103 protein-coding genes, 1 tRNA gene, 8 pseudogenes and 1 riboswitch (2 of these 113 only partly in view) are annotated in these 112,024 nt (G+C 69.9%); of the genes and pseudogenes, 47 read left to right on the forward strand and 65 right to left on the reverse strand.

Annotated elements, in window-relative coordinates:
• On the forward strand, positions 1 to 137 hold the 3' portion of the coding sequence (locus ACIBB8_RS00455; protein WP_358858953.1) for an Lrp/AsnC family transcriptional regulator. 295 nt of this gene lie to the left of the window's left edge; 137 of the gene's 432 nt are visible here — the last part of the coding sequence; its start codon lies beyond the left edge, outside the window; it ends in the stop codon at positions 135 to 137.
• Here ACIBB8_RS00455 and ACIBB8_RS00460 read toward each other — a convergent pair.
• The 3 genes from ACIBB8_RS00460 to ACIBB8_RS00470 all read right to left on the reverse strand — a co-directional run bounded on the left by ACIBB8_RS00460 (position 115) and on the right by ACIBB8_RS00470 (position 3,511).
• A complete protein-coding gene (locus tag ACIBB8_RS00460; RefSeq protein WP_398948701.1) occupies positions 115 to 1,635 on the reverse strand; it encodes a GAF domain-containing protein in 1,521 nt (506 codons plus the stop codon). The two genes, ACIBB8_RS00455 and ACIBB8_RS00460, sit on opposite strands and share 23 nt — an antisense overlap.
• A 93-nt stretch (positions 1,636 to 1,728) precedes the next feature.
• Positions 1,729 to 2,766 carry a rod shape-determining protein gene (locus ACIBB8_RS00465; protein ID WP_398948177.1) on the reverse strand — a complete coding sequence of 346 codons (1,038 nt, stop codon included), beginning with the start codon at positions 2,764 to 2,766 and terminating at the stop codon, positions 1,729 to 1,731.
• Positions 2,767 to 2,914: 148 nt separating this feature from the next.
• A complete protein-coding gene (locus tag ACIBB8_RS00470; RefSeq protein ID WP_398948178.1) occupies positions 2,915 to 3,511 on the reverse strand; it encodes a hypothetical protein in 597 nt (198 codons plus the stop codon).
• A gap of 78 nt (positions 3,512 to 3,589) precedes the next feature.
• On the opposite strand from ACIBB8_RS00470, the gene ACIBB8_RS00475 reads away from it, so the two are divergent.
• Positions 3,590 to 4,468 carry a hypothetical protein gene (locus tag ACIBB8_RS00475; protein WP_398948179.1) on the forward strand — a complete coding sequence of 293 codons (879 nt, stop codon included), beginning with the start codon at positions 3,590 to 3,592 and terminating at the stop codon, positions 4,466 to 4,468.
• On the opposite strand, the gene ACIBB8_RS00480 is transcribed toward ACIBB8_RS00475, so the two are convergent.
• A complete protein-coding gene (locus ACIBB8_RS00480; RefSeq protein ID WP_398948180.1) occupies positions 4,465 to 4,902 on the reverse strand; it encodes a MarR family winged helix-turn-helix transcriptional regulator in 438 nt (145 codons plus the stop codon). The genes ACIBB8_RS00475 and ACIBB8_RS00480 overlap by 4 nt on opposite strands.
• Before the next feature lie 129 nt (positions 4,903 to 5,031).
• Between ACIBB8_RS00480 and ACIBB8_RS00485 the strand changes: the two genes are divergently transcribed.
• The 4 genes from ACIBB8_RS00485 to ACIBB8_RS00500 all read left to right on the forward strand — a co-directional run bounded on the left by ACIBB8_RS00485 (position 5,032) and on the right by ACIBB8_RS00500 (position 8,229).
• The gene (locus ACIBB8_RS00485; protein WP_398948181.1) at positions 5,032 to 6,051 is read left to right on the forward strand and encodes an NADP-dependent oxidoreductase; all 1,020 of its coding nucleotides are present in this window, start codon (positions 5,032 to 5,034) and stop codon (positions 6,049 to 6,051) included.
• A gap of 88 nt (positions 6,052 to 6,139) precedes the next feature.
• Positions 6,140 to 6,568: an organic hydroperoxide resistance protein gene (locus tag ACIBB8_RS00490; RefSeq protein ID WP_398948182.1), complete on the forward strand. Its 429-nt coding sequence runs from the start codon at positions 6,140 to 6,142 to the stop codon at positions 6,566 to 6,568.
• Positions 6,569 to 6,805: 237 nt separating this feature from the next.
• Complete coding sequence (locus ACIBB8_RS00495; RefSeq protein WP_398948183.1) at positions 6,806 to 7,606, forward strand: EI24 domain-containing protein; 801 nt, start codon at positions 6,806 to 6,808, stop codon at positions 7,604 to 7,606.
• Between the two features lie 14 nt (positions 7,607 to 7,620).
• Positions 7,621 to 8,229 (forward strand): LysE family translocator, encoded by a 609-nt coding sequence (locus tag ACIBB8_RS00500; protein ID WP_398948184.1) that lies wholly within the window; start codon positions 7,621 to 7,623, stop codon positions 8,227 to 8,229.
• 14 nt (positions 8,230 to 8,243) lie between these two features.
• Here the strand turns inward: ACIBB8_RS00500 and ACIBB8_RS00505 are convergent.
• The 3 genes and pseudogenes from ACIBB8_RS00505 to ACIBB8_RS00515 all read right to left on the reverse strand — a co-directional run.
• A pseudogene (locus tag ACIBB8_RS00505) lies at positions 8,244 to 8,702 on the reverse strand (flavin monoamine oxidase family protein); the annotation flags it as partial.
• A gap of 496 nt (positions 8,703 to 9,198) precedes the next feature.
• A complete protein-coding gene (locus ACIBB8_RS00510; RefSeq protein ID WP_398948185.1) occupies positions 9,199 to 10,206 on the reverse strand; it encodes an aldose epimerase family protein in 1,008 nt (335 codons plus the stop codon).
• Positions 10,207 to 10,230: 24 nt separating this feature from the next.
• Positions 10,231 to 11,148, reverse strand: coding sequence for an SGNH/GDSL hydrolase family protein (locus ACIBB8_RS00515; protein WP_398948186.1), 918 nt, complete (start codon positions 11,146 to 11,148; stop codon positions 10,231 to 10,233).
• A 349-nt stretch (positions 11,149 to 11,497) separates the two neighbouring features.
• Between ACIBB8_RS00515 and ACIBB8_RS00520 the strand changes: the two genes are divergently transcribed.
• Positions 11,498 to 11,992: a DUF3145 domain-containing protein gene (locus tag ACIBB8_RS00520; RefSeq protein ID WP_398948187.1), complete on the forward strand. Its 495-nt coding sequence runs from the start codon at positions 11,498 to 11,500 to the stop codon at positions 11,990 to 11,992.
• A gap of 224 nt (positions 11,993 to 12,216) precedes the next feature.
• Here ACIBB8_RS00520 and fabF read toward each other — a convergent pair whose 3' ends face one another.
• From fabF to ACIBB8_RS00545, 5 genes are all read right to left on the reverse strand, one after another.
• Positions 12,217 to 13,479 carry a beta-ketoacyl-ACP synthase II gene (gene fabF, locus ACIBB8_RS00525; RefSeq protein ID WP_398948188.1) on the reverse strand — a complete coding sequence of 421 codons (1,263 nt, stop codon included), beginning with the start codon at positions 13,477 to 13,479 and terminating at the stop codon, positions 12,217 to 12,219.
• Positions 13,480 to 13,556: 77 nt separating this feature from the next.
• Entirely contained in the window at positions 13,557 to 13,805 is a 249-nt protein-coding gene (locus tag ACIBB8_RS00530) for an acyl carrier protein (protein ID WP_030925892.1), read from the reverse strand.
• A gap of 63 nt (positions 13,806 to 13,868) precedes the next feature.
• A complete protein-coding gene (locus tag ACIBB8_RS00535; RefSeq protein ID WP_398948189.1) occupies positions 13,869 to 14,870 on the reverse strand; it encodes a ketoacyl-ACP synthase III in 1,002 nt (333 codons plus the stop codon).
• Positions 14,871 to 14,883: 13 nt separating this feature from the next.
• Entirely contained in the window at positions 14,884 to 15,798 is a 915-nt protein-coding gene (locus ACIBB8_RS00540; protein WP_398948190.1) for an ACP S-malonyltransferase, read from the reverse strand.
• An 89-nt stretch (positions 15,799 to 15,887) separates the two neighbouring features.
• On the reverse strand, positions 15,888 to 17,087 hold the full coding sequence (locus ACIBB8_RS00545) for a PucR family transcriptional regulator (RefSeq protein WP_398948191.1): 1,200 nt from the start codon (positions 17,085 to 17,087) through the stop codon (positions 15,888 to 15,890).
• 128 nt (positions 17,088 to 17,215) lie between these two features.
• On the opposite strand from ACIBB8_RS00545, the gene ACIBB8_RS00550 reads away from it, so the two are divergent.
• Complete coding sequence (locus tag ACIBB8_RS00550) at positions 17,216 to 17,872, forward strand: pirin family protein (protein WP_398948192.1); 657 nt, start codon at positions 17,216 to 17,218, stop codon at positions 17,870 to 17,872.
• Positions 17,873 to 17,979: 107 nt separating this feature from the next.
• Positions 17,980 to 18,624 carry a dihydrofolate reductase family protein gene (locus ACIBB8_RS00555; RefSeq protein ID WP_398948193.1) on the forward strand — a complete coding sequence of 215 codons (645 nt, stop codon included), beginning with the start codon at positions 17,980 to 17,982 and terminating at the stop codon, positions 18,622 to 18,624.
• A 158-nt stretch (positions 18,625 to 18,782) separates the two neighbouring features.
• Here the strand turns inward: ACIBB8_RS00555 and ACIBB8_RS00560 are convergent, their stop codons facing one another.
• Positions 18,783 to 19,373: a GNAT family N-acetyltransferase gene (locus ACIBB8_RS00560; RefSeq protein ID WP_398948194.1), complete on the reverse strand. Its 591-nt coding sequence runs from the start codon at positions 19,371 to 19,373 to the stop codon at positions 18,783 to 18,785.
• Positions 19,374 to 19,700: 327 nt separating this feature from the next.
• Between ACIBB8_RS00560 and ACIBB8_RS00565 the strand changes: the two genes are divergently transcribed.
• Positions 19,701 to 20,171, forward strand: coding sequence for a signal peptidase II (locus ACIBB8_RS00565; protein WP_366693624.1), 471 nt, complete (start codon positions 19,701 to 19,703; stop codon positions 20,169 to 20,171).
• Between the two features lie 151 nt (positions 20,172 to 20,322).
• Here the strand turns inward: ACIBB8_RS00565 and lgt are convergent, their stop codons facing one another.
• The 6 genes and pseudogenes from lgt to ACIBB8_RS00595 form a co-directional block, all read right to left on the reverse strand.
• Positions 20,323 to 21,228: a prolipoprotein diacylglyceryl transferase gene (gene lgt / locus ACIBB8_RS00570; RefSeq protein ID WP_398948195.1), complete on the reverse strand. Its 906-nt coding sequence runs from the start codon at positions 21,226 to 21,228 to the stop codon at positions 20,323 to 20,325.
• A complete protein-coding gene (locus tag ACIBB8_RS00575; RefSeq protein WP_398948196.1) occupies positions 21,225 to 21,908 on the reverse strand; it encodes a hypothetical protein in 684 nt (227 codons plus the stop codon). The genes lgt and ACIBB8_RS00575 overlap by 4 nt, the downstream gene beginning before the upstream one ends.
• Positions 21,905 to 22,426: a TetR/AcrR family transcriptional regulator gene (locus tag ACIBB8_RS00580; protein WP_398948702.1), complete on the reverse strand. Its 522-nt coding sequence runs from the start codon at positions 22,424 to 22,426 to the stop codon at positions 21,905 to 21,907. Before ACIBB8_RS00580 ends, ACIBB8_RS00575 begins: the two co-directional genes overlap by 4 nt.
• Positions 22,427 to 23,227: 801 nt before the next feature.
• Positions 23,228 to 23,464, reverse strand: a complete 237-nt coding sequence (locus ACIBB8_RS00585; protein WP_398948197.1) for a DUF397 domain-containing protein — start codon at positions 23,462 to 23,464, stop codon at positions 23,228 to 23,230.
• A pseudogene (locus ACIBB8_RS00590) lies at positions 23,424 to 23,702 on the reverse strand (Scr1 family TA system antitoxin-like transcriptional regulator); the annotation flags it as partial. The gene ACIBB8_RS00585 and the pseudogene ACIBB8_RS00590, both read right to left, overlap by 41 nt.
• Positions 23,703 to 23,746: 44 nt before the next feature.
• On the reverse strand, positions 23,747 to 24,568 hold the full coding sequence (locus ACIBB8_RS00595; protein WP_398948198.1) for a serine hydrolase domain-containing protein: 822 nt from the start codon (positions 24,566 to 24,568) through the stop codon (positions 23,747 to 23,749).
• Between the two features lie 117 nt (positions 24,569 to 24,685).
• On the opposite strand from ACIBB8_RS00595, the gene ACIBB8_RS00600 reads away from it, so the two are divergent.
• Positions 24,686 to 25,147, forward strand: a complete 462-nt coding sequence (locus ACIBB8_RS00600) for a MerR family transcriptional regulator (protein WP_398948199.1) — start codon at positions 24,686 to 24,688, stop codon at positions 25,145 to 25,147.
• Positions 25,147 to 26,163 (forward strand): aldo/keto reductase, encoded by a 1,017-nt coding sequence (locus ACIBB8_RS00605; protein ID WP_398948200.1) that lies wholly within the window; start codon positions 25,147 to 25,149, stop codon positions 26,161 to 26,163. Before ACIBB8_RS00600 ends, ACIBB8_RS00605 begins: the two co-directional genes overlap by 1 nt.
• A gap of 92 nt (positions 26,164 to 26,255) precedes the next feature.
• Here the strand turns inward: ACIBB8_RS00605 and ACIBB8_RS00610 are convergent, their stop codons facing one another.
• The 3 genes from ACIBB8_RS00610 to ACIBB8_RS00620 all read right to left on the reverse strand — a co-directional run bounded on the left by ACIBB8_RS00610 (position 26,256) and on the right by ACIBB8_RS00620 (position 29,428).
• On the reverse strand, positions 26,256 to 27,215 hold the full coding sequence (locus ACIBB8_RS00610; protein ID WP_398948201.1) for a DUF4429 domain-containing protein: 960 nt from the start codon (positions 27,213 to 27,215) through the stop codon (positions 26,256 to 26,258).
• A gap of 86 nt (positions 27,216 to 27,301) precedes the next feature.
• Positions 27,302 to 28,513: an alpha/beta hydrolase gene (locus tag ACIBB8_RS00615; protein WP_398948202.1), complete on the reverse strand. Its 1,212-nt coding sequence runs from the start codon at positions 28,511 to 28,513 to the stop codon at positions 27,302 to 27,304.
• Positions 28,514 to 28,741: 228 nt separating this feature from the next.
• Positions 28,742 to 29,428, reverse strand: coding sequence for a TetR/AcrR family transcriptional regulator (locus ACIBB8_RS00620; protein ID WP_398948203.1), 687 nt, complete (start codon positions 29,426 to 29,428; stop codon positions 28,742 to 28,744).
• Positions 29,429 to 29,544: 116 nt separating this feature from the next.
• On the opposite strand from ACIBB8_RS00620, the gene ACIBB8_RS00625 reads away from it, so the two are divergent.
• On the forward strand, positions 29,545 to 31,155 hold the full coding sequence (locus ACIBB8_RS00625; RefSeq protein ID WP_398948204.1) for an MFS transporter: 1,611 nt from the start codon (positions 29,545 to 29,547) through the stop codon (positions 31,153 to 31,155).
• A 175-nt stretch (positions 31,156 to 31,330) separates the two neighbouring features.
• Positions 31,331 to 31,720 carry a peptidase inhibitor family I36 protein gene (locus ACIBB8_RS00630; RefSeq protein ID WP_398948205.1) on the forward strand — a complete coding sequence of 130 codons (390 nt, stop codon included), beginning with the start codon at positions 31,331 to 31,333 and terminating at the stop codon, positions 31,718 to 31,720.
• A gap of 56 nt (positions 31,721 to 31,776) precedes the next feature.
• On the opposite strand, the gene aceE is transcribed toward ACIBB8_RS00630, so the two are convergent.
• Positions 31,777 to 34,509 carry a pyruvate dehydrogenase (acetyl-transferring), homodimeric type gene (gene aceE, locus ACIBB8_RS00635; RefSeq protein ID WP_398948206.1) on the reverse strand — a complete coding sequence of 911 codons (2,733 nt, stop codon included), beginning with the start codon at positions 34,507 to 34,509 and terminating at the stop codon, positions 31,777 to 31,779.
• 482 nt (positions 34,510 to 34,991) lie between these two features.
• Here aceE and ACIBB8_RS00640 point away from each other — a divergent pair, with 482 nt between their 5' ends.
• The 6 genes from ACIBB8_RS00640 (at position 34,992) to ACIBB8_RS00665 (ending at position 39,658) form a co-directional block, all read left to right on the forward strand.
• On the forward strand, positions 34,992 to 35,429 hold the full coding sequence (locus ACIBB8_RS00640) for a DUF3052 domain-containing protein (protein WP_037696857.1): 438 nt from the start codon (positions 34,992 to 34,994) through the stop codon (positions 35,427 to 35,429).
• Between the two features lie 175 nt (positions 35,430 to 35,604).
• Complete coding sequence (locus ACIBB8_RS00645; RefSeq protein WP_398948207.1) at positions 35,605 to 36,063, forward strand: peroxiredoxin; 459 nt, start codon at positions 35,605 to 35,607, stop codon at positions 36,061 to 36,063.
• Positions 36,064 to 36,234: 171 nt separating this feature from the next.
• A complete protein-coding gene (locus tag ACIBB8_RS00650) occupies positions 36,235 to 36,810 on the forward strand; it encodes a TerD family protein (RefSeq protein ID WP_398948208.1) in 576 nt (191 codons plus the stop codon).
• 180 nt (positions 36,811 to 36,990) lie between these two features.
• Positions 36,991 to 37,566, forward strand: a complete 576-nt coding sequence (locus ACIBB8_RS00655) for a TerD family protein (protein WP_398948209.1) — start codon at positions 36,991 to 36,993, stop codon at positions 37,564 to 37,566.
• Between the two features lie 70 nt (positions 37,567 to 37,636).
• Positions 37,637 to 38,782, forward strand: a complete 1,146-nt coding sequence (locus ACIBB8_RS00660) for a DUF475 domain-containing protein (protein ID WP_398948210.1) — start codon at positions 37,637 to 37,639, stop codon at positions 38,780 to 38,782.
• Between the two features lie 141 nt (positions 38,783 to 38,923).
• The gene (locus tag ACIBB8_RS00665) at positions 38,924 to 39,658 is read left to right on the forward strand and encodes a Tellurium resistance (protein ID WP_398948703.1); all 735 of its coding nucleotides are present in this window, start codon (positions 38,924 to 38,926) and stop codon (positions 39,656 to 39,658) included.
• Positions 39,659 to 39,731: 73 nt separating this feature from the next.
• On the opposite strand, the gene ACIBB8_RS00670 is transcribed toward ACIBB8_RS00665, so the two are convergent.
• Positions 39,732 to 40,613 (reverse strand): TerD family protein, encoded by an 882-nt coding sequence (locus ACIBB8_RS00670; RefSeq protein WP_398948211.1) that lies wholly within the window; start codon positions 40,611 to 40,613, stop codon positions 39,732 to 39,734.
• Between the two features lie 219 nt (positions 40,614 to 40,832).
• On the opposite strand from ACIBB8_RS00670, the gene ACIBB8_RS00675 reads away from it, so the two are divergent.
• The 4 genes from ACIBB8_RS00675 to ACIBB8_RS00690 all read left to right on the forward strand — a co-directional run bounded on the left by ACIBB8_RS00675 (position 40,833) and on the right by ACIBB8_RS00690 (position 46,208).
• Positions 40,833 to 41,996, forward strand: coding sequence for an HpcH/HpaI aldolase/citrate lyase family protein (locus ACIBB8_RS00675; RefSeq protein ID WP_398948212.1), 1,164 nt, complete (start codon positions 40,833 to 40,835; stop codon positions 41,994 to 41,996).
• Positions 41,997 to 42,006: 10 nt separating this feature from the next.
• On the forward strand, positions 42,007 to 44,505 hold the full coding sequence (locus ACIBB8_RS00680) for a phosphoribosyltransferase (protein ID WP_398948213.1): 2,499 nt from the start codon (positions 42,007 to 42,009) through the stop codon (positions 44,503 to 44,505).
• Positions 44,502 to 45,374, forward strand: a complete 873-nt coding sequence (locus ACIBB8_RS00685; protein ID WP_398948214.1) for an HAD family hydrolase — start codon at positions 44,502 to 44,504, stop codon at positions 45,372 to 45,374. Before ACIBB8_RS00680 ends, ACIBB8_RS00685 begins: the two co-directional genes overlap by 4 nt.
• Before the next feature lie 174 nt (positions 45,375 to 45,548).
• A complete protein-coding gene (locus tag ACIBB8_RS00690) occupies positions 45,549 to 46,208 on the forward strand; it encodes a class I SAM-dependent methyltransferase (protein WP_366694659.1) in 660 nt (219 codons plus the stop codon).
• A 33-nt stretch (positions 46,209 to 46,241) separates the two neighbouring features.
• Here the strand turns inward: ACIBB8_RS00690 and ACIBB8_RS00695 are convergent, their stop codons facing one another.
• From ACIBB8_RS00695 to ACIBB8_RS00710, 4 genes are all read right to left on the reverse strand, one after another.
• Positions 46,242 to 46,466 (reverse strand): zinc ribbon domain-containing protein, encoded by a 225-nt coding sequence (locus tag ACIBB8_RS00695; protein WP_366134707.1) that lies wholly within the window; start codon positions 46,464 to 46,466, stop codon positions 46,242 to 46,244.
• Between the two features lie 108 nt (positions 46,467 to 46,574).
• A complete protein-coding gene (locus ACIBB8_RS00700) occupies positions 46,575 to 47,096 on the reverse strand; it encodes a DUF4383 domain-containing protein (protein WP_398948215.1) in 522 nt (173 codons plus the stop codon).
• A 148-nt stretch (positions 47,097 to 47,244) separates the two neighbouring features.
• Positions 47,245 to 48,612, reverse strand: coding sequence for a hypothetical protein (locus tag ACIBB8_RS00705; RefSeq protein ID WP_398948216.1), 1,368 nt, complete (start codon positions 48,610 to 48,612; stop codon positions 47,245 to 47,247).
• Between the two features lie 71 nt (positions 48,613 to 48,683).
• On the reverse strand, positions 48,684 to 49,472 hold the full coding sequence (locus ACIBB8_RS00710) for a DUF4097 family beta strand repeat-containing protein (RefSeq protein WP_398948217.1): 789 nt from the start codon (positions 49,470 to 49,472) through the stop codon (positions 48,684 to 48,686).
• Between the two features lie 190 nt (positions 49,473 to 49,662).
• Between ACIBB8_RS00710 and ACIBB8_RS00715 the strand changes: the two genes are divergently transcribed.
• A tRNA-Val gene (locus tag ACIBB8_RS00715) sits at positions 49,663 to 49,737 on the forward strand.
• A gap of 100 nt (positions 49,738 to 49,837) precedes the next feature.
• On the opposite strand, the gene ACIBB8_RS00720 is transcribed toward ACIBB8_RS00715, so the two are convergent.
• Positions 49,838 to 50,518 (reverse strand): tyrosine-type recombinase/integrase, encoded by a 681-nt coding sequence (locus tag ACIBB8_RS00720; RefSeq protein WP_398948704.1) that lies wholly within the window; start codon positions 50,516 to 50,518, stop codon positions 49,838 to 49,840.
• A pseudogene (locus tag ACIBB8_RS00725) lies at positions 50,513 to 50,752 on the reverse strand (site-specific integrase); the annotation flags it as partial. The gene ACIBB8_RS00720 and the pseudogene ACIBB8_RS00725, both read right to left, overlap by 6 nt.
• Before the next feature lie 50 nt (positions 50,753 to 50,802).
• On the opposite strand from ACIBB8_RS00725, the gene ACIBB8_RS00730 reads away from it, so the two are divergent.
• The gene (locus ACIBB8_RS00730; protein ID WP_398948218.1) at positions 50,803 to 51,132 is read left to right on the forward strand and encodes an HAD family hydrolase; all 330 of its coding nucleotides are present in this window, start codon (positions 50,803 to 50,805) and stop codon (positions 51,130 to 51,132) included.
• Between the two features lie 889 nt (positions 51,133 to 52,021).
• Positions 52,022 to 52,159, forward strand: coding sequence for a hypothetical protein (locus ACIBB8_RS00735; RefSeq protein WP_398948219.1), 138 nt, complete (start codon positions 52,022 to 52,024; stop codon positions 52,157 to 52,159).
• 64 nt (positions 52,160 to 52,223) lie between these two features.
• On the opposite strand, the gene ACIBB8_RS00740 is transcribed toward ACIBB8_RS00735, so the two are convergent.
• From ACIBB8_RS00740 to ACIBB8_RS00755, 4 genes are all read right to left on the reverse strand, one after another.
• Positions 52,224 to 52,604 (reverse strand): hypothetical protein, encoded by a 381-nt coding sequence (locus tag ACIBB8_RS00740; protein ID WP_398948220.1) that lies wholly within the window; start codon positions 52,602 to 52,604, stop codon positions 52,224 to 52,226.
• 1,640 nt (positions 52,605 to 54,244) lie between these two features.
• Positions 54,245 to 54,976, reverse strand: a complete 732-nt coding sequence (locus ACIBB8_RS00745) for a DUF6585 family protein (RefSeq protein ID WP_398948221.1) — start codon at positions 54,974 to 54,976, stop codon at positions 54,245 to 54,247.
• A gap of 479 nt (positions 54,977 to 55,455) precedes the next feature.
• A complete protein-coding gene (locus tag ACIBB8_RS00750) occupies positions 55,456 to 55,872 on the reverse strand; it encodes a hypothetical protein (protein ID WP_398948222.1) in 417 nt (138 codons plus the stop codon).
• A gap of 538 nt (positions 55,873 to 56,410) precedes the next feature.
• Positions 56,411 to 56,737 carry a hypothetical protein gene (locus tag ACIBB8_RS00755; protein ID WP_398948223.1) on the reverse strand — a complete coding sequence of 109 codons (327 nt, stop codon included), beginning with the start codon at positions 56,735 to 56,737 and terminating at the stop codon, positions 56,411 to 56,413.
• An 807-nt stretch (positions 56,738 to 57,544) separates the two neighbouring features.
• Here ACIBB8_RS00755 and ACIBB8_RS00760 point away from each other — a divergent pair.
• A pseudogene (locus tag ACIBB8_RS00760) lies at positions 57,545 to 57,745 on the forward strand (IS6 family transposase); the annotation flags it as partial.
• Here ACIBB8_RS00760 and ACIBB8_RS00765 read toward each other — a convergent pair.
• Positions 57,679 to 57,897: a hypothetical protein gene (locus ACIBB8_RS00765; protein ID WP_398948733.1), complete on the reverse strand. Its 219-nt coding sequence runs from the start codon at positions 57,895 to 57,897 to the stop codon at positions 57,679 to 57,681. The pseudogene ACIBB8_RS00760 and the gene ACIBB8_RS00765 sit on opposite strands and share 67 nt — an antisense overlap.
• Positions 57,898 to 58,001: 104 nt before the next feature.
• On the opposite strand from ACIBB8_RS00765, the gene ACIBB8_RS00770 reads away from it, so the two are divergent.
• Together ACIBB8_RS00770 and ACIBB8_RS00775 are read left to right on the forward strand one after the other, a co-directional pair.
• Positions 58,002 to 59,642: a hypothetical protein gene (locus ACIBB8_RS00770; RefSeq protein ID WP_398948734.1), complete on the forward strand. Its 1,641-nt coding sequence runs from the start codon at positions 58,002 to 58,004 to the stop codon at positions 59,640 to 59,642.
• Between the two features lie 173 nt (positions 59,643 to 59,815).
• Complete coding sequence (locus ACIBB8_RS00775; RefSeq protein WP_398948224.1) at positions 59,816 to 59,941, forward strand: hypothetical protein; 126 nt, start codon at positions 59,816 to 59,818, stop codon at positions 59,939 to 59,941.
• 42 nt (positions 59,942 to 59,983) lie between these two features.
• On the opposite strand, the gene ACIBB8_RS00780 is transcribed toward ACIBB8_RS00775, so the two are convergent.
• A complete protein-coding gene (locus ACIBB8_RS00780; protein WP_398948225.1) occupies positions 59,984 to 60,703 on the reverse strand; it encodes an IS6 family transposase in 720 nt (239 codons plus the stop codon).
• 220 nt (positions 60,704 to 60,923) lie between these two features.
• Here ACIBB8_RS00780 and ACIBB8_RS00785 point away from each other — a divergent pair, with 220 nt between their 5' ends.
• Complete coding sequence (locus ACIBB8_RS00785) at positions 60,924 to 61,088, forward strand: hypothetical protein (protein ID WP_398948226.1); 165 nt, start codon at positions 60,924 to 60,926, stop codon at positions 61,086 to 61,088.
• A gap of 258 nt (positions 61,089 to 61,346) precedes the next feature.
• On the opposite strand, the gene ACIBB8_RS00790 is transcribed toward ACIBB8_RS00785, so the two are convergent.
• The 9 genes and pseudogenes from ACIBB8_RS00790 to ACIBB8_RS00830 form a co-directional block, all read right to left on the reverse strand.
• Positions 61,347 to 64,571, reverse strand: a complete 3,225-nt coding sequence (locus ACIBB8_RS00790) for an FG-GAP repeat domain-containing protein (protein WP_398948227.1) — start codon at positions 64,569 to 64,571, stop codon at positions 61,347 to 61,349.
• 493 nt (positions 64,572 to 65,064) lie between these two features.
• Positions 65,065 to 65,289: pseudogene (locus tag ACIBB8_RS00795) on the reverse strand (leucine zipper domain-containing protein); the annotation flags it as partial.
• Positions 65,290 to 65,473: 184 nt separating this feature from the next.
• The gene (locus ACIBB8_RS00800; RefSeq protein ID WP_398948228.1) at positions 65,474 to 65,671 is read right to left on the reverse strand and encodes a flavoprotein; all 198 of its coding nucleotides are present in this window, start codon (positions 65,669 to 65,671) and stop codon (positions 65,474 to 65,476) included.
• A 765-nt stretch (positions 65,672 to 66,436) separates the two neighbouring features.
• On the reverse strand, positions 66,437 to 67,384 hold the full coding sequence (locus tag ACIBB8_RS00805) for a hypothetical protein (RefSeq protein WP_398948229.1): 948 nt from the start codon (positions 67,382 to 67,384) through the stop codon (positions 66,437 to 66,439).
• Positions 67,381 to 67,929, reverse strand: a complete 549-nt coding sequence (locus tag ACIBB8_RS00810; protein WP_398948230.1) for a SigE family RNA polymerase sigma factor — start codon at positions 67,927 to 67,929, stop codon at positions 67,381 to 67,383. The genes ACIBB8_RS00805 and ACIBB8_RS00810 overlap by 4 nt, the downstream gene beginning before the upstream one ends.
• Positions 67,930 to 68,857: 928 nt before the next feature.
• Positions 68,858 to 69,082 (reverse strand): hypothetical protein, encoded by a 225-nt coding sequence (locus ACIBB8_RS00815; RefSeq protein ID WP_398948231.1) that lies wholly within the window; start codon positions 69,080 to 69,082, stop codon positions 68,858 to 68,860.
• An 829-nt stretch (positions 69,083 to 69,911) separates the two neighbouring features.
• A complete protein-coding gene (locus ACIBB8_RS00820) occupies positions 69,912 to 72,986 on the reverse strand; it encodes an FG-GAP-like repeat-containing protein (protein WP_398948232.1) in 3,075 nt (1,024 codons plus the stop codon).
• Between the two features lie 288 nt (positions 72,987 to 73,274).
• Positions 73,275 to 73,648 (reverse strand): annotated as a pseudogene (locus tag ACIBB8_RS00825) (PIN domain-containing protein).
• A gap of 259 nt (positions 73,649 to 73,907) precedes the next feature.
• Positions 73,908 to 74,204, reverse strand: a complete 297-nt coding sequence (locus tag ACIBB8_RS00830; protein WP_398948233.1) for a GYD domain-containing protein — start codon at positions 74,202 to 74,204, stop codon at positions 73,908 to 73,910.
• Positions 74,205 to 74,652: 448 nt separating this feature from the next.
• On the opposite strand from ACIBB8_RS00830, the gene ACIBB8_RS00835 reads away from it, so the two are divergent.
• The 4 genes and pseudogenes from ACIBB8_RS00835 to ACIBB8_RS00850 all read left to right on the forward strand — a co-directional run.
• On the forward strand, positions 74,653 to 75,864 hold the full coding sequence (locus ACIBB8_RS00835) for a globin domain-containing protein (RefSeq protein ID WP_398948234.1): 1,212 nt from the start codon (positions 74,653 to 74,655) through the stop codon (positions 75,862 to 75,864).
• A 426-nt stretch (positions 75,865 to 76,290) separates the two neighbouring features.
• A complete protein-coding gene (locus ACIBB8_RS00840; RefSeq protein WP_398948235.1) occupies positions 76,291 to 76,857 on the forward strand; it encodes a DUF5565 family protein in 567 nt (188 codons plus the stop codon).
• Between the two features lie 486 nt (positions 76,858 to 77,343).
• Positions 77,344 to 77,874 carry a hypothetical protein gene (locus tag ACIBB8_RS00845; RefSeq protein ID WP_398948236.1) on the forward strand — a complete coding sequence of 177 codons (531 nt, stop codon included), beginning with the start codon at positions 77,344 to 77,346 and terminating at the stop codon, positions 77,872 to 77,874.
• 81 nt (positions 77,875 to 77,955) lie between these two features.
• A pseudogene (locus tag ACIBB8_RS00850) lies at positions 77,956 to 78,096 on the forward strand (GntR family transcriptional regulator); the annotation flags it as partial.
• A gap of 70 nt (positions 78,097 to 78,166) precedes the next feature.
• Here ACIBB8_RS00850 and ACIBB8_RS00855 read toward each other — a convergent pair.
• The gene (locus tag ACIBB8_RS00855) at positions 78,167 to 78,712 is read right to left on the reverse strand and encodes an MOSC domain-containing protein (RefSeq protein ID WP_398948237.1); all 546 of its coding nucleotides are present in this window, start codon (positions 78,710 to 78,712) and stop codon (positions 78,167 to 78,169) included.
• 226 nt (positions 78,713 to 78,938) lie between these two features.
• Positions 78,939 to 79,166, reverse strand: a pseudogene (locus tag ACIBB8_RS00860) (GNAT family N-acetyltransferase); the annotation flags it as partial.
• A gap of 200 nt (positions 79,167 to 79,366) precedes the next feature.
• On the opposite strand from ACIBB8_RS00860, the gene ACIBB8_RS00865 reads away from it, so the two are divergent.
• The 3 genes from ACIBB8_RS00865 (at position 79,367) to ACIBB8_RS00875 (ending at position 81,484) form a co-directional block, all read left to right on the forward strand.
• Positions 79,367 to 79,741 carry a hypothetical protein gene (locus ACIBB8_RS00865; RefSeq protein WP_398948238.1) on the forward strand — a complete coding sequence of 125 codons (375 nt, stop codon included), beginning with the start codon at positions 79,367 to 79,369 and terminating at the stop codon, positions 79,739 to 79,741.
• A gap of 118 nt (positions 79,742 to 79,859) precedes the next feature.
• Positions 79,860 to 81,209, forward strand: coding sequence for a DUF1254 domain-containing protein (locus tag ACIBB8_RS00870; RefSeq protein ID WP_398948239.1), 1,350 nt, complete (start codon positions 79,860 to 79,862; stop codon positions 81,207 to 81,209).
• A 47-nt stretch (positions 81,210 to 81,256) separates the two neighbouring features.
• Entirely contained in the window at positions 81,257 to 81,484 is a 228-nt protein-coding gene (locus ACIBB8_RS00875) for a DUF2277 domain-containing protein (RefSeq protein ID WP_398948240.1), read from the forward strand.
• On the opposite strand, the gene ACIBB8_RS00880 is transcribed toward ACIBB8_RS00875, so the two are convergent.
• The 3 genes from ACIBB8_RS00880 to ACIBB8_RS00890 all read right to left on the reverse strand — a co-directional run bounded on the left by ACIBB8_RS00880 (position 81,471) and on the right by ACIBB8_RS00890 (position 84,763).
• Positions 81,471 to 82,148, reverse strand: coding sequence for a DedA family protein (locus ACIBB8_RS00880; RefSeq protein WP_398948241.1), 678 nt, complete (start codon positions 82,146 to 82,148; stop codon positions 81,471 to 81,473). The genes ACIBB8_RS00875 and ACIBB8_RS00880 overlap by 14 nt on opposite strands.
• Positions 82,149 to 82,321: 173 nt before the next feature.
• The gene (locus ACIBB8_RS00885) at positions 82,322 to 84,010 is read right to left on the reverse strand and encodes an alkaline phosphatase D family protein (RefSeq protein WP_398948242.1); all 1,689 of its coding nucleotides are present in this window, start codon (positions 84,008 to 84,010) and stop codon (positions 82,322 to 82,324) included.
• Positions 84,011 to 84,118: 108 nt separating this feature from the next.
• On the reverse strand, positions 84,119 to 84,763 hold the full coding sequence (locus ACIBB8_RS00890) for an HNH endonuclease family protein (RefSeq protein WP_398948243.1): 645 nt from the start codon (positions 84,761 to 84,763) through the stop codon (positions 84,119 to 84,121).
• A 302-nt stretch (positions 84,764 to 85,065) separates the two neighbouring features.
• Here ACIBB8_RS00890 and ACIBB8_RS00895 point away from each other — a divergent pair, with 302 nt between their 5' ends.
• On the forward strand, positions 85,066 to 85,800 hold the full coding sequence (locus ACIBB8_RS00895) for an ABC transporter permease (protein ID WP_398948244.1): 735 nt from the start codon (positions 85,066 to 85,068) through the stop codon (positions 85,798 to 85,800).
• 22 nt (positions 85,801 to 85,822) lie between these two features.
• Here ACIBB8_RS00895 and ACIBB8_RS00900 read toward each other — a convergent pair whose 3' ends face one another.
• Positions 85,823 to 86,485, reverse strand: a complete 663-nt coding sequence (locus ACIBB8_RS00900) for an HAD-IA family hydrolase (RefSeq protein ID WP_398948245.1) — start codon at positions 86,483 to 86,485, stop codon at positions 85,823 to 85,825.
• Positions 86,486 to 86,671: 186 nt separating this feature from the next.
• Entirely contained in the window at positions 86,672 to 87,676 is a 1,005-nt protein-coding gene (locus tag ACIBB8_RS00905) for a peptidoglycan-binding protein (RefSeq protein WP_398948246.1), read from the reverse strand.
• Positions 87,677 to 87,793: 117 nt separating this feature from the next.
• On the opposite strand from ACIBB8_RS00905, the gene ACIBB8_RS00910 reads away from it, so the two are divergent.
• Positions 87,794 to 89,836: a DHA2 family efflux MFS transporter permease subunit gene (locus tag ACIBB8_RS00910; RefSeq protein ID WP_398948247.1), complete on the forward strand. Its 2,043-nt coding sequence runs from the start codon at positions 87,794 to 87,796 to the stop codon at positions 89,834 to 89,836.
• A gap of 59 nt (positions 89,837 to 89,895) precedes the next feature.
• On the opposite strand, the gene ACIBB8_RS00915 is transcribed toward ACIBB8_RS00910, so the two are convergent.
• Together ACIBB8_RS00915 and ACIBB8_RS00920 are read right to left on the reverse strand one after the other, a co-directional pair.
• Positions 89,896 to 90,372, reverse strand: a complete 477-nt coding sequence (locus ACIBB8_RS00915; protein WP_398948248.1) for a GNAT family N-acetyltransferase — start codon at positions 90,370 to 90,372, stop codon at positions 89,896 to 89,898.
• A 98-nt stretch (positions 90,373 to 90,470) separates the two neighbouring features.
• Entirely contained in the window at positions 90,471 to 91,586 is a 1,116-nt protein-coding gene (locus ACIBB8_RS00920; protein WP_398948705.1) for a DUF2330 domain-containing protein, read from the reverse strand.
• Positions 91,587 to 91,653: 67 nt separating this feature from the next.
• On the opposite strand from ACIBB8_RS00920, the gene ACIBB8_RS00925 reads away from it, so the two are divergent.
• Positions 91,654 to 92,181 carry a ricin-type beta-trefoil lectin domain protein gene (locus tag ACIBB8_RS00925; protein WP_398948249.1) on the forward strand — a complete coding sequence of 176 codons (528 nt, stop codon included), beginning with the start codon at positions 91,654 to 91,656 and terminating at the stop codon, positions 92,179 to 92,181.
• A 185-nt stretch (positions 92,182 to 92,366) separates the two neighbouring features.
• Here ACIBB8_RS00925 and ACIBB8_RS00930 read toward each other — a convergent pair whose 3' ends face one another.
• Positions 92,367 to 93,335: an AEC family transporter gene (locus ACIBB8_RS00930; protein WP_398948250.1), complete on the reverse strand. Its 969-nt coding sequence runs from the start codon at positions 93,333 to 93,335 to the stop codon at positions 92,367 to 92,369.
• Positions 93,336 to 93,462: 127 nt separating this feature from the next.
• The gene (locus ACIBB8_RS00935) at positions 93,463 to 94,713 is read right to left on the reverse strand and encodes a cytochrome P450 (protein WP_398948251.1); all 1,251 of its coding nucleotides are present in this window, start codon (positions 94,711 to 94,713) and stop codon (positions 93,463 to 93,465) included.
• 283 nt (positions 94,714 to 94,996) lie between these two features.
• Here ACIBB8_RS00935 and ACIBB8_RS00940 point away from each other — a divergent pair, with 283 nt between their 5' ends.
• Both ACIBB8_RS00940 and ACIBB8_RS00945 read left to right on the forward strand, forming a co-directional pair.
• The gene (locus tag ACIBB8_RS00940; RefSeq protein ID WP_398948252.1) at positions 94,997 to 96,175 is read left to right on the forward strand and encodes a steroid 3-ketoacyl-CoA thiolase; all 1,179 of its coding nucleotides are present in this window, start codon (positions 94,997 to 94,999) and stop codon (positions 96,173 to 96,175) included.
• 95 nt (positions 96,176 to 96,270) lie between these two features.
• Positions 96,271 to 97,575 (forward strand): alpha/beta hydrolase, encoded by a 1,305-nt coding sequence (locus tag ACIBB8_RS00945; protein WP_398948253.1) that lies wholly within the window; start codon positions 96,271 to 96,273, stop codon positions 97,573 to 97,575.
• 144 nt (positions 97,576 to 97,719) lie between these two features.
• Here the strand turns inward: ACIBB8_RS00945 and ACIBB8_RS00950 are convergent, their stop codons facing one another.
• From ACIBB8_RS00950 to ACIBB8_RS00975, 6 genes are all read right to left on the reverse strand, one after another.
• Positions 97,720 to 98,586: an ECF transporter S component gene (locus ACIBB8_RS00950; protein ID WP_398948254.1), complete on the reverse strand. Its 867-nt coding sequence runs from the start codon at positions 98,584 to 98,586 to the stop codon at positions 97,720 to 97,722.
• Positions 98,583 to 100,292: an ABC transporter ATP-binding protein gene (locus tag ACIBB8_RS00955; protein ID WP_398948255.1), complete on the reverse strand. Its 1,710-nt coding sequence runs from the start codon at positions 100,290 to 100,292 to the stop codon at positions 98,583 to 98,585. Before ACIBB8_RS00955 ends, ACIBB8_RS00950 begins: the two co-directional genes overlap by 4 nt.
• Complete coding sequence (locus ACIBB8_RS00960) at positions 100,292 to 101,461, reverse strand: energy-coupling factor transporter transmembrane protein EcfT (protein WP_398948256.1); 1,170 nt, start codon at positions 101,459 to 101,461, stop codon at positions 100,292 to 100,294. The genes ACIBB8_RS00955 and ACIBB8_RS00960 overlap by 1 nt, the downstream gene beginning before the upstream one ends.
• Entirely contained in the window at positions 101,458 to 102,099 is a 642-nt protein-coding gene (locus ACIBB8_RS00965; protein ID WP_398948257.1) for an SCO2322 family protein, read from the reverse strand. The genes ACIBB8_RS00960 and ACIBB8_RS00965 overlap by 4 nt, the downstream gene beginning before the upstream one ends.
• Positions 102,100 to 102,140: 41 nt before the next feature.
• On the reverse strand, positions 102,141 to 103,409 hold the full coding sequence (locus ACIBB8_RS00970) for a prenyltransferase/squalene oxidase repeat-containing protein (protein WP_398948258.1): 1,269 nt from the start codon (positions 103,407 to 103,409) through the stop codon (positions 102,141 to 102,143).
• 106 nt (positions 103,410 to 103,515) lie between these two features.
• Positions 103,516 to 103,650: riboswitch (cobalamin riboswitch) on the reverse strand.
• A gap of 31 nt (positions 103,651 to 103,681) precedes the next feature.
• A complete protein-coding gene (locus ACIBB8_RS00975; RefSeq protein WP_398948259.1) occupies positions 103,682 to 104,719 on the reverse strand; it encodes an MBL fold metallo-hydrolase in 1,038 nt (345 codons plus the stop codon).
• A 348-nt stretch (positions 104,720 to 105,067) separates the two neighbouring features.
• Between ACIBB8_RS00975 and ACIBB8_RS00980 the strand changes: the two genes are divergently transcribed.
• From ACIBB8_RS00980 to ACIBB8_RS00995, 4 genes are all read left to right on the forward strand, one after another.
• On the forward strand, positions 105,068 to 106,549 hold the full coding sequence (locus ACIBB8_RS00980) for an aldehyde dehydrogenase (protein ID WP_398948260.1): 1,482 nt from the start codon (positions 105,068 to 105,070) through the stop codon (positions 106,547 to 106,549).
• Entirely contained in the window at positions 106,549 to 106,782 is a 234-nt protein-coding gene (locus tag ACIBB8_RS00985) for a ferredoxin (RefSeq protein WP_398948261.1), read from the forward strand. The genes ACIBB8_RS00980 and ACIBB8_RS00985 overlap by 1 nt, the downstream gene beginning before the upstream one ends.
• 135 nt (positions 106,783 to 106,917) lie before the next feature.
• The gene (locus ACIBB8_RS00990; RefSeq protein WP_398948262.1) at positions 106,918 to 107,724 is read left to right on the forward strand and encodes a 3-hydroxybutyrate dehydrogenase; all 807 of its coding nucleotides are present in this window, start codon (positions 106,918 to 106,920) and stop codon (positions 107,722 to 107,724) included.
• Positions 107,725 to 107,765: 41 nt separating this feature from the next.
• On the forward strand, positions 107,766 to 109,751 hold the full coding sequence (locus ACIBB8_RS00995; RefSeq protein ID WP_398948263.1) for a helix-turn-helix domain-containing protein: 1,986 nt from the start codon (positions 107,766 to 107,768) through the stop codon (positions 109,749 to 109,751).
• Positions 109,752 to 109,790: 39 nt separating this feature from the next.
• Here the strand turns inward: ACIBB8_RS00995 and ACIBB8_RS01000 are convergent, their stop codons facing one another.
• The 3 genes in view from ACIBB8_RS01000 to ACIBB8_RS01010 are tightly spaced (each overlapping or abutting the next) and all read right to left on the reverse strand, a layout consistent with a single transcriptional unit that may run on beyond the window.
• Positions 109,791 to 110,687: an alpha/beta fold hydrolase gene (locus ACIBB8_RS01000; protein WP_398948264.1), complete on the reverse strand. Its 897-nt coding sequence runs from the start codon at positions 110,685 to 110,687 to the stop codon at positions 109,791 to 109,793.
• On the reverse strand, positions 110,684 to 111,829 hold the full coding sequence (locus tag ACIBB8_RS01005) for a branched-chain amino acid ABC transporter permease (RefSeq protein WP_398948265.1): 1,146 nt from the start codon (positions 111,827 to 111,829) through the stop codon (positions 110,684 to 110,686). Before ACIBB8_RS01005 ends, ACIBB8_RS01000 begins: the two co-directional genes overlap by 4 nt.
• A protein-coding gene (locus ACIBB8_RS01010; protein ID WP_398948266.1) for a branched-chain amino acid ABC transporter permease crosses the window boundary here: on the reverse strand, positions 111,826 to 112,024 show its end. 689 nt of this gene lie beyond the right edge of the window; only the last 199 of its 888 coding nucleotides appear in the window; its start codon lies off the right edge, out of view — the gene reads right to left on this strand; it ends in the stop codon at positions 111,826 to 111,828. The genes ACIBB8_RS01005 and ACIBB8_RS01010 overlap by 4 nt, the downstream gene beginning before the upstream one ends.

Genomic DNA, 112,024 nt, shown 5'->3' on the forward strand with positions numbered 1-112,024 from the left:
GAGGGCACGACTATCTCGTACGCGCCACGGTCGCCGACACCGCCGCCCTGGACGGACTTCTGCGCAGGCTCAAGCACGAGGCGGGCGTCGCCCACTCCAGTACCCGGGTCGCGCTCAGAGCGGCGCCTGCCAGGTGACGGTCGCCGAGCGCGAGCCGTCCTCGGTGCGCCCGTCGTCGGCAACCAACAGCCGGACCGCGGACCGTCCGTCCGGCAGCCGCGCCGTCGCATCCACCTCCACCTCTATCGCCGACACCCCGGCCCGCCGGTGCGCCGCCGCCAGGGCGCCCCGCAGCGCCGCGAGGAGCTGCTGGTCCACCGGCTCCCGCACCAGGGTGTCCACCGCCCCGGAGAATTGCACCGACGGCTGGAATCCGAGCACGGCGGCCGCGCCCCCGGTCTCCCGCAGCACCCGGCCGCGGAACGTGGAGGGCGCCTCGGTGGGCGGCTGCTGGAGGGCGAAGATCGCGGTCCGCACTTCCTGAATGGTGGAGTCCAGCTCGTCGACGGCCCGGCTGAGCAGCTCGTCCGCCTCCGGCTCGACGGCCCGGCGGCGGGTCGATTCGAGCATCATTTCCGTTGCGAAGAGCCGCTGGACGACGAGATCGTGCAGATCGCGGGCGATCCGGTCACGGTCCTCGTAGACCGCGAGCTGTTCCCTGTTCTGCTGGGCGTCCGCCAGCACCAGGGCGAGCGCCGCCTGCGAGGCGAACTGGGAGGCCAGCAGCCGGTCCACCGCCGTGTACGGCGCGCCGCCGCGCCGCCGGGGCAGAGCGAGGGTGCCGATGAGCCGCCCGCCGCTCTGCAGCGGCAGCATCATGCTGGGACCGAACCGGGACCGTACATGCGTCGTCATCCGCGGATCGGTCGCCGAGTCGTCGATGAAGACCGGCTCACCGCCCAGCAGCTGCACCAGTACGGGAGAGCCGGGCTCGATGGTGGTCCCGACAATGCCGGCCGGGTCGTCGAGCGTGGACGCGGTGACGATCTCCATGCCGCCGTCCGCGGTCGGCTGGAGTATCACCCCGGCCGAGGCGTCGGCGAGGATTCTGGCCCGCTCGGCGACGGTCATCAGCGCGTCGGCCGCGTTCGTGCCGCTCAGCAGGGCCGTGGTGACGGCTGCCGCGCCCTCGATCCAGCGCTCCCGCTGCCGGGCCGTCTCGTACAGCCGGGCGTTGCCGATCGCGATCCCGGCCTGTGCGGCGAGGACCTGGATCAGCGCCATGTCCGTATCGGTGAAATGCCCGGAGATCTTCTCCGTGAGATAGAGGTTGCCGAACACCTCGTGGTGCACCCGGATCGGAGCCCCGAGGAAGGAACGCATCGGCGGATGGCCGGGCGGCACACCGGAGGAGCGCGCATCGGCGGTCAGGTCGTCGGAGCGCAACGGCTGCGGATTGTCGATGAGCACGCCGAGCAGCCCCGAGTGCCCGTCCGGGAAGCTGCCGATGCGCTCCCGCTCGGCGTCGGTCAGACCGGAGGTGAACAGCTCGGTGATGGTGCCGGCCTCGGGATCGAGTACGCCGAGCGCTCCGTACCGCGCCCCGGTGAGCGCGGTGGCGGTGTCCACGATCTGGGTGAGCGTGGCCCGCAGTTCGAGATCGGTGCTGACGCCGAGCACCGCCTCCAGCAGCATCGGCAGCCCAGGAGGCTCGCCGCTGGAGCGGTCCGCCGCCGGACCGTCCGCCGCGCCCTGGTCCTCGTGCGCCATACCGCGCCCCCGCCGTCGTCAGGCGGCCAGCGGGTTGAGGACCAACGGCTCGATCTGGCCGTCCAGCATGGCGCCGAGCCCCAGGACGGAGCAGACGTCGGGGCGCTCGGCGATCTGTACCGGCATGCCCGTCGCATCACGCAGCATCTGGTCGAGACCCGGCAGCAGCGCGCTGCCGCCGACCATCATGATCCCGCGGTCCGCGAGATCGGCCACCAGATCGGGCGGGCAGTCGCGCAGCACCTTGCCGACGCCGTCGTGGACCGCGGTCAGCGGGGTCTCGAAGGCCTGCCGCAGGGCGGCGGTGTCGACGTGCACCGAGCGGGCAAGACCGGTCGCCACGTCACGGCCGTGGATCTCGGTCGTCGCGGGACCGTACGGGGTCAGACCGTTGCCGCTGAGCGCCAGCTGCAACGGACGTACCGACTGACTCGGCAGCATCAACTCATGGTGCTGGCGCAGATGCTGGATCACCGCGTGGTCGATGGCGTCGCCGCCGATCGGGATCCGGGCGGCCGTGACGATCGAACCGAGCGAGAGCACCGCGATCTGCGTGGTCGCCGCCCCGCACACCATGATCATGCTCCCGACCGGCTGCTCGACCGGGAGCCCACAGCCGACGGCCGCCGCGATCAGCGTGTCGACCAGCTCGACCCGCCGGGCGCCGAGCCCGACCAGGGTCTCGACGGCGGCCCGCTGGGCGAGCGGATCGCTGTCGTGCGGGGTGCAGGCAGCCGCCCGCAGCCGCGGCTTGCGGCGCAGCTGGCGGCGGAGCTTCTCGCCGAGCAGATGGCGGAGCATGCGCTGGGCCATCTCGATGTCGATGACGGTTCCACCGGAGACCGGGCGCGCCACCCGGATGTAGTCGGGGGTGCGGCCCGTCATCTGCTCGGCGAGCGCACCGACGGCGATGAGCGAGCCGGTACGGGTGTTCACTGCGGCGACGCTCGGCTCGTCGACGACGAGCCCGAGCCCCTTGACGTACACCCGGGTGCGGGCGGCGCCGAGGTCGACGGCGACATGGCAACGGCGCAACTGCTCAAGACTGACGGTCACGGCAGGTTCTCCCGACAGCGCTGATGGGGGTGCCGGCGGCAGCCGGCCCTCTCTGCATCGTGCGCCATCCGGACGAATCGCGCGCGTTGGGATGAGCCGGAGGGAGTATGCAGCTGACGGGCCGACAGATGCGGGCGGCGCGCCGGAGTCAGCCGGGCAGCAGTCGCTGGAACAGCCCCCAGGTGAATTCGGCTACGTACAGCGCACCCGTCACGGGGTCGGTGATCGCCAGCGCCCAGCGGGTCGGCGCGCTGCCCTCCATCGGGCGGGCCGGGGCGAAGGCGCGCGCCACCTCGTCGACGGTGCACGACCAGGGGCGCAGATCCTCGACGGCGCGCAGCTCGGGGCCGACCGCCCCCGGGGTTCTGACCAGCCATTCGTTCCACACGGCAGCGCCGGGCGCGACCATCACCTCGAACCGCAGATCCGGCCAGAGCGGTACCGGCCAGAGCAGGGCATCGCACTCCAGGTCGCCGATCCGGCGGCGTACGGAGGACTCGGGTTCGCCCAGCACCGAGCGGTAGCGGCGCAGCGCCCCGCGGCCGCGGGGCGCACGCACCTCCCCCATAGCCTTAAGGGCATGGGAGGTACCCCCTGCCTGCCAGCGGCGGTTCGCCTCCCGCATCTCGGAGAGCGAGGCGTTCAGTTCGTGCCGGGCGTCCTCGACGAGGCCCGGCTGGTGGTCGGCCATCCGGCGGAGCAGGACGAGCTGGAATTCGAGCGGACCGAAGGGGGCGGTGGTCATGGAATCAACGCTTCCACACAGGATCCTCACCTGAGCGGCTTTCTCTGTCGTCCTGTCGGCACTTAACCTGCGGGCGCCATGGATTACTGCCACCCGTGTCAGCGGCATCTCAACGGAGCCCTCGCCTGTGCCGGGTGCGGAACCCCCGTCGAGGCGCTGAGCCACTACGCCACGCCCGCCCTCTCCGGCCGCGAACCGGACGCGGAGCGCGCGAAGACCGCACCGCCCATGCAGGCCGGACGCCGCCGGTCCCGCGGCGCCGCCGAACCTGCGCGGGGCGGGCACGCGCGCGGATCCCGGGGCGCCGCCGAACCTGCGCGGCGCGGTGGCCGGGCGGAGAGCGGCGGCAGCGATGAACCGGGCGGCCGGCAAGAGCGGGGTGGCCCGGGCAACCGACGTGGCCAGGAAGGGCGAGGCGCCAAGGAAGGCCGTGGCCGTCGCTCGCACCGCCGCCGCAGCCGTACGGCTCTGCTCGCCGTCCTCGGAGTCGTGCTCGCCGCCGGCGCCCTGAGCCTCGCCCGGTCGGCCGTCGAGCCGAACGGCGACGACCACGCCTCCGACTACGTACGCGAGGCCACCGACGTCACGACCGAACCGGCACCGGAGCCCTCGTCGAGCCACGACATCGACAAACCCCCACCGGTGGACGGTCTCTCCGTGGCCCCGGCCACCGATGCGCACACCTCCGGCACCGGCCGTCCGGCCGCCCCGACCGGCACCGGGGCCCCAGGAGGCAAGGGCTCCGCCCCGCCCGCGGCCACCACCACGCCCTCCGACGGCACCGGCCCCTCCACGGAGTCGCCGTCCGGACCGAGTCCTTCCGGGACGCCCCGCGACCCGGCGGAGTCGAGGCAGCCCACCGGCAACCCGTCACCGCCCCGGAATTCGGCGCCGCCCGCACCCGCGCCCAGCCCGACCGGGACGGAGACGTGCTGGTTCCTGTTCTTCTGTTCCTAGGAGGGCACGTCCACGCCCAGCATCCGCCGCAGCAGATCCCGCAGCACCGCACGGTCCGTGTCCGACAGCTTCGCCAGGGGCTCCCGGGCGAAGCCGAGCGACTCACGCAGCTGCCGCGCGGTGTCGATGCCCTTCTCCGTCGGGGCGGCCAGTTTCACCCGCCGGTCGGCCGGGTCGGGCCTGCGCTCGACCAGGCCGCGGGTCTCCAGCCGGTCGACGATCCCCGTCACGTTCGACGGCTCGCACTTCAGCTTCTGGGCGATCCCGCGCATCGGCATCGGCTCCAGGGAGAGCAGCCCCAGGACCCTGGCCTGCGCGCCGGTCAGTGAATGCGCGGCCGCTGCCTCGTCGTACTCCTCGTAGTAGCGCGCCACGACAGTGCCGATGAGCTCGACGACTTCGAGGGTCAGAGGGTCTGTTCGCGTGGTGGCCATGACACTCAGGATACCCGGTTACTTGACAACATGAAATATTCAGGAGCATGGTTGTTTCACATCATGAAGCTTTTCTCCGTCATGGGAACGCTTCCCCCACCCGTAAGACATTGAGGAGACCCCGAGCCCATGTCTGCAGCACTTCCCACATCCAGCCGTGAATGGCACCTTGTCGCCCGCCCCCACGGCTGGCCGAAGGCCGAGGATTTCGCGCTGCGTGAGGCCCCGGTCACCGCTCCCGGCGAGGGTCGCATCCTTGTCCGCAACCTGCACTTCTCCGTCGACCCGTACATGCGGGGCAGGATGAATGATGTGAAGTCGTATGCCCCGCCCTTCAAGCTGGACCACCCCATGGAGGGTGGCGCGGTCGGCGAGGTCATCGCCTCCAACGCCGAGGGGATCGCGGTCGGCGACCACGTCCTGCACGGTCTGGGCTGGCGCGAGTACGCCGACGTCCCCGCCGAGCACGCCGTGAAGGTCGACCCGGCCCTGGCCCCGCTCTCCGCCTACCTCGGCGTGCTTGGCATGACCGGCCTCACTGCCTACGCCGGCCTCTTCGAGGTCGCCTCCTTCAAGGCCGGCGACGCCGTCTTCGTCTCCGGCGCCGCCGGTGCGGTCGGCAGCCAGGTCGGCCAGATGGCCAAGATCAAGGGCGCCTCGCGGGTCATCGGTTCGGCCGGATCCGACGACAAGGTCAAGCTCCTCGTCGAGGAGTACGGCTTCGACGCGGCGTTCAACTACAAGAACGGCCCGGTCGCCGAGCAGCTGCGCGAGGCCGCCCCCGACGGCATCGACGTCTACTTCGACAACGTCGGCGGAGAGCACCTGGAAGCGGCGCTCTCCTCGCTCAACGTGCACGGCCGCGCCACCATCTGCGGAATGATCGCCCAGTACAACGACACCGAGCCGGCCCCCGGCCCGCGCAATCTCGCCCTGGTCATCGGCAAGCGGCTACGTCTGCAGGGCATGCTCGTCGGCGATCACGCCGCACTCCAGCCGCAGTTCGTCCAGGAGGTCGCCGGCTGGCTGGCCTCGGGCGAGCTGAAGTACAGCGAGACCTTCGTCGAGGGCATCGAGAACGGCTTCGACGCCTTCCTCGGTCTGATGCGCGGCGAGAACACCGGGAAGATGATCGTCTCCCTCGCCTGAAAGCCACTCACCGGCACCCGTTAGTCTCATCACAGGCCGTCGCGATCGTGGGCGCGAGTCGCGGCGCTACAGCAGAGGAACCCTCAGCATGACCATTCAGGACATAACCGTCGCGTACACCGCCGTCGCCACCGCGGAGAACGGCCGTGACGGCCGCGTCTCCTCCGACGACGGCCAGCTTGACGTCGTCGTCAACCCGCCGAAGGCGCTGGGCGGCAGCGGCGCGGGCACCAACCCGGAGCAGCTCTTCGCGGCCGGCTACAGCGCCTGCTTCCAGGGCGCTCTCGGTGTCGTGGCCCGTCAGGAGAAGGCCGACATCTCCGGCTCCACCGTGACCGCCGCCGTCTCCATCGGCAAGACCGCCGAGGGCGGCTTCGGCCTGGAGGTCGCGATCTCCGCGACCATTCCGAACGTCGACACCGCCACCGCGCAGTCGCTCATCGAGAAGGCCCACCAGGTGTGCCCGTACTCGAACGCCACGCGCGGCAACATCAAGGTCGAGCTGTCGGTCGTCTGATCGCCCCTATGGCTCGTACGTGACCGAGGGTCGTACCCCCGCCAGGGTGCGGCCCTCGGTTTTGTTCGATATCCCTGACGTTGTTCGGACCGAGATACCGAACAAGAACGTGATCCGTCCGACCTGAGCGCGGCAGAAGCCGAACCCGTCCGGCGTTCCAGGACAGATCGTTCCGCCGGACGGGCCCGGCCCGACTCCCCGGTCACCGGCGTCCGCCGCCGCCAGTACGCTGACGCCATGCGTGATCTAGGGGCGGGTTTCAGCTATTTGATCAAGGGGCAGAGCTGGGTGGCCCGGCACGGACGATGGTTCGGCTTCGGCCTGGTCCCCGGCCTCATCACACTCGTCGTGTACGCGGGAGCGCTCATCGGCCTCGGCTACGGCGCCGACGACCTCGTCGCCTGGGCGACTCCGTTCGCCGACGACTGGTCCAGCCCGTGGCTCGGTCTTCTCCGCACCACGCTCACCGTGCTGGTCTTCGCCCTCGGCCTCTTCCTCGCCGTGATCACCTTTACCGCCGTGACCCTGCTGGTCGGCCAGCCGTTCTACGAGTCGCTCTCCGAGGAGGTCGACCGCACGGAGGGCGGCGAGGTCCCCGAGTCGGGGCTGCCGCTCTGGCGCGAGCTGTGGATCTCCGCCCGTGACAGCATCCGCATCCTGGTACGTGTCACGCTCTACGCCGTCCTGCTCTTCGCCCTCGGGTTCGTCCCGGTCGTCGGCCAGACCGTGGTCCCCGTCATCGGCTTCTGCGTCACCGGCTACTTCCTCGCCGAGGAACTCACCGCCGTCGCGCTCCAGCGCCGCGGCATGGTCCTGGCCGACCGGCTCGTCCTGCTGCGCGGCCGCCGCATGCTGATCCTCGGCTTCGGCGTACCGCTGGGGCTCGCCTTCCTGGTCCCGTTCGTCGCCGTGTTCCTGATGCCGGGCGCCGTCGCCGGGGCCACCCTGCTCGCCCGGCACCTGGTGGCGCCGCCCGCCGGCGACGAGGACGGCGACGAGGACGCGTCCCCTTCCCCGTACAGCGTCAACACAGACTGAGGAGACCTGAGCCGATGACCGAGATCATCGCCGTCGCCGTCATCACCGTCCTCGCCGTCATCAGCCCGGGCGCCGACTTCGCGATGGTCGTGCGCAACAGCTATCTGTACGGCCGGACGACCGGGCTCCTCGCCGCCGCCGGTGTCGCCGCGGGTGTCCTGGTCCATGTCACGTACACCATGCTCGGCGTCGGGCTGCTGATCGCGTCCTCGACCGCCCTGTTCACCGCGATCAAGCTGGCGGGTGCGGCGTATCTCGTCTACATCGGGGTACGGACCTTCTTCGCCCGCAACGACCTCGCCGTCGACCTGGAGTCGAAGCCGGGACTGAGCCGTCTCGGGGCCCTGCGCACCGGCTTCCTCACCAATGCGCTGAACCCGAAGACCACTCTCTTCGTCGTGTCGACGTTCACCCAGGTCGTCGGACCCGACACCGGCCTGTGGCGGCAGGCCGGCTACGGGCTCTTCATGTCCCTCGCCCATCTCGGCTGGTTCGGACTGGTCGCGCTGTTCTTCTCGCACGCCCACCTGCGCACCGCGATGCTGCGGTGGCAGAAGGTCCTCAACCGGGGCATCGGATCGGTGCTCGTCGGACTGGGGGTCACGCTGGGCCTCGCCCGCTGAGTCCGTGACGGACGTCAACTCATGTGCACTTCCAACGCCGTGCGGACTGCCGACTCCAACGCCCCTTCGATCCAGGCGGGCTTGACCGAGGTGTGACAGCCCGCGAAGTGCAGCGGCCCCTCGACCGAGCGCACATCGGCGAACAGTTCGGTGTGCTGGCCGGGCAGCAGCACCGACGCCTCGCCGTACGCGTACGGGTCGCGCATCCATGACTGGGTGGCGCCGACCCCCGTGTAGAAGACCTCGATGCGCTGCCCGTACACGTCCTGCACGCCGCCCAGGGCGTGCGGGTAGCGCTCGTCGTCGTCCAGGGAGTCCCACTTCAGGGCGTCGTCGGCCCAGCTGTACGAGGCGAGGAGAACACCTCCCTTGCTTCCGTCGACCGGGTGGGAGGGCTGGAACATAAAGCGGTTGGCGTTGTCGGTGACGGACCCGCCGCCGATGACATGCGCCGCCTCGGGCTGGTCGCGGGCGGCGGTCGTGGCGAGGGCGGCGGCGCCCGCGATCATGGTGCGCCGCGAGGGCAGGGCGGAGGTCGCTTCGGCCGGCTCGGTAGTCATGCGGACACCCTGGGGGGCACGCAAGGGAGCGCGTTGCCCGGACACGCGCAGACCGTGCGGAATCACTCGCAGGTGCCGCTTATCGATCTTGTCGTATCGGTGTTGTCGCAGGTCACCTCGCTCGTGAGTGGAGTCGTCGCGCTCGTCGGGGGCGTCCGGGGTCCGGGCTGCAACAGCCGCAGGAAGTCCCGGAACGCGGCCGGCATGTCCACCGATCCGGGGTCGGGCACTACGGGTACCGGAGCCCGTCCAGCACCGCCACAAGCAGTGGCGCGGCCCCGCTCCGGGTCCCTGACGGCCGCCTGGCAGGCGGGACTTTCGAAACACGCCCTGGGAGTAGCGGCGGCCCCTCGGGCCGGAGAGCCGAGGAGCGGCACCTGAACCCCGCTCCGGGGCTCTCCTCATCCGGTCAGCGCACCGAGAACCCGTACACGGTCGTCGACACGTACTCCTCGCCCGGCCGCAGCACCGTGCTCGGGAACTCCGGCCGGTTCGGCGAGTCCGGGAAGTGCTGCGTCTCCAGCGCGATCCCGGCGCACGGCCGGTACGGCCGCCCGTCGAAGTGGTCGGCGGTGTACAGCTGCATCCCGGGCTCGGTCGTGGTGACGGTCAGGACGCGCCCCGATCCGGGGTCGCACAGCTCGGCCACCGGACCGTCCACCGCCTCGTCCAGCACGAAGTTGTGGTCGTACCCCGTACCGACCGTCCGTGCCTCACGGAAGTCGAACCGGGTGCCGTCCACCGGCAGCAGCCCGCCCGTGGGAATCGACTCGCCGTCCACCGGGGTGATCCGCCCGGCCGCGATCCGCAGGATGTGCCCGGCCGCACTGCCGCTGTCGGCGCCGGCCAGATTCCAGTACGTGTGACTGGTCAGGTTCACCACGGTCGGTGCGTCCGTCGTCGCCCGGTACGCGATGCGCAGCGCCCCGTCCTCGTCCAGGGTGTACGCGACCGAGACCGCCAGCCGCCCCGGGAAGCCCTCCTCGCCGTCCTCCGCGACCAGCGACAGTTCCACGCCGCCCGGGACCTCCCGCGCCTCCCACACGCGCTTGTCGAAGCCGCGGGCCCCGCCGTGCACATGGTTGCGCCCCTCGTTGCGGGTCACGTGGTGGGTCTGCCCGTCGAGCACGAAGGAAGCGCCCGCGATCCGGTTCGCGTACCGTCCGACCAGCACCCCGAAGTAGGGGCCCGAGAACCTCTCGTACGCCGCGAGGTCCGGCAGCCCGAGCGCCACCCCGGCCCGCACGCCGTCCCGTCCGGGCACCTCCACCGACTGCACGATGCCGCCGTACGTCAGGATGCGTACCCGCGTACCGGCCCGCTCCAGCGTCCAGCGGTGGACGGCGGTGCCGTCCGCGAGGGTGCCGAAGAGTTCCGTACGTATCGCCGTGCTGCCCAGACCGGTGTCCATGATCATGGACCTTAGACCACGTGCCGGTGGCTACGCCGGGGGCTTCCGCGCCGTGATATTGCGGTACGCGATCTCGGCGAGCCGGGCCTGGCCGCTCAGCCCCGGATGGAACCAGTCCCACTGGCTGAGCTGCCGGCCGGTGAACCGGTAGTCGAAGACCGCACCGCCGTCGTACCGGCAGCGCAGATCCTTCGCGCACACGTTCCGCAGCACCTCGTTGTACGCCACGACCCGCTCCTGCACCGAGGCGCGGCGCGCCTGGGCCCCGGCGCTCATGTCATCCGCATGGCTCAGCATCGACTTGCAGATGCCCAGCTTCCAGATCTGCTTGCCCAGGGGGTTGTCGCGCCCCGTCGACCAGAGGCGTTTGAGATCCGGCACGCTCGACACGTACACCTGCGTCTTCGGCGCCTTGCTGCGGAGCTGACGCATCGACGCCTCGAACGAGGCCCGGAAGTCCGCCACCGGCGTCATCAGTCCCGCCGAGTCCCGGCAGGCGTCGTTGGCGCCGATCATCACGGTCACCAGGTCCGGCTTCCGCTCCGCCGCGAGAGCCATCTGCCCCGGCAATTGGGCGATCCGGGCCCCGGTCTCGGCGTGGTTCCAGCTGTGCGAGGCCGCGCCCGAGGAGCCGAGCAGCCGCACGGCGAGGCTCCGGACCTCGCTGTCCGTGCCGGTCGCCCAGGAGGCCTCGGGGCAGTCGGCCAGCACGGAACAGGCGTCGAAACCACGGGTGATGGAGTCCCCGACCGCGGCGACCGACCCTGGACTGGGGTTCCAGACGGGGGAGGGCGCGGCGGACGGGTGGTGCCGCCCGGCGGCGGACCCCTTGGTCGTCGCGTCCGGCCCAGCGTCACAGCCGGCCAGCGCGGCCACGGCGATCACCGGAAGCGCCGTCAGAACGGCGGCAGCGGCGCGCGAGCGATGGCTCGCGGAACGATTCTGCATCCCTCATGCCCTCCCGTTTATGCCCCCGGCAACCCCCGTGGCCCCAGGCGACACGCCCGCGCGCCCTGCCGGGTGAAAGCTCTGCGAATCATGGGCCCAGGACCGACGGTACGTCACACCTTGGGCGCCACCGCACGGTAGCTTTTCCCCGTCGAACCAGTGCCGCGTTCCGCCACCCGACTCCAGTTGGGTGGCTTCGTATCATCACATCACGTTACATACTGTTCCTTTCCGGAGATTAACTCCCGATGCTGTTTACTGACGACAGCCTCGGGGACCGGCCGAGTAAGGGCGGTACGGGCGCGAGGCCGCTGGGGAAGGCGAACCTCGTCCCACACTGGAGGTCCCGGTGACGACACGTGGAGTTCTGTACGTTCACTCCGCACCGCGCGCGCTCTGCCCACATGTCGAATGGGCGGTGGCGGGTGTCCTCGGTGTGCGGGTTCAGCTCGACTGGATCAGACAGCCGGCCTCGCCCGGCACCTGGCGGTCCGAGTTCTCCTGGAAGGGTGCCGCGGGTACCGCGTCGAAGCTTGCCTCCGCGCTGCGGGGGTGGGATCTGCTGCGCTTCGAGGTGACGGCGGAGCCGTGTGAGACGGCGGAGGGCGAGCGGTACAGCTCCACGCCGGAGCTGGGCATCTTCCACGCGGTCACCGGCATGCACGGCGACATCCTGGTTCCGGAGGACCGGCTGCGGGCCGCGCTGGCGCGGTCGGTGCGGGGGGAGACGGAGCTGGAGGCGGAGATCGCCAAACTTCTCGGCAAGCCGTGGGACGACGAGTTGGAGTCGTTCCGGCATGCGGGGGAGGGGGCCCCGGTGCGGTGGCTCCACCAGGTGGTGTGAGGGGCGCCTGCGGCCGGCCTGTTTCCCTGCCCGCCCCTTCCTGAAACCGGGGCCCGGCCCGGGGCCCCGCGAGGCCGGAATCCGGCGCGACAAAAATCAGCCACTCCGGCGATTGAGGGGCGGGGCCCGGCGGCACAGCCCCCCGAGACGTCCCGCACAGCGGACGAGGCCCGCCTCCCCACTCGGGGGAGGCGGGCCTCGGTGTACCGGGCGTGGGCCGTGGATCAGACGCTGCGGAACGCCAGCACCACGTTGTGCCCTCCGAACCCGAACGAGTTGTTGATCGCGGCGATCGGCCCCTCGGGCAACGGACGGGGCTCGTCGCGCACGATGTCCGCCTCCACGGCCTCGTCGAGGTTCTCCACGTTGATCGTCGGCGGAGCCATCCGGTGGTGCAGCGCCAGGACCGTCGCAACGGTCTCGATGCCGCCCGCGCCACCGAGCAGGTGACCGGTCATCGACTTCGTCGCGGAGATCGCGACATGGTCGAGGTCGTCGCCCAGGACCTTGCGCAGAGCCTTCAGTTCCGCGACGTCGCCCTGCGGCGTCGACGTGGCGTGGGCGTTGAGGTGCACGACCTCCGACGGCTTGAGATCCGTCTGGTCGAGCAGGTTCTGCATCGCGGCAGCGATCCCGCGCCCGGTCGGCTCGGGCTGGGCGATGTGGTGGGCGTCCGCGGACAACCCCTGCCCCAGCACCTCGCAGTAGACCTTGGCGCCCCGCGCGGCAGCGTGCTCCGCGGACTCCAGGACCACAACGCCCGCGCCCTCGCCGAGCACGAAGCCGTCACGGCCCGTGTCGTACGGACGAGACGCCTTCTCGGGCTCGTCGTTGTTCTTGGACATCGCCATCATGTTGGCGAACGCCGCGATCGGCAGCGGGTGGATGGCTGCCTCGGTGCCACCGGCGAGCACGACATCGGCGCGGCCGGAGCGGATCATCTCGACGGCGTACCCGATGGCCTCGGCGCCCGACGCACAGGCGGAGACCGGGGTGTGGACACCGGCCTGTGCGTTGACCTCGAGGCCGACATTGGCCGCCGGGCCGTTCGGCATGAGCATGGGCACGGTGTGCGGGGAGACGCGGCGTACGCCCTTCTCCTTCAGCACGTCGTACTGGTCGAGGAGTGTGATCACACCACCGATACCGGAGGCGATGACCGAACCGAGCCGGTCGGGCTGGATCTTCTCGTCCTCACCGGCCTTGCCGGTGAAGCCGGCGTCCGCCCACGCCTCGCGGGCCGCGATCAGCGCGAACTGCGCCGAACGGTCCAGCTTGCGGGCGAGCGGGCGGGGCAGTACGTCGCCCGGGTCGACGGCCGCGAGGGCGGCGATCCGGACGGGCAGTTCGGCGAAACGCTCGCCCTCGAGAGGCTTGACGCCGGAACGACCGGCCATCAGACCTTCCCAGGTCGACGCCGAGTCGCCACCCAGCGGAGTGGTTGCGCCGATACCGGTGACGACCACAGTGCGATTGGTCGAGTTCACTGGAAAATCTTCTCCACGTGTAGAGGGTCGTGAATCAGAGGCGCCACCGCCGGGTGGCGACACACGAGCCGGCTGGATCAGGCCTGGTGCTTCAGGATGTAGTCGGCAGCGTCGCCGACCGTCTTGAGGTTCTTGACGTCCTCGTCCGGGATCTTGACGTCGAAGCGCTCTTCGGCGGCGACGACGACCTCGACCATGGACAGCGAGTCGACGTCCAGGTCGTCGGTGAAGGACTTGTCCAGCTGGACGTCCTCGACCGGGATACCGGCGATCTCGTTGACGATCTCGGCGAGACCGTTGACGATCTCTTCCTGGGTGGCGGCCATGTTGGCGCTCCTTCGATGTATTTCTGCAGGGTACGGACGTCCGGACCGGAAGGTCCGGTGTGCCTAGGGGAGAGTAACGACCGTCGCGGCGTAGACGAGACCCGCCCCGAAGCCGATGACGAGCGCGGTGTCGCCGCTCTTCGCCTGACCGGTCGCCAGAAGCCGCTCCATAGCGAGCGGAATCGAGGCGGCGGAGGTGTTGCCGGTGTTCTCCACATCACGGGCGACCGTGACATGCTCCGGCAGCTTCAGGGTCTTCACCATCGAGTCGATGATCCGCATGTTGGCCTGGTGCGGGATGAAGACGTCCAGGTCTTCCGGGGCGATCCCGGCCGCGTCCAGCGCCTGCTGGGCGACCTTCGCCATCTCGAAGACGGCCCAGCGGAAGACCGCCTGACCCTCCTGCGTGATGGCCGGGAACTTCTCCGGACGCTCGGCGTGGAACTCGTCCCACGCCACGGTCTGCTTGATCGTCTCGGACTTGTCGCCCTCGGAGCCCCAGACCGTCGGGCCTATGGCGGGCACCTTGGAGGGGCCGACGACGACCGCGCCGGCACCGTCGCCGAACAGGAACGCCGTCGCGCGGTCGTGCAGGTCGGTGAGGTCGCTGAGCCGTTCCACGCCGATGACGAGTACGTACTCTGCCGAACCCTCGACGATCAGGCCCTTGGCAAGGGTCAGACCGTAGCCGAACCCGGCGCAGCCGGCGGAGATGTCGAAGGCGGCGGGCTTGCCCGCACCGATCTTGTGGGCGATCTCGGTCGCGATGGCCGGGGTCTGCTTGAAGTGCGAGACGGTGGAGACGATTACGGCACCGATCTGCCCGGGCGTGATCCCGGCATCGGCGATGGCCTTCCCGGACGCCTCCACGGACATCGCGGCCACGGTCTCCTCCTCGGAGGCCCAGTGGCGGGTGGCGATGCCGGAGCGCGAGCGAATCCACTCGTCGGACGAGTCGATCGTTTCGAGGATCACCTCGTTGGGCACGACACGGGTCGGACGGTAGCCGCCGACACCCATGATCCGTGCGTACGGGGCGCCCTGGCTGGGCTTGATCTTCGACATGCTCTCGGGCTCCTTAGGCGCCTGCGTGCTCAGCGAGGAGCGCGCGGGCCGCGTCGAGGTCGTCGGGGGTCTTGAGCGCGAGGGTCCGCACCCCGGGCAGTGCCCGCTTGGCGAGACCGGTCAGGGTCCCACCCGGGCAGGCCTCGATGAGCGTCGTGACGCCAAGCTCCTTGAACGTCTCCATGCACAGGTCCCAGCGGACCGGGTTGGCGACCTGGCCGACCAGCCGCGAGATGACCTCGGCGCCGGTGGCGACCGGCTTCCCGTCGGCGTTCGAGACGTATGTCACAGTCGGCTCGGAGACCGTCAGCGCCGCGGCCGCCTCGCGGAGCCGGTCGACCGCGGGAGCCATGTGGTGCGTGTGGAAGGCACCGGCGACCTTGAGGGGCACCACGCGGCGCACGCCCTCGGGCATGTCCTTGGTCAGCGCGGCGATCTGCGCGGCGGTGCCGGCGGCGACGATCTGGCCGCCCCCGTTGACGTTCGCCGGGGTCAGCCCGAGCATCTCCAGGTGAGGGACCGTCACGTCGGGGTCGCCGCCGAGCAGCGCGGCCATGCCGGTCTCCGTGACCGCTGCGGCGTCCGCCATGGCGAGCCCGCGGGTGCGTACGAGACGGAGCGCGGCCTCCTCGTCGAGGACACCGGCGAGCGCCGCCGCGGTGATCTCGCCAACGCTGTGACCTGCTACGACATCGGGCGACGCGGCCAGTGCGGCGGCGGACAGCAGGCCCGCGGCGACCAGCAGCGGCTGAGCCACCGCAGTGTCGCGGATCTCGTCCGCGTCGGCCTTCGTGCCGTAGTGGGCAAGGTCGAGCCCGATGGCGTCGGACCAGGCCGCGACGCGGTCGGAGGCACCGGGGAGGTCGAGCCAGGGAGTCAGGAAGCCGGGCGTCTGAGCGCCTTGGCCGGGAGCGACGAGTACGAGCACCCTCACACTCTCTCTTGTGAACGGTCCTGAACGCCCGTGGGGACAGGGACGAAGAACCGTAGGGGGAATTGTTGATGTCCGACAAAAGTCTAGGACTGGGTATCCCTGTCAGCCAGACGCCCCAGAATCAGGGCGATTCGCAGCGTGAACGCCGAGCGGACGTCGGAGGGTGACCACCCGGTGACGTCTGTCACACGTCGAAGCCGGTAGCGCACGGTGTTGGGGTGCACGAACAGCATCCGGGCCGCGCCCTCCAGACTGCTCGCCTGCTCCAGGTACACGCTGAGTGTCTCCAGCAGCGCCGAGCCCGCTTCCTCCAGCGGTCTGTAGATCTCCTCCACCAACTGGTCACGCGCGGCGGGGTCGCCCGCAATGGCGCGCTCCGGCAGCAGGTCGTCCGCCAGAACCGGCCGCGGTGCGTCCTGCCAGGCACCGCACGCCTTGAGCCCGGCGGCGGCGGCCTGGGCGGACCGGGTGGCCGCCAGCAGGTCGGGCACCACGGGCCCGGCGACGACCGGGCCGGCCGCGTACGGGCCGATCAGCGCCTTCGCGACGTGCAGCGGGTTGTCGCTGCCGCCCGCGATGACGACCAGACGGCTGCCGAGCACTCCGGTGAGGACCTGGAGTTTGGCGTGGCGGGCGGCGCGCCGGATCGCTTCGACGGTCAGTTCGCTGTCGCCGTCGGGGGCCGTACCGAGGATCACGCACACATGCTCGGGGGAGTTCCAGCCGAGCGCGGCGGCCCGGGAGACGGCGCCCTCGTCGGCCTCCCCGGACAGCACCGCGTTCACCACGAGCGATTCCAGCCGGGCGTCCCAGGCGCCGCGCGCCTCGGCCGCCTGCGCGTACACCTGGGCGGTCGCGAAGGCGATCTCCCGCGCGTAGACGAGCAGCGCCTCGCGCAGCAGCGACTCGTCGCCGGGCGCGGCGACCTCCTCGATCGCGGCCTCCATGACCTCGATCGTCGTGCGCACCATCTCGACGGTCTGGCGCAGGGTGATCGCCCGGGTCAGCTCGCGCGGAGCTGTACCGAACACATCGGTGGAGATGGCCTGCGGCGTCTCCGGGTGCCGGAACCACTCGGTGAAGGCGGCGATTCCGGCCTGGGCCACCAGGCCGATCCAGGACCGGTTCTCCGGTGGCATCGCCCGGTACCAGGGCAGCGTCTCGTCCATGCGGGCGATCGCGTTGGCGGCCAGCCGGCCGGAGGACTGCTCCAGCCGCTTCAGGGTCGCGGCATGCAGGTGGGCGTCATTCGCAGCAGGCTGCTCAGGATCGGGTCGGGGCACGGAGACAAGATTGCCTTATCGGGCCGCGGGCGCGGTGGGCCGGGGCTACCGCGGGTCGTACTGTCGCGTAGCGGGTGGCCGGTGGCCGGCCGGGACGCAGGGGCGCCGGGTCGGGCTACCGTGGACCGGTGATTTCCGTACACCGCGCCGAAGACCGCTTCCTGGGCGGGGACCGGGCCGCCGGCATCCTGTCCCGGCACGCCTTCTCCTTCGGCAGCTTCTACGACCCGGACAATCTGCGCTTCGGCGCGATGCTGGCCTGCAACGAGGAGCGGCTCGCCCCCGGCGCGGGCTTCGACGAACACCCGCACAGCCACACGGAGATCGTCACCTGGGTCGTCGAGGGCGAGCTGACCCACCGCGATTCGGCCGGGCACGCCACGGTCGTACGGGCCGGGGACCTCCAGCACCTCAGCGCCGCCGCGGGCGTCCGTCACGTCGAGCGCAACGACGGCGACGGGCCGCTGACGTTCCTTCAGGTGTGGCTGACCCCGATCGAACCGGGTGGCGAGCCCGCGTACACGATCGTTCCCGGCATCGCCGACTCCACCCCGTACGCCCTCCCGGCGGCCGGCGCGATGCTGCACGTACGCAGACCGGCCGCGGGGGAACGCACGGCGGTGCCGGACGCGGCGCGGGCGTACGTCCACGTGGCTGCGGGGCGTGTGGGGATCGGCGACGAGGAACTGGGACCGGGCGACGCGGCGCGGATCACGGGAGAGCAGGGACTGGAACTGGTGGCGGCCGACGCGGCCGAGGTGCTGATCTGGGAACTGTCGGCCTGAGCCGGCAGGACCACGGGCAGCCCGAATTCAGATCGGTCGCGTCGCGGCGATGAGTTTTGCCGGTCCGAAGAGTCTGATCACTGTTACCGACGACGCAGGAGGAACGTGTGACCCAGCTACTGAGAGTCCAGAACTTCAATGTTTCCAGTGATGGAATCGGGGCCGGTGAGGACCAGAGCTTCGAGAGCCCGTTCGGCCTTGCCGGTCCGGAGAGGCTGTTTTCCTGGGCCGGTGCCACGGCGAGCTGGCCCATGCGCACCGACCCCGGGGGCAGCCGGGGCCTCGACGACTACTTCACCCGGGACTACGCACACAACATCGGCGCCGAGATCATGGGCCGCAACAAGTTCGGGCCCCAGCGCGGGCCCTGGAACGACCACGAGTGGCGCGGCTGGTGGGGCGACGAGCCCCCGTTCCGCACCCCGGTGTTCGTCATGACGCACCACACACGTCCTTCGTACACACTGTCCGACACCACGTTCCACTTCGTCGACGGGGATCCGGCCACGGTCCTGCAGCAGGCGCGGGAGGCGGCCGGGGGCAAGGACGTCCGGCTCGGCGGCGGAGTCACCACCATCCGGCAGTTCCTCGACGCGGGCCTCGTCGACACCCTGCATGTGGCGGTCTCGCCGGTGAAGCTCGGATCCGGAGTACGGCTCTGGGAGTCACCCGATGAGCTGCTCGACCGGTACCACCTGGACGTGGTGCCCAGCCCGAGTGGCGTGACGCACCACCTGTTCTGGCGGAAGTGACGAGGGCCCGCTCGGGGATGCCGGCGCGACCCGCGAGGGCGTTCCGGTGAGTGAGGGTGAATGACTGCGTGGTTGCGGGCGGGACACCGGCACGGGCCGTGGTTCTCGTCCGCAACCACCGCACCGCCGTGGGCGGCGGGCCCACTCGTCGGCGAGCGCTACTGGCCCGTGTCCCGGCGCCACATCGACCACATCGGCGGCCCGGCCCGGAACGTCATCTCCTCCCGCACGGTGAAGCCGTGCCGCTGGTAGAAGGTCAGGTTGCGGCGGTTGCTCGACTCCAGGAACACCGGCCGCCCGTCCGCGTCCGCCTGCGCCAGCAGCTCGCTCAGCACCTGCGATCCGCGCCCCGTGCCGCGCGCGTCCGCGTGGGTGCCGATGTACTCGACGTACCAGTGCGCGGGCTCGGCAGGGTGGCGGTGCTCAAGCGCCAGCAACCGCATTCCGGTCCTTGGCAGTTGGGCCCGTCCCGTCCGCAGCAGCGTGCCCGCGTTACGCAGCAGATAGCTCACCGGCAGCTTCCACTTCCCGGGCTCCGCCCACACCGCCGCCACCGTGCGGTCCGGATCGGTCCACACCCGGCCCGCCGGGACCTGCTGCGCCAGATGCGCGGCGAACAGCAGCCGCAGCCGCCGGTCCCGGTCGTGCGGCATCAGCCAGGACCAGACGGGGTCCTTGGCGTAGGCACTGGCGAGCACGGAGGCGAGCGCCGGGACGTCGGAGACGGTAGCGCGGACTATGTCGGCCATGGCCGAGGAGGGTAGCGGTTCCCGGGGTGCCGAACTCCATCCCACTCGAGTGATCGGCGCAATCGTCGGCTCAGGCGTGCGTACCTGTGCCGGTGACACCGGTGACGTCCCCATCGTTCACCCCCTGATCGCCGGACTCGAACAGCTGGAGCAGCTATGGGAACGATCGTGGACGGCACCACTGACAGTCCGACGGGGCTTCGTCCGGGAAAAGCTGGAAGATGCCTCAGGAGGGGCCGATAGTCTCAGGGAATTCTGGTTCGGACATCGCAACGCACGGAGGCCCTGATGATGCGGTTGGAGCGGGGTTCAGGCCGACGGTACAGCATGATGCTCATGCTGGCGGCGGTGGTCCTGCTCGTGGACCAGCTCACCAAGATGTGGGCGGTCTCCGCGCTGTCCGACAGCGAGCGCGTCGCCGTGGTCCCCCCTCTGATCCACTTCCGGCTGCTGTACAACCCTGGCGCCGCGTTCTCCATCGGCACGGGGGCGACATGGGTGTTCACCTTGGCGGCGGCAGCGGCAGTGGTCGGCATCCTCTACACCGCACGCCGCCTGGCCTCTGCGGGCTGGGCGCTTGTGCTGGGCGCGCTGCTCGGCGGTGCGGTGTCCCACCTGGGCGACCGGCTCTTCCGCGAGCCCGGGGTGGCCCGCGGGCATGTTGTGGACTTCATCGACTACGGCCCGTTCGTGGGTAACGTCGCCGACATCGCGCTCGCCTGCGGGTGCGTCGCGTTGGTGCTGCTCAGCCTGCGTGGTGTGGAGCTCGCCAAGGTACCGGGCGAAGAATCCGCCTGACCCGGTACTGGCCCCACATGATCTCGGCATCTCCAACCGCGCTCCGCAGCGCGGACTCGTCCATCAGACAGAAGCGTTTGGCACCGGCCCGTACTCAGCACGGGGCCCCAGGCGAGCCGGGTGGCCCGGGCCCGTGGTGGCGCTGACGGTCTCACCTGTCATCGTGCGTCGCTCCTCCTGTTTTGACCGCGACGTCCGGGCGCGGCTCGCCGGCCCTCTCGTTGCGGCCCTCGTCCTTCGGTCGCGACACGTCCTCGATGCCCGGATGGCGGCGGGCCGAGACGACGAGGCAGGCGATGGCGCCGAGGAAGACCACGACGGAGGTCCAGTTGTTCAGGCGCAGGCCGAGCAACGTGTGGGACTCGTCGATGCGCAGGTACTCGGTCCAGAACCGGCCGGCCGTGTAGGCGGCGACGTACAGGGCGAAGGTCCTGCCGTGACCGAGCGCGAACCGGCGGCCCGCCCAGAGGACCAGTGCGGCGACGCCGATGTCCCAGAGGGACTCGTAGAGGAAGGTGGGGTGGTACGTCGCGATGTCGAGCGTGGCGGACGGACGGTGCGCGCGGTCGATCTCCAGGCCCCAGGGGAGCGTGGTGGGGCGGCCGTAGAGTTCCTGGTTGAACCAGTTGCCCCAGCGGCCGACCGCCTGGGCCAGGGCGATGCCGGGGGCGACCGCGTCCGCGAAGGCGGGGAAGGGGATGCGGTGGCGACGGCAGCCGATCCACGCGCCGACCCCGCCCAGGGCGATGGCACCCCAGATACCGAGCCCGCCCTCCCACACGTACAGCGCTCGGATCGGCTCGCCGCGTTCGCCGAAATACGCGTCGGGGCTGGTGATCACGTGGTACAGCCGTCCACCGGCGAGACCGAACGGCACTGCCCAGATGGTGACGTCCGCGATCACGCCCTGATCCCCGCCGCGCGCAACCCAGCGCCGGCTGCCCAGCCAGACGGCCACGAACACGCCCAGGATGATGCAGAAGGCGTACGCCCTCAAGGGAACCGGGCCAAGGTGAAGAACCCCGGTCGAGGGACTGGGAAGGTAGGCGAGATTCATGGTCGCTCCGTTTCACTCACTGCCCGACGAGGCAGGCGTCCGAGGGCTGCGCCGAGTGCGGCGATCCAGATCAGGAGCAAGGGCAGTGAGATGAATGCCGTCGGGGTCAGGGCAGTGGACAGGAGCAGGTATCCGATGCCGGACGCGGTAATCGTGGCGGCGAGGGCCCAGCCGGTGACGACCTCCCAACGCCGCAACAGCGCGCCGTGCCGGGAGGCCGCACAGGCAGCCGCGGCGAGCACGGCGAGCGCGAACATCCTGACACCGTCCACACGCTGAACCGCCTCGAACAGTGTGCCGGTCCTGCCCGGTGACGCCGGATCAGCTCCAGACACCGCGATCAGTTCCATGACGAGTTGCACGCATGCGAGCGCCCCCGCGACTCTCCCGGCCCATCCGGCCGAGCGAGCCGCGGTGTTGTCGGTTCGGCGGGCCCGGTCGAGCAGTCCGGATCCGACGACGAGCAGGGCGGCAGCTGCCACACCGTGGACGAGCAGCGCCTGGGCGACAACCTGGACCGGCCGGTCGGCGTACGCGGTCGTGATCCCGGCGTGTGCGTCACCGACTTCGGGTGTGGCTCCCCATGCGGCGGCGAGCCCGAGAATCCAAGCCGCGGCGTGTACGTATCCGGCGGCGCGGGCGGTGATGCCGGTAGCGGGCTCTTCGGCGATTGTGGTCATGCGATGTCGCGGGTCTTGTCCCGGATTGCCTGGGCGAACGCATCGCAGCCGGTGCGCCATGCGGCGTCCAGGTCTGCGCCGGGCGGGAAGCGACCGTCGAGCTCGAGCACGACCATGCCGTGCGCGAATGCCCAGAGCGAGCGCGCGATGTGAATGTCGCCGTGCACCGCGTTGGCCAACGGCGTCGCCGCGCGATCTTCGAGTCCTTCGGGAAGCGCGGCGCGGGCGAGCGGCCGACTATGAGTGATGCGGTAGAGGTGCGGGTTGGCGAGAGCGTGACGTCGGTAGGCACGGGCGAGCACGAGCAGGGGCGGTTCGACGCCGATCTCGGCTTCGGCGGCCTCCAGTTCCTCAGCCAGCTGGGTCATCCCCTGCACCTGGAGTCCGGCCTCGACAGCGGCCTTGTCAGGAAAGTGCTTGTACAAGGAAGGCGCCCGGATGCCGACACGCTCGGCGATGCGCCGCATCGACAACGCATCCGGACCTTCGGCGTCGAGCAGTTCCCGGGCGGCGGCCATGATCTGCTGCGCGCGGTCAGCCACGGCGCTCCTTCCCGGGAACCGTCATCGCCCCGGAGAGGAGCGCCGGCGCCTTCCATGTATCACGGAAGGGCCGGGTCGGGACACTGCTGCACGGGGTGCTGCCGGCTGTGGTGGTGTTCACTGCAGCCCTCTCACGTTGTGACTGACCGACGTGGCTAACGATGTTAGCCGCGTGGCGCCAAACTACGGCTAACGGCGTTAGCCGTCAAGCCTGGAGGGTGCCGAATTCCGACCTGCCGAGCCTCAACATCCGTACCCGTTCGACGAGTTCTCTCTGATTGGCCGTCAACCCCGTTCGCGGCAAAGGATTCGTGCCGAGGCGTGGCACCGGCCCAGGGAGGAAGGCGCCGACCTGCTGAGCGCCGACCTCGGCGTCGTCCCGGGCTGCGAGGTCGGCGGCCACGCTCCGTGGAGCTTCTCCGACCCGTTCCCCATGGCCTGCCCCGAGTGCGGCTCGGGCGTCCGCCCGCTGCTCACCATCGACGGCAGCGAGTGGGACGGTGGCAGTGGGAGCTGGCGACCGGTCGAGGATGCCGACTACACCGGCCTGCACTTCCTCGGCCCGGCCCGTGCCACGCAGCTCAACATCGGCCGTGGCCACAGCCTGCAGTTGTACGTGTGCACCGCTTCCTACGGCCACCCGCACGTGCAGAACATGCCATCGCATGACGCATGCTGCCCGTGGCGGCACGCGTCACGGGGGAGCGGAAGGGGGCCCGGGACGACCACGGATGGTCGTCCCGAGCCCCCTTTCGTCGCACAGGGCTTCCGGTGACGTCAGCGGAGCCCGTCCACGAAGCTCTGCCAGGCGTCGGCCCCGATGGTCAGGACGGGGCCGTCCGGGTTCTTGCTGTCGCGGACGGGGACGGTGCAGGGGAGGCCGTCGGCCACCTCGACGCATTCGCCGCCGGTGTTTCCGCTGTAGCTGGACTTGCGCCAGGCCGCGCCGCCGGTGTTTCCGCTGTAGCTGGACTTACGCCACCGCGCGCTCTTCAGGTCGGGACCGGTCTCCATAACGCTCCTCCATCACGCGGGTGATCAGGGCCGCCGAATCCTCCACGGATAGGGCTGCGGCCTGCAAGTGAGCGTAACGGAGCGCGGCTTCCCTGACGGTGTCGGGGCTGGCCGTCATATGGCCGGAGATGACGTCTTCCGTGTAGACGATGTCGGGGTCGTCGGCGAAGCGCATGGCGGTGAACGACCCAGCGAGGCTGGCGTGTTCACCGGCCGTGAAGGGCAGTACAGACGGTCTGGTTCGAGTGTCTGGCCACGAAAGCGGCCGACCGGTGATGCTTCTCAGTGGCCGGAGCGGAGCTCCGCGAGCACCGCGTCCGTGAACGCCGGCCACACCTCCACCGCCCACGGGCCGAAGGCCCGGTCCGTGAGCGCGACGCAGGCCGCGCCCGCGACCGGGTCGATCCACAGGAACGTCCCGGACTGGCCGAAGTGCCCGAAGGTCGCAGGCGACGAAGAACCGCCCGTCCAGTGCGGCGACTTGTGGTCCCGGATCTCGAAGCCGAGCCCCCAGTCGTTGGGGTTCTGGTGGCCGTAACCGGGCAGTACGCCCTTCAGGCCGGGGTGTACGACGGTCTGCGCGGCCAGCACCGTGCGCGGGTCGAGCAGTCGTGGCGTCTGCACCTCTGCCGCGAACCGCGCCAGATCGTCGATGGTCGATATGCCGTCCTTGGCGGGCGAGCCGTCCACCGTGGTCGACGTCATCCCGAGCGGTTCCAGCACCGCCTGGCGCACATACTCCGGGAACGGGATGTCGGTGGCCTTGGCGATGTGGTCGCCGAGGACCTCGAAGCCCGCGTTGGAGTAGAGCCGCCGGGTGCCGGGGGCGGCCGTCGTCCGGTGCTCGTCGAAGGCGAGCCCGCTGGTGTGCGCGAGCAGATGCCGGACGGTGGAGCCCTCGGGCCCGGCCGGCTCGTCGAGCTCGACCGCGCCCTCCTCGTATGCCACGAGCGCCGCATAGGCCGCGATCGGCTTGGTGACGGAGGCGAGCGGGAAGCGGTGCGCGGTCGGGCCGTGCGTACCGACGACGGTGCCGTCCGCTCGTACGACGGCCGCCGCCGCGGTGGGGACGGGCCAGTTGTCGATCATCGCCAGGCTCTGCATACGTATGAGCCTAAAGGGCCGTCCTGCACGGCTCGGAGGGGGTGGCGCGGCCGCCGCCGAAACCCGTCCCCGTTCGCGCTTGCTTAGAGTGCACTCCAAGGTTCTAGCGTGGAGGCCATGACGGTGATGGAGAGCACTTCCGTACGGACGGACATCTGCGCATCGGCTCCACGGCCGCATCCGCGCCCCGAGGGTCAGGACCGCTACACCATCAGCGAAGTCGTCGCCTTCACCGGGCTCACCGCGCACACCTTGCGCTGGTACGAGCGCATCGGGCTGATGCCGCACGTCGACCGGTCGCACACCGGCCAGCGCCGCTTCACCAACCGTGACCTGGACTGGCTGGCCTTCGTCGGCAAGCTGCGGCTGACCGGGATGCCGGTCGCCGACATGGTCCGGTACGCGGAGCTGCTGCGCGAGGGCGAGCACACCTTCGAGGAGCGGCAGGAGCTGCTGGAGTCGACCCGCCGCGACGTGAGGACGCGGATCGCGGAGCTCCAGGACACCCTCGCCGTCCTCGACCACAAGATCGACTTCTATGCGAGCGCCCGACAGGCGCCGGAAAGGCCCTGTGCCTGATGACTGACAACAAGATCGCCACGGTAGAGCTCGGACACGGCGGCCCGCAGGTCGGCGTGCAGGGACTCGGCTGCATGGGCATGAGCGAGTTCTACGGGGACACCGACGAGGCCGCCGCCCGGGACACCCTGGACGCGGCGCTGGAGGCCGGCGTCACGCTCTTCGACACCGCGGACGTCTACGGCAGCGGCGCCAACGAGACGTTCCTCGCCCCGTTCGTGGGGGCGCACCGGGACGAGATCACGCTCGCCACGAAGTTCGCCATCGAGCGCAAGGACGACGACCCGCACTACCGGGGCGTGCGCAACGACCCCGCGTACATCCGCCAGGCCGTCGAGGGCAGCCTGCGCCGCCTGAACACCGACGTCATCGACCTGTACTACATGCACCGCCGCGACCCGGCCGTCCCGCTGGCCGAGTCCGTCGGCGCGATGGCCGAACTGGTCCAGCAGGGCAAGGTCAAGCAGCTCGGGCTGAGCGAGGTGACCGGCGCGGAGCTGCGCGAGGCGTACGCCGTGCACCCGATCGCCGCCCTCCAGTCGGAGTGGTCGCTCTTCAGCCGGGACGTCGAGCTCAGCGCCGTGCCCGCGGCGGTCGAGCTCGGAGTGACCTTCGTGCCGTACTCGCCGCTCGGCCGAGGCTTCCTGACCGGGGCGTTCGCCGACGCCGCCAAGGATCTGTCCAGGGGCGACTTCCGCCAGTACCAGCCCCGTTTCACCGGCGACAACGCGAAGACGAACGCCGCCCTGCTGGAGCCCGTTCACAAGATCGCGGCAGCGCACGGGGCGACGGCCGCGCAGGTGGCACTCGCCTGGGTGCAGCAGCGTGCCGAGGTGCACGGGCTGACCGTGGTGCCGATCCCCGGCACCCGCAAGCGCAGCCGGCTGCTGGAGAACGTCGGGGCAACCCGGCTCACCCTCACGCCGGAGGAGCTGGCCGTGCTGGAGCCGATCGCCGGCCTGGTCGCAGGGGACCGCTACCCGGACATGAGCTCGACGTCGGCGGCGCGCGAGTAACCGGCGGCGGCGCGGGCCGCCCCCGTTACCCGATCCCCAGCGCGAACACGGCGATCCCCCGCCTCTGCCCGGCGGGGGATCGCCGCCCGCCGCTACAGCTCCGCGAGCAGCTGGGCCTTCTTCGCGCTGAACTCGTCGTCCGTCACGAGTCCCGCCTGGTGGAGTTCCCCGAGGTGCCGGATCCGCTCGGCGATGTCCGCCGGATCGCGGCGCCCCGCGCCCGCCAGGACGGCGGTTGCCGCCACGGGTGCGGACTGGTTCCTGCGTACGGATTCCAGGACGGCGGCGGCGAACGGCAGCGACTCGTGCACCGGGCCGTAGCCGAGCCCGAAGATCACCGCGGCGGGGTCCTGATCGGCCTGGGTGGGCCGCGGGGTCATTGCCTGCGGACCGGGTGCGGGGTCCGTACGGGGCGCCCCGTCCTCCGCAGCCGCACCCGCTTCCGAGGCCGCCACGGAAGCCGCGCTCCCGGCGCCTCGCGGGACCAGCCGCAGGTAGCCGTCGAACGCCTCGGGCGACCGCCACTCGACCCCGCACAGCTCGGAGACCGGAAACGTCTGGTCGCCCGCCTTCCACTTCGCCGTGGAGGCACCCGTCCAGAACCAGTGGAAGGAGATCCGGTCCCCGTCGAAGCTGGCCCGGCCGTCGTACGCCTTGAACTGCATCGGCGCCTCGGGGGCCGCGACCATGAAACGTTCGGCGGGTTCCCCCGCGTCCGCTCCGAGCAGTGCGCGCAGCTCGTCCGCGTAGTACTCGGCGAGCGTCTCGCGTTCGGCGGGCAGCACCAGCCGGTACGGATTGCAGCCGTCCTTCAACTGCCCTGCCGCAGCCTCGAGCAGGGGATCGGCACCGGGCCTCGGCACCGCATGCAGCACCACCGTGCCCCGCTTGCCCGGAGTCAGCGTCACCGACGACAACGCCGCGTGCGGAATGCGGCGTTCACGCAGGCTCTGGAAGAGCTTTGGCGTGCGAATACTCCGTTCGAAGCGGATGAGCACGGAGTCGGTGTCGAACTCCCAGGTGGCATGAATTCCGGCCAGCACATCACCCATGTGCCTCATCGTATGCGGCACTTGCCCGCACGTCCCCCCCTCGGCGTATGCCGCAATTCACGCTTTCTTGCGGCTCTTTACGCGCGTCACATGGCTTTGGCGCCGGACATTCCCTTGTGGCAGGCGCTGTCGGCGCTCGCACAGGTCACCGAGCCGTAGGCACCCACGCCGATGGCGGCGAAGTTGCGGAGGCTCTCGGTGCCCGGCACGAAATAGCCGCTGTGCCCGTTGGCGTCGCCCGCCGAGACGACACGCGCGCCGAAGCCCCGGTCCACCGGATCGGCCCCGTGGCCGAGCCCGCCGACCTCCATGTTCGGTACGTCCTGGATCCAGTCGTTGCGGTCCCGCATCGCCCAGACGGCGGCCGAGGTGTGCAGCTGCGCCGCGTGTTCCACCCGCATGCCGGGGCTGCCCGCGACCGCGATGTCGGTGACCCGGGACGGCAGTTCCTCCGCGGCGACACCGCACAGCACGGACCCGTAGCTGTGACAGAACAGCGAGACCTTTGACGTGCCGGGCAGCGCGTCGACGAGCGCATTGAGCCGGACCGCGCCGCGCGCGGCGAGGTTCCCCAGGGCAGCGTCCATGCCGATGCCGGCGGGCGCGGTGTAGTCGGCCCAGGCGATGACGGCGGTCCGGGTGCCGGGGCGGGCGGCGCGCTCCGCCGCGTACAGCGACTTCGCCATGCCGACGGGGGCGGCGTCGACCTTCGGCCCGGTCCGCTCCAGCGTCAGCAGATTGGTGTCGACACCGGGCACCACCATCGAGATCCGCTCGGCCTTGTCCAGATCACCGAACACCTCGGCGGCGCGGCCCTTCCCGGACGGGTCGAAGGCCAGGAAATGCCGGCCGTGGGCCAGCATCGACCCGAAGCGCTTCATCCGGCGCAGCGCCTCGGCGCGGCCGTCCGGGGAGAGCCTGACGTCGTGCATGCGCCGCCGCTCGACCGCCCGCGCCTGAACCAGGGCCCGCCGGTTGGCGTGGTAGCGCAGGGTGACCGGGGCGCCGTTCAAATTGCCGACGACCAACGGGTACCTGTCGGCGAGCGCGGTCCGCTGCGCGGCGGTGAGCATGGCGAAGAACTGCGCCAGCCGGTACGGCGGTGCATCGGCGTCCGGCAGCGGGTGACCCGCTATCCGCCCCCGCGCCCAGGAGGCGAGTGCGATGTCGCGTGGCTCGTGGGAGGGTTGGTGACGTACGGCTGTCCAGCCGGTGGTCGCCAGCATCACGAACACGACCGCGACGGCGAGCAGTGCGCGCCATGCGGTGAGCGTGGGGGAGGAGTCGAAGGAAGTCACTCCGGCCCACATTAGGAGACGCGCGACGACCACCGTGAACCGGGTGACACACATCACTCGCCTGCAGGGAATTGGGGCGGGTTTCCCTCACGCTCTGTGTGCGCGTCCGGTACGCTCCGCCGGATTTCGCGCCGCTCCCGTCCTGCACGGGCCGGTTGTGGTACGGCAGTTGTGAAGTCCGTCATGCTCCGATATGAGGTGTTCGGCACATGACCGGGGCGGAGCCGGCTATCCGGCGGAAGGTGCGGTCGCGGATTCGGCCGGCGTATGCCAGTTCCCCGCGAGAGCCGGGCCCAGTTGATCCAGATAGTTCTCGGTCAGTGCGCGCAGCGACTCCACGCTCGTGTCCCGCCCCTGCCCCCACAGCTGCCCGGTCACCCGCATCACCCCGCAGAACGCGGCGACGGCGACCCGCGGTCGCGGATCCGTCCGGATGTCGAGGCCCTCGCGCCCGGCGATCACCTCGGCTATCTCGGTCTCCAGGTCGAAGCTGCGCCGCAGGTGGGTCGCGAGCAGGCACGGGGTCGACTCGATCATCCGGTACGTACGCACGTGGAGTTCGGCCGTGACGGTCTCCTCGATCGTCTCGCCGGTACTGTTCCAGGTGCACAGGACCGCGTTGCGCATTGCCTCGAAAGGGGCTTCAGCTGCGGGTCGTTGACGCAGCTCGGAGAGGAAGCGCGACTCCAGCATCTCCTGGACCGCGAAGACCGTCTCCTCCTTGCTGGCGAAATGGCGGAAGAAGGTGCGCTGGGAGACCTCGACGGCGTCGACGATCTCGTCGACGGTGGTCGCGTCGTACCCCTGGGTGGTGAAGAGGTCGAGAGCGGCGTGCAGCAGGGCGTCCCGGGTGCGTCGCTTCTTGCGTTCCCGCAGCCCGGTCGGTTGCTCTGCGGCGCGCCGGACATCGGTCACTGAGCGGTCCTCTTTCTGTCTCTTTGGCCAGCTCAGGGTACCTGTGAGCTACGTGACAGATACTGGCTTGTGAAATGGTTTGTCAACTGTCAGCGGCTGACACTAGTGTCCCTCGCATGACTAGTCAGACCACCGCAGAAAAGCCCCTGCGGGAGCCGCAGGGCGCTCCTGCTCCAGCTCCGGTCAAGGGGCTTCGCGGCCACCCCTGGCTGACGCTCTTCTCCGTGGCCATCGGCGTGATGATGGTCGCGCTCGACGGCACGATCGTCGCGATCGCCAACCCCGCCATCCAGCAGGACCTGAAGGCCTCGCTCGCCGACGTCCAGTGGATCACCAATGGCTACATGCTCGCACTCGCGGTCTCCCTGATCACTGCGGGCAAGCTCGGTGACCGGTTCGGCCACCGTCAGACCTTCCTGATCGGTGTCGTGGGCTTCGCCGCGGCATCGGGAGCCATCGGTTTCTCCAGCAGCGTGGCCCTGGTCATCGCGTTCCGGGTGCTGCAGGGTCTCTTCGGCGCCCTGTTGATGCCGGCCGCGCTCGGCCTGCTGCGCGCCACCTTCCCGGCCGAGAAGCTGAACATGGCGATCGGCATCTGGGGCATGGTCATCGGCGCCTCGACGGCGGGCGGTCCGATCCTCGGCGGTGTCCTCGTCGAGCACGTCAGCTGGCAGTCCGTCTTCTTCATCAATGTGCCGGTCGGAGTGATCGCGCTCCTGCTCGGCGCCGTGATCCTCAAGGACCACCGCGCCGAGAACGCGCCGCGCTCCTTCGACATCGGCGGCATCGTGCTGCTGTCACAGGCGATGTTCTGCCTGATCTGGGCGCTCATCAAGGGTGCGGAGTGGGGCTGGGGCGACTTCAAGACGCTCGGCTTCCTGGGGGCGGCGGTGGCCCTGTTCGTGGTGTTCGCCCTCTCCCAGAAGAACGTCAGGGAGCCGCTGATCCCGCTGGCGATGTTCCGCTCGGTGCCGCTGTCCGCGGGCGTGGTCCTGATGGTGCTGATGGCGTTCGCCTTCATGGGCGGACTCTTCTTCGTCACCTTCTACCTGCAGAACGTGCACGGTCTGAGCCCCGTCGACAGCGGTCTGCACCTGCTGCCGCTGACCGGGATGATGATTGTCGCCTCGCCGCTCGCCGGCGCCTTGATCACCAAGTTCGGCCCGCGGGTCCCGCTGGTCGGCGGCATGGTGTGCACGGCGGTCGCCATGTTCGGGATGTCCCAGCTGGAGATCGGCACCGGCACCCTGACCATGTCCATCTGGTTCGGTCTGCTCGGCCTCGGCCTCGCCCCGGTGATGGTCGGCGCCACCGAGGTCATCGTCGGCAACGCCCCGATGGAGCTCTCCGGTGTCGCGGGCGGTCTTCAGCAGGCCGCGATGCAGGTCGGCGGCAGCCTCGGTACGGCGGTGCTGGGCGCGGTCATGGCCTCCCGGGTCGACTCGGAGCTGGCCGACAACTGGGCGGCCGCGAAGCTTCCGCCCCTTGCGCCGCAGCAGCTGGACGCCGCGTCCTCGGCCGTCGAGGTCGGCGTGCCGCCGGTGGCCGGCAACACTCCGCCGGAGGTCGCGGCGAAGATCGCGGACGTCGCCCATGACACGTTCGTGTCGGGCATGAGCACGGCGTTCATGGTCGCCGGCATCGTCGCGGTGGTCGCCGCACTGGTCGCCACCCTCACCAAGCGCGGTGCGAACGCCGAGGCCGGCGCGGGCGCAGGTCACATCTGACCGCTCGTCGCGAAGCCCCCGTGGCGTCAACACAGTGCGGACAACAGCCCCGCCGGAACGTTCCGGCGGGGCTGTCGCCTATCAGGGTGATGCGCTCCGCAGCCCCTTCCCCGGGTGATGCCGGGCAGGTCAGGGTGCGTCCAACTGATTCGCACCACCACGGGGGTCGATTTCCATGCGTACGACCGTTCTTGCCGCCGCCCTGGCTGTCACAGCCCTGATTCCGCAGGCTGCGGCCCACACCGCGACCCCGCAGGCCGCGGCCCGCACCGCACCCGCCCGCCTCGGAGCCTGCGGAAGCGGTCAGCTCTGCCTCTGGGAGAAGCCGGACTTCACCGGCGCCCGGCAGGTCCACGAACTGTCCACCATCGACATCGAGAGCTGCGTCCCGCTGCCACCGGCCGGCCAGGCCCAGGCGCTCGCCAACCGCACCGGCCGGCCCGTCACCACCTACCAGTCGGCGGAGTGCGCCGAGACCGGCGAGTTCGAGACCTATCCGGGCGGTGGCACCTGGGTGCCGCAGTCCCCGTACCGGGTCAGGGCCTTCAAGGTCTGGGAGAACTGACGCCGAAGGGCGGCGGACCAAGAGGTCCGCCGCCCTTCGGATCTGTCCGGTCGTGCCTACGCTTCGCCGCCGGCCGCGCCGGGGTCGGCCGCAGTCACGTCCAGGAGCTCGTACCGGTCGATCGCCTGCTTCAGCAGCGAACGGTCGACCCGTCCCTCCTTCGCGAGCTCGGTGAGCACCGCGAGGACGATCGACTGCGCGTCGATGTGGAAGTACCGGCGGGCCGCGCCACGCGTGTCGGCGAAGCCGAAGCCGTCCGCACCCAGCGACTGGTACGCACCGGGAACCCAGCGCGCGATCTGGTCCGGCACCGAACGCATCCAGTCCGAGACCGCCACGAACGGGCCCTCGGAGCCGGAGAGCTTCCGGGTCACGTACGGGACGCGCTGCTCCTCCTCCGGGTGCAGCAGGTTGTACCGCTCCACCTCGACGGCCTCGCGGCGCAGCTCGTTCCAGGAGGTCGCCGACCAGACGTCCGCCTTCACGTTCCACTCGTCGGCGAGGATCCGCTGCGCCTCGACCGCCCACGGGACCGCCACACCGGACGCCATGATCTGGGCCGGGATCATGCCCTTCTCGCCGCTCCTGAAGCGGTAGACGCCCTTGAGGATGCCCTCGACGTCCACGTTCTCCGGCTCGGCCGGGTGCTGGATCGGCTCGTTGTAGACGGTGAGGTAGTAGAAGACGTCCTCGCTGTTCTCGCCGTACATCCTGCGCAGACCGTCCTTGACGATGTGCGCGATCTCGTACCCGAACGCCGGGTCGTACGCCACACAGCCCGGGTTCGTCGAGGCGAGCAGCTGCGAGTGGCCGTCCGCGTGCTGCAGACCCTCACCGGTCAGCGTCGTACGACCGGCGGTCGCACCCAGCACGAAGCCGCGCGCGAGCTGGTCGGCCATCTGCCAGAACTGGTCACCGGTGCGCTGGAAACCGAACATCGAGTAGAAGACGTACACCGGGATCAGCGGCTCGCCGTGCGTGGCGTACGCCGAACCCGCGGCGATCAGCGACGCCGTGCAGCCCGCCTCGGAGATGCCGTCGTGCAGCATCTGACCGGTCGGCGACTCCTTGTACGCGAGCAGCAGATCGCGGTCCACCGCCTCGTACTGCTGACCCAGCGGGTTGTAGATCTTCGCGCTCGGGAAGAACGCGTCCATACCGAAGGTGCGGTACTCGTCGGGCGCGATCAGCACGAAACGCTTGCCGATCTCCTTGTCCCGCATGAGGTCCTTCAGGATGCGGACGAACGCCATGGTCGTGGCGATCGACTGCTGACCCGTCCCCTTCTTCGCGGTCGCGTACGTCTTGTCCTCGGGGAGGACCAGCGGCTTCGCGCGCACCACACGGGTCGGGACGTAGCCGCCCAGACCCTTGCGGCGGTCGTGCATGTACTGGATCTCTTCCGAGTCGCGGCCCGGGTGGTAGTACGGCGGGTAGCCCTCGTCCAGCTGCTTGTCCGTGATCGGGATGTGCAGCCGGTCGCGGAACCGCTTGAGGTCCTCGACCGTGAGCTTCTTCATCTGGTGGGTCGCGTTGCGGCCCTCGAAGTTCGGACCCAGGGTCCAGCCCTTGACCGTCTGCGCGAGGATCACCGTCGGCTGGCCCTTGTGGGCCTTGGCCGCCGCGTACGCCGCGTAGACCTTCCTGTGGTCGTGACCGCCGCGGCCCAGGTGCAGGATCTGGTCGTCGGTCATGTCCTTGACCATGTCGCGCAGCCGCGGGTCGTCCCCGAAGAAGTGCTGACGGATGTACGCGCCCGACTCGGTGGCGTACGTCTGGAACTGGCCGTCCGGCGTGGTGTTCAGCTTGTTGACCAGGATGCCCGTGCGGTCCTGCGCCAGCAGCGGGTCCCAGGAGCGGTCCCAGACCAGCTTGATGACGTTCCAGCCGGCGCCGCGGAACTGCGACTCCAGCTCCTGGATGATCTTGCCGTTGCCGCGCACCGGACCGTCGAGACGCTGCAGGTTGCAGTTGACCACGAAGGTCAGGTTGTCCAGGCCCTCACGGGCGGCGATGGAGAGCTGGCCCAGCGACTCGGGCTCGTCCATCTCGCCGTCGCCCAGGTAGGCCCAGACGTGCGACCGGGAGGTGTCGGCGATGCCGCGCGCCTCCATGTAGCGGTTCATCCGGGCCTGGTAGATCGCGCCGAGCGGACCGAGGCCCATCGAGACGGTCGGGAACTCCCAGAAGTCCGGCATCAGCCGCGGGTGCGGGTAGCTGGACAGGCCGTTGGGCGCCTTCGACTTCTCCTGCCGGAAGGCGTCGAGCTGCGCCTCGTTCAGCCGGTCGAGCAGGAATGCGCGGGCGTAGATGCCGGGGGACGCGTGCCCCTGGAAGAAGATCTGGTCGCCCCCCAGACCGTCGTCCTTGCCCCGGAAGAAGTGGTTGAACCCCACGTCGTACAGCGAGGCGGAGGAGGCGAACGTGGCGATGTGACCGCCGACGCCGATACCCGGGCGCTGGGCGCGCGACACCATCACGGCCGCGTTCCAGCGGGTCGCGTTGAGGATCTTGCGCTCGATCTCCTCGTCGCCGGGGAAGAACGGCTCGTCCTTCGTGGCGATCGTGTTCACGTAGTCCGTACTGCGCATCTCCGGCACGGCGACGCGCTTCTCGCGCGCGCGCTCGATGAGCCGGAGCATCAGGTAGCGGGCCCGCTCACGGCCGCGCTCGTCGACGGCGGCGTCGAGTGAGTCGAGCCATTCCTGGGTCTCTTCGGGATCGAAGTCCGGGACCTGGCTCGGAAGGCCGCCAATGATGATCGGGTTGCGATCGGATCCGGAAGCCACGCTGTTCCTTCGCTGTTCGGTGCTGCTCTACGGGGCCTGGTTACGGGAGGCATGCCCCAGGGATGTATGCATGTACGCCAGCACCATCGTGTACCGCGACGGCGCGTACGTCATCTCTACCGAGGGGTAACCGCCAGGTGGGGAGACATCACGTGCCGGTGCGCCAGGGCGGCCCGGCAGACGGGTTGGATCAAACCGCAACCATACGCCCAACCCGTCCAAGCGTTCCCAAAGGCTGTTCGACTCCGATTGGCGGACCGAAACGGCATAAGCTGTGCAAGGACGTAAAGGGTGTGGACGGCCGTGTGGAGCCCAGTCAGGGACCTGCCGATCGTGCGGCGACGTGGCAGGGAACGTCACCGTTTAGGCGGTCTCGCACGCTGGGTACTTGCGCGATCCGCCGCGCCCGTGTGGACTACGGCCAACGCCCCGCGCACGCGCGTGGCTGAAGCATTTTCCGAAACATGATCAGGAGGCAACCCGTGAGCGCGACCGCGGACCACGCGGAGGAACGGACCAACTCGGCTGCACGGCTGGGGTTCGAGCCCGGACAGGTGGTCCAGGAGATCGGCTACGACGACGACGTCGAGCAGGAGCTCCGTGAGGGCATTGAGGCCACTACCGGCCAGGAACTCGTCGATGAGGACTACGACGACGTCGCTGACGTCGTCCTGCTGTGGTTCCGCGACGAGGACGGCGACCTTACGGACGCGCTGGTGGATGCCATTGGTCTGATCGACGAAGGCGGTGTGATCTGGCTGATGACGCCGAAGACCGGCCGTGAAGGCTACGTCGAACCGAGCGATATCAACGAGGCCGGCCAGACAGCCGGTCTTTCCCAGACCAAGAGCATCAATGCGGGCAAGGACTGGACGGGCAGCCGTCTGGTCACCCCGAAGTCGGCCAAAGCCAGGCGCTGAACCGCACTCACCAGGAGGCCCCCGCCGGTCGTGCACCTGCGGGGGCCTTCGCATGCCCGTACGCATGTCCCCCGCCCGCGGACGTCCCTGTCCGCAGGCCCGCCGAGGTCCCTGCGTAGGCTGGGAGTCCACCCGGACAGCCCAGCCCGGTGAAGCAGTGAAGGGACGCGTTTCCATGGCGATCGAGGTCGGTACCCAGGCCCCGGATTTCGAGCTGAAGGACAACCACGGCCGGACCGTGAAGCTCTCCGACTTCCGCGGCGAGAAGAACGTGGTGCTGCTGTTCTACCCGTTCGCCTTCACCGGCGTCTGCACGGGTGAGCTCTGCGCCCTCCGTGACGAACTGCCGCGGTTCCAGAACGACGACACGCAGCTGCTGGCCGTCTCCAACGACTCCATCCACACCCTGCGCGTCTTCGCCGAGCAGGAGGACCTCGAGTACCCGCTGGTCTCGGACTTCTGGCCGCACGGAGCGACCTCCCGGGCCTACGGCGTCTTCGACGAGGAGAAGGGCTGCGCGGTGCGCGGCACCTTCATCATCGACAAGGAGGGTGTGGTGCGCTGGACCGTCGTCAACGGCCTGCCGGACGCGCGCGACCTCAACGACTACATCAAGGCCCTCGACGCGGTCTGATCCGGTTCCGGACGATCCCGCGCCGGTGTTCCGGACGATCTCCCGGCGCCCCTCGGCCAAAAGCCTGCTTTGGCCGGGAACCGGTCACTAGGATCCAGTCGTTGATCCGATGCCAACGCAACGTGGAGGCGCCGGCAGTCGTCGGCCCCCAAGAAAACAATGGGAGGACTCGTGGGAGTCAGCCTCAGCAAGGGCGGCAACGTCTCGCTGACCAAGGCCGCGCCCAACCTGACCGCCGTCGTCGTCGGTCTGGGCTGGGATGCCCGTACCACCACCGGTGGAGACTTCGACCTCGACGCCAGCGCGCTGCTGACCAACGCCGAGGGCAAGGTCGGCAGCGACGGTAATTTTGTCTTCTTCAACAACCTCAAGAGCCCCGACGGCTCCGTCGAGCACACCGGTGACAACCTCACCGGTGAGGGCGAGGGCGACGACGAGGTCATCAAGGTGAACCTGGCCACAGTCCCGGCCGACGTCGACAAGATCGTCTTCCCGGTCTCGATCTACGAGGCCGAGACCCGCCAGCAGAGCTTCGGCCAGGTGCGCAACGCGTACATCCGCGTGGTCAACCAGGCGGACAACACTGAGCTCGCGCGGTACGACCTGAGCGAGGACGCCTCGACGGAGACCGCCATGGTCTTCGGCGAGCTGTACCGCAACGGCGCCGAGTGGAAGTTCCGCGCCATCGGCCAGGGCTACGCCTCGGGTCTGCGTGGCATCGCGCAGGACTTCGGCGTCAACGTCTGAGGTACGGCCCAGAGCGCGCGACCGGGCTGTTCCTGAGAGGGCACGGCCCGGGCCGCGCCCCCGGAGGTGTCCGGCCATGATCCGCCGTACACCCCCAGCACGTCCCTGTCCGGCGCCGCACCCCGTGCGGCGCCGGACGCGCTCAACAGACGGTTCATCGACTCGGGGAGGACTCACATCATGGGCGTCACGCTCGCCAAGGGAGGCAATGTCTCCCTCTCCAAGGCCGCACCCAACCTCACCCAGGTGCTCGTCGGCCTCGGCTGGGACGCACGATCCACCACGGGCGCCGACTTCGATCTCGACGCCAGCGCGCTGCTGTGCCAGTCGGGCCGGGTGCTCGGCGACGAATGGTTCGTCTTCTACAACAACCTCACGAGTCCGGACGGCTCCGTGGAACACACGGGCGACAACCTCACGGGCGAGGGCGAGGGCGACGACGAGTCGATCATCGTGAACCTCAACCAGGTCCCCGCCCACTGCGACAAGATCGTTTTTCCGGTCTCGATCCATGAGGCCGAGAATCGCGGCCAGACATTCGGCCAGGTCAGCAATGCGTTCATTCGCGTGGTGAATCAGGCGGACGGCCAGGAGCTCGCGCGCTACGACCTGAGCGAGGACGCCTCCACCGAGACCGCGATGATCTTCGGGGAACTTTACCGCTACAGCGGCGAGTGGAAGTTCCGTGCAGTGGGACAGGGGTACGCGTCGGGGTTGCGGGGCATCGCTCTAGACTTCGGGGTCAACGTTTCGTAAAGCCGCGCACAGCGGGGGAGCCCCGTACACATCCGGGGGAGACCCAGTTACATACACGATGGGGTAACCAGTGCTTCTGAAAACCTTCGGCTGGTCGTTCGCGATTACCGCGCTCGGCCTGGTCGCAGCGGTGCTCTACGGGGGGTGGGAAGCCTTCGGTGTGGTCGCGATTCTTTCCGTCCTCGAGATCTCGCTGTCCTTCGACAATGCGGTGGTCAACGCCGGGATCCTGAAGAAGATGAATGCCTTCTGGCAGAAGATCTTCCTCACGGTCGGTGTGCTCATCGCGGTCTTCGGTATGCGGCTGGTCTTCCCCGTCGTGATCGTGGCCATCACCGCCAAGATCGGGCCCATCGAGGCGGTCGATCTCTCGTTCAACCAGCCCGACCGCTACCAGCAACTGGTCACGGACGCCCACCCGGCGATCGCCGCCTTCGGTGGCATGTTCCTTCTGATGATCTTCCTCGACTTCATTTTCGAGGACCGTGACATCCAGTGGCTGCGCTGGATCGAGCGCCCGCTCGCCAAGCTCGGCAAGGTCGACATGCTGTCGGTCTGCATCGCGCTCATCGTGCTGCTGGTCTCGGCCATAACCTTCGCGACCCAGGCGCACCAGCACGGCGGCGCGCACGCGGACAAGGCAGAGACCGTCCTGCTTGCGGGTGTCGCGGGTCTGATCACGTACCTCATCGTCGGCGGTCTCTCCGGCTACTTCGAGAACAAGCTCGAGGAAGACGAGGAGCGCGAGCACGAGGCCGAGGAAGAGGCCAGGAAGACCGGCAAGAAGCTGTCCGCGGTGGCGCTCTCCGGTAAGGCCGCGTTCTTCATGTTCCTCTACCTCGAAGTCCTCGACGCGTCCTTCTCGTTCGACGGGGTCATCGGCGCCTTCGCCATCACCAACGAGATCGTGCTGATGGCCCTCGGCCTCGGCATCGGCGCCATGTACGTCCGGTCGCTCACCGTCTACCTGGTCCGCCAGGGCACCCTGGACGACTACGTCTACCTGGAGCACGGCGCGCACTACGCCATCGGCGCGCTGTCCGTCATCCTGCTCGTCACCATCCAGTACCAGATCAACGAGCTCATCACCGGTTCCGTCGGCGTCGTGCTGATCGGCTTGTCCTTCTGGTCCTCGGTCCGGCGCAACAAGGCACTGGAGGCCGGAGGCGGCGACGACAACTCAGGCTCCCCGGCGGAGGTGCCGTCCGGGGTGTGACCCGGTAGGGATTGAGGAACGCTCTCAGCGGGGCGGTCCGTACGGCGACGGTTCTCCGGGAACACCCGGAACCGGCCCGCGGGCCGCCCCGCAGTGATGCGTGCGGGGCCTGGGTACTACTGAGACATGTGGGGGTTGGGGATGGCGTTCTGGGACAGCCTGTGGCCGAGGCGGGAAGCACAGTTCGAGTCGGGCAACGCGGCGACCAACTCCATCGTGCTGTCCAAGCGGCACGCCACGGTCTCCCTGACCAAACAGGGTGCGCTGACCGGCAACCTCCGGGTCAACCTCTCCTGGCGGATGCGCACGTCCGACATCGAGGGCAGGTCGCGGCAGAGCGGCCGGCTGCTGCGGCCGTTCAAGCTCTTCCAGCCCGATGTGGTCCAGGCACACACCCAGGGTGTGGTCAACGTCGACCTGGACCTGGGCTGCATGTACGAGCTGAAGGACGGCACCAAAGGTGTGGTGCAGCCGCTCGGCAACCTGATCGGTGACCTGAACGCGCCGCCGTACATCAGGCTCAGCGGGGACGACCGCTTCGGCGCGCCGTCGGGGGAGACCGTGTACGTCAACCTCGACCAGCGGGACCAGATCAAGCGGCTGCTGTTCTTCGTCTACATCTACGACCAGACGCCGGCCTTCGACCGTACACACGCCAAGGTGACGCTCTACCCGGGCAACGGCCCGCGGATCGAGATCGAGCTCGACGAGCGGGCCCCGCAGGCGCGCTCGTGCGCCGTGTTCACCGTGGAGAACGTCAAGGGTGAGCTGATCGTGCGGCGCGAGGTGAAGTTCGTCTACGGCTTCCAGTCGGAGCTGGACCGGCTGTACGGCTGGGGAATGCAGTGGGGGCGCGGCTACAAGTCCCGGGCCTGAGAGCCTGTCGCTGACGTCCGCCCGATCAGAGGTCGCCCGGCAGGCTCTGAGCGGGCACCTGCCGCCTCGGCGGTCAGGAGCGGACGAACTGGGGGCCCTGCGGCGGCAGCACGAAATTCGGGTCCGGGGCCGGCGCGGCGGTCGCCGCGGGCTGCGGATAGCCGTATGCGGGCTGAGGAGCGGCCGACTGGGGGTAGCCGTAGGCGGGCTGAGGAGCGGGGGCGGCAGCCGCGGGCTGCGGGTAGCCGTACGCAGGCGGGGCGGCCGGGGCGACTGCGGGCTGCGGGTAGCCGTACGGGGGCTGCTGGTGCTGGACCGTGGCCTGCGAGTCGGGTCCGGGTGCCGGTGCCGGGGGAGACACCGGGGCGACCGTCGGCACTGCGGGGGCCGGATCGGGCTCGGCCGCGGCCTCCGCCTCGTCGACCGAGATGCCGAATGCGGTCGCGAGCCCGACCAGTCCGGTCGGGTAGCCCTGACCGACCGCCCGGAATTTCCAGCCATCGCCGCGCCGGTAGAGCTCACCGCAGATGATCGCGGTCTCCTCGCCGGTCTCCGGCCGTACATCGAACACGGCGAGCGGGTCGCCGTCCGCCGATGCCGCGTCGTAGAGAAGTATGCGGAGATCGTGGACCTGCTGGAAGGCGGCCCCGTCGGAGGAAGCGGCGACGACCACCTGTTCGACCGACGGGTCGAGCGCGCCCAGGTCGGCCTCGATGGTGTCGGTGAGCCCCGCGGCGACACTGCGCTTCGGCAGCCGTCGTACCAGGCCGGAGGGATGCCGGGGCTGGTTGTAGAACACGAAGTCCTCGTCCGAGCGCACACGGCCACCAGCGCCGAGGAGCAGGGCCGAGGCGTCCACATCGGGCACCCCGGCGCCCGGAGTCCAGCGCAGCACGGCCCGTACGGCCATGGCATCGAGGGGGACGTTCGAGCCCTTCAGCATCGCGTGCGTCATGCCGGTCATCCTGCCTGCTGGCTGCCTGCGCAGACAACGTGGGGGCCCGACCCATGTCTCGGCAGTGCGTCGGAACCACGTCCTCCGGACCCTGGGGAACCGTCGGGAAATGGACGAGTTACCCGAAATTCATGCACGTGGGGAACCCTCGACACCCGTCCGTACGTACTATTACCGGCCACGCCTTGTCCGGCTGATCCGGCAGTAGGGGGGAATCACATGCGTCATTTCGGGCACATCTCGCCCGCTGCGCGGGAAGGCCTGTTCTTTCAGCAGCCGTGCGAATTCGGTGCGGACTCCCCCGCCCGGATGCTTTCGGCCGCCCTCGGCGCCACCCTGTACTCCCCGGCCACCCGGCTGCGGCTCGCCGATGACGTCCTCAAGCAGGCCGGACGCGGTGTCGTCTCGATGGTGCTGTGCCTGGAGGACTCCATCGACGACTCCGAGGTGTTGGACGCCGAGGAGAACCTGGTCAGGCAGTTCCGCGACCTCGCTGCGCGCGGCGCCGAGGTGCCGCTGCTCTTCATCCGGGTCCGCGAACCGGAGCAGATAACGGACCTGGTGCAGCGGCTCGGCAGCTCCGTCCGATTGTTGTCCGGTTTTGTACTTCCGAAGTTCACGGAAGAGCGTGGTCTTCCGTTCATGGAGGCGCTCACCAAGGCCGAGACGGCCGGGGGACAGCGCCTGTTCGCGATGCCCGTTCTCGAATCGCCCGAGCTGCTGCACCTGGAGACCCGCGCGGCGGCGCTCCGGGGAATCGTCCGCACCGTCAACACGTACCGGGACCGGGTGCTCGCCCTGCGGCTCGGGGTCACCGACTTCTGCTCGGCGTACGGACTGCGCAGGGCGCCCGACATGACGGCGTACGACGTCCAGCTCGTCGCCGCGGTCATAGCCGATGTCGTCAATGTGCTGGGCCGGTCGGACGGGACGGGCTTCACGATCACCGGACCGGTGTGGGAGTACTTCCGGCTCCAGGAGCGCATGTTCAAGCCGCAGCTGCGCCGCAGCCCCTTCCTGGAGGGTCGCGCCGAGGAGCTGCGCACGACATTGATCGAGCACGACCTGGACGGCCTGCTGCGGGAGATCGAGCTCGACCGGGCCAACGGGCTGCTCGGCAAGACCTGCATCCACCCGTCGCACGTCGCGCCGGTGCACGCACTGTCCGTGGTCAGTCACGAGGAGTTCAGCGACGCACAGGACATCCTGCGGCCGGAGCGGGGCGGTGGCGGAGTGATGCGTTCCGCGTACACGAACAAGATGAATGAAGTGAAGCCGCACCGTGCCTGGGCCGAGCGCACCCTGCAGCGGGCCGAGGTCTTCGGCGTCGCGAAGGAAGACGTCGGCTTCGTGGATCTGCTGGCCGCGGGGCTCGCGGAATGAGCGCGTCTCGATGAGCGAACGCGCAGCAAGGAAAGAGACGGCGAACGTGGTGTGGTCGGGTAGCTGGGTGGCGGAGCGGCTGGGCGTCGAGCTCGTCGGCAACGGAAAGCCCGAGGGCGACGGGGAGCTCCGGGAACTGCTGGGTCTCGCCCTGCGCCGCAACCCCAAGCGGGCCCATCTGCTCGTCTCCAATGTGCTGGGCAAGCATGTGCCGCAGCGACCCTCCGTGGTGTACGGCGCGGGGTTCGAGCTCGGCCTGAGCGTGCGCGCGCTCCTCGGGGAGGCGGAGGCCCGCCGGGCGGTGGTGCTCGGGTACGCGGAGACGGCCACCGGTCTCGGCCACGCGGTCGCCGACGGACTGGGCGTGGTCCCGTACCTCCACTCGACCCGGCGTCCGGTCGAGGGCGTGGCCCGGGCGGGCGGCTTCGAGGAGTCGCACTCGCACGCGACGTCGCATCTGCTGCTGCCGGAGGACCCCGCCTTGCTGGCGCGCGGGAGCGGGGCGCCGCTCGTGCTGGTGGACGACGAGTTCTCCACGGGCAACACCGTGCTCAACACGATCCGCGCGCTGCACGAGCTGTACCCGCGCGACCGCTACGTCATCGTGGCTCTGGTGGACATGCGGTCGGCGGCCGACCGCGAACGGCTGACCGGGTTCGCCGCCGAGATCGGCGCCCGCGTCGACCTGGTGGCCAGGGGCACGGGCACGGTCCGGCTCCCGGACGGCGTTCTGGAGAAGGGCCAGGCCCTGGTCGCCGCCCACGAGTCGGAGCGGGAACACGCCCGGGCCGGCGCGGCAGGACCCGGCAGCCCGTGCACCCGGGTGGAGCTTGAGTGGCCCGCCGGCGTGCCCGACGGCGGACGGCACGGCTTCACCTCCGCCCACCGCGAGACGCTCGAATCGGCCCTCCCCGCCATGGCTGCCCGCATCGCCGGCGCCCTGGGCGGTGAAGCCCGCCGCATACTCGTCCTCGGCTTCGAGGAGCTGATGTACGCACCGCTCCGACTGGGCACCGCCCTGGAGGAGCACACCGACGCCGAGGTGCGCTACTCGACCACCACACGGTCCCCCGTCCTCGCCGTGAACGACCCCGGCTACGCGATACGCAGCCGGCTGGTCTTCCCGGCCCACGACAACCCGGCCGACGGCCCTGGCGTCCGCTACGCGTACAACGTCGCGGACGCCGGTTTCGACGCCGTGGTCGTCGTCGTCGACTCCGCCGCCGACACCCCGGAACTGCATGCCCCGGGCGGCCTGCTGGCGGAACTCGCCGCGCACACCTCCCACGTCCTGCTGGCCGTCGTCCCCTCGTACGTCCCCCCGTCGTCCGCCCCCTCCACCGCCTCCGAACGGCAGGAACCTCCCATGCTGTCCGAGCCCCTCCGCGGCCCAGCCTTCTCCTCCTACGCGCCGGAAGAAGTCGGCTGGCTGCTCCAGGACCTCTCGGACACCGAGCTGGAGGCTCCCACCGAGGAGCGCGAGGAGGCGATACAGAGCGGCGGCGCGCACTACGCCGAGTCGCTGCCCGTCGAGTACCAGCCGTCGGCCGAGTACCAGGACCTGTTCAAGGCGGCCCTGGACCTGTCGGCGGCCCGCATCGCGCGGGCCGTCGGAACCGTCACCGAGACGGTCCTCGCCGAGCGCACCCCCCGCCCCGTCCTGGTCTCCCTCGCGCGGGCCGGTACCCCGGTCGGCGTGCTGATGCGCCGCTGGGCCCAGCACCGTCACGGGCTCGATCTGCCGCACTACGCCGTCTCCATCGTGCGCGGCCGGGGCATCGACGCGAACGCCCTGCGCTGGCTGGCCGCCCACCACGACCCCGCCGACGTCGTCTTCGTCGACGGTTGGACCGGCAAGGGCGCCATCACCCGCGAACTGGCCGCCGCACTGGAGGAGTTCGACGGCTTCGACCCCGAGATCGCGGTCCTGGCCGACCCCGGCGGCTGCGTCCGCACCTACGGCACCCGCGAGGACTTCCTCATCCCGTCTGCCTGCCTCAACTCCACTGTCTCCGGGCTGATCTCCCGTACCGTCCTCCGGTCCGACCTGGTCGGACCCCATGACTTCCACGGCGCGAAGTTCTACCGGGAACTCGCGGAAGCCGATGTGTCCGGCGACTTCCTCGACATCGTCGCCGCCCACTTCGACCAGGTCGTCGAGGCCGTGGACGCCGAGGTCAAGGAGCTGCTCACGGCCGACCGCGCCCCCACCTGGGAGGGCTGGGCGGCCGTCGAGCGCATCAGCGAGGACTACGGCATCCACGATGTGAACCTGGTCAAGCCGGGGGTCGGCGAGACCACCCGCGTACTGCTGCGACGCGTCCCCTGGAAGATCCTCGCCAAGCGCGGCGCCGGTGCCGACCTCGAACACATCCGGCTGCTGGCAGAGCAGCGCGGCGTGCCGGTCGAGGAGGTCGACGGTCTCCCGTACACCTGCGTCGGACTGATCCACCCGAAGTACACCCGCGGAGCGACGGGCGCGGACGGCAAGGCGGTGGCGTCACAGTGACCCGCCCGGCCACTACGACCACCCCGATCACCCCGACCGCCCCGACCGCCCCTGTGACACTGGTCGCCAGCGACCTCGACCGCACCCTCATCTATTCGACGGCGGCACTCCAGCTCGCCATGCCCGACGCGGACGCCCCCCGGCTGCTCTGCGTCGAGGTGTACGGGAACAAGCCGCTCTCCTACATGACGGAGACGGCCGCCGCACTCGTCGACGAACTGGCCCGCGCCACGGTCTTCGTACCCACGACCACCCGCACCCGGGAGCAGTACCACCGCATCCAGTTCCCCGGCCCCGAACCGAAGTTCGCCATCTGTGCCAACGGCGGACACCTCCTGGTCGACGGCGTCTCCGATCCCGACTGGCAGGACCGGGTGGCCCGCCGGCTGGCCGACGAGTGCGCCTCGCTCGCCGAGGTCCGCGCCCACCTCGTGGCCGCCGCCGACCCTGCCTGGCTGCTGAAGGAACGAGTCGCCGAGGACCTCTTCGCCTATCTCGTCGTCGAACGCTCGCTGCTGCCCACGGACTGGCTGCAGGAACTGGCCGAGTGGGCGGAGCCCCGCGGCTGGACCGTGTCCCTCCAGGGCCGCAAGATCTACGCCGTGCCCAAGCCGCTCACCAAGAGCGCCGCGATGCACGAGGTCGCCCGCCGTGCCGGCGCCACGCTCACCCTCGCCGCCGGCGACTCGCTCCTCGACGCCGATCTGCTCCTCGCCGCCGACCTCGCCTGGCGTCCGGGCCACGGCGAACTCGCCGACACCGGCTGGAGTGCCCCGCACGTCGACGTCCTGACGGAACGTGGTGTGGCGGCGGGCGAGGAGATCCTCCGCCGATTCATCCGGGCTTCCGTCCCCCGGCGCGGTCTCTGAACCCTGCGCGGCCGTCACCGAACAGCTGCACCGGTGCGCGGAGCAACACGTCGACGCGATCTTCGACAAGCCCGGACCGACAGGGAACAGTGGCTGGCAGCCGCCGCGTTCCCGCCGTACTCCGGTACTCGGGGACCTGACCAGCCTGCCCGGCAGGCACGAAGAGAGTCTGCGATGAGCAAGGGAAACGAAACCAAGATCACGGACGAGTTGTACGCGTACATGCTGGCGCACAACCCGCCGCTCGACGCGGTGCAGCGTGAGCTCGTCGAGACCACGTACGCACGCCTTCCCGATCAGGCCGGCATGCAGTCCGCCGAGGAACAGGGGCCACTGCTCGCCTTCCTCGTACGGCTGACCGGGGCCCGGCACATCGTCGAGGTCGGGACATTCACCGGGTTCTCCGCCCTGGCCATGGCGCAGGCGCTGCCCGCCGACGGGCGGCTGATCGCCTGCGACATCTCGGAGGAGTGGACCGCCTACGGCAGGGAGGCGTGGGAGAAGGCAGGCGTCGCCGACCGGATCGAGCTGCGCATCGCCCCCGCGCTCGACACGCTGAGGGCGATGCCGTCCGACCCGCACATCGATCTCGCCTATCTGGACGCGGACAAGGGCAACTACATCCCGTACTGGGAGGAACTGGTGCCCCGCATGCGGCAAGGCGGCCTCGTCGTCACCGACAACGTGCTGTTCCACGGCGGCGTGACCGACCCGCAGGCGACCGGCGGGGCGGCGGCGATCAAGGAGTTCAACGAGCATGTGGCCGCCGACCCGCGGATGGACAGCGTGATGCTCACCGTGGCGGACGGGCTGACACTCTCCCGCAGGAGGTAGCGCCCGCCCGCCGGGTCGAGCGGCGCGGCCGGGTCAGCCGCAGCAACCCCCACCGCAGCAGCCCCCGCCGCCACCGCCACCCGACGGGGCGGCGGGCACGGACTTGGCCGAACCCCCGCCCACAGCCACGGTGGAGAGGAGCTTCACGGTGTCCTCGTGCCCGGCGGGGCAGGAGGCAGGGGCCGAGGACTCGGCCATCGGACGGCTGAGTTCGAAGGTGTCTCCGCAGGAGCGGCAGCGGTACTCGTAACGAGGCATGCCCCCAGGCTAACGGCCTCCCCCACGAACGGCGCTGTCCGGCAGCGGTACCGGCAACAGGACCCAGGGCCGATACGGGGAGGGCGCACCACCGCGACGGGGCCGCCCCTACGACCGGGCAATCGGCATGGACTGCCGCCGGCTGCGGCGCAACTCCTGGGCTGCCTCCTCGGGATGGCGGGCCTGCCAGTACGGGTTGTCGTGCGGGAGCCCGCCACTGACCCTCCCGTACATCCCGAACATCATCAGCATCAGCCCGACGACAAAGCTGAACAGCACGTTCTGCAGGTGGAAGGCCAGGAAGTTGTAGTCCGTGTCGAGCAGCGCCAGATTGACAAAGCCACTGAGGATGAACGCGATACCGAAGACCATGTTGAGCGTCGAGGCGAAGTTGCCGCCGATCACCATTCCGGTGAACAGGAGCAGGCCGACGCAGATGGACAGGATGCTGAGCGCGCCGTTGGTGTTCAGGCCCGCGATCGTGGCACCACCCGTGTCGAAGAAGCCGATCTTGTTGACGAGCCCCAGGATGCCGAAGGCGAGCAGCACCAGCCCCATCAGCCCTGCCCCGACGCGGTAGACGCTGCTGAGCCGGTGATCGACCGGGAGATGCTCGTCCAGCCGGGCCATTCTGCCGGGTCTTGCCGGACCTCGCGCCGCTCGCTGCGGGTGATGAGGGAGGTGCGGGAGACGCGGAGCATGAATATGGGCCATGGTGGTGCGGCCTCCTTCGGACTACCACCATGATCCGCCCCGCCCCAGGCCCCGACAACTCGGCTCAGCCCCCGGCGCCACGCTCCTCCCGGATCTCGGAGACCACCCGCGCAGCCGTCCGTCGCACTGCTTCCATCTCGGTCAGAAAGTGCCAGTAGTCGGGGTGACGGCCCTCCAGTCCGGCGACGGCACGCTCCAGCCGGGCCACCCCGTCGTCCAGCGGCCGGGCATGGCGCGGGTCGGGCGTGTTGCGGCCCGTCATGGCCAGACGCTGCGCGTCCCGGATCGCGAACCGGGTCCGCTGGATCTCCTGCTGCGGATCCTTGGCCACGGCGTCGAGCCGGTGCAGCCGGTCACCGGCCGCGGACACCGCCTCGTCCGTCGCGTTCAGCAGGGCCCGTACGGTGGAGAGCCGCGAGGTCGCGTCCGCCCAGCGCTGCTCGTCCCGCGCCTCGGCCGCCTCCTTGAGCTTCTCCTCGGCCTGCCGCACATTGACCGCCGCCTGCTCCGGAACCGGCTGGAGATCCTGCCAGCACGCGGCCGAGAAACGCCGCCTCAGCTCACTCAGCACCGGCTCCACCGAGCCCGCGCGGGTCGTCAGCGCCTGGGCACGGGTCCGCAACGACACCAGCCGGTGGTCGATCTCGGCGGCACGCTCGGGAAGCCGCGCCGCCTCCGCCCGAATGGCCTCCGCACCGCGCAGCACCTGATCGGCGCGGAGCAGCGTCTCCTGCACGCCGTGCCGGCCGGCGCCCTGGTTGAGCTTGGTCAGTTCGGGGGCGAGGGCCGCCAGACGCGCGGCGAGATCGTCCGCCCGCAGCCCGGACGCGCGCACGGCGTCGAGAGCGTTGCTTGCACCGAGCAGCGCCTGCCGGGCCCGCTCCACGGCGGGCGCGAGCCGGGCGAGCTGTGTCTCCGCGTTGGCCAGGAGCGGACCGAGTCCCTGGGCGAACCGGTCGAGCTCGCCCTTGACTCGTACGAGCTCGTCCTTGGCGCCCGTCAGCTCCGTCCTGGCACGCGCCGCGATCGCCGGTTCGAGATCGTCCCGGTCCAGGTCGTGCGCGTCCACCGCCGTGATGTACGCATGGCTCGCCTCGTCGATCCGCCGCCCCAGAGCGGCGAAGTCGTCCACGACCTTGCGCGCGGCGGGCGAACTGTCCACCGCGGTGATCGTCTCGATCGAGATCTGCAGATCGCGCTGAGCGGTATCCAGCTCGTAGAACGCCTCCGCGGCCGCATCCTTCGCCGCCTGCGCCTCGACACGCTGGCTCTCCCCACGGCCGCCGAACCAGCGCCGCGTACCTCCACCGGCGAAGGCCGCCGGCAGCGTGGCGGCGAGCAACGGCACCGGCAGCAGCATCAGCCCCAGGACGTCCCTGACGGCGGACATGGCACCCGCTCTCGCCTGCGGCCGCGCGTGTGTCGCCGTCACATCCCTCTCCCGTGCCGTTTCGCCCTGCCCGGTTCATTCTCCCACCAGGTAAGGACGAACACACGGGCCGGTTAGTTCGCCGTTCGCACCGTGATCTGACCGTTGTCGCTGTGCGCCTTCACCACATGAGCACTGCCGTCGCTGCGCGGCACCTTCACCGAGACGCGCCCGTTGCTCGCGGTGGCAGCCACCGCGTACGCCTCCGGACCGTGCGGCAGATCGATGGTCACCTGGCCGTCGTCGCTGACGGTGTCCACCAGATCCGGCACAGCGCTGAACCCGAGCAGGATCCCCCCGTTGTCCGAGCGCGCGGAGACGGACCTGCTGGAGACCCGCTCCGTGACGAGGCCCCCGTTGTCGCTCTTCAGCTTCAACGGACCGCTGGAGTCACGCACGGTCACCATTCCGTTGTCGGAGTGGAGCGTGAGAGGAGTGTCGAACCCGGACGCGAGGATCCGCCCGTTGTCCCCGTTGACCGTCACCGCGACGCCACGCGGCACCTTCACCTGGTGGCGCGACCCGCAGTTACTGATCAACGCGTCGCACTTCACCCGCAGCGTGAGCGTGTCGTCCCGCATCGACCACCGGGCCTCGGGCCCGTCCCCGAGCACCACCCACCCGTCGACGCGCCGGGTCACCTCGACCTTGCGCACATCGGCCGGCACGAGCTCCACGGTCGTACCGCCGGATTCGATGGTCAGCGTCTTCCCGCTCAGCGCGAACGACCTGTGCTCGGCCGGCGCGTCGTCCACGTTCGCGCTGCCACAACCGGTGAGGGCCAGGGCGACGAGGACAGCCCCGCCGGACGCGACGAGCGCGCGGCGCCGGGTGCGAGCGCGGGTATGAGTGCGGAGTGCCACGGTGATCGATCCCCCATCCGGTCCGGCGGGCCGTCCCGCCGGTGTGGATTCACCGTAGAGAGCGAGCCGACCCGGGGAGAATCCGGGCGGCTACCGTAAGGGGGGTGGGGATATCCCCCGTCTCCCCGTCGATGCGGACAACCGTTTGTGAGCATGGGCCCTGTGCCATGTACGCTGTTGCTTCATCCACGGGTGCGTAGCTCAGGGGTAGAGCGCTGCTCTTACAAAGCAGATGTCGGCGGTTCGAAACCGTCCGCGCCCACCAGTAGGAAACACGACAAAGGCCCAGGTCACCGGTACTGAACCGGGAGCCTGGGCCTTGTTCGTTCCTCAGCCGGGGAAGCGGGGGAGGGGCGTCGTGCCAGTTACGTGCCAGATGCGTCGCCGGGCTCGGCCGGCCGGACCTTCCTGATCTGCTCGTCGACGTGGGCGGCGATCGCGTGGTCACGGCCGTTCACCAGGTGCTGATAGATCAGCGCGGCGCGCACGGAGGAGTGGCCCATCCGCTGCATCAGCTCACGTGTCGTGGCGCCGCCGGTCGCGGCGAGGGTGTTCCCGGTGTGACGCAGATCGTGGAAGTGGACGTCTCCGAGGCCGGTCGCCTTCAGGGCCCGCAGCCACAGGCGGCGGAAGTTGTTCCGGCGAAGCTGGCCGCCCCGTGCTCCGGTGAAGACCAGCCCGGTGCGACCCGGCTCGGCGTAGACGGAGAGATGAGCGGCCAGGCTCTCCGCCAGTGAGGCCGGGAAAGCGACGGTGCGCACACCGGCCGCGCTCTTGGGCGTCTTGACCAGGATGCCGTCCGTCCGGGTCTCGGCCAGGGCACGCCGTACGGCGACGGTTCGCCGTTCGAGGTCGACGTCATGGCGCTGAAGCGCGGCGAGCTCCCCGAAGCGAAGGCCGGTGAAGGCCGCCAGCAGGATGAACACCCGAAAGCGCGCCGGCATGGCGTTGGCGAGCTGGAAGACCTCGGTGACATCGAGGAACGGCCGCTCGGCTGTCTTGGCCGCCCCTGCGCCCCTGATGCGGCAGGGGTTCCGCTGGATCAGCTCATCGTCGACCGCGGTGTTCATGATGGTCCGGAGGATCTGATACGCCTTGGCCACCGTCGGCTCACCGACACCGGACTCCAGGAGGCCGGCGCGCCAGCGACGGATCTGCGGTGTCGTGATCTCGCTCAGGACCACGTTCGCGAAGGTGGGCAGGATATGGAGGCGTAGCGCGCTGCTATTGCGTTCGCGGGTGGTCGCCGCGTAGTCGCGTTCCTTGAACCAGGCGTCGGCGTAAACCCCGAAGAGAAGCGTTGCACGCGGGCGGTCACCTGCTGGCTGTCGTGAGTAACAACAGCACGGCTGCCCTCAAGCGCTACTTCGCCGGCCGAGGACTTGACCGCTACGCGTCGCCCTTGGTTGGACGCGAGGCCATACGGCTGAGCAAGATGAAGCCGGCACCAGACACGCTCTGGCTCGCGATGGAGGCGCACGGAGTAGCACCGCAGGATGCCGTCCTGATCGGCGACTCGGTGACCGACATCCAGGCCGCTCAAGCCGCGGGGGCCATGTCGATCGGGTACGCCAACAAGCCCGGCAAGGCCGAACGGCTGCACCGAGCCGGTGCCACGGCAGTCATCGAGGACATGGCCGACCTGACCCGGCACGGCTGACGCGAGCGCGGTGAGAGTTTCTCTACTTCATCAAGGCACCCGGCTGCGCTCCGCTCCGCCGGGCGCGCTTCCCGGCTCTGGCTGCGCCCGCGCTCCTGCCTTCGGCCCGCTCGGCGCTGCCGCCGCCGACGCGCGCCCGCTGTGTAGGCCCGGGGGCATGAGACGAGAACCAAGCCGCGGGCCAAGGATATGCCTCCGGCGGAGGCGCTCAGACTCCGGGATGGGTCGGGGCGCCGTTCGCGGGTGCCCGCCGGAGCGTGGCGAGCGTCGTGGGCTCCCATCCCGACCACCTTCGACCCAGGCAGAGCCGAGCAGTCGCGGCCCAGGGCGTCAAGGTCGTTCGTACAGTGGTGCGCTCCACCTTGACGCCCTGAACCACGCCCGCTCCACGACGTGTGGGTCGAAGGCGGACGGGATGGGAGCTTGGGTGAGTGGTGGGTTGGTGTAAGTGGCGACAGTGCGAGGAGGCGTCGCTACAGTCCCAGACATGAAACCAGGGGGACTGAAGCGGTTCAGCGCATCGTTCATGGCGATAGTCAGGCACATTGTGCGGCGCCCGTTGCTGATCCTGGTACTCCTGTCCATCTGTGTTGGGACGACCGTTCTCCAACACGCGTTGTCACAACCATGGGACGGCCTGTCTTTCGGCTTCGGCTACCTCGCGGGTCTGTGGTCGATCCAACTAACCCTTCCTCGAAGCCAAGAGGATCAAGAAACCGACGGCTGAGCGTGCCCGCAACGTGCCCGACGCGGCACCACCCCACAGTGAGACACAGGAAACCACGGGGAATCAGCGAGCAACGGGTAGTTCAGCACCTTGCCAGCTCAGCGGCCATCCACGTACGGGGTCTTCCAAACTGGTGCTCCAGAGCCTTGCGCCAGCTCAGCAGTGGTGAAGCAGGCGGCGGCCGACAAGGTGGTGCCCGAACTGGCGACGTACGGCGGACAGCTCGGGCAGACCTCGCTCAGCAAGGCGGATGAGGACCACCTGAAAGAGATGGCGAAGGCGGCGCGGGCTGCTGCCTGAGGGGTACGGGAGTGGCCGCCCCCTTGCCGTAACGCGGGGTGGCCAGGGTGGCCTCGCAGGGTCGTCAGTCCGCCGTCGGCTCCGTCCCGATCAGAGAAAACGCGAGGATCGAGACGCGCGTGATCAATCCCGCAAGCAGGATCGTGCCGAAGCCCTCGACCTCCAGCTCGGCGAACTTCCCGCCCAGCCAGGAGAGCAGCCACCAGATGAGCGAGTCCTGTACGAATCCGGCCAGGCCGAAGGCCAGCAGGGCCGGGGCCGGGACACGGGCGGACGGGCCGACGTAGACGAGCTGGGTGAGGAGCATGACCACGAGGGCCGCGACCATGAGTGAGAGCGGCACGTCCATGTCTTCCGCACCCAGGGTGATGCCGGGCAGCAGGGTTCCGGCGATGCATACGCCAGCGAGTGCACCGAGCTTGCGTCGTCTGCCTATGTCAGTCATGGGCGGACTCTCGCACGCGGGAGGTGAGCCTGTGAAGATTCCGTAGGATCTGTGATCGGATCGAACCGACGTCACCCGACTTGCAAGCGGGTCCCTGAACAACTTGGGCACACGGCCGTGTTGTGCACGAGTACGACCGGAGGGCGGGCAAGCGGGAACGCGTCGTGCTGTACAGCAGCGAAGTACAGCAACCACGGCAACTGTCCCCGGCCCACACCGACCGCCAGCGGCCGACTGACCAGCCAGCAGACCTCAGCGACCACCGTGCCGATAGTTCGCATCGAGGGGCGGTACTCCCGCAACCGCAGCGCCAGCACGTTTCCAGTGCGATACTCGCTGTGCGCTGAGCTGAGCCCGGCACTGCTGGGTCTTGTGCTGCTTGTGTCCGTGGCGTTCGTTTGTCATTGCCCTACTCGCCCAAACTGTGACCTTGCGTCTGAGAGCGTGCGAGAGAGGGTGATGGCTATGGCCGCTGCCTGGTTGGTTGCCAGCCGCAGCATGATTGCTGGCATCTGCGAAGGGATGGTGGGCGGGGTGTTCCTCGCCTACCTGACGGGCGTAGCAGTGGCGGGCTGAGTCCAGCGCTCTGGTAGCGGGTGACATCGATAGTGCGGACAGTTGAGCGGTACCGCAACGCGTGCCAGATCCGTGCCAGATCGAGCAGTCACTCACGGTCAATCGGGGCATGAGGCGGTCCAGCGCGTGCTGGCAGGCTGGGCGCCGCAGTACGACTGATGACCAGCGAAGACCGTCTTGTCGTAGGCGCCAGGCTTACAAAGCAGATGTCGGCGGTTCGAAACCGTCCGCGCCCACCAGTCAGAACGCCCCCGCAGCGAGCCGCTACGGGGGCGTTGACGTACGCCCCCGCCCCACCGGCCGCACACCCAGTCAGACCGGTCAGCGGTCTTGGGCCGTTGCTCATCACACCTATGACCTGCGATGATCCGAGGTCGATCCATGATCACGGGGAGTCCAGACATGCGACCTTTGAGGTCAGGCAGTCCCAACACTGCGTCCTGCCGGAGCATGGAACGACCGTGTATTTCGCTGCTGGTCGCGCTAGGCATTGCTGCCATCTCCGCCACGGGGTGCAGCAGTTCCGACGATGAAGGACTGCCGGTGCGGTTGGTCAATGAGTCGGCATGGGATGCCCACGTGGTCGGTTGTCCGCCGTGCGGAGAGCGCGGGGTTCTGGTCGGTGGGGATCCTGACCGAACGCCGGGCGAGGGTGGCGGTGCATCCGTTGGGTGGACCGAAGAACGCGCGTGGCCTGTGACGTACAAGGTTGTCGTCCGAGGGGTGGAGTCGGTTTGCCCAGTCATCGACCCCGAGCCCGGCAAGGCGGGGGACGCAGACGGCGTGGGCACCCGTGACGTCATCTATGTAGTGGACGAGACTGGGAAATGCGTCGCAGGCCCACCGAGCATGGACGCCTTGTGACATCAGCGGCGCCACGTATGCCCGGCTAGGGAGCCGCCTCGCTCCCTCCTTTGGGTCTGCTGGCCCACACACGGCCCACAGCAGTCCAACGACTCAGGCGATCGGTGGTCACATGATTGACCGGACAGGTTCTCGGGCGTCTCGGCCCCCGGCCGGGCACGTGGCGTATGGGAACGTCACCTGCCGTGGGCCGGGCGAGGTCAGCGGACGGCCGTTGAGCGGCGAAGGTGGTCCACCAGGGCGAGGAAGAGGAGGAAGTTGGGGATGTTCTTCACCTGCTTGCTTGACCAGGAGAGCCACTTGCCGGACTTCCGCAGCGCCAGTACGCCGTTGTCGACGCGTACATCCTCGATCTCCGACCAGGTCACGGCACCGCGCTTGGCCGTCGCGACGCCGCCGCGGTTGAGGGAGATGTCGCCGAAAGTGAACTGCTGACCCTCCTCCAGCATCCGGAGCATGCCCGGCAGCTGTGCTCCGGCGATCTGCTGCTGGATGAACGGCCCCCACCGCTCAGGCTCGGCGTAGAAGTTGGTGACCTTCCGGACCGTGCCGTCCCCCTTGTGCAGGGTGTACCGGTATCCCGTGCCGACGTAGATGCCATTGACGTACGACTCGGTGATCTCTTGCAGCACCATCATCGAGTCCCAGCGGAACGCGACCGGTTGCCCCTTGCGGTCGGTCTCGATCAGCCCGTGCTCGAAGAAGTACAGCCGCCGAGCGGCGGCCTTGCGGGAGAAGTTGGGGGTCTGCATCGTCATCCAGATGAACCAGATCCCGGGCAGCACGAAGCAGAACAGCCCGATGACGATCAAGAAGACAAAGTTGCAGATCATCAGCGCGCTCTGCCGTTTCGGCAGGACCGTGCCGCGGTGCTCGCCGAGGCCCTCGGCCGTGGCGAGGCCCGCTATGTCATCGGGGACGCAGTCGTTCATGGTGTCGCTTCGCTCTCGGGGCGGGGGCGGCTATCGGCGCTGTCGTCGTCGGGGCTCGCGCAGCCTAACGGATGGGGGCAATTGCTGAGTTTGTCGGTATCGACGACGTCGCCAGGGCCTTGATGTCCACCGGCTGTTCGAAGTCGGTGGAAATCAGCGTGCCGGGCTCCGTCGCAGTCCAGCCGGGTGTTACCCGGATGGCCTGACCGTCCCTCGGGTGGAGCAGGCCGCTGTCGGCCTGTCGAGCAGGTGCCTGGCGGCCCGCATCACTTCAGCAGGGTTCGGCCGTCAGCGTCGGGCCGCGCGCCGACGGACCGGAAGTACCGTGCCCGCACCGGCGGCGAGGGCCGCGGCGGCGCGCCCGCCAGGGCAGGGTCGAACCGGAGATGGTCGCGGTCGTCTCGCTCTTCGTTGAAACGGGTGTCGAGACTTGAGCTCGCGCTCTCAGCTCGGCGGCTTGAGTCACCTGCCGAGGGGTCTTACTTCTTCAGGGGGTCCAGGCAGAGGACGAACTTGTCGTCGTCCCACTCCTGCGCAAGCGCGGCCTCGCCGACAGTGCACGAGTTGATGTCGAAGGTGTTCTCGACGACCTTGAGGACCTTGTAGTTGGCGTCCTTGTCGTCGCAGCCCTTGGTCTCCACGTCGGGGTTGCTCTCAGAGCCGGTGACCTTGACGCAGTCCCTGGCCTCGGCGCGTACCGGGGAGTCGAAGAGGTAGCCGATACCGAGCTTCACCACCACCGCGACGACGATCAGGACGACAATACTGAGAACCTTCTTCAGCTTGCTCTCCTTGGCGGGTGCTGCAGCCGTCGGCGCGGCCCCGGGTATGGGCGCCCCCGGGACCTGGGGGAACTGCGGGTCTTGCGGGGCGGCGGGGGGCGTCGGAGCGCTCATCTGCGGACTTCCTGGAGCTTGCAGGGGTATCGAACGCGCGCACGCTATACGAAATGTAAGAACCAGGTAAACGCGGGGGTGTGAGAGCTTTCGCAGGCAGATCGGACGGGCCCAGATGTGGGCGTCCGTAGCGGAGGGGATCAGTGGCAGGCCGGCTCTTGGTGAGTCGGGTCCTGGCATCGCCTACCCCGGCCGACGCAGCGCCGTGCCATTCGCGTGCCAGATCGTGCGGGGAACCACGGGGAACAGCAAGGACTGGCAGCAGGTGCGGCCAGGGCTCCAACGTCACTCCGCCGCAGGTCAACGCAGCGGCTGTCGCCAGAAGACCCAAGCTTACAAAGCAGATGTCGGCGGTTCGAAACCGTCCGCGCCCACCAGCCAGAACGCCCCCGCAGCGAGCCGCTGCGGGGGCGTTGACGGTAGTAGCTGACGGCAGTCCCAGCATCGCTCGCTCGATTCTGCTGAGTCGCCCCAAGAGGCGGGGTTGTGACTGTAAAGCCCGTAGAGCAATCGTCAATACCTGTGGATCAGAGGTTGCTCAGCTTCGGGATGATCTGAGCCGGGTGAGTCCTTCGACCGCTGAAAGCTCGTCGTTGAGGGGCTCGGCGGCAGCCGGTGAGGTGACGAGGAGAAGTACCGACACGTCGGGGTACTCGTCCTCGTAGAGATCGTCTTCGCCGTGGTCTCCGGGAATGGCGTTCGGCTGGACCTGGATGCGGGTCGTGTCGGCGAGGGTAGCGAGGAAGTAGACGCCGAGGTAGTCACTCTCGCGTTCGGCGAAGGCCGCTGCGAGTTGGTCGGCGAGCAGGATGGTCAGCTCCCTGGCCGTGTAGGTGTTCGTGCCGTAGATGTCGAAGACGGTCATCGTGGCATTCTCCTCAGGCCGCGGTGGTCTCGGTGCGTTCGACCAGCTGGCCACCTCGAAACGGGCGCCCGCGCGGACGATCTCGTCGATCAGGGAGCCGGACTGGGTGGAGCCGTCGTCGGTGACTACGCTGAGCAGCGCTGCAACGCGGGCCTACTCGGTGACCATCACAGGATCATTCGGGAAGGTACGCCCTCCGCGTTCCTCCCGGAACTGGCTTTGTCGAGCAGTTGTAGTTGTGAAGGCACTTGTCGATGGGTTTGGGAGGCGCCTCGTTCTACGGATTGGTGATGTCGACGAGTTCGGGAGGCGTCGGGGTTCTTGCCTACCGTCTCGCCAGCACCCGAGCCCGAACCGAGGAACCCGCGCGCGCTGACTTGTTGCGGCTGAATGGCTGCCCTCGAACTCGGCGGATCGGGACAGGGACGCGCTTCCTGTGCTCTCCGAGCTCTACCATCGTCCACGTCGTTCCGACGGTCAGGGGTGTTTGATGAGGCAGAACTTCGTAGAGCACATGCGAGCCTGGAGCGCACGGCGAAAGATCTTGATCTATCTGATCGCGCAATCGGTTCTGCTCAGTCTGATCATCACAACCGTCCGCGTTTGGAACGTCGATGTCCCCTCTCTCGCCTACCTCGGTCCGTGGCTCGGCGCAGCTGCTGGCGGGCTGATTGGCATCATCCTCGGATCGAAGGGCGCTGTCACGTTGGCTGGCTCGTGGGGTGATCTTCGGGTTGATCACGTTGGGGGGAGCCGTCCGTGGTGGGTACACCGCCGTCGTAGAAGGGGTACCGATACCCGGTCGAGGTGATCTCGCACTGCGTGTGGCTGTACTTCCGGTTCCCGCTCAGTTTCCGTGAGGTTGAGGAGCTGATGCTCCAGCGTGGTGTCGCCGTCTCCCACGAAACCGTCCGGCGGTGGTGCGCCAAGTTCGGGCAGGACTACGCCAACGCGCTGCGCCGCCGTCGGCCCCGCCCCGGGGACAAGTGGCACCTGGACGAGGTACTCGCGCCCAACAACGTGACAGCGCCGTTCGCCTGCCTCTCCAGCCACCGCCCCAGATCATCGGCTTCGAACCGCACGCCCGGCTCGATGGCCGGCAGCACCCCGTCGGCGTCGACCAGGTCGGCGAGGTCCGCGGCCATGCCCTTGTGCACCACGGGTGTGGGGGATGGTCAGAGGGCCTTCGCCGTACGCCCCTGCGTACAATGCGCTTCGCTCCCGAGCGATCCACGCTCTTCACAGTCTCGTGGGGGGACTTCATGTGAGAAAACGATCCCTGGCACTCGCCTGCGCTTTTGTGGCGGCAGGCGTCCTGCTGGGCCCGGTGCCGGCCGCGCATGCCGCGGTGGCACCCGTGCTGTACGGCGCAGGCAGTGACGGCACGCCGGCTTCCGGCCTGGTCTCGGTGTACGCCTCGTCCGACAGCGCCATCACCTCCATCACGGCGCACCTGTACGCGCCGGACTCCGCCGCCGGCGACCCGGAGGTCGCCGAGGTCAGCGACTTCACCCGCGCCTCGGGCACCGACCAGCAGGGCTCATGGCGGACCAGCACCCCGCTGCGCCTCGCCGACCTCGGCGTCTACCGTGTCATGGTCGACCTGACCGACGCCGACGGGGACACCACCACGGCCCAGGGCACCTACGAGTACGAACTCGAGGCGAACCTGACCGACCTTCAGGCCACACCGCAGAACCCTGACTACGAGCACCAGGACGTCACCGTCACGGGCGGCTTCACGGTCACCGACCCGCGCACCGGCGAGACGACACCGGCAGCGGGCAAGCAGGTGGACCTCGAGATTTCCAACGAGGCCGACAAGACGACCACGACCGGCGCCGACGGCCGTTTCACCGCCACCTACACCGTGGACGACCCGTCCATCGCCAACGTCAACGCCTGGCTGCGGCTGGACGAGCCCTGGTACCAGTCCAGGGCCAAGCAGAGCGTCGAGGTCAGGGCCGTGCAGTCGCAGACGCGCATGACCCTGGACGCCACCGACGTGTACGTGAAGGCCGGTCAGCCGGCCACGGTCTCCGGCAGGGCCGAGGTGTACGTCGGCGGGGCGTGGAGGCCACTGGCCGGAGCCGTCGTCGACGAGGTGTGGGACAACGGCGACGGAGGACCCGGCGTCGCCTCACGGACCGTCACGGCCGCCGACGGCCGCTTCACCGGAAACCTGACCGTACCGAGGTCGGGACGTGTCGAGGTGCAGGTGCGCACCGGGACGTACCTGGGGTACAGCGGCTTCCAGGCAGTCCACGTGTACGTCGCGAACAAGACGTCCATCACCGGCTTCACGGCGACCTTGAACAAATACTCCGAACTCACCGCCAAGGGCCTGCTGAACACCGGAAAGCAGATGCCCTCGAACGCGGTCAACAAGGTCGAACTCCAGTACTCGGCCGACGGCAGGACCGGCTGGAAGACCGTGAAGACGGTCACGCCGGGCAGCGGCGACCCCGAAACCGGCGCACCGTTCAAGGGCACGTTCGACGCGCCCTACAAGGGCTACTACCGGGCGCACTTCAAGGGCAGCCGCGACTTCCAGGAGTCGTACAGCGCGGTCGTGTACGCCAAGCGCACCCCGACCCGGATCACCGACGGCAATGCCTCGCCCGAGCCGGTCCGCAAGGGCCGCACGATCACCTACAAGGGCAAGCTCCAGCAGTACACTTCGGGCGCCTGGAAGGCCTACGCCGACCAGAAGGTGAAGATCCTCTTCCGCCCCAAGGGCTCCAGCACCTGGTACGACATGGGCAACACCTACACCCGCTCGGACGGCACCTTCAGCAAGGGCTTCACGGCCTCGAAGGACGGCACGTGGGTCGCGGTTCTCCTGTACCCGAACAGCACCCACCTGGTGAGCTCGGGGCGCGAGGACTACGTCTACGTCCTCTGAGCACGAGCACATGCGGAAGGCCGCCCCGGACAAAGCCGAGGCGGCCTTCGCCACTGCGGGTGCCGATAAATCATCCGTGCAGGTGGCAGTCTTGAGCGCCGATCTCTGGGCGGCACCCGCTGCTCGTCCCGCGATCTTCACGGGACAGGTGCCGGGCGGCATCATGATCTGTCGTGCTGCTGCGCCTGACCTACCTCGCCGTGATCAACACCTTCGCGCTCCTGCGCCTGCTGCCGATGAGCGATCGGGACAAAGACATCGAGAGGCGCTGTCACGTTGTTGGGTGTGTGCGTGCCTGACGGGGCGTCGGGGCATGGTGGGCCTCCGGTCCGGGCCTGTGTTCAGGCCGTGGTGGGCCGGCCGACAGCGCCGGTGATCTGGTCCCAGATGGCGTAGCGGTGGCGGATTTCGGCGCGGTAGTCGTGTGCGGTCATCAGGTGGCGGCGGGGTCGGAAGTGGGGCGAGATCCCGCTGAACGCGGACAGGAACCGTTGGGCCCCACCTACGGAGCAAAAGCCCTTCATCGCCTGTTCACGCTGCCTGGTGGGCTGGTGACTGTTCTCCGCCCGGTTGTTCAGGCCCTTGTGCGAGCGGTGCTCCACCGAGGGCATGACCTCGCGGTGAGCCGCGCCGTGGGAGCGCAGCTTGTCAGTGGCGACCACCCGGGGCGCTGTGCGGGTCGTCTTCAGCAGTCTGCGGAAGAACCACCGGGCCGCGGCAGTGTCCTGGCGGTTCTGCACGAGGATGTCCAGGACATTGCCATCCTGATCCATGGCCCGCCACAGGTACTTCCGCTCACCGTTGATCTTGATGAAGACCTCGTCCAGATGCCACTTGTCGCCGGGCCGGGGCTGCCGGCGGCGCAGCGCGCCGGCGTAGCACTGCCCGGACTTGGCACACCAGCGGCGGACCGTCTCATGCGAGACGCCGACACCGCGCTCGAGCATCAGCTCCTCCACCTCACGGAAGGACAGCGGAAACCGGAAGTACAGCCACACACAGTGCGAGATCACCTCGACCGGGTACCGATGGCCCCTGAACGACGGCGACACGTCCCCCACGGACAACCCTCTCCAGCATGATCAACCCGAAGATCATCCCACTCAGCCAGCCAACGTGACAGCGCCCTCAGGTGTTCTTCGCTCCTGTCGGAACTGAACCCCCGACGAACGCGACTACCCCCTGCCCAAGGATTGGGTCCAACTGGGGAAGACAGCTGACCTCTCGCGCTTCCGCACCGGGTTCGGTGGACAACTACTGCGCGCCGCTCGTTCACCAAACATGCCTGATGAACTGCCGTCGCCTGAAGAGATCGAAGCCGCTCGCACGCCCGCCGGCGGCTGGAAGCGTGACCAACTCGCCGCCTGGGGCGTCCCGTGGCCCCAGCCCAAGGGCTGGAAGGACGAACTGACCAAGCGCTGGAAGGACGCAAAGCAGGACGGCTGACCCGACGACAGCGGGGCCGGACAGGATCACCCTGACCGGCCCCGCAGCTCGTCCGTACGCGGCTCCGCCCACCGCATCCCGATCGCGGACAGCTGCTCCACCCGTTCCGGGAGAGTGTGGCGGCCCGGGCGGCCGTCATCACCGTGCACGACCTCGAAGTCCGCAGACTCCTGCGCACCCGCATCCTCGGCGGCGCCATTAACGAGTACCGCTATGCGGCTTGACCTGCAGCGACGACTTTCCGAGCCCCACAGGTTGCTAGGAGAGGGCCTTGTACCCGCCCCAGCCGGTGGCGATCTGGGTACGGGACCCGAACGACCCCTTCCCGTCACCGTAGTTGCGGTACAGCTTGCCCGCGCTGTCCCGGACGACGATGTCCGCCTTGCCGTCACGGTTGAGGTCGCCGACACCGACGACGGCGTTGTACGTGCCGCCCCAGTTGCCGAACACCTTGGCGCGGGCGCCGAATGTGCCCTTGCCGGTGCCGTTGTAGCGGTACAGGGTGTTCGAGGTGTCCTGGACGACCAGGTCGCCGATGCCGTCACCGTTGAGGTCACCGGCGCCGACGATCTTCTTGTAGCCCTTCCAGCTGTCGTACAGCTTCACGCGCGCGGACAGCTTGCCCGTGCTGGTGCCCTTGTACAGGTACACCGCGCCGGTCGAGGCGTTGCGCGCGATCAGGTCGGGCCGGCCGTCACCGCTGATGTCACCCGGAGAGGTCAGCACGTCGTACTGGGTCCAGCCGCTGGTCGCCAGCGTGGTGTACGACGTCGTCGGCTTGAGCGCCGCGCCGCAGCCCGGCTTGTACAGGCGCAGGGCCCCGCTGCTGTAGCGCACCAGGACGTCGTTGCACCGGTCCCCGCTCAGGTCGCCGAACGGGACCGCCTTGACGCTGGTCGCCCAGCCGCTGCCGCTGACCTTGCTCGAGAACGTCCCCGTGCCCGTGCCCCTCTGGAAGGTCAGGGTGCCCGAGGAGTTGAGGGTCAGCAGGTCGCCAGTGCCGTCCGGGCCGTCGGGGCTGCCGAAGTCGTGCCGTACCGGTGCTCCGTTGTTGAGGAAGCCGCTGCCGGTCGCCACGGTGGTGGCGGTGGACGTGTTCAGGCCCGTCGCCTTCAGGGTCCAGGTGAACCGGCCGTTGGGGAAGCGGGCCCCGCTCGCGGTCTTGCCGTTCCAGCCCGCCGAGACCCGGGCGGCGCTCGCACCGCCGGTGACCGAGCGGCTCGCCTTTCCGGTCTCGCCGCTCTCCACCGAGGTGAAGGTGAGCGACCAGGAGCCGACAGGGCGGGACAGCAGCCACGAACCCGTCCAGGAGTCGGCGGTGGAAGGCGCGGCGTAGCTGTCGGCGCTCGAGTCGAACGCGGTTAGGGCGGACGGGGTCACGCCGGTGGTGGCGACGTGCGTCTGCTCGAACGCGTCGAACCAGGCGACCAGGCCCGTGTACTCGTCGACCGTCCAGCGGTAGCGGCGGTCGGTGGCCAGGCCGGTGTCCGGGACCTTCGCGGCGACCACGCGGGTGGCGCCGGTGGCCGCGTCGGTGAGGACCAGCTCGTCGGCGGCGTGGTCGTGGCGGACGGTGAAACCGTCGCCGAGCAGCACGTCACCGGGGGCCACGGCGGCGGACGTGCCGGCCTTGGTGTCGTACACGCCCGCTGAGGCCGTGCCGCAGGCCCAGTACAGCCAGCGGCCCGCCGCCTGCAGCTCGGTCGGCACACAGCCGGCGCCGGGGACCGTGACCGTGGTGAGGGTCTTGTCCGTGGTGAGGCTGTAGGAGGTGACCTGGCCGGCGGTGGCGGTGGCGCTCCACAGGACGGGCCCGTTCAGGGCCGCGGCGCGGACCGAGCGCTTCAGCTTCTGGCCGTAGCCGAAGTGGCCCACGTACTGCATGGGGGAGGAGCCGCCCGAGTTGTAGACCGCGTAGTCGTCGGACACGTCGACGATCGCGCCCTTCTCGGTGCCGAACTCAAGGTCGGGAACGCCCGAGCCGTCGCCGACGCGGGCCACCCGGTCCGCGTCCGACAGACCCGATCCGCCCTCGTCGGCGTCGTAGAACGTCTCGAGGTAGGCGTCCCGGGGGGCGGTGACCTTGTTGCCCCACATTGCCGAGCAGGAGGTGCCCGGGTACGGGCACACGGCCGAGACCTTGTCGCCGGCCGTGGCGTCGGACGCGGTGAGCGTGGTGCTGCCGTTTGTCGTCAGCGTGCGCACGGACGTGGCGTCCATAGTGCTGCTGACGGCGGGGTCGCGCTCCGCCACGCGCAGGCTGCCCCGGCTGAGCGCGAGGCCCGTCTTGGGGTTCTCGTACGGCGGCACCTTGGCCACCTTCTCCAGCCGCGGGGTGCCGTCGGCGCCCTGGTGGACGCGCTGCACCCACCAGTCGGTGGTGCTCGTGCCGCCGGTGACGAGGGCGGAGCCGTCGGGGGCGGCGACGGGGTCGCCGTACGAGCGGCTCAGCAGGGTCTTCGTGGTGCCGTCGGTCAGCGAGACGGCCGTGACGGGGCCCCGGTCCGCCACCAGGACGAGCCAGTTCCCGACGAGCACAGGGGAGCCGGCCGTGCCGTTGCCCGCCACCGGGACCTTCTCCTCGGCGGCGAGGTCCGCGCGGGACCGGAGGTGCAGGCCCGCGGCCGGGGTGTACCAGCCGATCCGGTCACCGGAGAGGGAGAGTGACAGCCCGCTCCCGGCGCCGGAGAAGACCTGGGTGAGCTCCGCGGTGGCGAAGTCGAGGTAGTGGATGTCGAAGGTCGCGGCGCCGGTCGATTCGGCGGCGCCCGGGTACGCGAGCAGCGCGCCCTTGGCGTCTCCGGTGCGCACGGAGGTGACGCCCGTCTTCCAGACCTTGTCGGCCGGGCCTCCGGTCACCACGCGGGTGCGCTGCTTGCCGTCGACGTAGTCCAGCAGTTCCAGCCCGGTGCCGGGCCGGGGCGAGCCGTCGACGCTGGTGTTCTGCTCGGCCGCCACGACAGTCCCGCCGTACGTGCCGACGTAGTCCAGCCGCGGCATGTCCAGCGTGCGCAGCGTGCCGCCGTCCGCTCCGCCGGGCGTCCACAGTGAGACGGGTTCGGTGTACGACCGGTGCGGGAGCGCGACGGTGTCGGCGCCCTGTCCGAACGTGCCCGAGGGGCAGGTGGCGCTGATGTCGTAGCAGCTGGTGGTGGTCGGCTGGTACGGCTGGCCCGCACCGGCGTTGCCGGGCGGGGTGGTGACGGTGGTGGTGCCGCCGTCCTCGTAGTTCGTCCAGAGCAGCCCGGCCCCACCGGCCTGCCGGTGCAGGAAGCCGGTCTCGCCGGCCGCGAGCACGCGGTCCGAACGCGTCGTTTCCGTGCGCGGGTCCTGAAGGAGAATCTCCGTCGTTCTCGCTGTCTGTGCGGTGGCCGCACGGACCGGCTCGCCGCCCCCCGAGACCACGGTGACGGCCGCGACGGCGACCGAGAGTGCGGAGACGGCGACGGTCAGACCGCCCCGTCTCAGGGCATGTCTGCCCACGTGAGAGTCCCTCCCGGCGAGGGCCCCCTGCCCCCGCCCAAGTGAGCGGACTTTACCAGCCTCTTGCCATTCCCTTACCAGGAGCCTGGGTGTTTACGTCGTCGGCCCCACGCCCCCGGCGGCTGCCGGGCGGCCGTCACTCAGGAGACTCCTTGGCGGGCGACTCGCCCTCCTCCATCAGCCGCTCGGCGATGTCGTCCGACCAGCGCTGGGCCCAGGCACGCAGGGCGGTGACCGCCGCGTCGTCCAGGCCGTACCGGGTGAAGTCCGCGTCGGAGTGGAAGTCCGTGCCGGTGAGACGGGACTGGAGCGTGGGCAGGGCGAACGGGTCGTGGGCGTGGCGACGGCCCAGCTCCTCCAGGTCCGGCAGGGAGAACCGGGCCGCCGCGGCCCGCGCGTCGATCCCTGCCGCCGCTGTGAAGCCCCTGTCGCAGCCCCCTTCCGGAAGCCGAACACCGTCGGATGACAGCCACTGCACCCGATTCCATCCAAGTTCGGTGCGGGGCGGGGTTCGTCGCGGGCTGTGATGCGGGCGCGAGGACCGGTCGGTCATGCCCGCCTCGCCCAGCTCGCGGTAGCGGTCGGCCCACCGCTTGGCCGTCGTGGGCGAGACCTGGAAGCGTTCGGCGGCCCTGCGCAGGGGCCAGCCGTGCTCGACGACGCAGCGGGCCAGACGCAGCCGTCCGGTCTCGGTCAGGGGTGCATTACGGTGGGGCATGAGGGCCTTCTGCTGGTCGGTGGCGATGTCGCAATCCACACCGAACCCGGAAGGCCCTCACTCGTTCAAGATCACCCGACCGTGATCGCTGTCACCAACCTCCGTGGACAGAACAGCTAGTGCGCAGCTCAACCCCATGATTCGCTACTACGTCCGCCTTCCGTAGGGCCGCGACATGCCCGTCTCACGCTGGGTGCCGTACGTGTGCTGCGTTGACCCGCGGGAACACCACGACCGGAACGCCGATCGTGCCGAGCGCCTCGCTCACTTGCGTCAGTGCTTGGTTGTCGGCGATGCCCGTCGCGAGCTTGGCAACGAAGTTCGCGCTTGCGGGGGCGACGACGTAGCAGTTGGAGACCGGGTGGGGGCGAGCCTCGGTCAATTGGGGATGGTAGGGGAGGGTGCGTCGGGTGGCTCGGCGATGCGGGCCGCACGCCTCCGCATGAAAAAGAGGCCGAGCTCAGAAGATCCTCAAGACTTTCGCCTTGGATGCCACGAGCGCCGGATGGCATGCCATGGTCATCCCACGCGAGAACCCGGGCGCGTATCTGCAGGCGATCGCAGCCACTCAACGATGGAGATGCATGTGTTCGGAGCAATGCCCCCGGGCGCCAAGATCGCTACAGTTGTCACGATCACCGCTGTCGTCGGACTAACCATCGCTGCCATCCGCTGGTTCAAAGCACACAAGCGGTAGGCCGGGGCCGCCTCCGGGCCGTGATCGAACTTACAAGGCACGTGTGGGCGGCGGGGTGCTTTTCTTCCTGGGTGAGCACTATGTACCTGCGCAATCCACGACGCCGGTCCTACGCGGCAACTGAGCGTCCCGGGTGATCTGGCGCCCCGCGAGGACGCCTGCGACGCGCTGCATCGTCGCCGGTAGGAACGGTGCCAAAGGAAACGCACCCAACTTCCCCTGGGGACGGCGGCTGGCCCGCCGTCGTGCTGACGGCGAGGCATGTGTCGCCCGTTTGCCCCCATGGCGGCCTTCGGCACCTGGGCAACGCAGGTACGGTGAACTGCCGACACGCAGGACCCGGGCTGAACGGCCTTACTGTGGCTAGGCCTTGTCCGGCTTCCAGCGCCGCGTCCGGAATGGGCGGCCTGGGGTGCCGTCCCCTGCGCGGTACCCCCCGGCCAGGCGGCGCTACGGCAGCGTCTTTTGGTAGTTCTTGTCCTTGTCGGAGTCGTAGACCAGCTTGCCGTCGGCGTCGTACCCCTTGATGTGGGGGGCCACGGTGACCTGCTGGTTCAGGATGCCGGAGGCGACGAACCAGCCGTGGTCGAGGGCGGCCTGGCTGGTGGCGCCGCCGTAGGAGACGGTCACCCGGGCCACCTGCGGCTTGACCGTGCCGATGACGCCCCAGCGGAACGGGAGCTTCCAGTTGCCGCGGTCGAGGAACGACTGCTGGTAGAGCTTGCCGCCGTTGATGTCGGCCATCACGGGGCCAGCATCCGGCGGACCGTCGGATCCTACGCTGGTGCCGAGGCCCTGGGCCTCGCCGCCCTTGATGTTGCAGATCAGCCGGATACGCTGCGGCTGCTCCTTCACCGCGACGACGTACATGCCGTCGCTGGGCGTGTTGGAGTCGCCGGTGCTCTTCATCGCCAGCATGATCCGGTAGTCGTGTGCCGCGCCCAGGTCCGTGTGGAACTTGTCGTCTCGGCCGCGTGCGTTCGACTGGTCGTAGGCGAGGCACTTCTCTAGCCCGGCGGCGGCCTGCCCGAAGGTGATTCCGTCGAGGAGCTGGCCCTCCGTGGCCGGCCGCGCGGGCACCGACGGTGACGCGGAGGGCGTCGGTGTCGCCCGTGTCCGGTGCGTGGCGCTGAGCGACGGTGTTGCCGCCGCCGTGTCCTCGCCTTTGCCCCCGCCGGTCAGCGCGTACGCCCCGACAGGCAGCACCGTCAGCGTCACCAGGGCCGCCCCGGCCGCCGCCACACGGCGCCACCTCTCGACCGTGCCCCGGCGGCGGATCGCCGGATACGGCACCAGCGAGGGCCGGATCGTGTATGCGTCCTCGGCAAGCAACTCGCGCAACTGCTCCTCGAAATCCCCTCCGGTTCCCCTCTCTTGCTGCTCCTGCTCCTCGTTCATCTGCTGCCTCCCTGCCCGGACGACGCTCGGCTGCGGACAGGTCCGTCCATGACCTGCGCGAGCCCCAGATACGTACGCAACTTCGCCAGTCCCTTGGACGCCTGGCTCTTGACCGTGCCGGGCGAGCAGCCGAGCACCTCGGCGACCTCCGCCTCAGAAAGGTCCTCCCAGTAGCGCATGACGACCACCGCCCGCTGCTTCGGCGGCAGTCCGGCCAGCGCCATGAGCAGGGCGCTGCGCTCGTCAGCCCACGAGACGGCCTCGTCGCGCCCCGCCACCTCCGGCGGCGCCGCGGTCAGCGCCTCCGCCACCCGCCGCTTGCGGAACCGGTCACTGTTGCAGCTGACCAGGATCCGCCGGACGTACGCCTCCGGGCTGTCACTGCGTGAGACACGCCGCCATGGCCGGTACGCCTTGGCCAGCGCCGTCTGTGTCAGGTCCTCGGCATAATGCACGTCGCCCGTGAGCAGATACGCGGTCCGTACGAGATGGGACCACCGCGCTCTGACGAATTCCTGGAACTCGACCTCTTGTTTGGCCTGCATCAAGCACCCTCCCTCGCCCTCCAGACCACAGTTTCGGCGGATTCGGTTGCCTGGGATCGGGTGCGTTTCTTTCTGAGTGACCACCCCGACGGCATGCACCAACAGCTTCTGAACGCTCGCAAGCCCGTTCGGGGCCGTGGACAGCCCCACGCCAGTGAGCTGCGCCGTGCTGTAGGTGTAGGCACCAACCGGTCACTCAAGGGGAAACGCACCCTGGGCGGCGCGCGTGCCAGATCCGTGCCAGATCGAACAGTCAGCCACGGTCAATTGGGGTGTGAGGCGGTGCAGGCATGCGCTGGCAGGCTTGGTGCCGTTGTACGGCTGTTGACCAGCCAAGACCGCCCTGTGGCCGGTGCCAGGCTTACAAAGCAGATGTCGGCGGTTCGAAACCGTCCGCACCCACCAGCCAGAACGCCCCCGCAGCCATCTACTGCGGGGGCGTTGACGGTAGTAGTTGACGGCAGTCCCTCAGGCGCATCGCGTAGTTGTGGGCTGCGTGAGTAGAAACCTTCTCTACGGGTTCAAGTACCCACGCAAGGCGCGGGCTGGCCCCTTGTGCCCGGGCCCCCTGGGGCCGCAGTGAACTACGGCCCTGAGTCGAGAACCGATCCTCGGGCCAAGGACATGCCTCCGGCGGGGATGCTCAGACTCCGGGATGGGAGGGGCGCCGTTCGCGAGTGCCGGCGGATTCGTGGCGAGCGTCGTGGGCTCCCATCACGACCACCTTCGCCCCCCCCAGGCAGAGCCGAGCAGTCGCGGCTTAGGGCGTCAAGGTCGTTCGTACAGTGGCGCGTTCCACCTTGACGCCCTGAACCACGCCCGCTCCACGGTGTGTGGGCCGAAGGCGGACGGGATGGGGGCTGGGGAGAGTGGTGGGTGGAGGTGAGGATGGAAGCTCGACGAAGCGGCCCAAAAGGACGCATCTCCGTCACTTATCCGCTCGGTAGAGCTCGATGTCCTTGTTGACGAACAGGTGCACGTATCCGCACCGCCAGCAGATCAGGCCCGTGGCGTTCTCGTCAGCCCAGGCCAACTTCAGGAACTCCATCCCGGTGCTGTTGAGCAGGACACCCCGTTCTCGGAACAGGTCACTCTGGCAGACCTGGCACTTGAGCCAGACTTCCCCCAGTGCTGCACGTACCGGCTTCGCCATCGAGTGAACGCCCCCATCCTTGCCGTGTGGAGAGAACGAGACTACGTGGCAGCGCGGGCCGCTCACAGCCCGCATGAGCGCAGTAGGGTCGCTTGCATGGCTCTCGGGCCGTGCCGCCCGCAGGGTTAGTCGTCAAGTCCGGCAGCGGTGTCTGACACCAGTGCCCGACACCAACAGGGGCGAACGTTGGCGGTTAGCGCTGAACCTCTGCGGACCGGAGACCCAGGCAGAAGGCCGTTCAGTTCAGCATTCCGATGCGCCATGATCGACCTGATAGAGATGAGGCCACGTCTCCAACTCCGAGGTCATCGCGAGCGCCGCCCCGTCTGAGGATGGCGCTCCCTACCTCGCCTCGGCCATTGAGCCCGTCAGCTGCGGCACCATGGTCGGCATGGACCTTGAGGGGATAGGTGCGCTGTCTGCAGCCGCCGTAGCGCTGATCGGGATTCCTGCAAGTGTGCTCATTGGCCGCAGTTGAGGGCCACCTTGCGTAGTGCGGAGGCGACCAGTCAGGCGGGGCTGGCTCAAGCCGAGTCTGCATACCGTGCGGCGTTGGACGCTGTTCGTGCGGAGGCAAACGCTGCGCACCTGCAGTGGCGGCGTGACATCCAACGGGAGGCCTACGCATCTTTCCTCCTTCGGAGGAGCTGACGGCTATCCTTCCCGCCCCCGACACCGACGGTGAGTAGGTGCCCGGCGACGTCCAGCCGTGCACCACTACCGCACCAGATACGGCGGGGAACCACGGTGAAGTCGACCCAGCCCGGAAGGACCGCGCCTCAGCCGTTCGCCCAGTTCAGGTGCTCCGCCGCCGTCGCAGGCCGGGACGTCAGAACACGCTCTTGTACGCCTGCCACCCCGAGGCGATCTTCGTGCGGGACTTGATCGACCCTGAGCCGTTCCCGCTGTTGCGCCACAGGTTGCCGGAGGTGTCGCGGGAGATGATGTCCGCCTTGCCGTCGCCGGTGATGTCGCCGACGCCCACGATGACGTTGTACGACGAGCCCCAGTTGGAGGCCACCTTCACGCGGGACTTGAAGCCGCCGGAGCCGTTGCCGTCGTAGCGCCAGAGATTGTTGGAGCGGTCCTGAGCCAGGAGGTCACCGCGGCCGTCGCCGTTGAAGTCCCCGACGCCCACGATCTTCTTGTAGCCCGACCAGTTCGCCGCGATCCGGACGCGTGCCGACAGCTTCCCCGTGCTCGTGCCCTTGTACAGGAACAACTCTCCCGTCGACGCCTTGCGCGCGATCAGATCGGGACGCCCGTCACCGGTGATGTCCCCGGGCGAGGTCAGCACGTTGTACTGGTTCCAGCCGGTGCCCAGCGAGGTGCGCGGGGTGCTCGTGATGAAGGCCTGCCCGCGCATGGTCCGGTACACACGCAGTTCGCCGCTGCTGAACCGGACGAGGATGTCGTTGCGGCGGTCGCCGTTGAGGTCGCCGAACGGGACGAGTGTCACGGAGGAGGGCCAGCCCGAGGCCGACATGCTCTTGCCGAAGGCGCCTGTCCCGTTGCCCGGCCGGTAGCTGATGACGCCGGACGAGGTGAGGGTCAGGGCGTCGCCGGTCCCGTCGGGCGCCCAAGCGGCGCTGTTGGTGAAGTCGTGGCGTACGGCGGCTCCGTCGGACACCTTCACCGTCTGCGACTTCGTCAGCGCCGGTCCTGAACCGTCGGCGGGCGGGGCCGTCAGCTTGAAGGTGTACGTGCCGTTGGGGACGAGCGCGCCCTTGGTGTCGCGCGTGTCCCACCGTGCGGTCAGGGTGCCGTCCACCTCTCCGCCGGAGAGCGTACGGACCACTGCGCCGGTGGCCTTGCTGGTGAGTGTGGCCTTCCAGGAGGCGGCGGGCTTGGAGAACAGTCCGCGCCACTGCCACCACGGGCTGCCGGCCGCGCTGCTCTCCCACGCGTTGTCGGCCGTTTCGGACTCGATGACGGAGAGGGGCTGGGTGGCGACTCCACTGGGTACAAGGTGGATCCGCTTGTCCGCGTCCACGTAGGCCGCGGGCCCGCCGAACTTGTCCACGGTCCAGGTCACCCCGCGGAGACTGGGGGTGCCCGCCGCGAGGTCGCCGATCTTGTGGGTGGTCGCGGTGCCGTCGGCGAAGGCGGTGAGGAGGAGCGCCCCGGCCGAGGTGTCGTGCCGGACGAGGTAGCCGTCGCCGAGCAGCGCCTGGCCGGACGGGACGGGGATGTTCTTCCTGGCCGTACGGTCCCAGACGCCGGCCGTCGCGGTCGGGCCGCAGGACCAGTAGATCCAGCGGCCCACCACCTGCAGCTCCTTGGGGACGCACGGGGCGCCGGTGCTGACGGTGTCAGTGGTCTTGCCGGTCTTCAGGTCTTTCGCGGTGACGACACCGGTACCGGAACCCGGCGTCCACAGGCTGGTCCCCCAGACGGAGGCGGCCGTGACGGAGCGGGTGACGATGGGCTGCAGGTTGGTGTAGACGCCGAGGTCGCCGACGTACTGCTTGGCGGGTGAGGAGCCGTTGACGATCGCGTAGCGGCCGGTGACGTCGAGGACGGTTCCGGAGGCCGAGGGCAGATAGAAGAAACCGGCCTGGTCGGTCTTGTCGAGGGACTGGACGTACGAGCCGACGGGGTCGGATTGGGCGGTGAACGTCACCGCACGGCCGTCCCCGGTGGCGTACGGGCCCACCCCGAGGCCGCCCCACTTCCGCCAGGTCGGCGCGCTCGGCGCTCCGTCGGCGGCGATCCGGCGAGTGTAGTAGCCGCCCATGAAGCTGCTGTCGGCCTCGTCGGTGGCCAGGGTGCCGTTCTGCAGCGACAGCCGGTCGATCTTCGCGGCCACCGGCGATACGGCGGTGAGCTCCGTCAGCGTCGGGGTGCCCGCCCCCGTGTCGGTGACCCTGCGTACCGCCCAGTGCCCGGCGTCGGCGCCGCCCACGGCCAGCAGACTGCCGTCCGGTGCCGTGACGAGGGAGCTGTTCGCGTGCCGGAGCAGGGTGAGCGGGTCGCCGCCCGTGAGGGGGACGGCCATGAGCCGCTCGCCGGACCTGTCGACGAGGTCGTTCGGGTTCGACGGCACGGAACGGGCCACCACCAGCCAGCGCCCGGCGATGCCCACGGACGGGGTGCCCTCCGTACCGGGCAGCGTCACCGTCGTCTCGGCGGCGGAGAGGTCGGCGCGGTCCAGGACGTGTGCCACCGCACTGTCGGACCGGTACCAGACCAGCCGGTCCGCGCTCAGCGCGACGCCCGTGGGGGCGACGGGTACGGTCACGTTGCCGGTGACCTTCGCGGTGGCCAGGTCCACCAGCGCCAGGTGGCGTTCGCCGGTTCCCAGCCTGTAGCCGATGACGGCGGTGCCGCTGTCGCCGCCCAGAACACTGAAGTTGGCCGGGATTCCGGTCGGCCATCCGTCGACGAGGGTGCCGTCGGCGGGCGCGCCTTCGCCGTACAGCCACAGCACGCGGTTGCCGTCGGCGTCCCGGGCCTGGGTCAGCACATGGGTGCCGAAGGTGGCCTCGTACGCGCCGTGGGTGAGGGCGACGTCCGTGGTGGTGCCGGCCGACGAATCCCTGAGGACGACCTTCTGGGTGGGCGAGACGACATCGGCCACGACGTCGGACGACGATCCCAGGTACGCGGGGAGTTCGAGTCGGGCCAGGTCGCCCAGTTCGGTCGTCGTACCGGTGTCGTACGACGTCCACAGGTAGCCGGAACGCCCCGCCTGGGCATGCAGATAGCCACTGGGGCCGGCGGTGTGGATCCGGTCCCCGCGCGGTATGTAGCGGTCTGCCTGGAAGACCTTCTCCGCCGCGAGGGCGGTGCTCCCGACACTGTTGTCCGCGTCGGCCGTGACGGCGAGCGGGCCGGGACCGATGGTCACGGCGAGAACTGCCAACGCGGCGACGACTCCACGGGCGGTGGTACGACGGGCCATTGTCGCCTCCTGGGCCTCTCAACGGAGAAAGGCGTGACGGGACGGCGGTGGCCGATCAGGCGCGCGTCGGCGTTGCGAAAATGCCCAGCCCCCCAACTGCCCCCCATGCACAGCGGCATGAGAGTAGCAGCATGCCCAGGCCCATCAGGACTACCGGGGAAAGAGATCGCGGACTGGCCCACAGTTCGGCCGCCGCGCGGGGTCAGGGCTCAAGTGCCGTCGGCAGAAGCCGTCCCGCAAGTGCTCGGGGAGGACGACTGGCACCACGCCGTGCGGTGTCCGGTCGCCTCAGGCGATGTCGTGGACGTTGTGCTCGGTCAGGTCGGATGCGTGCCGGGCAACAGCGCGGTAGTCGGCATCGTCGTGGAGGACGGCCAAGCCGTGGTGGGCCGCTGTAGCGGCGATCACGAGGTCCACCGCCGAGGCGCTGAGATGCTCCCGGCCTGGGCCATACGGTGTTGCACCGCGCCGATCCAGCGTCCCGCGTTCTTCGGCACCGACACGTCGGGGTAGAGGTCGGTGAACATCTCCGCGATCTCGTCGTACTCGCGTCCGTTCCGGGCGCTGTGGAGAAACTCCGCGCGTTGCACGTAGCAGGACGCGATGGCCCCGGCATCGATCGCGTCGTACCAGGCCGACTGCAGTTTCGGGTCGCGGAGCAGCCGGACCGGGCCGGAGGTGTCGTTCGCAGGTCCGCGTCTGAGTCACAGGGCAAGGCGGATCAGCCCAGGCCGGGCCGTCTCGGTTTCCGTCTCATTCACCATGGTTCAGAGCCGTCCACGGCAGTACGACGACGCTGATCGGGCAGGTAGACCTGGCATGTACGCAGGTGGACGCCTCAGGAGGACCCGCCAACAGACTTGTACTGCGTCCTCCTGAGCCGGCTCAGCAGACGTCATTGCTTGCAGTGTGTGGAGGTCGTCAGCCAGTTGCCTTGGCGACGATGCGATCCATCTCCTCTTGACCGAAGGCCCGCAGAGTCGTGGTACGGACGTTGCCGACTCCGCCGAGCTGCAGGAGTGTCGCGGTGGCGGTTTCTTCGTCGGGTGCTTCGACGATGGCCACGAGGTCGTATGGACCGACGGTCCAGTAGATGTTCAGGAGTTTTGCCCCGAGCTTCTGTGCCGCTGCGGCGAAGGCCTCGGCGCGCTTCGCGGTGTCCTTGTAGTTTCGGACCCCTTGATCGGTCCAGTTCAGCAACGCGACATACGTCGGCATGTTCTTTCACTTTCAGGAGGAAACACATCGCGAGGTTGATCCTGGACGTTATGACGGAAGCCTGCACGAGGTGCGCACCCGAACGAGCTGTACGAGCGATCGCAGGCAGCTGATCACGGTGGTTGGAACGTGCGAGAGGCGCTTTGCACAACAGCCACGCTGACGACCCAGGCGTAAGCGATCGATGTCAGTCGCACAGGCCTGGGCCGACTCGCCCGGCCTTGGAGCGCGTCATAGCCTGGTGGGGACAATTCCAGATCCTGACCAGGCAGCAGGCCGCCTCCCGGCAGGTGGCCGCGCGTTCGGATCGGCCTCGTCGCCGCCCACCCGGAGGGGTTCGCTCCATCATCGTCCGGCACCTGTCCGGCCCGCTTCGATGCCCTCGTGTGACCGCTGCCGTTCAGGGCCCACGGCCGGGATCCACACGTCCTCGCTGGAGGGAGCTGCCATGCTCTCAGACACCTCTCGGCCTGTCGTCGCAGCAACACTGCCGGTTGTCGCCGAACACATCGGAGAAATCGCCCAGCGCTTCTACAGGCACATGTTCGCCGAGCATCCGGAACTCCTGAACGGCGTCTTCAACCGCGGCAACCAGGTCCACGGAGAACAGCAGAAGGCGCTGGCCGGATCGGTGGCGGCGTTCGCGAGCGGACTGGTGGAATCACCGGAGCACATCCCCGAGCACCTGCTCTCGCGGATCGCGCACAAGCACGCGTCCCTCGGCATCCGTCCCGATCAGTACCAGATCGTCCACGACAACCTGATGTGGGCGATCGCCGACGTCCTGGGCGACGCGGTCACCCCGGAGGTCGCCGCCGCCTGGGACGAGGTCTACTGGCTGATGGCCAATGCTCTGATCAACCAGGAACGCGGCCTCTACAGTGCGCGTGGGGTCAGGCCGGAGACGGTATGGCGGCAGTGGAAGGTCGAGAAGAAGATCCGGGAGACCCCCGACGTGGTGACCTTCGTGGTCAAGCGGATCGACGACCGCCTGGTGAAGACCTCGCTGCCCGGCCAGTACGTCACTGTGCGGATGACGATGCCGGACGGGGCGCTCCAGCCGCGCCAGTACAGCCTGACCCGGGCCGACGACGGGGAGCACCGCCAGTTCTCGGTCAAGCGGGTCTGTGGTGTCGGCGACGAGCCCGACGGGGAGATGTCGACGCTCCTGCACGACTCGGTGGACGTGGGCGACGTCCTGACGCTGTCGCTGCCGTACGGCGACGTCGTGCTCGACGACTCGGGACGGCCGGTGGTGTTCGCCACCGCGGGCATCGGGATCGCTCCGGTGGCCGGGATGCTCTCGCACCTCGCCAAGGCCGGGTCCGGGCTGCACATCACGCTCCTCCACGCCGATCTCGACGAGCCCTCGTTTCCCCTGCGCCGCCAGGTCGTGAGCGATGTCCTGGAATTGCGGCGTGCGGAGCTGTACGCCTGGTACGAGAAGGGCGTGGAGAGCATGGAGCCGCTGAACGGGGTCTTCGAGGGACTGATGAACCCCGCAGCAGTCGATCTGCCCGACAACGCCCTGTACTACCTGTGCGGCCCGCTGCTGTTCATGCAAGGTGTGCGCAGCAGGTTGCTCGAGCGGGGCGTCGCGCCCCAGGACATTCAGTACGAGGTGTTCGGCCCCGACCTCTGGCAGGCGGACCTGGACTAGGGCGTGTTTCGAAAGTAGCGTCGTCCGCCCGTAGGGCGGGCCTGGCGGCGTCTGGTGCGTGCGATCGCAAGGCGGAAGGCGTCCCGATACTGGGCGTATCGGGGCGAGCCCGACAACGCAGTGAGCGTGCGTGCCCGGCGTCGCCAAGCCGGCGGGACTTTCGAAACACGCCCTAGATCTTGATCACGACGAAGGTGCACGACGGTGTCTTCCAGGCGCCCCGCGGTCCGTTCAACCTCGGTGAGGTCCTGCGGCTGTTCCGAGGCTGGGCCATCTGAGACGGCCGTGCAGTCGAGCTCGGCTGCCCCGGATGCGGCGAGCAGTACGGGCACAGCGAGGTTCTGCGACTGCCCATGGCAGAGCGGCGGATCGCGGCATGAACGAAATTCCGATGCGCGCAAGCCGGTCAACCGACAGGATCCCGGAATGCAGAAGATTCCCACCATGTTCGTCCGCGACTTCGACAACAACCCCGCGCACGTCCTGCCCAAGGTGACGCCCGGCTGCGCATGGGTGCTCTCCGGCGAAGGGCAGGCAACGCGCAAGTACGACGGCACCTGCGTGATGCTCGACGAAGCAGGCAACTGGTGGGCGCGTCGCGAGGTGAAGCCCCGCAAGTCGGTACCGCGGAACTACATAGTCCTCTCCGTCGACACCGAGACAGGCAAGACCATCGGTTGGGAACCGATCGACCAGTCATCGTTCGCGAAGTTCCACGCAGAGGCCCTTCAGGCGGCCGGTCCGGGCGGGCTGTCCACCGGGACCTTCGAGCTGATCGGCCCGAAGGTGAACGGAAATCCCGAGGGTGTCGATGCTCACCGGCTTGTCGAGCATGCCGCGGCGCAGCACGTCTCAGTGCCGGAGTTGACGTTCGAGGGCATCCGTAGCACCGTAGTGGCCCTGGCCGGCGCCGACGGGTGCGAAGGCATCGTCTGGCACCACCCCGACGGGCGGATGGCGAAGATCAAAGCCAGGGACTTCCCGAAAGCGTGACAACGAAGCGCCCCCGCAACGGCCCCCGGAGCAGAGTGCGGGCGTCTGACGTGAAAGTCGGGGCCGGAGGCCGGCGTGCAGCGGCGCTGTACCGCAACCACAGCGGCGGCAGGTGCCCGGCATCGGTCGGTGCTGACCGATCAACTACCGGAACGACCGTGCATGACCGGTCTGGCTTGCGCTACGGATCGGAAGTTCCCCGTGCCACAACCGCGTCAGGTCGAGCGGGGCTCACGGGGAGGTCACCGCCTGATCTACTGTCTTCACACACCGATGATCACCGGTGGCCGCACCCGTTCCGCATGACACCGATGGTTGGGCAGAAGGTGCCGGTCATCGGCGCCGTGTTGGGCTGACGCAGCCAAGCAACTACAAGGCAACAACGAGCGCGCAACGGGTGGGTGGCGACGCTGCGCCCGACGCCGCTCGCCGCCTATCATCCGGGAGCCGGGGGCCCCCATGCCCCCCCGGGGCAGGGGGCTCATCATGTGGTCGACCACTTCACGGCCGGTGTTCCGGCGCTTCGTCGGTGCCGTCGCGGTCGGCGCGGCCCTGGCCGCAACCTCAGGGTGCACGGTTCCCATCGATACCGTCGCCGGCATCTCCGTTACCGGCGACGGCCATCTGCTCGGCGTCATGATGGTCTGCGGGCATCGGATCGATGGCGCGACCCTCTACGTGGACAGCGCCGACGTCAACAAGACGGTGACGGTCGGTTCATGGACCGCCGACCGCCCCCTCACGGCCGGTCTCGCCACCTGGACCCTCGATTCTCCTGCAGCCGGCTGGACCGCGACCAGACCTCTCGCTCCGCTCACCTCCAGGACCACCTATGCCCTCTACGGCTGGACCAAGGACAACTCGTGGTCATCGAGCAGCGTCTCCTTCACCTTGACCGACCGGGACCGGCTCACCCCGGGAAGAGTCCGCTACGACAACATCTCGGACAAAGGTGACGAATCCGTAATCACCGTCCCCATAGCGGAGTTCAAAGCCAGGGCCTGCCAGAACAAGTAACGCCACGGCGCCTCCGGTCAGGCCGAGGCACTCCCGCTGCCGGGAGGCACGCGCTCAACCTTCGCCGCCACAAGACACACGGCGGAGATCGCGGCGCGCCTCGGCATCGGCGAGGGTGACCTGTGCGTCCGTACCGTGTATGAGCTCCTCGCCGACGGCAGGCCGGTGCAGCTGTCGGCGAGCTGGGAGCCGTACGGCCTCACCGCCGGCACACTCGTCGTCCAGGTCCCCGCTGACGCATAGTTCCAGCAAGTCAGCCACGTCCGCCCGCACCGAGTGCAGAGAGTCCCCCTTAAACGCGCTCCAGGGGACGGTGCGGGGCCGGTGGGAGCTCGACCTCGATGGGGTCGTACGGGCGGACGGGGCCGCCGTGGCGGACCACGGCCATGATGCCGGACTTGAAAGTGAAGTCCCCCGAGACGGGATCGAGGACGAAGACCTCTCCGAGCAGGCCCTGCCGGAAGTTGTTGATCTTCGCGCACGGGTTGCGTAGCCCCGTCACCTCCACCACCGCCTGCTCGCCAAGGTGTAGCAGGCTGCCGGTAGGAAGGCCGAGCAGGTCAACACCTCGGGTGGTGATGTTTTCGCCGAGCTGGCCCGCAGAAACGGCAAAGCCCTTGAGGGCGAGTTCGTCAAAGAGTTCCTCGTGCATCAGGTGTACCTGACGCAGGTTGGGCAGGTCCGGCTCGTAGGTCATGCGGAACTGATGGCGGATCGTCTCCCCCGCGTGGACATCCCCCTCGACGCCAAGGCCCGCAAGCAGCGTGACGGACTCACGATTGGGCTTGCTGAACGAGTACGCCCCGTTGCTGCTCACCGCTGTGACCCGACCTGCCATCTCCCACCCCATCTGTTGGTCTGCATGCTTCGTGAGATCCTAAGGAAGCGCTGCATCAACGAACTCAAGGAGTGGCGCGGCCTGGCCAACTGCTAGGTCAAGACCGCGACCGTCCAACTCGCCGGACTCCACCTTGCCACCATCTTCAGAGAAATAGTCCAGAGTTGTGGATCAGCTGGGAACCGGTACGGAAAGAAGCCGCAGGATCCGGCTGCACCGCTGACGGTTACCGACGCTGCTCCCAGTCGGCCCGGACCAGGTCGTACTCGACCTCGCCATCCTCGGATCCTGCGATTGCCTCCGGCCAGTCCCCGGTGGAGTCCCGGAGGAATGACAGGCTCGCCTTCTCCACCACACGCCGGGATCGCGTGGTCACCGTCATGGTGTTCGCGGTTACCCGCTCCACCCCCAGGTCTGTGAACCCTTTGCTGATCAGGGCCCGAGAGGGGACCGTTCACGCAGCGAGGGTTTCGGGGCGTTGTTTCATGACCGATGCCACGTCGACGCCGTCACCTGTACGGACGCGTCCGGGTGGTCGCGCGGGAGGGTGCCACGCAGGGTCGGATTCGTTCAGCTGTTCCGCTCCGGCCAAGGAGACTCCCATGGCACAGTCTGCTCCCGCCCCCGGCTACCGTCGCACCACCGACTCCTTGGATGAGGGCGGCGGGGGGAGTCATGTTCGCCGGTGTTCTGCTGATGGTGGACGGCGTCATGGGGATCATCAAGGGGATCTCCGGTATCGCGTCCGACGATGTCTACACGCGCATCAGCAAGTACACCTTCAAGTTCGATGTGACGGGCTGGCGCTGGATCCACCTCGTGCTCGGCGTGGTTCTCGTACTCGTCGGCTGGAGCATTCTCAAGGGTGCCGGCTGGGCCAGGGTGACGGGTGTCGTGCTGGCCGCGCTCAACATGATCGCCAACTTCATGTGGCTGCCCTACCAGCCGATCTGGGCGATCATCTCCATCGCGATCGACGGGTTCGTGATCTGGGCCCTGTGCACCGCACCTTCGAAGGCGGTCATCTAGTGGCGGCCGGGAGGGCGGGGGTGGCGCGTGCGACGGCGGCAGCGGAGGCCTGGATCCGGGGCTGTCCGCTGCTGCGGTGCTCACCGTGAGCGGCCGTGGCAGGGAAGGCGCGCAGGTGATGGGCGAACCGAACGGGCAGGGGGAAGACCTGGTCGCTCTTGCCGCCGAGGCGTACGTGTACGGGTATCCGCTGGTCGTCGACCTGTCGACGGTCGAGAGATCGATGCAGGAGGGCTTCGGCCCGCTGGCGCCGACCCCGTTCAACCACTTCGCGCACGCGGGGCCATGGGCCGGCCCCGATGTGCACACCGTGTCAGTCGACAGCGACACCGCACATTCGATCGCCCAGCTGGACCTGTCCGGAGGGCCGATCCGGCTGCATGTCCCGGACACCGGCGGGGCTTACTACGTGCTGCAGTTCGTGGACGCCTGGACCAACAACTTCGCCTACGTGGGGCGCCGGGCCACCGGCACGGGCGCGGGTGACTGGCTCATCGTGCCGCCGGGCTGGTCGGGCCGGGAGCCCAGCGGGCTGCGCGGCGCGATCGATGCGCCGACCTCCGTCGTCTCTGTCGTCGGGCGGAGCGTCCTCGACGGTCCGGACGACATGACGCGGGTGCGGGCGCTCCAGGAGCAGTACACGCTCACGTATCTCGAACCCGGCACGCACCGGACGGGGCTGCCGGCGCCCGACCCCGACGTACCGGCGGAGCTGAGGTTCTTCGAGCAGCTCAGGGTGTGGATGGCCGACTTTCCACCGGCCGCCGCCGACTGTGCGTACCAGGACCGGTTCCAGCCGCTGGGGCTGCTGGAGGAGGGGCCCTCGCCGTACGTCTTTGCCGAGTCCGCCCTCGTCCGCGTACTCACCGAGGGGATGGCGCAGGGCAGGGAGCGGGTCGAGGTGGCCGCCCGGCCGAGCACGGTGACGGGCGGGGGATGGGAGATGGATCCGCATCTCTTCGACTACAACCTCGACCACTTCGGGGTGGGGACGATCGATTCCCCGGAGTGGAGGATCGCCGACCGGGAGGCGTCCTACCTGGTCAGAGCGGTGGCGGGGCGTGTTGCTCTGTGGGGGAGCCACGGGTACGAGGAGGTGTGCGCCCACACCTCCCACGACGCCGACGGCAATCCGCTGAGCGGTGCGCACGCCTATGTGATGCGCTTCGAGCAGCCGCCGCCGGTGGAGGCGTTCTGGTCCGTGACCATGTACGACGCGCCGGACCACCACCCCGTCGCACCCCCGGCGGGCCGGCACTCGCTCGGGGACCGCACCCCCGGGCTGGTGCGCGGGGCCGACGGGTCGCTGACGGTCCACATCAGCAAGGAGCCGCCCACGGACCCTGCCGCGGCGGCGAACTGGCTGCCCGCTCCCGACGGGGAGTTCCGGCCTGTGCTCAGGTTCCGCATGCCGGGGCGCGCGATCATCGACGGCAGCTATGAGCTGCCCGCCATCGAACTGAGCTGACCCGGGTGTCCCGGCCTCTTGTCAGTGGGGCGGTCCACACTGGAGTCATGTGCCGCAGCATCAAGACCCTTCGCCCGCCCGCCATCCCCGAGGAGGCCACTGAGGAGGACATCCGGGCGGCCGCCCTGCAGTTCGTGCGCAAGGTGTCCGGCTTCCGGGCTCCGGCCGCGCACAACCAGGAGGTGTTCGACCGGGCCGTGGACGAGATCGCCGCAGCGACCGCCAGACTGATGGACGGTCTTGAGGTGCGGGGGGTGGCCGTCAGGACGCCGTAGAAGCCGAAGCGGGTGCTGGAGCGGAAGCCGTCGCGGCCGCCGCTCCGGGGCGGCGCATGAGGTACGCGGCGAGGGCGCCTGCCACGAACAGGGCCAGGACCGAGACCGCCGTACCCAGCCATGTCGCGCCCAGCCACTGGCCGCCGAAGTAGCCGAGGCCCACGCTGTAGCCCGCCCAGGCCACCCCGGCCAGTGCCGACCAGGGCAGGAACTCCTTCACCTTGCGGTGCGCGGCGCCCGCGCCCAGGGAGACGACCGAGCGGCCGGCCGGCGCGAACCGGGCGATGACGACGAGGATGCCGCCGCCGCGGCTCAGAGCCGCGCCGAGGCGTTCCTGCGCGGTGGTGAGGCGACGGGACCGGGCAATCGCCCGGTCCAGGCGGTCGCCGCCGCGCCAGGCCAGCCGGTACGCGACGAGGTCGCCGAGCACCGAGGCGGCGGCCGCGCTCAGGATCAGGGCGAGGAGCGAGGGCACCTGGGGGACCTCTCCGGGGCTGCCTGCCGTGCCCACGACCGTGGTCGAGCCAGCGGCGGCGGCTGTCGCAGCGGTGATCACCAGGACCCCGCTGGGGAGGACGGGCAGGAAGACGTCCAGGAGCACCGAGAGGGCGACCACGGCATAGATCCATGGGCTGCCGGTCAGCGCACCCACACTCTCAAGCACCTTCTACTCCCCGATTCGTTTCAACGCCGCGACGTCGCAGGGGAGCGGCAGGAGCGGCAGGGCCAGCTGTACAGCGTACGCCTGCCGTTTACCTGAACATCATCGGAGTCCGGAGGATGTCGTGTACCTCACGCGTCACATCTGCACCGGGGGGAGTGGCCTCCGGCCCTTGCCTACGCGCCGGTGGTCAGTTCCTGGTCCAGTACCGTCTCCAGCTGCGCACCGGCGCCGTTCTCTTTGGCTTGAACCAATGCCAGTACAGCTTTCCGGCCACGCAGGGTGAGGGTCATCAACTGATTGCCGAACCACGGTCCGCCGGTCTTGCGCCACTGGATCGGTGACGGACCCGTCCGTCCGTGCCGTGCCAGCGCTCGCCCCAGCCACCGTCCCGCCCGGCTCCAGCCGAAGCGGAATCCTGCCTTGAGTGCACCGGGTACCGAGTTGTGCACGGGAGAGCAGGTCAGCTGCAGGATGCGCGCCCCGGGCGTACCTCCCGGCGTGTCGGCCGCCCACGAGGGCTCCGCGATGTACGCGTGGTGCACATCGCCCGACAGCACGCACACCGTCGCCGGAGCGTCCGGGCCGCTCCCCGCCTCCCGGATCAGCTCGGTCAGCCGGCGGAACGAGGCGGGGAACGCCGCCCAATGTTCCAGGTCGGAGCGGCGGCGCAGATTCTCGCCGAACCGCGCCCAGCGCCCGCCGGGCCCACCCCGCTCGCCACGGCACAGCGCGGCGTCCCACTCCTCCGCGTCATGGACGAGCGGTGGAAGCAGCCACGGCAACGACGTACCGATCAGGAGGTGGTCGTACGAGCCGGGGTCGGCGAGCGCCTCCTCGCGCACCCAGCGTGCCTCCTCGGAGTCGAGCATCGACCGCCGCTCCTCGTCGAGCACGCGAGCCGCGCGAGTGTCCACCATCAGCAGCCGTACTCGGCCGAAAACACGTCGGTAGCTCCACCGGGTACCAGCGGGTTCGGCGTCCGCCTCGGCGGCGAAACGGCGCAGTGGCTCCGTGCCGTCCGGGACGGCCCGCACCTCGGCATAGAGCGGGTCCGCGGCCAGGGCGGTGGGGGAGAGATTGCCGAGGTGCTGGTAGACCCAGTACGAGGCCAGCCCGCTGACGATCCGCTCGTGCCACCAGGGGGTCGCCCGGACATCGGCGAGCCAGGCGGCGCTGGTGTTCCAGTCGTCCACGACGTCGTGATCGTCGAAGATCATGCAGCTGGGGACGGTCGAGAGCAGCCAGCGCACCTCGGGGTCCCGCCAGGACTCGTCGTAGAGGTAGGTGTACTCCTCGTAGTCCGCGATCTCGGCGCCCGGCGGTTCGTTCAGGTCCCGGCGTGCGGCGAGGCGGCGGCGGGTCGCCTTCGACGTCTCGTCGGCGTACACCTGATCGCCCAGCAGGAGCAGTACGTCAGGGCGTACGGCACCGGGGTCGGCAGCGAGCCGGGCGGCGAGGGTGCCCAGGGCGTCGGGGCCGACGGTGTCGGGCTCGCCGGAGGGGGGAGCCGCCCAGCGGCAGGACCCGAAGGAGATCCGGACGGACCGGTCCCCGGTGTCATCGGCCGATGCCGGCGGCGTGGTGATGGTGCTCGCGGGGAAGCCGGAATCCTTGAGCGGCCAGACCCGGCGGCCGTCGAGCAGCACCTCGTACGCGGTGGTCGAGTCCGGGGTCAGACCGGTCACCACCACCAGCGCGTAGTGGTGACCGGCGATCGCGAACGTCCGGGACGAGCCGGACGCGCCGTCCGCGCATCGGACTTCGGCCGTGGTGGGCCGGTCGGCCTCCACCCAGACGGTCGCGGTGGAGCCCGTCTCCCAGTCGACGTATCGCAGCAGTGGTCCCAGGCGCAGCCCGGCCATGACGTGCCCTCCTCGCGTCGTCCCGCACGGACGGAGCTCACGGGCCCGTACGGTACGGGCGGCCCCGTACCGTACGGAACGACGGAGAGGGGTCGGGCGGTTCCGAGGTCAGCAGCCGTTCAGGACCGACTGGAGCGCACTCTTCTCCGCGGAGTCGACGGTCAGGTTGTAGTAGTGCTTCACATGCACCCAGGCGCGCACGTAGGTGCACCGGTACGCGGTACGCGACGGCAGCCACTGGGCCGGGTCCTTGTCGCCCTTGGACTGGTTGACGTTGTCCGTGACCGCGATGAGCTGCGGGCGCGTCAGATCGTTGGCGTACGCCTGGCGTTGGGCGGTGGTCCAGCTGCTCGCGCCGGAGCGCCAGGCCTCGGCGAGCGGGACCATGTGGTCGATGTCCAGGTCGGAGGCGGCGGTCCAGGTGGCTCCGTCGTACTCCGAGTACCAACTGCCGCTGACGGCGGCGCAGCTGGAGTCCTGGACCACGTTCGTGCCGTCGCGCTTCAGGACGACCTCGCGGGTGTTGCAGGTGCCCGACTGGGTGATCCAGTGCGGAAACTTGTCCCGGCTGTAGCCGGTCGACGAGCCTTCCGCCGACACCGTCAGCTCGCTCAGATAGGTGCGGGCGGTGGAGGCGCTGACCGGGGTGGGCATGGCCGCTTGGGCGGTGGGTGCGGTGAGCAGCCCCGTGGTTGCGGCAAGTGCGGCGGAGGCGACGACCATGCCTATGCGACGCGCGTAGACACCTGACATGCGAACTCCCTTGATGCGGGGGGATCCTGGACGGGCGACCTGTGGAGCCCGGCCATCGTGGCGGCGCCAGGTTTCTGTGGGGTGGGCGCCAGGTAACAGGGTGGCGACATGAGCACGTCACATCAAGGTTGGGGCGGACCGGGCTGCGGTGCGAGGCCGTACGGAAGGAAATGTGCGGGCCTGCGCGGATGTTCGCGGCCCATGGGGGGTGTCCGGGCCCGTACGCGAGGGATATGAGGAAGCGGGGGCTGACGTGTCGACGGGTCGCGGATGGCGAGGTGGGTCGGTCTTATGGTTGCCGCGTGCTGCTTCCGGTCAACAACACGCTCGGCATCGTCCTCGCCGTGCTGCTCGCGGCGGCCGCCGCCGTCGCCGCCTTGGCCTCGCTCGGCCGGTCGCGCGAGATCGTCCTCGCAGGGCTGCGCGCCGCGGTCCAACTCGCCGCCGTCTCCGTGCTCATCGGCTGGGTGGTCCGCTCGCTGCCACCGCTGCTCTGCTTCGTCGCGCTGATGTATGCCGTGGCGGTACGGACCGCCGGACGTCGGATCACCAGGAACCGCACCTGGTGGTGGGCGGCTGTGCCGATCGCCGCGGGGGTCGCGCCGGTGGTCGCCCTGCTGCTGCTCAGCGGGCTCCTGCCGGTCCGGGGCATCGCGCTGATCCCGGTGACGGGCATTCTCATCGGGGGTGCGCTCACCGCCACCGTGCTCGGCGGACGGCGGGCGCTGGACGAACTGACCACGCGGCGCGGGGAGGTGGAGGCGGGAATGGCGCTCGGGCTGCTCGACCGCGATGCCCGGCTGGAGATCGCCCGGCCCGCGGCGTCGGACGCGCTGCTGCCGGGGCTGGACCAGACGCGGACGGTGGGGCTCGTCACGCTGCCCGGGGCGTTCGTGGGCATGCTGCTGGGCGGCGCCTCACCGGTTCAGGCGGGGGCCGTGCAACTGTTCGTACTGGTGGCGCTGATGGCCGTACAGGCGGTGGCTGTTGCCACGGTGCTGGAACTGGTCGCGCGGGGGCGGCTGAGCCGCGACTGAGTCCCGGGGAGGTCTTCCCGGGTCAGAGGGCACGGATGTGCAGACGGATCGAGCCGTCGGCCGACGCCTCCACCCGGATCTGCGTCAGATCCCCGACGTGCGCATCCGGCGCCAGTGCCGCGGCGCGCGGGCCCACGCCCACGACGCGCATCCCGGCCGCCCGGCCTGCCGCGACACCCGCCTCCGAGTCCTCGAAGGCGACGCAGTCGGCCGGGGCGAAGCCCAGTTCGGCCGCACCCTTGAGGAAGCCCTCGGGGTCGGGCTTGCTGGCGCCGACGCATTCCGCCGTGACGCGGGTGCCCGGCATCCGCAGTCCGGCCGCCGTCATCCGGGCCTGGGCGAGCGCCTCGTCGGCAGAGGTGACCAGGGCGTGCGGGAGCGTGGCGATCGCGTCCATGAAGGCCGGGGCGCCGCCGATCGGGACCACGCCGTCGGTGTCGGCGGTCTCCTCGGCGAGCATGACCCGGTTGTCGGCGTAGTTCTGCTCCATCGGCCGGTCGGGCAGGAGTACCGCCATGGTGGCGTACCCCTGCCGCCCGTGGACCACCTTGAGCGCGGCCTCGGGGTCCAGACCCTCCCGCAGCGCCCAGCGCCGCCAGCAGCGCTCCACCACCGCGTCGGAGTTCACGAGTGTGCCGTCCATGTCGAGCAGGAGGGCACGTGCGGTGAGGACGGTGGCCGGCATCGGCGGGCTCCAGGGCGCGGGGGAAGGGGCGGCGTGGGGTGAAGTGAACAAGTGGTCCCGCCCGCCGGTCAGGGGGTGCGGGCGAGGACCACTTTGTTCCATCACGATACAAAATCCTGCCCGCGAAAGCGAATCCCTTCCCGAATACGGGAGGAGAGGTCCGGCTCCCCGGGGCCGGCCGCCTCCTCAGGACTGGCCGCGGCCCGTCGTCTCCGCCTCCAGTGCGCGCCGGGTGCTCGGGCCGTAGACGCCCGGCGGGTCGCCCTCGATGGACTTGTACGACTGGTAGACGCGTACGGCGCTCTCGACCCGGTCCGTGTAGTTGCCGTTGTCGGGTCCCTGATAGAGCCATACCTCCTGCAGCCGCCGTTGCAGCTCGGCCACCTCGGGGCCGTGGTCGCCGCGCTGCAGCGTGGGGCCGTCCGGGTTTTCGAGCGGCGGAGCCGTCGAGGTCCCCGTGGGCTGCGAGACCGGCGCCGATGCCGACGGGGCGGGCGGGCGCGAAGAGGCAGCGGATGCGGAGGGGGAGAGTGAGGCGCTCGCCGATGCGGAGACGGACGCGGACGGCGACACCGAAGCCGACGGGGAGGAGGACGCGGAGGAGGACGCGGACGCCGACGGCGATGCGTCCGGTGAAAGGGGTGCATCGGGGACGCTCGACACCCGGGGACTCGGGAGCGCCCGGTCGCGCTCGGAGTCCCCGTTCCCGCCGCCGAACAGGCCGCCGGCGAACGCCGCGGTGCCCACCACGCCGACCACGGCCGCGCCGATCGCGAGCACCGCGAAGGGCCGTCGGCGGCGTGGCTGCACCGGGTCCGCCGGGCCCACCAGGTCCACGGTCATGGCGTCCGTACGCGGATCATCCGCCCCGGCACTCTCCGGCGGCAGAGGCGACAGAGGCGGCGGATTCACCAGCGCTGCCCGGTCGACGAAGAGCGGCATCGTCATGGCGGCGTCCGCCGAGGAGGCGTCCGCGGGCGCCTCGTCGCCCCCCAGCGTCACGTACGGCCGGATCCGCAACGGGTCGAAGTCCTCCGCCGCCTCGGCCTCCGCCCGCTCGGCCGCGCGCCGTGCCGCACGCTCCGCGCACCCGCACCGGGGCCCGGCGGCGGGTCTGCCGTGCGGTCCCCCGTCCCATGCATCCGTAGCTCTGTCGTCCGTGCCGCATTCCGGGCAGACATGTCCGGTCATTGTGGGTCCCTCCCCTTGAACTGCCTGCGATTATGCAGTCCGCCACGGTGATGCCCCAACAGGCCATAACCGTCCACAACGGCCAGGATGGGATGTAGCGGAACCGAGGAGATGTTCATGGCCCACCAGCTGAACCCCCCGGCCCTGGCCCCTGGCGAAGGCCGTTCCCAGCGGACGGTCCTGGTTGCCATCGGCGCTCTGCTCCTCGGCATGCTGCTCGCCGCACTCGACCAGACCATCGTCTCCACCGCCCTGCCGACCATCGTCAGCGAACTCGGCGGCCTGGAGCATCTGTCCTGGGTGGTCACCGCCTATCTGCTCGCGTCGACCGCCGCGACCCCGCTCTGGGGCAAGCTCGGCGACCAGTACGGCCGCAAGAAACTCTTCCAGATCGCCATCGTCATCTTTCTCATCGGCTCCGCGCTCTGCGGCATGGCCCAGAACATGCCGGAACTGATCGCCTTCCGTGGTCTCCAGGGCCTCGGCGGCGGCGGCCTGATGGTGCTCTCGATGGCGATCGTCGGTGACCTCGTCGCCCCGCGCGAACGTGGCAAGTACCAGGGGCTGTTCGGCGCGGTCTTCGGTATGACGAGCATTCTCGGACCGTTGCTCGGCGGCCTCTTCACCGAACACCTCAGCTGGCGCTGGGTGTTCTACATCAACCTCCCGATCGGCTGCGTCGCCCTGCTCGTCATCGCAACTGTGCTGCACATCCCGGTCCGTCAGGCCAAGCACACGATCGACTACCTGGGCACCTTCCTCATCGCCTCCGTCGCCACCTGCCTGGTTGTCGTCGCCTCGCTGGGCGGATCGACCTGGGCCTGGGGCTCGGCGCAGATCATCGGACTCGCCGTCGTCAGCGTGGTGCTGCTGATCGCCTTCGGGTACGTCGAGCGGCGCGCCGCCGAACCCGTACTGCCGCTGAAGCTGTTCCGGATCCGGACCTTCAGCCTCATCGCCGTGATCAGTTTCGTCATCGGATTCGCGATGTTCGGAGCGATGACGTATCTGCCGACGTTCCTGCAGGTCGTGCACAACATCTCGCCGACCCTGTCCGGCGTGCACATGCTGCCGATGGTGCTCGGCCTTCTCCTCACTTCGACCGTCTCCGGTCAGATCGTCAGCCGTACGGGCCGGTGGAAGGTCTTCCCGATCCTCGGTACCGGCATCACCGCGATCGGCCTGCAACTGCTGCACCGGCTCACGGAGTACAGCAGCACCTGGCAGATGAGCGCCTACTTCTTCGTCTTCGGTGCCGGGCTCGGTCTGGTGATGCAGGTCCTTGTGCTGGTCGCGCAGAACGCCGTCGCGTACGAGGACCTCGGCGTCGCGACGTCCGGGGCCACGTTCTTCCGCTCCATCGGCGCCTCGTTCGGTGTCGCCGTCTTCGGCACGATCTTCACCAACCGGCTCACCGGCAAACTCGGTGCGGCCCTCTCGGGCGTCACGCTGCCACCGGGCATCGACGCCGGGCGACTGGCCGCCGACCCGCGCGCCATCTCCCAACTGCCGCCCGCGCTGCGAGCCCCGGTGATCCACGCGTACTCGACCTCGATCACCGACGTCTTCGTGTACGCGGCGCCCGTCGTCCTGGTCGCCTTCGTCATCGCCTGGTTCCTCAAGGAGGACAGGCTGCGCGGCTCGGTGACAGCCCCCGACAGCACCGAGACCCTGGCCTCGAACCCGGTTGAGCGTTCCTCGTACGACGAATGCGCACGGGCCCTGTCGGTGCTCGCCACCCGCGAGGGGCGCCGCGACGTCTATGTGAGGATCACCGCGCGTGCGGGGTACGACCTGCTGCCCGCGGCCGGCTGGATGCTGCTGCGCATCAAGCGGCGCGGCGCCGTCGAACCCGCGCTGCTCGCCGACGCCACCCCTGTACCGGTGCGCGTGATCAGCGATGCGGCGCGACAGCTGGAGGAGCGCGGTCTGGCCCGGCGCGAAGGGGTGCAGCTGGTGCTGAGCGACTGCGGTTCGGAGGCCGTGGAGAAGCTCGCGGAAGCGCGTGAGGAGTTGCTGGCCGAGCTGTTGGGCGACTGGTGGGGGCCGGAGCGGCCGACCGACCTGGTCGCACTCGTCGCGGAGCTGACCGCCGAGACGACCGGATCGAGCAGGGAACAGCCGCGCTGTCCGGAGCCGAAACGGGACCACGCACTCTGACCCGGGGCTCCCCCGGCCGGACCCCGGTCGGACGAAAGCTCCCGTTCACAGCGCCCGGGTCACAGCTCCTTGGCGAACCAGTGCTCCGCGTACTGCCGCTGATGGAACGCGGGCACCTCCCGGTAGCCGTGCTTGGCGTACAGCCCGCGGGCCTCCACCAGATCGTTGCGGGTGTCCAGCCGGATCCGCCGTACGCCGAAGGCGCGCGCCGCACTCTCGACGGCCGCCAGCAGCAAACCGCCGCCGCCCGTGCCACGGAACACGGGGCGCACGAACACGCGGGTGAGCTCCGCGGTGTCCGCGTCCACCAGGAGCAGCCCGGCGCAGGACGCGGGCTTTCCGTCGAATCTGCCGACGACGAACGCGCCGGTCGGCCCCGTGAGCAGGTCGGCGCCGTCGCCGCGAAGTCCCTCGTCGATCTCGTCCGCGGTCGCGGGCCGCTGCCAGTAACGGCTGGCGACCTCGTCGTAGTAGTCACGGCGCAGGGCGCTCGCGTCGGGAGAGTCGAAGCGTTCGGGGGTCACGGTCCACGTCATGGGCGCCATTGTGACCTGGGCATGACCGGGGAGCCCAACGGTTTCCAGTGCCGTGACCGGCCTGGCGTGGCGCGCCGGCAGTACGCACCGCCGCGCGCTCACGCCAGCGGCGGTGGGACCGTGACCGGCGGCGGGGGCAGCACAGGGCGCCGCCGGTGCGCCCGGACGCCCAGCAGCACCGCCACGGCCGCGACCAGCACGACACCCAGGAGGGTCAGCAGCCAGGCCGGGACGCCGGCCACGGTCAGCAGCTCGTTCCGGTACGTCATGGTCCGGTACGGGGCGTCGGCGGCGCTCGCCCGCAGCTCGTGATCGCCGTCGATCCGCTCCGGGTGAGGGAACGACTGCTCGATCGCGGTGACGAACACCGGCTTTCCGCCCGCCAGCTCCCGGATCGCCCCGTTAGCCGGGAAGCTCGTCGCAGAGGCTGTCGAAGCAGTCGGGTCGACCTTCCCCGCGTACGTCACCCGCGGCGCCTCCCCGCCGATCGTGCCGGCCGGCTCCATCCGGTGGGCGGCCAGCACGTACAGCCCCAGCGACTGCGGTGTCGCGGCGAGCTTCGACAGCCTCATCGGGTAGACGAGACGGTCGCTCGCGAAGCTCAGCCGCAGCGGGTCGAGCTCGCCCAGCAGGAGCGAGCCCTTCTCCCTGGGGGCGAGGCGGACGGCCACGTACTCCCACTTCCGGTCGACGTACGGCTGCAGCGCGGTCGCCAGCCGGTCGGGCAGCTCGAAACCGTTCCGCCGCAGCCACGTCTGCAGCGCCTCGGGGTCGGTCGCCGTCAGCCGCGCCACATCGAACGGGCCGAGCCGCTCCCGCCCGACGACCCCCACCGGCGGTGCGCCGGCCGCGGACGGCGGTGCCGCGGCGTCCACGCCGTCCCCGGAACCGGCGAACGGCCAGTCCCCGGAGCGTGGCCAGAAATAGTGCCGGGTCGCGAGGACCGGCGCGGTGAGGGTTACGAGCTCGGAGAAGAGCGCCTGATCACCGAGTTCGACGGAGGCGCGGTGCGGTACGGGCATGATCCAGGCAGCCTCCGGGGCGTCCCCGCGGACCGTCAGCCGCATGACGATCTGCTCGGTGCGGCCGTCCCAGCCGACCACCGATGTCTCCCGGTCCACGCTGACGTGCGCGTCCTTGCCGGGGACCATCGCCCCACAGCCGCATGCGTACGCCGGGCCGATCAACGATCCGAGCTGCAGCGAGGCCAGCATCAACAGCAGCGACAGCGCGCGGATTCCCCATGAACCTCGCTTCCCCCATGGGCTTCGCTTCCCCCGCATGAACCGTGTTCCTCCCCCGTGTCGGTCGTGCCCCGTCGCGACCGGCCGATCGGTCGACCAGAGGGACAGACGTCGGAGTGAACGGCCCGGTTCCAGCCACTGTGTCCTGGCCGACATCGTACGCACAGCCCTTCCGGCACCCGTCGAACCGGGCCCGATCACCGGCATCGACGGCAGGTGCGCCGCTCCCGAAGGGGGCTCCTCCGCCGACGGAACCGCCCTGCGGCTCTCCGCCTGCGACGGTACCCCCGCCCAGACCTGGACCGTGCCGGGCGACGGCACGCTGGTCGCGTTCGGCACGTGCATGGACGTCCGCAACGGCGCGACGGCCGACGGCACCGCCGTCCAGCTCTACCGGTGCAACGGCACCCTGGCCCAGTCCTGGACCCCGCTGCCCGACGGCACTCTGTGCAACGTCAAGTCGGCGCTGTGCCTGCACGCGGAGGGCGGCGCCACGGACGGCGCGCGTCTGCTGATCCGGACCTGTGGAACAGCCGCCGAACAGCAGTGGGAGCTCCCCGGGTAGCCGGAGCCCGTACCGCCCCTGAGAGCCGAAGGGGTGCCGGGACGATGCGCATCGTCCCGGCACCCCTTCGGCGTGGATCGCCGCGTTTTCCAGCATCCGCCTGTCCGGGACGGCGCGCCACTCGAACGGCTCAGAGCCTGTCGGGCGACCTCTGATCGGGCGGACGAAGGTCACCCGACAGGCTCTCAGGGGCCGGACGGTACCAGCGCCCAGGCGGCCAGCGACAGCGTGGCCATGGACACGACCGTGGACGCCACCACGGAGTTGCGGGCGAGGCTGGTGTCCAGGCCGTACTGGCGGGCGTAGATGAAGGCGTTCTGGGCGGTCGGGAGCGCGGAACAGAGGACCACGGCGAGCAACTGGTGGTCCGGCAGGTGCAGCAGCGGGCCGCCGACCAGGAAGGCGATCAGGGGCTGGACCAGCGTCTTCAGCGCGACCGCCAGGCCCACTTCCGTACGCCCTGCGGGCACTGTCGTCGCGGTCGTCGACGGTTCCGGGCGGCCGTGCAGGGACAGGCCGAGGGTGATCAGGGCGGTGGGCACGGCGGCAGCGCCGAGCAGATCACAGGAGTGTTCGAGGGCGTGCGGCAGCCGCACCCCGAGCGCGGAGACGACGACGCCGAGCATCGAGGCCATGATGATCGGATTGCGTACGGGCATGGTCACCATCCGGCGCAGCGCGACGCCGTTTCCGGAGCCCGCCCCCGTACCCGTGTCCAGCAGCGTCAGGATCACGGGGGAGACCAGCAGCACCTGGAAGAGGATGATCTGGGCGACGAACGACGCGTCACCGAGCACCTGGACCGCCACCGGGATACCCAGATTGGCGGAGTTGACGTAACCGGACGCCATGCTGCTGATCGCCTGGTCGGCCGTCTTGCGGCCGAAGAAGCGCCGGGCGAGCACGAAACCGAGGGCGGACACGAGCGCCGTGCCCGTCCCGAACGCCACCATCGAGGAGTTGGCGAAGGCGTCCAGTCGCGCACCGGAGACCATCGTGAACAGCGCCGCGGGCATGGCCACATGGAAGACGAACCGGCCGAGCACGGCTTCCGCCTGCTCGCCGAGCAGGCCACTGCGGCCGACCGCGTAGCCGGTCGCCGTGAGTATCCAGATCGGAGCGAAGGCGGAGAGCAGGGCATGCATGGACGCCATGATCCTCGGACAGCTGTCCACTGCCTGTACCGGGGCGCGGCGGGCAGGAGGGGCCGGGGCGCGGACGGGCGGCAGGGGCCGGGGCGTGGAAGGGACGGCCCCCGCCGTCCGGGAATCCGCGAGCCGGTCAGCCGGCGGCGGTACGGACCTGGAGCTGCTTGATTCCGTTCAGCCAGGCGGAGCGCAGCCGCCGCGGGTCCTCGACCAGCCGCAGATCGGGCAGTACGTCCGCGATCGCGTTGAAGATCAGGTCGATCTCCATGACGGCGAGGGACTTGCCGAGACAGAAGTGCGGTCCGCCGCCACCGAATCCGAGATGCGGGTTGGGGTCCCGGGAGATGTCGAAGAGTTCCGGGCTTTCGAAGACCTCGGGGTCGTTGTTGGCGGAGGAGTAGAATAACCCGACCCGCTCGCCCTTCTTGATCTGCTGCCCGCCCAGTTCGAGGTCCTGGGTGGCGGTCCGCTGGAAGGAGACCACGGGGGTGGCCCAGCGCACGATCTCCTCGGCGGCGGTCTCCGGGCGCTCGCGCTTGTAGCGCTCCCACTCCTCGGGGTGGGTGAGGAAGGCGTGCATGCCGTGGCTGATGGCGTTCCGGGTGGTCTCGTTGCCGGCGACGGCGAGGAGGATCACGAAGAAACCGAACTCGTCCGAGGAGAGGTTGCCTTCGCCCTCCGCGGCGACCAGCTGGGAGACGATGTCCTTGGCGGGGCACTCCTTGCGTGCCGCTGCCAGGTTCATCGCGTACGAGACGATCTCCATGGCCGCCTCGGCGCCGACCTCTTCGGTGATCGCGTACTCGGGATCGTCGTACGCGGCCATCTTGTTGGACCAGTCGAAGATTTTGGACCGGTCCTCCTGCGGTACGCCGATGAGCTCGGCGATGGCCTGGAGCGGCAGTTCGACGGCGATATGGGTGACGAAGTCGAACGAACCGTCGTCGTCGGCGGAGGCGAGGGCCGTCTCGACGATCGACCGGGCGCGGCTGCGCAGCGCCTGTTCCAGGGAACGGACGGCGCGGGGGGTGAAGCCGCGCTGGACGATCTGGCGGACCCGGGTGTGCTCGGGCGGGTCCATGTTCAGCATGATCAGCTTCTGGACGTCGATCTGATCGCGGCTGATCGTCTCGTTGAAGCGGATGACCGCGGTGTTGGTGTGGGAAGAGAACAGTTCAGGGTGTGTGGAGACGTACTTGACGTCCGCATGCCGGGTAACCACCCAGTAGCCCTCGTCGCCGAAACCGGAGACACCGGCCGGCTGGGTGCACCACCAGACCGGGGCGGTCTCCCTCATCCGGGCGAACTCCGGGTGCGGGATGCGGGCTTGGAGCAGGTCGGGATCGGTGAAGTCGAACCCCTCGGGCAGATGGGGGCAGGGCATCGGCAACTCCAGGTCGGTCCGAGGGGCGCCCGAAACATTGCCTGACGACCCATCAGAAGTTGCCCGCACCGTAGTAACGAGTTCTACAACTGGCAAGAGCTGTGGCCCGATCGGTTGCGCGAGGGGGGCGCGTACGGGCTTCGAAATGCGCCCATTGTGCGTGCACGGCTCTTGCGTACCGAGGGTAAGCCTCATAAGACTGCTTGCAGAACTAGAACGCGTACTAGTTCCTTCCGTGGGTGCCGGGACGCCCCCTGCGGAAGCGCGAGGAGAGGACGAGCTCATGGCCGCGGAACCCGTCATCGTCGAAGCCGTACGCACCCCCATCGGCAAGCGCGGAGGCGCGCTCGCCAATCTGCATCCCGCCTATCTGCTGGGCGAGACCTACCGAGAACTTCTCGGACGCACCGGCATCCCTGCGGACTGCGTGGAACAGATCGTCGGCGGTACGGTCACCCACGCCGGTGAACAGTCCATGAACCCGGCGCGCAACGCCTGGCTCACCGTGGGACTTCCGTACGAGACCGCCGCCACCACCGTGGACTGCCAGTGCGGCTCCTCGCAGCAGGCCTCCCACATGGTCGCCAACATGGTCGCGGCCGGAGTCATCGACATCGGCATCAGCTGCGGTGTCGAGGCGATGTCGCGCGTGCCGCTGGGCAGCGGATCCAAGCACGGCCCGGGGAAGCCCTGGCCGGACGAGTGGAACGTCGACCTGCCCAACCAGTTCGAGGCCGCCGAGCGCATCGCCCGCAAGCGGGGCCTCACGCGGGAGAACGTCGACTCGCTCGGGCTGATCTCGCAGGAGCGGGCGGCCGTGGCCTGGGCCGAGGAGCGGTTCAAACGGGAGACGTACGCGGTCCAGGTGCCGACCACCGAGGAGGAGCAGGCGGCCGGTCAGGGCATGTGGCGCCTCGTCGACCGGGACGAGGGGCTGCGGGACACCACGATGGAGGGGCTTGCCCGGCTCAAGCCGGTGATGCCCACCGCGATCCACACCGCGGGCAACGCCTCGCAGATATCCGACGGCGCCTGCGCGATCATGTGGGCGTCCAAGCGGATGGCGCGGGCACTCAAACTCAAGCCGCGGGCCCGGATCGTTGCCCAGGCGCTCGTCGGTTCCGACCCGCACTTCCACCTCGACGGGCCGGTCGACGCGACCCGCGCGGTGCTGGGCAAGGCCGGGATGTCGCTCAAGGACATCGACCTCGTCGAGATCAACGAGGCGTTCGCGTCGGTGGTGCTGAGCTGGGCCCAGGTCTTCGAGCGGGACCTCGACGGGCTCGCGAAGGTCAACGTCAACGGCGGCGCCATCGCGCTCGGCCACCCGGTGGGCGCCACCGGGGCCCGGCTCATCACCACGGCACTGCACGAACTGGAGCGCCGCGACAAGGAGTTCGCGCTCATCACCATGTGCGCGGGCGGGGCGCTGGCCACCGGCACGATCATTCAGCGGCTGTGAAGATACCCCCCGGCCGGAGTGGTGGTGTTAGGTGCACCCCGGTCGGGGGGCCGTGCAGCTGTCGGCGCCGCTCGCGGTTGCATAGCGTCACGGCCATGGAGAACAAGAACAGCAAGAAGTGCAGCAACACCCCTTCTTCCAGGGCGGGTCGGCGTGGTGTCCGGCGAGGGCTGGCGGTCGCCACGGTCATGGCCCTCGCCGCCCTCGGCGCCGCGCCCGCCGTGGCCCAGCAGGCCGGACCGGCGGACGGGGACTCCCACACCACCCGCACCACCGGACGGGGGACGCTCCTCGCCGTCACGCCCGTCGCCACTCTCGACCGCACCGACGTCAGCGCCTTCCTCGCCTCGGGAGGCTTGGACACGGGCACCGTCCGCTACGGCGTACGCGCCTACCGCCTCACGTACCGCACCCTCACCCCGCAGGGCGAACCCACCACCGCCACCGGTCTGTTCGTTCTCCCCAGGGGTGGCGCCGACCGCCTCGATCTGGTCTCCGACACCCACGGCACGATGGTCCACCGCGACTACGCGCCCTCCGTCGGCGAGGACTTCGGCCGGTTCGCCCCGTACCTGCACGCCTCGGCCGGTCGCGCCGTCGCCGCGCCCGACTATCTCGGCCTCGGCAAGGGGCCGGGCCCGCACCCGTACATGGACACCGCGTCCTCCGTCACCGCCTCCCTCGACATGCTGCGTGCCTCCCGCACCGCGGCGCGGGAGCTGGGACGCCCCCTCACCGGCGAGGTGTACGCCAGCGGCTTCTCCCAGGGCGGCCAGGTCGCGACGGCTCTGGCCAAGGCCCTCGCCGGCGGCGCGGACCGGCACTTCAGACTGCGGGCGCTGGCGCCGGTCTCGGGGCCGTACGACCTCCAGGGCGCGGAGACGCCCGCCATGTTCGACGGCCGGATCAACGACATCAGCGCGGTCTTCTACATGTCGTACTTCCTCACCGCGCAGAACCGGCTGCACCCGCTCTACAAGGACCCCTCGGAGCTCTTCCGTGAGCCGTACGCGGACGTCGTCGAGAACCTCTTCGACACCCACCACTTCGAGGAGGACATCATCCCGGCGCTGCCCGGCACGCTGAAGGAACTCCTCACCGACAAGGCCTATCAGGACCTGCAGCATCCGACGGGAGTGCTGCGCGACGTGCTGAAAGCCCAGGACGGTCAGTGCGACTGGAAGCCCGAGGTGCCCGTGCGGCTCTACTCGTCAGCCGCGGACCGGGACGTGGCCATCGCCAACTCCCGCAACTGTGCGGCCGACTTCGCCGCGCACGGTGCGCGGGTGCCGGTGATCGACCAAGGGTCGACCGATCACAACGGGACCTTCATGAAGTCCGGCCCGCAGATCGTCCGCTGGTTCGACACGATCGGGGCAGCGGGACCGCGTCATCGCTGACCGGGCCGGGCCGGACCTGGAGCCGACGGAGCGCCGGCGGCCGGACACCGTGAACCGAGGCCTCGTAGCACGGAGAAGACCCCGACCGGAACCCGGTCGGGGTCTTCCCGCGCTGCCGCCGGTGGACGGATCGGTACCAGCTGCTCAGGGGACCTCGAATGTGGCCTGGGCCTCGAAGGCCGCGCGCCGCGTGGCCCGGCGCAGCGCCTTCAGCAACGTCCCGCCGACGACGAGGGTCAGCGCCATGGTCAGCACGGCCCGTCCCAGGTCCCAGCCCAGCGAAGTGGCCAGGCAGTACGCGAGGAAGCGGACCAGGTTCTCGGGCAGCGGGTCACCGGGATGGAAGGAGATGCCCGAGCCGAGGCCCGGCACGATCGTCCAGCCGTACAGGTTCATCACCGTGCCGTACGCGAACGCCGCCACACCTCCGTAGGCCGCGAGCATCAGCAGCTCGGCCCGCCCGCGCAGCCGGTCCGGGCCCGGCAGCAGCCCGGCGCCCATGGTGAACCAGCCCATCGACAGCATCTGGAACGGCAGCCACGGGCCCACCCCGCCGGTGAGCAGCGCGGACGCGAACATCGTCACCGAGCCGAGCACGAACCCGAAGCCCGGGCCGAGCACCCGGCCGCTCAGCACCATCAGGAAGAACATCGGTTCCAGGCCCGCCGTCCCCGCGCCGAGCGGGCGCAGCGCGGCGCCGACCGCGGCGAGCACACCCAGCATCGCCACCGCCTTCGCGTCCAGGCCGGAGTCCGCGATCGTCGCGACGACCACCCCGACCAGCAGCGGAAGCAGCGCGGCGAACAGCCAGGGCGCGTCCTGGGAGTGGGCGAGGCCGGAGTCCGCGCCGGCGAGCAGCGGCCAGCCGATGGCGACGACACCGATCGCGCTGATCAGGAGGAGCGCGGCGATCGCACGCGGCCCCAGCCGCACCGCCCGCGCCTGCCGGTCGCCCGTGCGCCGGACCCTCGGTGTTCCGGCCGCTCGTACGGCCCGTTCCCGGGGCGTCATGCGTCCGCCCCCAGTGCCGTGCGTACCTGCGGCACGGTCAGCCACTCCTGCGGGGCGAGGATCTTCGCGGTCTGCGGTGCGAACGCCGGGGACGAGACCACGACCTGCCGGGTCGGCCCGTCCGCGACGATCTCCCCGTCGGCGAGGATCACCACCCGGTGGGCCAGCTCGGCGGCGAGCTCCACATCGTGGGTGGCCAGGACGATCGCATGGCCCTCGGCCGCCAGACCGCGCAGCACGCGTATCAGACGGGCCTTCGCCGCGTAGTCCAGGCCACGCGTCGGTTCGTCGAGCAGCAGCAGCGGGGGGCGCGCCGTCAGCACGATCGCCAGCGCCAGGGCGAGGCGCTGCCCCTCGGAGAGGTCGCGCGGGTGGGTGTCGTCCGGCACGTCCGGCAGCAGCTCGGAGACCAGGGCCCGGCAGCTGCCCGCCGCGGCGCCCGCGTCCGTGTCGGCCGTCGCGCACTCGGCGGCGACCGTGTCCGCGTAGAGCAGATCGCGCGGTTCCTGCGGTACGAGTCCGACCCGGCGCACCATGTCGCGCGGCGGTGTACGGTGCGGGGCCCGGCCGCCCACGTGGACGGTTCCGGCCGTGGGCTCGACCGTGCCGACGAGGGTGGCGAGCAGGGTGGACTTGCCCGCGCCGTTGCGGCCCATCAGGGCGACGGTCTCGCCGGGCGTGACGGAGAACGTCACCCGGCGCAGCGCCTCGACGCGACCGCGCCGCACCCCCAGACCCTCGGTCCGGACGGTCGCTTCCCCCGCGGGACCCGGAGCGGGCTCCGCCTCGGGTGCGCGACGGCGTCCGAACAGCCCACGTCGTACCGGGGCGGCGGGCAGCGGTGCCGGGGCAGCGGGCGTCGCCGGCGGGACGGCCGACGGCGGCTCGGCCGACGCCAGCCGTTCCCGCAGCCCGGTCGCCCGGCGTCGCGCATCACGCACGGAGAGCGGCAGCGGTTCCCAGTCCGCCAGCCGTCCCAGCGCGACCACCGGCGGGTGGACCGGGGACACGGCCATGACGTCGGCGGGCGCACCCGTCACGGGTGCGGCGCCCGGCGACGGCAGCAGGACGACCTGGTCCGCGTACTGGACGACGCGTTCCAGCCGGTGCTCCGCCATCAGGACCGTCGTGCCCAGGTCGTGCACCAGCCGCTGGAGCACCGCGAGGACCTCCTCGGCCGCCGCCGGGTCCAGGGCGGACGTCGGTTCGTCCAGGACCAGCACCTTGGGGTGCGGGGTCAGCACCGAGCCGATCGCGACCCGCTGCTGCTGGCCGCCGGAGAGCGTGGCGATGGGCCGGTCGCGCAGTCCCGCGAGGCCCAGCAGGTCGAGGGTCTCCTCGACCCGCCGCCGCATGACGTCGGGGGCGAGCCCCAGCGACTCCATGCCGTACGCCAGCTCGTCCTCGACGGTGTCGGTGACGAAATGGGAGAGCGGGTCCTGGCCCACCGTGCCGACCAGATCGGCGAGTTCGCGCGGTTTGTGGGTGCGGGTGTCGCGGCCGTCGACCGTGACCCGGCCGCGCAGCGTGCCGCCCGTGAAGTGCGGTACGAGACCGGAGACGGCCCCGAGCAGCGTCGACTTGCCGACCCCCGACGGGCCGACGAGCAGCACCAACTCGCCCTCCGGGACCGTCAGATCGACGCCCGACAGGGTGGGGTGCGCCGTGCCCTCGAACTGCACCGAGACCTGCTCGAACCGGATCATCACTGTCCCTTCTCGGAGTGCGCGACGGGAGCGTCGGCCGGGCCACCCGCCGGGGGCGGCGCGGGCGCCACCACCGCGGGCAGCAACCCGATCAGCACCGCCGCGGCGGGCCACAGCGGGAACACCGGCGCGACCAGGGGGACGACCCCGGGGTGCAGCGCCTCCGGGTCGATGCTGTCCGCCAGGATCATCGCCGCCGCGACCACCGCCCCCGACCCCGCCACCAGCCAGGCCCGCATACCCCACCGGTCGGGCCGGTAGCGGGTACGGACCGAGCGGGCGCCGCCGAGCCGCAGCCCGGCCGCAGCGGCGACGAGCCCGACGAGCAGCAGCGGCAGCCCGTAGACCGCACCCTGCGCGGCCAGCAGGCCGTACGTACCGGCGCAGACCCCCAGCAGACCGCCGAGGGTGAGGACGTTCGTGGTGCGCCGGACGGCGGGCGGGACCTGCGCCGTACGCCCGTACCCGCGCGCGTCCATCGACGCGGCGATCGCCACCGACCGCTCCAGCGCACCCTCCAGCACCGGCAGTCCGATCTGCAGAACGGCCCGGATGCCCCTGGTCGGGCGGCCCCGCAGCCGGCGTGTGGTGCGCAGGCGCACCACATCGGCGACCATGTTCGGCGCGAACGTCATCGCGACGACGACGGCGACTCCCGCCTCGTACAGCGCACCCGGCAGCGACTTCAGCAGCCGGGCCGGGTTGGCGAGCGAGTTCGCCGCGCCGATGCAGATCAGCAGCGTGGCCAGCTTCGCCCCGTCGTACAGCGCGAAGAGCAGCTGCTCGGCGGTGACCCGGCCGCCGATCCTGACGCCCTGCGCCCAGTCCGGCAGCGGGACTTCGGGAAGGGTGAACACCAGGTGCGTACCGGGGATCGGCGAGCCGAGGAAGACGGAGAACAGCAGCCGAACGGTGACGACGAACAGCCCGATCTTGATGAACGCGCCGTACGAACGCGCCCATGGCGCGTCCGTACGGCGCGCCGCCACGACATATCCGGCCACGCCCACCAGCAGTCCGAGCAGCAGCGGATTGCTGGTCCGGGACGCGGCGGTGGCCAGCCCGAGCGCCCACAGCCACCAGGCCCCGGCGGGCAGGGCGTTGCTGCGGGTCGCCGCGGGCGCCCGCAGTGCATGGCTGAGCCGGGCCGCGCCGGGGGAGGCGGTCATCCGCGCCGGCGGCGGGCCTGCAGGACGGCGGCGATGCCGAGCAGCAGGACGGCACCGAGCCCGACGAGCACCCCGGTGGACGGACCGCTGCGCCCGTTCCCGGGGTGGGTGGACGAGGGAGGAGCGGACGCCGTGCGCGCGCTTCCGGAGACCTGCTCGCCGCAGCCCGAGGCGGGGTAGCCGGAGATCGCGCAGAGCAGGGCGTTGCTGTTGTAGCGCAGCGGCTTGGCCACCGAGGCGAGCGCCTCGGCGGTGCTCGCCCCGGGGGCGACCTGCGCGCAGGCGGTGCGCAGCGCGGGCGGCGTCTCCCCGGCCGGGGCGTCCGCCGGCGTGCCGGGGTCGATGACGAGCGCGACGCGCTTGGTGCCGTCCTTGGCGGGGGTGTCCGCGCAGACCGTCGCGAAGTCGGGGGTGCGGCGCGGCTTTGCCGAGTCCTGGGAGTCCTCGCTCACGGAGAACCGGAAGCCCTGCACCGCCCCGTCGTCGGGCCGGACGAGCGAGGGGCCCTGGGTGGCATAGGCCCAGCCGGACCCCTTGCCCTCCCAGAACGACCAGTAACGGTAGCCGGCCGCATGGGCGGTGCCCGCGCCGAACACGGTCAGAGCGGCGCCGAGCACCAGCAGCAGTGCGACGGCCATCCGTCCGCCGAACGCATTCCCCGTACGATTCCCCGCTCGGTTCACGGCTGCTGGGGCTTCCGGCGGCTGCTGATCAGGAAGCCGACGCCCGCACCGGCGGCGAGGCCGATACCGACCAGCCACCACACCCCGAGACCGGCGTCGTCGCTGCTGCCGTCCTCGGCCGAGAAGTTGTCCGGGGTCGCACTGGGCGTGATGACGGCAGCGGGCGCGGGACCGCTCGCGTTCAGCCCCCGGACCAGGTCGACGCCGCCGAAGTCGTGGGCGTCGGCGCCGGTCGCGTGCGCGGCCAGGACCAGCTGGGCGTAGGCGGCGGGGCCGCTCTCCTCGGCCCAGCTCCTGGAGTTCTTCTGCAGCCAGCCGACCGCACCGGCCGCCTTGTCCTTGTGGCCCGCGGAGGCCAAGGCGACGACGGCGTCCGCGGTGTTGCCGAAGTCGGGCTGCGGGGTGGTGTCGTCGGCACCCGGCATCGGCGGCAGGTCCAGGTGGTTGCCGTTCTTCGCGAGGGCGCCCGCGAGGTAGAAGGCGCCGTTCTGGGCGGCCTGCTCGGGCTTGACGACGTCGCCCTTCCGGCAGGCCGGCGGCTTGCCCTCGACCGCGGCGTTGTTCCCGGTGTCCAGCCCCTTGCCCATCGAGCCGAGCACGGCGGCCGCGGTGGCGTCCGCGTTCGCGGCGAGCTTCCCGGCCTTGTCGGGCTGGTACGCGAACGCGCCGCCGTCCGGGCCGCCGCACGGGATCGCGAGTGTGAGCAGCGCGTCGTACGGGGTTTTGCCGTCCGGATTCGTCATGTCGCCGATCCGCTGGCCCTGCCGGGCCAGCGCGCCGATCACGATCGCGGTGGAGTTGGCGTCGCTGGGGGAGCCCGGGTTGTAGCCCCAGCCACCGTCCTTGTTCTGGACGGACTTCAGCCAGCCGACGCCGTTGTTGACGATGTCGCCGTGCCCGCCGACCGCCGCCAGCGCCTGCACCGCGGCGGCGGTCGCATTGGTGTCCAGCATGGTCTTGGTGTCGCACGGCTTGGAGACATCGGCGCGGTACGAGGCGTAGGCGCCGTTCGCGCACTGCTGGGCGATCAGCCAGTCCACCGACTTCGTCGCGGGCACGACCCCCTCGACGTGCTGGGCGAGGAAGGCCAGCGACTGCCGCCAGACCCCGTCGTACGTCGGGTCCTTGGTGCCGTACAGCCCGGAGGGCAGCGCGACGGACGGGGTGGGGGAGGGGGACGGCGCCGCGACCGCGGCCGGGGCAGCGGCCGCACAGAGCACGGTGGCGGTGGCGGCGAGCGCTGCTGCGCTGCGGCGTACGGTCATGGCGGGCTGAGCCTCTCCTGTGGGGAACCGGGCACAGGCACACTCAGGCACCAGGCTCCGGCCCCGTATTCCTCGACGGTGCCGGTCACCGGGGTTCCGGTGACGCGAGCCGGTCACGACCGCGGACAGGGCAGCCCGACTCGCCGCTGTGTCGGCGGCTCACGGTTGCGTGGTCAGTGCCGGATTTGCACCGGCTTCCCCCTGAACGGGCGTGATGACGACTCGCACACTCTACCGGGAGGTAGCCCGCTCGCCCCGGGCGGAGGGCTGCCTCACACCGCGACGTACGTCACCGGCCCGCTGCCCGGCACCGCCTCCGCGCGCCCCAGCTTGACCAGCCGCCGCACATGAGCCTCCGCCTCGGAGACGGCGATGTTCCGCGAGCCGTACGGGATCTGTTCCCAAGGCCGGTTCCACTCCATCCGCTCGGCCAGCTGCCATGGCGTCAACGGGGTGGCGAGCAGGGTGAGCAGTCCGGTCAGCCGCTCCTCGTGATGGCCGAGGAGTTCTCGTACGCGCCCCGCCGCGTCCGTGAACGCGTACTGGTGGGCGGGCAGCACCTCGGCGACCCCGAGCCGGCCGATGCGCTCCAGCGAGTCCAGGTAGTCGCCCAGGGGGTCGGTGACCGTCGTGTCGTCCGGGTCCTCGTACAGCCCGATGTGGGGGCTGATCCCGGGCAGCAGATGGTCGCCGGAGAAGAGGCGGCCGCGGCCGGGCAGATCGGCCGGATGGTCCTCCTCCAGGTGCAGGCAGACATGGCCGGGGGTGTGGCCCGGCGTCCAGATCGCCCGGAGCCGCCGGCCCGCGAGGCCGAGCAGTTCGCCGGGGACGATCTCGCGGTCCGGGAGGGCGGCGCGCAGTCCGGGGAGCGTGCGCATCCGGCCGCCCGTGCGGGGGGCGTGCAGTGGGGCGAGATGCTCCTCCGGTGCGCCGGCCGCGGCGAGCTTCGCCGCGAGGTACGTCAGCCAGGTGCCCGGTTCGGATTCACGGGTGCGGCGCACGATCGCGGTGTCCGCGGCGTGCATCGCGATCCACGCCCCCGAGGCCTCGCGGACCTGTCCGGAGAGTCCGTGGTGGTCGGGATGGTGGTGGGTGATGACCACGCCGTGGATTCCGGTGATGTCCACACCGACGGCGGCGACTCCGGCGACCAGGGTGTCCCAGGCGTCGGGGTCGTCCCAGCCGGTGTCGACGAGGACCGGCCCGCGGTCGGTGTCGAGGACATGCACCAGGGTGTGGCCGAGCGGGTTGTCCGGGATCGGGACCTTGATGGACCACACGCCGCCGCCGTGCTCGGTCACCTGTGTCATGGGGCTTCCCCTCTGCCGTCCCGGCCTGCGGCTGTGTTGCGCCACGCCCACTGTAACGAGAACTCGTTCCAGTAGTAGCCCAGGACGACTATCGGCTTCAGGCCGGCGGGCCCGCGAAGGGCCGCGGTTTCCCCGGCCGCCGCGGATCGAAGGGGAAGACGTGCCGCGAGCCCCGCCGCGGAGTGATCGCCGGGGCAGGGTGCCGACGCCTGCCGGATCACGCCGGTCTCGTGTGCGATGTCCGATGCGTGGACTCCTGGAACTGGAACTGATATCAGTTCTGACACGGAGTCAGGTGTGAAGTCAGGTGCGGAGTCGGTACGTGCCGGGTCGCGGGAGGCAGCAGCCATGACCGAGCTTGTGGAACACGGAAAACTGTTCATCGGCGGGGAGTTGGTCGATCCGCTCGGCCAGGACGTCATCGAGGTGATATCGCCCCACACCGAGCAGGTCATCGGCCGGGTGCCGCACGCCTGCGAAGCGGATGTGGACCGGGCCGTCACCGCTGCCCGCCGGGCCTTCGACGAAGGGCCCTGGCCGCGCGCGTCCCTGGACGAGCGGATCGAGGTGATCACGCGGATCAAGGACGCGTTCGCCGCGCGGTACGAGGAGATCGCCCGCGTCATCAGCTCCGAGAACGGAACTCCCTACAGCTCCAGCGTGATGGTGCAGGCGATCGCCGCGATGATGGTGTGGGACGCGGCGATCACCGTCGCCCGCACCTTCCCGTACGAGGAGCGCCGCGACGGCGTTCTCGGGCCGCTGCTGGTGCGCCGGGAGCCGGTCGGGGTGGTCGCGGCCGTCGTGCCGTGGAACGTCCCGCAGTTCACCGCCGCCGCCAAGCTCGCGCCCGCCCTGCTGGCCGGCTGCTCCGCCGTACTCAAGGTCTCGCCCGAATCGCCCCTGGACGCCTACATCCTGGCCGAGATCGCCGCCGAGGCGGGGCTGCCGGAGGGGGTGCTGTCGATCCTTCCCGCCGACCGTGAGGTCAGCGAGTACCTGGTCGGGCATCCCGGCGTCGACAAGGTGTCGTTCACCGGCTCGGTCGCGGCGGGCCGCCGGGTCATGGAGGTCGCCTCCCGGAACCTCACCCGTGTCACCCTGGAGCTCGGCGGCAAGTCCGCCGCTGTCATCCTTCCCGACGCCGACCTGGCCAAGGCCGTCGCGGGCATCGTCCCGTTCGCCTGGATGATCAACGGTCAGGCGTGCGTCGCCCAGACCCGCATCCTCGTCCCGCGCTCCCGCTACGACGAGACCGCCGAGGCGTTCGCCGCCGCAGCGGGTGCGCTGAAGGTCGGTGACCCGCTCGACCCCGCCACCGAACTCGGCCCCCTGGTCGCGCAGCGCCAGCAGCAGCGCTCCCTCGACTACATCCGGATCGGCCAGGAGGAAGGCGCCAAGGTCCTTACGGGTGGCGGCCGTCCGGCCTCCCAGGCGCGCGGCTGGTACGTCGAGCCGACCCTCTTCGGATCCGTCGACAATTCCATGCGCATCGCCCGCGAGGAGATTTTCGGACCGGTCATCTGCCTGCTGCCGTACGGCGACGAGGCGGAGGCGGTGAAGATCGCCAACGACTCCGAGTACGGGCTCAGTGGCAGCGTCTGGACCGCCGACACCGAGCGTGGCATCGACATCGCCCGCCGGGTGAGGACGGGCACGTACAGCGTGAACACCTTCAGTCTCGACATGCTCGGGCCGTTCGGCGGCTACAAGAACTCCGGCATGGGGCGGGAGTTCGGACCCGAGGGGTACGGCGAGTACTTCGAGCACAAGATGATCCATCTGCCCGCCGGGTACCAACCCGGGCAGCCCGGCCCGCAGGAGGCGTGATGGGGGACCGCTGGCACGTGGAGGTCGACCGGAGCGTCTGCATCGGCTCCGGGATGTGCGTGAACCACGCTCCGGACGGTTTCCGGCTGGATTCCGCCCGTCAGTCCCACCCAGGGGATCCGGAGACCGACGCCAACGAGGGGGTGCTCGCGGCGGCGGAAGGATGTCCCGTCGAAGCGATCACGCTGACGCTGGCCGATTCGGGCGAGGTGGTCTTCCCGCCGGAGGAATAGGACCGGGCCCGACGACGGGCGCTGACGGCCTCCGCCCCCCGTCCCGCACCATGTACGCCGGCACCATGCCGACACGCGACGGTGTGTGCACCGACCCCGTGTGACGTGGGCTTCCGTCTCCTTACGGTGACGACCATGGAGACTCCCCAGCGCCCGGAACCCGGGCCCGCCCCGCTCACCGTCCCCCCGCCCGCAGGCCGGCCCCTCGTCGGCCGTACCGCCCTGGTGACCGGTGCGGCGAGCGGCATCGGACAGGCCTGCGCGCGGGTTCTCGCCGCCGCCGGCGCCCATGTGTACGTCGTGGACAAGGCAGCCGACGCGGCGGAAGAACTGGCGGAGCGGATCGGCGGAACGGCCTGGGTCGTCGATCTGTCCGTGCCCGAGGCGGTGGACTCCCTGCCGGACGACGCGGACCTGGTGGTCAACAACGCGGGGCTGCAGCACGTGGCCCCCGTACACGAATTCCCGCCGGACCGCTTCGCCCTGATCCACCGCGTCATGGTGGAAGCACCGTTCCGCATCTTGCGCCGCACCCTGCCCGGCATGTACGAACGCGGCTGGGGGCGCGTCGTCAACATCTCGTCCGTCCACGGGCTGCGCGCCAGCCCGTACAAATCGGCATACGTATCGGCCAAGCACGCACTGGAGGGACTCAGCAAGGTGGTCGCCCTGGAAGCAGCACCGCACGGAGTGACCAGCAACTGCGTCAACCCCGGCTACGTACGCACGCCCCTGGTCGAGAACCAGATCGCGGCACAGGCCCGTACCCACGGCATCACGGAGGAGGAGGTGGTGGGCAAGGTGATGCTGGAACGCAGTGCCGTCAAACGCCTCATCGAAGCCGAGGACGTCGCCGGGGCGGTGCTCTGGCTGTGCGGACCGGGCACCTCCCACATCACCGGCACCTCCCTTTCCATGGATGGCGGCTGGACCGCCAACTGACCCTCCCGGCTCCCGCCCCTCCCGACGAACGATGGCCGCCCATGTCTGCACCCACCCCCTCCGCCGCGCCCCATCTGCGCCTCCTCCTCGATCTGCTGGCCGAGGACGCCCCCGCCGAGGCGCTGGGAGCCGTCTCCTCCCAGGCGCGGGCGGCCGGTGTCCCCGCGGGCGAACTCGCCGAGGTGGAGGCGGCCACCGCCACTGCCCTGCGGATCAGGGGCGCCCTGCGCCAGCACCGGCGCCGCGAGCTCCAGCTCACCGCGCTCTTCGACACCGCGGGCGATCTGGCCGCCTCCCGGGATCTGGACGACGTACTGAAGGCGATCGTCCGGCGGGCCAGGATGCTGCTCGGCACGGACACGGCGTATCTCACGCTCCCCGACGAGGAGGCGGGGGACACCTACATGAGGGTGACCGACGGGTCGGTGTCGCTCCTCTTCCAGCGGCTGCGGCTGGAACTCGGCGAAGGGCTCGGCGGCCTGGTCGCGCAGACCGCGAGCCCGTACGCCACCCCCGACTACCGCACCGACGACCGCTTCCGCCACACCCGCAACATCAACGCCGGGGTCCTCGACGAGGGGCTCGTCGCCATCCTGGGCGTGCCCCTGCTCCTCGGCTCCAGCCGCGGTGGTACGGGGAAGGTCATCGGCGTCCTCTTCGCCGCCGACCGCGCACCCCGCGTCTTCAGCCCCGACGAGGTCGCCCTGCTCTGCTCGCTCGCCGCGCACGCCGCGATCGCGATCGACACCGCCCATGCCCTCGCAGACACCCGGTCCGCCCTCGCCGAACTCGCCGGGGCGAACGCCGAGCTGGCGGAGGCGAATGCGGCGGTACGCGAGCACTCGGCCGCCATGCAGCGGGCCGAGGAGGCGCACGACCGGCTGACCGACCTGGTGCTGCGCGGAGGTGACGTCAAGGACGTCGCGGCGGCCGTCGCCGGGCTGCTGGACTCCCCGCTGACCATCCACGACCCGGGCGGGCGCCCGCTGGCGGCCGTCCGGCCCGACGGCGCGGGGCTCGCCGCCGACTCCATGGACGCCGGATGGCTGGTCGAGACCGCCGAGAAGTCCCGCACCGGAGCGCGCGCCGTGCACCGCGACGGCCGGTGGATCTGCGCCGTACTTGCCGGGCAGGAACACCTGGCCGGTCTGGTCCTGCACCGGCACGGCCGGCTCGACGACTCGGACCGGCGGCTCTTCGAGCGCGCCGCCGTGGTCACCGGCCTGCTGCTGCTGCTGCGGCGCACGGTCGCCGAGACCGAGAACCGGATACGCGGCGAGCTGATCAGCGATCTGCTGACCGACGCGGACCGCGACCCCGCCGGACTGGCCGAACGCGGCCGACGCCTCGGCATCGACCTGGACCGCCCGCATCTGCTGCTCGTGGCCGAGGCGAGCGCCCGGGAGAAGCTCTGCGCCGCTGCCCTGCGCTATCTTTTCGGCGGGGACATCCACGGCGTGAGCGCCGAACACGCGGGAACCGTCGTGCTGTTGATTGGCTGCGGGGGAGACACGGACCCCGGACCCGATGCGGGGGCCGCGGCGCGGGCCGCGGCCGCCCAGCTCGGCCAGCTGGTCCAGGCCCCCGTCACCGTGGCCGCCACCGGTCCGGCCCGGGGTCCGCGGCAGCTCGCCGCCGCGTACGCCGAAGCGGCCCGCTGCCTGCGGGCCATGCGTGTCCTCGGCCGTACCGGAGAAGGCGCCTGTGTCGACGAACTCGGCTTCCTCGGCGTGGTGCTGGGCAACGCACAGGATGTCGACGGCTTCGTCACCGCGACGCTCGGACCCCTGCTGCGGTACGACGCCCAGCGCGGCACCCACCTCGTACGCACGCTGAGCGCCTACTTCGGCGCCGGCGGCAGCCTCGTCCGCGCCAAGGACGAACTCCACGTCCACGTCAACACGGTGGTGCAGCGGCTGGACCGGATCCAGGTGCTGCTCGGCCACGACTGGAACAAGCCCGACCGTGCGCTGGAACTTCAGCTGGCGCTTCGGTTGAACCTGTTGTCGGGCGGTCAGGAGCGGTAGCCGTCCGTCCGGCCGGTTACCGCTCCGTCCTCAACCGCCTTACGGTCTCGGTACGTTCGAGAGTGCCACCAGCCGTGTGGCGATCTCCCGTCCACCGGCGTCCCCGGTGAGCACGGTGTAGTGGTTGACGTCCGGCACAGCCACCGGCTCCAGCAGGGTGCCGGAGAGGTCGGCGGCGGCCAGCCGCTGCTCGTCGTACAGTCCCTGCGGCTCGTCCATCAGACCGCGCGCCGCCCACAGCAGCGTCGCCGGCACCGGCAACTTCCGTACCGCCGACAGCACGTCGTCGTCGAAGAGTCCGATCCCGTCGGTGCGCACCGCCTCGATCCGGCACGTCGAGTGCATCGCCGGTTCGTCGCCCGTCAGATCGCGCTGGATGTACGCGTCCACCTCGGGCGACCAGGCGGCCCCGGCGAACGCGGGATGCGCCTGCCAGAACTCCCGGTAGGCGGCCCGGTCGGGGAACGTCATCGACAGCCGGTCCATGGCCGGGCCGATCACCGCCGTCATCAGTTCGTCCGGGGAGAGATGGGTGGGGGCGGGGAAGCCGATCCCACCGTCGACGAGCAGCAGCGGACCGAACCGGTCCGGATGCCGTACGGCGGCCAGCGCCGCCACGAACGCGCCCATCGAGTGACCGGCCAGCACCACCCGGTCCAGGCCGAGCGCCCCGGTCAGGGCCGCGATGTCATCGGCGTGCGCCGCGATGCCGTACGGTCCGGGCAGCCCGGAGCTTCCGGCCCGGCCGCGCAGGTCCGGGGCGATCAGCGTGACCTGCCCGGCCAGCAGCCGCGCCACCGTGCCCCAGGAGAGCGCGTTGGCCGTGATGCCGTGCAGCGCGACGACCACCGGCGCACCGGGCTCCCGGGCCTGCCAGCGCAGCGCGGCCAGCTCGCCCCCGGCCACCGGGACACGTATCTCCTCGTACGCGGTCATGAGTGCCGGTCCTCCTTCCGGGCGGGTGCGCCCTCATTGGTTGCACGGAATACGGAACGCATCCGGGACGGCAGCCGTGCCAGCCCGCCCGGCAGGAGATGGACCACAGCCACGAACACCACGCCCAGCAGGAACAGCGGCTGGGAGAGCGGTACCCGCAGCACCGCGGGAAGGTCGGCGACCGCACCCGATCCGGCGAGATCGCCGAGCCGGTGGTCGGCCCACGTATAGAGGATGCCGCCGACCATCGGTCCCCAGCGGGTGCCCGAGCCACCCAGCACCACCATGACCAGCAGCGACAGCGTGAAGTCCGACGTCGTCGTCTGCGGGGTGGAGCCGCCGGTGAGCAGCAGGTGGACGAGCCCGCCGAGCGCGGCCAGCGCACCGGCCAGGACGAACGCCGTCAGCTTGAACCCGTACGGCCTCAGCCCCAGCACCTCCACCCGGCGCTCGTTCTCCTTGATGCCCTCCCAGACCCGCCCCGTCGGGGAGCGGACCGCCCAGTGGACGACGGCCACGGTGAGGACGAGATAGCCGAGCGCGAGCCAGTACAGGTTCGCCGTGTGCTCGATGCCCACGAGCCCGGACGGCAGCAGCTCGGCGGGCGCGGCCCGGCCCTCCTCGCCACCGGTGACGCCGCCGGGGTTGCGGGAGACGAGGATCGAGCCCGCCTGGGCGAAGGCCAGCGTCACCATGGAGAAGCCGATGCCGGTGACGCGCAGGCTCACCGATCCCAGCACCAGTGCGAGCACGATCCCGAAGCAGACGCCGACCAGCGCGGAGACGGTGAACGGCAGTCCGGCCTCCAGCATGATGGTGTTCGTGGCGTAGCTGCCCGCCGCGAAGTACAGAGCATGCCCGAAGGAGAGCAGCCCGGTCCGGCCGAGCAGCAGGTCGTAGCCGGTGGCCAGGGCGCCGAACAACAGGCAGGTGGCAAGGAGTTGAAGGCTGCCCGGACTGCCCAGCGGGCCGTCGAGCAGCCCCGGCAACGGCAGGGCGCTGTACGGCGCGACGATCAGCAGCACCAGCACCACGGCCGGCCACCAGCGCAGCAGCCGCGCCGCGTTCGCACGCACCGGTGCGTCGGACGGTGCCGTCGGCGTACCGCTCGTGCGATCGGGTGTCCCGGTCATGGTGCTCACGCGAGCCTCCCGGTCAGTCCGCGCGGCCGTACGAGCAGCAGCGCGGCGAGCAGGACGACGACGGCCAGGTCGCCGAGGCCCGCTGCGGTGTAGTAGTTGGCGAACTGCTGGACCAGACCGATCACGACGGACGCCACGGCGGCGCCGGTCACCGAGCCCATGCCCCCGGTGACGACCACGACGAACGCGAAGATC

It is taken from the genome of Streptomyces sp. NPDC051286, assembly GCF_044455345.1.
Taxonomy (GTDB): Bacteria; Actinomycetota; Actinomycetes; order Streptomycetales; family Streptomycetaceae; genus Streptomyces.

Coding starts and splice junctions, on each gene's coding strand:
- ACIBB8_RS00460 (WP_398948701.1), bottom strand. CDS start 1,635: ATGCTGCTGGAGGCGGTGCTCGGCGTCAGCACCGATCTCGAACTGCGG.
- ACIBB8_RS00470 (WP_398948178.1), bottom strand. CDS start 3,511: ATGACCACCGCCCCCTTCGGTCCGCTCGAATTCCAGCTCGTCCTGCTC.
- ACIBB8_RS00475 (WP_398948179.1), top strand. CDS start 3,590: ATGGATTACTGCCACCCGTGTCAGCGGCATCTCAACGGAGCCCTCGCC.
- ACIBB8_RS00480 (WP_398948180.1), bottom strand. CDS start 4,902: ATGGCCACCACGCGAACAGACCCTCTGACCCTCGAAGTCGTCGAGCTC.
- ACIBB8_RS00485 (WP_398948181.1), top strand. CDS start 5,032: ATGTCTGCAGCACTTCCCACATCCAGCCGTGAATGGCACCTTGTCGCC.
- ACIBB8_RS00490 (WP_398948182.1), top strand. CDS start 6,140: ATGACCATTCAGGACATAACCGTCGCGTACACCGCCGTCGCCACCGCG.
- ACIBB8_RS00495 (WP_398948183.1), top strand. CDS start 6,806: ATGCGTGATCTAGGGGCGGGTTTCAGCTATTTGATCAAGGGGCAGAGC.
- ACIBB8_RS00500 (WP_398948184.1), top strand. CDS start 7,621: ATGACCGAGATCATCGCCGTCGCCGTCATCACCGTCCTCGCCGTCATC.
- ACIBB8_RS00510 (WP_398948185.1), bottom strand. CDS start 10,206: ATGATCATGGACACCGGTCTGGGCAGCACGGCGATACGTACGGAACTC.
- ACIBB8_RS00515 (WP_398948186.1), bottom strand. CDS start 11,148: ATGCAGAATCGTTCCGCGAGCCATCGCTCGCGCGCCGCTGCCGCCGTT.
- ACIBB8_RS00530 (WP_030925892.1), bottom strand. CDS start 13,805: ATGGCCGCCACCCAGGAAGAGATCGTCAACGGTCTCGCCGAGATCGTC.
- ACIBB8_RS00535 (WP_398948189.1), bottom strand. CDS start 14,870: ATGTCGAAGATCAAGCCCAGCCAGGGCGCCCCGTACGCACGGATCATG.
- ACIBB8_RS00560 (WP_398948194.1), bottom strand. CDS start 19,373: ATGGCCGACATAGTCCGCGCTACCGTCTCCGACGTCCCGGCGCTCGCC.
- ACIBB8_RS00565 (WP_366693624.1), top strand. CDS start 19,701: ATGATGCTCATGCTGGCGGCGGTGGTCCTGCTCGTGGACCAGCTCACC.
- lgt (WP_398948195.1), bottom strand. CDS start 21,228: ATGAATCTCGCCTACCTTCCCAGTCCCTCGACCGGGGTTCTTCACCTT.
- ACIBB8_RS00575 (WP_398948196.1), bottom strand. CDS start 21,908: ATGACCACAATCGCCGAAGAGCCCGCTACCGGCATCACCGCCCGCGCC.
- ACIBB8_RS00580 (WP_398948702.1), bottom strand. CDS start 22,426: ATGGCCGCCGCCCGGGAACTGCTCGACGCCGAAGGTCCGGATGCGTTG.
- ACIBB8_RS00585 (WP_398948197.1), bottom strand. CDS start 23,464: ATGGAGACCGGTCCCGACCTGAAGAGCGCGCGGTGGCGTAAGTCCAGC.
- ACIBB8_RS00595 (WP_398948198.1), bottom strand. CDS start 24,568: ATGCAGAGCCTGGCGATGATCGACAACTGGCCCGTCCCCACCGCGGCG.
- ACIBB8_RS00600 (WP_398948199.1), top strand. CDS start 24,686: ATGACGGTGATGGAGAGCACTTCCGTACGGACGGACATCTGCGCATCG.
- ACIBB8_RS00605 (WP_398948200.1), top strand. CDS start 25,147: ATGACTGACAACAAGATCGCCACGGTAGAGCTCGGACACGGCGGCCCG.
- ACIBB8_RS00610 (WP_398948201.1), bottom strand. CDS start 27,215: ATGGGTGATGTGCTGGCCGGAATTCATGCCACCTGGGAGTTCGACACC.
- ACIBB8_RS00625 (WP_398948204.1), top strand. CDS start 29,545: ATGACTAGTCAGACCACCGCAGAAAAGCCCCTGCGGGAGCCGCAGGGC.
- ACIBB8_RS00630 (WP_398948205.1), top strand. CDS start 31,331: ATGCGTACGACCGTTCTTGCCGCCGCCCTGGCTGTCACAGCCCTGATT.
- ACIBB8_RS00645 (WP_398948207.1), top strand. CDS start 35,605: ATGGCGATCGAGGTCGGTACCCAGGCCCCGGATTTCGAGCTGAAGGAC.
- ACIBB8_RS00655 (WP_398948209.1), top strand. CDS start 36,991: ATGGGCGTCACGCTCGCCAAGGGAGGCAATGTCTCCCTCTCCAAGGCC.
- ACIBB8_RS00665 (WP_398948703.1), top strand. CDS start 38,924: ATGGCGTTCTGGGACAGCCTGTGGCCGAGGCGGGAAGCACAGTTCGAG.
- ACIBB8_RS00670 (WP_398948211.1), bottom strand. CDS start 40,613: ATGACGCACGCGATGCTGAAGGGCTCGAACGTCCCCCTCGATGCCATG.
- ACIBB8_RS00675 (WP_398948212.1), top strand. CDS start 40,833: ATGCGTCATTTCGGGCACATCTCGCCCGCTGCGCGGGAAGGCCTGTTC.
- ACIBB8_RS00680 (WP_398948213.1), top strand. CDS start 42,007: ATGAGCGAACGCGCAGCAAGGAAAGAGACGGCGAACGTGGTGTGGTCG.
- ACIBB8_RS00690 (WP_366694659.1), top strand. CDS start 45,549: ATGAGCAAGGGAAACGAAACCAAGATCACGGACGAGTTGTACGCGTAC.
- ACIBB8_RS00695 (WP_366134707.1), bottom strand. CDS start 46,466: ATGCCTCGTTACGAGTACCGCTGCCGCTCCTGCGGAGACACCTTCGAA.
- ACIBB8_RS00700 (WP_398948215.1), bottom strand. CDS start 47,096: ATGGCCCGGCTGGACGAGCATCTCCCGGTCGATCACCGGCTCAGCAGC.
- ACIBB8_RS00740 (WP_398948220.1), bottom strand. CDS start 52,604: ATGACTGACATAGGCAGACGACGCAAGCTCGGTGCACTCGCTGGCGTA.
- ACIBB8_RS00745 (WP_398948221.1), bottom strand. CDS start 54,976: ATGAACGACTGCGTCCCCGATGACATAGCGGGCCTCGCCACGGCCGAG.
- ACIBB8_RS00750 (WP_398948222.1), bottom strand. CDS start 55,872: ATGAGCGCTCCGACGCCCCCCGCCGCCCCGCAAGACCCGCAGTTCCCC.
- ACIBB8_RS00755 (WP_398948223.1), bottom strand. CDS start 56,737: ATGACCGTCTTCGACATCTACGGCACGAACACCTACACGGCCAGGGAG.
- ACIBB8_RS00785 (WP_398948226.1), top strand. CDS start 60,924: ATGCCTGATGAACTGCCGTCGCCTGAAGAGATCGAAGCCGCTCGCACG.
- ACIBB8_RS00805 (WP_398948229.1), bottom strand. CDS start 67,384: ATGAACGAGGAGCAGGAGCAGCAAGAGAGGGGAACCGGAGGGGATTTC.
- ACIBB8_RS00810 (WP_398948230.1), bottom strand. CDS start 67,929: ATGCAGGCCAAACAAGAGGTCGAGTTCCAGGAATTCGTCAGAGCGCGG.
- ACIBB8_RS00815 (WP_398948231.1), bottom strand. CDS start 69,082: ATGGCGAAGCCGGTACGTGCAGCACTGGGGGAAGTCTGGCTCAAGTGC.
- ACIBB8_RS00820 (WP_398948232.1), bottom strand. CDS start 72,986: ATGGCCCGTCGTACCACCGCCCGTGGAGTCGTCGCCGCGTTGGCAGTT.
- ACIBB8_RS00830 (WP_398948233.1), bottom strand. CDS start 74,204: ATGCCGACGTATGTCGCGTTGCTGAACTGGACCGATCAAGGGGTCCGA.
- ACIBB8_RS00835 (WP_398948234.1), top strand. CDS start 74,653: ATGCTCTCAGACACCTCTCGGCCTGTCGTCGCAGCAACACTGCCGGTT.
- ACIBB8_RS00840 (WP_398948235.1), top strand. CDS start 76,291: ATGCAGAAGATTCCCACCATGTTCGTCCGCGACTTCGACAACAACCCC.
- ACIBB8_RS00845 (WP_398948236.1), top strand. CDS start 77,344: ATGTGGTCGACCACTTCACGGCCGGTGTTCCGGCGCTTCGTCGGTGCC.
- ACIBB8_RS00855 (WP_398948237.1), bottom strand. CDS start 78,712: ATGGCAGGTCGGGTCACAGCGGTGAGCAGCAACGGGGCGTACTCGTTC.
- ACIBB8_RS00865 (WP_398948238.1), top strand. CDS start 79,367: ATGAGGGCGGCGGGGGGAGTCATGTTCGCCGGTGTTCTGCTGATGGTG.
- ACIBB8_RS00870 (WP_398948239.1), top strand. CDS start 79,860: ATGGGCGAACCGAACGGGCAGGGGGAAGACCTGGTCGCTCTTGCCGCC.
- ACIBB8_RS00875 (WP_398948240.1), top strand. CDS start 81,257: ATGTGCCGCAGCATCAAGACCCTTCGCCCGCCCGCCATCCCCGAGGAG.
- ACIBB8_RS00885 (WP_398948242.1), bottom strand. CDS start 84,010: ATGGCCGGGCTGCGCCTGGGACCACTGCTGCGATACGTCGACTGGGAG.
- ACIBB8_RS00890 (WP_398948243.1), bottom strand. CDS start 84,763: ATGTCAGGTGTCTACGCGCGTCGCATAGGCATGGTCGTCGCCTCCGCC.
- ACIBB8_RS00900 (WP_398948245.1), bottom strand. CDS start 86,485: ATGCCGGCCACCGTCCTCACCGCACGTGCCCTCCTGCTCGACATGGAC.
- ACIBB8_RS00905 (WP_398948246.1), bottom strand. CDS start 87,676: ATGACCGGACATGTCTGCCCGGAATGCGGCACGGACGACAGAGCTACG.
- ACIBB8_RS00910 (WP_398948247.1), top strand. CDS start 87,794: ATGGCCCACCAGCTGAACCCCCCGGCCCTGGCCCCTGGCGAAGGCCGT.
- ACIBB8_RS00915 (WP_398948248.1), bottom strand. CDS start 90,372: ATGACGTGGACCGTGACCCCCGAACGCTTCGACTCTCCCGACGCGAGC.
- ACIBB8_RS00920 (WP_398948705.1), bottom strand. CDS start 91,586: ATGCTGGCCTCGCTGCAGCTCGGATCGTTGATCGGCCCGGCGTACGCA.
- ACIBB8_RS00925 (WP_398948249.1), top strand. CDS start 91,654: ATGAACCGTGTTCCTCCCCCGTGTCGGTCGTGCCCCGTCGCGACCGGC.
- ACIBB8_RS00930 (WP_398948250.1), bottom strand. CDS start 93,335: ATGGCGTCCATGCATGCCCTGCTCTCCGCCTTCGCTCCGATCTGGATA.
- ACIBB8_RS00935 (WP_398948251.1), bottom strand. CDS start 94,713: ATGCCCTGCCCCCATCTGCCCGAGGGGTTCGACTTCACCGATCCCGAC.
- ACIBB8_RS00940 (WP_398948252.1), top strand. CDS start 94,997: ATGGCCGCGGAACCCGTCATCGTCGAAGCCGTACGCACCCCCATCGGC.
- ACIBB8_RS00945 (WP_398948253.1), top strand. CDS start 96,271: ATGGAGAACAAGAACAGCAAGAAGTGCAGCAACACCCCTTCTTCCAGG.
- ACIBB8_RS00950 (WP_398948254.1), bottom strand. CDS start 98,586: ATGACGCCCCGGGAACGGGCCGTACGAGCGGCCGGAACACCGAGGGTC.
- ACIBB8_RS00955 (WP_398948255.1), bottom strand. CDS start 100,292: ATGATCCGGTTCGAGCAGGTCTCGGTGCAGTTCGAGGGCACGGCGCAC.
- ACIBB8_RS00960 (WP_398948256.1), bottom strand. CDS start 101,461: ATGACCGCCTCCCCCGGCGCGGCCCGGCTCAGCCATGCACTGCGGGCG.
- ACIBB8_RS00965 (WP_398948257.1), bottom strand. CDS start 102,099: ATGGCCGTCGCACTGCTGCTGGTGCTCGGCGCCGCTCTGACCGTGTTC.
- ACIBB8_RS00970 (WP_398948258.1), bottom strand. CDS start 103,409: ATGACCGTACGCCGCAGCGCAGCAGCGCTCGCCGCCACCGCCACCGTG.
- ACIBB8_RS00975 (WP_398948259.1), bottom strand. CDS start 104,719: ATGACACAGGTGACCGAGCACGGCGGCGGCGTGTGGTCCATCAAGGTC.
- ACIBB8_RS00980 (WP_398948260.1), top strand. CDS start 105,068: ATGACCGAGCTTGTGGAACACGGAAAACTGTTCATCGGCGGGGAGTTG.
- ACIBB8_RS00985 (WP_398948261.1), top strand. CDS start 106,549: ATGGGGGACCGCTGGCACGTGGAGGTCGACCGGAGCGTCTGCATCGGC.
- ACIBB8_RS00990 (WP_398948262.1), top strand. CDS start 106,918: ATGGAGACTCCCCAGCGCCCGGAACCCGGGCCCGCCCCGCTCACCGTC.
- ACIBB8_RS00995 (WP_398948263.1), top strand. CDS start 107,766: ATGTCTGCACCCACCCCCTCCGCCGCGCCCCATCTGCGCCTCCTCCTC.
- ACIBB8_RS01000 (WP_398948264.1), bottom strand. CDS start 110,687: ATGACCGCGTACGAGGAGATACGTGTCCCGGTGGCCGGGGGCGAGCTG.